The organism is Acinetobacter sp. YH01025 (genome assembly GCF_013420185.1).
GTDB classification, from domain to species: domain Bacteria; phylum Pseudomonadota; class Gammaproteobacteria; order Pseudomonadales; family Moraxellaceae; genus Acinetobacter; species Acinetobacter indicus.
Genome location: NZ_VOYR01000001.1, coordinates 1 through 115,343, shown reverse-complemented (window position 1 = coordinate 115,343; position 115,343 = coordinate 1). Strand labels below are relative to the sequence as shown.

Below are 115,343 nucleotides of genomic sequence, written 5' to 3'. Positions count from 1 at the left end.
GATGTACCAATGGAATAGCGTGGTTGATAATCCCGCCGCCCACCAGGAACATGGCCAGAGTCCCGACAATCGACAGGATTTTCATCAAGATTGGCGCAAAGGCCAACAAGCCGCGCCCGACCGACTGTTTAAAATTAGAAGCCTGTTCCGAGAGATGCAGCCCAATATCATCAATCTTGACAATAAATGCCACTAACCCATAGACCCCAATGGTCATGGCGATGGCAATAATACTCAGCACTGTGACTTTTACACCAAAGGCCGCGGTAGCTACAGTACCCAAGGAAATGACAATAATCTCTGCCGAGAGAATAAAGTCGGTCCGGACTGCCCCTTTGATTTTTTCATTTTCAAACGTGGCCAGATCGGTTTCGGTTTTAATTAATTCCTGCTGCGCTTCTTCGGCAGTTTTGGCTTTTTTCTTGTGCAAGGAATGCAGGACTTTTTCAACCCCTTCATAACATAAGAATAAACCGCCCACGACCAGTAACGGGTTAATCAGCCACGGCGCCACCACGCTAATCAGTAGAGCTAAAGGCACCAGAATCAGTTTATTGACAAAAGAACCTTTGGCCACGCGCCAGACCACCGGCAGTTCCCGCTCCGAACGTACACCGCTGACCTGCTGGGCATTCAGGGCCAGATCATCACCGAGTACACCGGCCGTTTTCTTTGCGGCCATTTTACTCATGACCGCCACATCATCTAAAACAGTGGCAATATCATCTAATAATAGTAATAAGCTACTCGCCATAATTTTTATCCTTATCGTGTTCTAGGCTTATTCTAAGGAGAAATCTTCCAAAACTTTGTATTTACTTCATTAATAAATCTTTAAAATTTCCAGACAATTGTTGATTCTGTTCGGCTTATCCCGTGACATTCAAAAATATTATGCCGTACAATGTAGCCCAATCATCGGTATAGAAATGTCGTAACAACGACTTGGAAGAGATAATGAGTAATCAAGATAATCGTCCTGTTATTTTGACTGGCGACCGTCCAACCGGACAACTTCACCTCGGTCATTTTGTAGGTTCTTTACGTTCACGTGTAGGTTTACAGGATTCTCACCATCAACATCTTTTACTTGCCGATGCTCAAGCCCTGACTGATAACGCCGACAACTTTGAAAAAGTACGTCGTAATATTATTGAAGTGGCGACCGATTACCTGGCCGTGGGCATTGACCCGACCAAAACCACCATTTGTGTTCAGTCTTGCCTGCCGGCCTTGAATGAACTGACCATGCTGTATTTAAACTTTGTCACTGTGGCACGTTTAGAGCGCAACCCGACCATTAAATCTGAAATTCAGATGCGTGGTTTTGAACGTGATATTCCAGCTGGTTTCCTGTGCTATCCAGTTGCCCAAGCGGCCGATATTACCGCGTTTAAAGCGACTGTAGTGCCCGTGGGTGAAGATCAGATTCCTATGATCGAACAGACCAACGAAATTGTACGCCGCATTAACCGTCAGGTAGGTCAGGACCTGCTGCCTGAATGTAAAGCACTGCTGTCGAATGTTGGCCGTTTACCTGGTTTTGATGGTAAAGCCAAAATGTCAAAATCATTGGGCAACACCATTGTGCTCGATGCTACTGACAAAGACATTAAAAAAGCAGTAAATGCCATGTACACCGACCCGAACCACCTCCGCATTGAAGATCCGGGCCAGGTTGAAGGCAACGTGGTATTTACCTACCTAGATGCTTTCGATCCGAACAAAGAAGAACTGGAAGAATTAAAAGCCCATTATCGCCGTGGTGGTCTGGGTGATGGTACCGTGAAAAAACGTCTGGAAGGCATTTTAAAAGAGCTGATTGGTCCAATCCGTGAACGCCGTTTAGAACTGGCCAAAGATCCGGATTACATCATGGATATCTTAAAGACCGGTACCGATAAGTGCCGTGACATTACTCAAGCCACTTTAGATGAAGTTAAAGCCGGTTTAGGGGTGTTCCGCTTCTAAGCCCCATGCTGATCTTGAAAAGCCTTTCCTCGCGAAAGGCTTTTTTATGCTACGTTTACAATGATGGAGAAAATATGGAGAGAAATGTCACACAATTTTTATAGAAGCAACAATCTTTAACATGAATTTACCTGAACGCTGCTGAACCCTGCCTCATGCCGGCGTATTCTAGTCATATGTTCTAGGAGCAATCCTAATTCATAACATTTCTCCTTTACCGAAACTGTGCAAGCAGATTCGTTGTTCTACGCAATGATCACCCCAATCATTGCGTATTTTTTTGCCTAAAATATGCAGGTTTTTTAGACAAAAACGCGGCCTAATGCTATGCTAGGCGCATTCAATAATAATATATATTTTGAATATCAATAATTTAAACACAACAGAACAATAGAGTATTCAGTTATGTGGGATTTGCTCACTCACCCTTCCAATCTGATTTTTAGTGTCTGTATCTGCCTGCTGTTTTTCTTTGCCCTGCTGGAAGTGTTTCTGTTACTGGCCGGTGGCGGCAGTCAGGGCATTCTGGACCAGTTCCTGCCAGATGACTTAATTCCGCATAAAGATGTAGAAGTGAATATTGATGGTTCTAGTGGCCTGTTGGTCCAGTTTCTGGACTGGCTGTACATTGGCCGGGTACCGCTGCTGATCTGGCTGATTATTTTCCTGACCTTATATGGTTTGTCTGGCCTGATTTTACAATCAGTGCTGTTTCAATGGATCGGTCAATATATTACAGCCTGGATAATGGCACCGGCCTGTCTGTTTCTGAGCATGCCCCTGGTGCGTTATAGCGCCATGCTGATTGCCCGCATTTTACCGCAAGATGAAACCACCGCCATTTATAGTGACGAGCTGATTGGCCGCACAGCCACCATTATTTTAGGTGTGGCTACTCCCAATTCTCCGGCAGAAGCCAAAGTGCAGGATCAGCATGGTCTGACCCACTATATTCTGGTAGAACCGGAACAGGACGAAAGTTTTCAACAGGGTCAATCCGTAATTTTAACGGGGAGAACCAAAATTGGCTTTTATGCCATGCATTTAAATTAACAACTGAAAAACACAAGAGATAACAATGTTAAGTTCAAATATGTATAACGTCTTGATTATTGCCGGAATTATTTTCCTGGCCTTATTTGTGATTGGTTTAATCCTGGCCCGCCTGTATCGCCGCTCTAGCAAGGAAATTTCCTTTGTGCGTACCGGTTTTGGCGGTGAGCATGTCATTCTCGGCGGGGGGGCGATTGTGTTACCGGTGCTGCATGAAATTATTCCGGTCAATATGAATACCCTGCGTCTGGAAGTGCGCCGTGCTGAAGATCAGGCCCTGATTACCCGCGACCGTATGCGTGTCGATGTCATGGCCGAATTTTATGTGCGGGTTAAACCGACCGCTGAATCTATTGCCACCGCAGCACAAACGCTGGGGCAAAAAACCATGTCCCCGAATGAATTAAAAAATCTGGTCGAAGGTAAATTTGTCGATTCTTTACGTGCCGTAGCCGCAGAAATGGCGATGGAAGAACTGCATGAAAAACGCGTCGACTTCGTACAGAAAGTACAGCAGGTGGTGTCGGAAGATCTGTTTAAAAACGGTCTGGAACTGGAAACTGTATCTTTAACCGGACTGGATCAGACCAGTTTCCGCTACTTTAACCCGCAAAATGCTTTCGATGCCGAAGGTCTGACCAAATTAACCGAAACCATTGAAGACCGTCGTCGTAAACGTAACGACATTGAACAGGATGCCGACTTAGCCATTAAAGCCAAAAACCTGGAAGCCGAACAGGCGCGCCTGCAGATTCTTCGTGAAGAAGAATATGCCAAGTTACAGCAAGAACGTGAAATTTCGGTACGCCGTGCTGAACAGCTGGCGGAAATTGCAGCCCAGGAAGCAGCCAAAAAACGTGAAGCGGAAGAAGCCCGCATTGCTGCTGAACGTGAAATTGAACTGAAACGGATTGGCTCAGCACGTGATGTCGCCAATGAAAATATTTTAAAAGAACAGCTAGTCCAAAAAGCCCAAGTGGAACAGAAGAAAACCATTGAGCTGGCCGAACAGGACCGCGCCATTGCCATTGCGGAAAAATCCCGTGCCGAATCTGAAGCCAAAGCGCAGGCCGATTTAGCCCGTGCTCAAGCGGTAAAAGCAGAAGAAGAAGTGATTACCGTACGTGAAACCCAGCGCGCAGAACGTGCCAAGGCAGTCGAGCTGGTGGCTGCCAAGCAGGCCGCTGAAAAAGATGCGATTGCCATTACTGTTGCTGCTGAAGCGGGCAAACAGGCGGCGGTCGATGAAGCGGAAGCGGTGCGGATTACCGCAGAAGCCAATGCAGAACAGCTGCGTTTAAAAGCGCGTGGTGAAGCCGATGCCAAAGTCCTGCTGGCACAAGCGATGGAAAAACAGTATCAGGTTGATGCTGAAGGTACCCGTGCAGTCAACGAAGCCAATAACATCCTGTCGACGGAACAGGTCGAAATGCAGGTACGTCTGGCCATGCTGAAATACCTGCCAGAAATTATCCGTGAAAGCGTCAAGCCAATGGAAAATATTGATGACATCAAGATTCTGCACGTCAATGGTTTAAATGGGATGGGCAGCGCACATGTCGATGGCAGCGAACACGGTCATGGTCAAGTGGCCCTGTCTGATCAGGTGGTGAACAGTGCCCTGCGCTATCGTTCGCAAGCGCCGTTAATTGACAGCCTGATGAGTGAACTGGGTATTCATGGCGGTGATATTAACGGTCTGACCCAAAGCCTGAAATCTCAGCCGAAAATCAATCAGGAAACTTCATCAACTTAAATGAGGTGAATAAAAAAACGCAGCTAAGGCTGCGTTTTTTATGGCTGTTTTTCAATGTTCTATGATGAAGACAGTGGCTGATGAACTTCAAATTTTTCCAGCTGTCCATCTTGATCATAATGTAAGGTCAGATTTTTGGCCTGCTGCAAATACGCCATTTCAGTTGTGTCGACCTGAAAACTTTCCGCCAGCTGCTCAGTCTGAATATGCTCCGGAAAAGCCCGGCGCTCATTATCACGAAAACGCAGCCAGTTATACACAGCCCAGATCAGCAGAATCAGAATAAACACCATAATCGCCAGCCCCAGATAAAACAGGCTGAACGAGCTTTGCGGCGCCGACATCACAAACAGCTGCTCATATACGGTATAGCCCTGAAACAGCCACAGCAACATAGTGATCAGAGGCAGGAATAACCAGATCCAGGCCAGCCAGCCCAGAAAGAATAGTCCATAGCCTGCGGCCTTGTTACGTACATAGCGCGGCTCATCAATATATTCTGGTAGCTCCAGCTGAGCTTCATCCTCAATCATTTTAAATTTAGCCATGCTCGTGCTCCTTGGTAAAACCACGGTCCGGGCTGACCCAGCGTGCACGTTTCTGCTTTTTCAGCAAAGTTTTTGGCACAGACACCACCGTGGTCAGCGCGGTAATCAGCCAGAAAAATAGCGGATACCAGATTACCCAGAAATAGGTTCTCAAGGTACGGTTTTTATCATATTGATGATCGATCATTAAGCTGACCAGAAACTGCAGCAAACAGGTCAGGCCCAAAATCACCCCGTACCACTGCGGCAGAATCGATTGAATCGCCCACTCACCCGGCAAGGGGAAAAACAGCCCATAAAAATACAGCACAAAGATGCCCATAATCACATAGGCCCATAGCACGCTGATGATCGATTCAATCACAATCGGCCACATCCGTCTAAGGCGCCATTTAAACAGTTTTGGCACATAGGCAATCAGCACTTCAATCCCGCCTTGTGCCCAGCGCAAGCGCTGTTTCCAGAGACCTTTAAACGTTTCCGGCATATAGATATAACACAGGGCTTTGGGCACATATTGCAAATCCCAGTGGTCGAACTGCAAACGCCACGAAACATCAATATCTTCCGTAATCATGTCATCACGCCAGTAGCCAATCCGGTCCAGCGCGGTTTTACGAAAACCGGCAATCGCACCTGATACGGTAAAAATCCGGCCATAGGTGCGCTGCGCGCGTTTAATCAATCCAATAATCGAGGAAAACTCACCAACCTGAATTTTACCCAGCACACTGGAGCGGTTAATAATCCGTGGATTACCGGTAACCGCCCCGACACGCGGGAAGCTGGTCAGCTGATGCATCATCCAGAATACCGCGTGTGGATGCAGCAGCGCATCACCATCAATACAGACCAGAAATTCATAGCGACTGACCATTGCCCCGGCTCTTAAGGCATAGGCTTTGCCCTGGTTTTCGGCCAGATGGACCACCCGCAGCTTTGGATATTGCGTGGCCAGTTCATCCAGAATTGCTGCAGTCCGGTCCTGACTGCCATCATTGACTGCAATTACTTCAAATTCCGGATACTGGCTTTGCATGGCAAACTTGATGGTACGTCTGACCTGCTCTTCTTCATTGAAGCAAGGAATGATAATACTGCAGCCTTCATCGCTCGGTTCAGGGAAATGATCCTGACGGTATTCCCGTTTAAAATAAAACCAGATCCCGCCTGCAATCCACAGCCAGGCCATCAGCAAGGGATATAAAAATGCAAAACCAAAATAAAAATCATTAAAACTCAATTTCGAGAACACTTCCATCATTGCGGCTCTCCCTGTTCCAGGACATAGGGATCACGATAACTCAGCGGACTTGCATTCAGGCTCAACGCCCGGTACAGGTGCTGATGCACGGCCTGCCCATGGGTCGGCTGATAATTATCAATACCAATTTTTTGAATGCCCTGACGTCTCAGCTGCTGATATATCTGCTGATAATGTCGCCACTCTGTTGCAGTGCTATCCGAATTGATCTGCAAGTTAATCATCAAATGCTGCTTTTCCCGCTCATTTAACTGGTTTAAAGCCTGATGCAGATTTTTGATGGCTTGGGGGGATGCCAACGGATCGACAGCCAGATACAGGAAATCGGCATGATCCGGCAGTTGCTGCAGCAGTTTTTTCAGTCCGTCAAGTGGCTGATTCTGAATCTCCAGCTTTAATGCAGTCTGATAGTTGTTACTGATATTGGCATAGTATTTACCCTGGCTTTTGGTCCGGTTCTTGATGCTCAACACCTGTTGCAGCTGTGCCTGACAGCTTGCACTCCATTCAGCCTGAAATACGGCGCAATGTAACGCATCGCCGGTTTCAATCATCAGCCCTTCAATCGAGCTGTTGTTTTTCACCAGATCTGCGGTCAATTCTGCCAGATCATAACCTTGCCGGGTTTCCAGACTCAGCGGCATTTCTGCATATACCCGATTAGCAATCCGGGTCCGGGCCTGCCATACCACCCGGTTCAGCAAATCCTGAGCCACCGGCAAGCTTCGATTCGGAAAATAAGCCACATCAATTTTACCATCGGCATTCTGATCGGCCACCGCATTTAGGACCAGCGTATTGGATTGAAAGGCATTGACCTGATTGAGCAGCTGGCTCAAATGTGCTTCTGATGCGGTGATATTGCTCCCTGCCAGATCTGCCAGGTTAATGCGTAATAAACTTTTACGCTGCTTATGCGGCGCCCGGCTATTCATTAAGAAGTCTTTAATTTCACCAAACACTTCTTCTGGTGATGGGTTTTCCGTAATCAGGGCACGCTGATAGGTGGTATCGGCATCGGCCAACGTCAATACACTGCCCAGACTAAACGACATTGGTAGACCGGCTTCACGGGCCAGCGCTTCAGTTTCCTTGGTCACCGCACCATACGGCCAGAAAATGGCACGGGTATTGATTCCCAACTCACGATCCAGAATCTGCTTTGATTGACGCAAGTCTTTTACCACTCGCTTCGCATAGGCGCGATCAGATTCATAACGCTGCTGGGCCGGGAAATATTCACGGGTAATCGCGGCTGGCTGCTGGTTTAGCTGCGGATTGGCAATAATCCCGTGATGCAAGTCATCACTGTGTGAGGCAAACTCGACCAGACCGGATTGCTGCATTTCACGCATCTGCGGCCAGTTCATCAGGTTGCCCTCCCCATAGGCTTCATAGGCATCTTTGGTATTGCCATTAATCCAGCTGGTCGGAATGGCAAAAACAGCCGGAACCTGATGCAGCTTTAATAAGGGGAAAATATGGCTATAGCTGCTGAGTGCGCCATCATCAATGGTAATTAATACTGCTTTTTCCGGTAAGGCTGTCTTGTGCTGACGGGCCCGCCAGACATCTTCTAGCCGAATGGGCTGCCAGCCATGTTCTTTAATCCATTGCAGGAACTGGGCAAAGTTATGGGTACTGATGGCGTATAAATCACGGTCACCCTGTTTGGCAACGTCATCACGCACATCATGAAAAGTTAAGGTAACAAATTCATAGGCCTGCGCATCAAGCGGCGCTGTAGTTGCTGCTGGCGCTGTGCTGGTCTCGGCCTGCACGGTCAAAGGAGAATAAACACATGCAGCGATACAGGCACTCAGGAGTAAAGCGGGTTTCATTTGCATTAGAATCGTCCTTCAAAGCCGAATACTGCATAGGTTTTTTCTTCTGTTTTGCCATCGTATGGATGGCTGCCCCAACCAATGCCATAGTGCAGTTTCCAGGTTCGTGACACATGCCAGTCATGGCGATACAACAGGTTATATATCGGCTCATTGGAATAGTCTTTCTGTCCAAATGTGCCCAGCGTCAGTTCAAAATGCTGATTAAAATGTTGCTCATAACGACGCCAGGTCATCCAGTCATGTTCCAGTTTCAGCTCTAAACTATGGCTGGATTCAGGATTAAAATAATCCACGGCGACGGGCTTATTTTTTCCATAATAGCCGCTGAGCGTGGCACGACTCAGATGATGCGGGGCCTGATAAAACTGCTGGCTAAAATAGGCCTGATATTCCTGACGGGTGTTGCCATCATCAATATCGGTCAATTGAAATTGTGCACCGGCTTTACGCGACTCGTTGGCCTGCCAGTTAAAACCCGCCCGATACGACTGTCCTTCATGTGCTTTGGCCATTGCCTGCAACGGAATATCGGCCTGGGTATTCACCGCCAGATGATATTGCCAATGATCATTTAACCAGTGTGACCAGTCCAGTGCAGCGCCCACACGGTCTTCATCTAAAGATTGAGACAGCAACAGGCTGGCATACTTGCGATCTTTGGACCAGGCCACACCCAGACCTAAACGCGGATCATCCAGGGTGCCATCTTCATAACGCCCCTGCCGATGCTGATGGTCAATAAAAACCTGATAATGCTCATTTAGCCACGGGCTGTTAAGACGGGTCCAATGAGTACGCTCTTCTGAACCTTTTAAACGGTTCAGCAACTGTTCCTGATCGGAACGACTTTCAGAAAAATAACTTTCATGCTGAATGCTGAAATGATCGCGATCCTTTAATTCTTTGCGGCTTAATTGCACACCGGTATCATCTGCAGCCGTCTGTAACAAGGCCTGATTCAGCTGACGCCAGCCCCTAATATCATTCAGGGCTTGGGCATTTTGCATCTGGTTAATCTGGGTGATTTGACTGACCTGATCCAGGCCATTCCACTGCTCCAGTGTTTGTTGGGAAGTCAGTGGTTTTTCACGCCAGCGCTGAATTTGTGCCAGATTGTTCTGATAGGCCAGATTATTCGGTGCAATTGAAACCAGGGTTTCAAAATACTGCTCGGCTTTGGCATGTTCGTTGCGGTAGGCATAGTTCAGCCCTTTTAAAGCCAGATACTGCTCCCGGTCTTCATGGGTACTGCGGTCCACGCCTTTGGCCTCGCTATAACGATAACGCGGTAACTGACGGTCCATGTCCTGAATCAGCTGATCAGCCTGCTTGAATTTTTCCTGTTCGATATAGGCATAATACAAACCAGCATACACCGTATAGTCTGCATAGTTCTTTTCCTGAAACAGGCTTAAATACACCGGTTCAGCCAGTTCCGGTTGTCGGGTGGCCAGATAGGCATCGGCAATGGCATGGCGTACATAAGCCGGCCAGTTTGCAATTGGCTGATGCTGCTGTTGCACAATTTTCAAGACCTGCTGATGACGCTTACGCTGTCCCAAGGCATACAGATAATCGGCATAGAATGCGCGCTGCAGTTCGGCGTCAGCTGCCACCTGTGGTTCATGTGCAGCCATATCGGCCAGTACCGCATCCAGCTCGGTATAGGCTGTTGCATATTCACTGCGCAGTTGTGCCGTTTTATAGGCCTGTACTGCATTCTGAATCCGGGTAGAAAACTGGTGCTGTTTGACTTGCAATAATAAACGAGGATGGCTCTGTGCTAACTGTTGTTGCAGCAGATAGTTCTCTGCTGCATGATGCTTGCCATTAAGCATCAGCGACAGTACATATTGTTCATGGCCTGCAATGCTGCTTTGCTTTTTTAATCCGGCTTCGGCTGCCTGCAAGGCTTGTACCGGCATATTCAGGATACGATAGGTATAAGACAGTAAACTCAGGTCATCGGCACTAAGCTGTTGCCATTGCAGGTTTTTCAGCAACGTTTTAGCGGCTGCTGCCTGACCCGACTCGGCTTCCAGTACCGCGTGCCAGACTTTGCCGCTGGCCTGGGTATTTAAAGGCTGAAACCGGGCCAGATACGCTTTGGCCTGAGCGTACTGCTTGGCATCACGGAGCACCTTGATAGCGCTGACCTGGGCATAGGCAGGAAAGGTTTTAGGTTGAATCTGCTGCGTTAGGCGGTATAAATCCTGTGGATGTACCACAGGCTGACCATAGGCCAAAACTAGATAATCCGCAATTAACTTTTGATCTGTGGGAAATTGAGCTAATAACGCCTGCAAGCGATTGAGTCCAGAGACCACCTGCCCGGACCGAACCATCTCCACCGCGTGCTCACGTTGCTGATCAAGCGTATTGGCATGAGCAGAAGAAAAAAATAAAAAAGAGCAAAGCGACAGACACTGAATCGGCATGATCGTTGTTATTTTGATCATATAAATTCTCAAGTTTCTGATAATTATTGCTCGATATTCTATTAAAGTGTGATGTAAATCACAATTACCAAGGCAATCATTTTATTTGTTTTGTATGCTTTACTTTTTCCTCAATAGAAGCGTCATCATTATCTATGTTCTTTGCCATAAAAAACCCCAAGAACTGGGGTTTTTTAGTCAGGTAGGTTTTACACCAAACCTTTGGCCTGCAATACTTTCAGCATGGTTGAACCGAGCTCGGCCGGGCTACGGGTATAAGCCATTCCGGCACGTTCAAAGGCAGCAAATTTCTCCTCTGCGGTTCCTTTACCGCCAGAAATAATCGCGCCAGCATGGCCCATGCGTTTGCCTTTTGGTGCGGTTACACCGGCAATATAGCCCACCACAGGCTTGGTCACATGCGCCTGAATGTATTCGGCTGCTTCTTCTTCGGCTGTGCCGCCAATCTCACCAATCATGATAATGGCTTCAGTTTGAGGATCGTCCTGAAACAGTTTCAGACAGTCAATCTGGTTCATGCCCGGAATCGGATCACCGCCGATGCCGATACAGGTCGACTGGCCCAGACCCAATTTGGTGGTTTGCGCAACCGCTTCATAGGTCAGCGTTCCTGAACGCGAGATAATCCCGATTTTCCCTGGCTGATGAATATGACCTGGCATAATCCCGATCTTACATTCGCCCGGGGTGATAATACCCGGACAGTTCGGGCCAATCAGGCGTGTACCATTACCATTGGTTTCCAGATAGCGTTTGGCTTTTAGCATATCTAGGGTCGGTACACCTTCAGTAATTACCACAATCAGTTCAATACCGGCATCGACTGCTTCAACAATCGAGTCCAGTACAAAAGGTGCGGGTACATAAATCACCGAAGCATCGGCCTGAGTTTCACGAACTGCCTGCTTCATGGTGTTAAATACTGGCAGGTCTAAATGGGTTTGACCACCTTTACCTGGAGTTACACCGCCGACAACACGCGTGCCATAATCCAGCGCCTGAGCCGAATGAAAGGTTCCGTTTTTACCAGTGAAACCCTGAACCAATACTTTTGTGTCTTTATTTACTAATACGCTCATGATGCATCTCCTTAAGCTTTTACCGCAGCAACAATTTTTTCTGCAGCATCGGCCAGGCCATTTGCAGAAATTAAGGTCAGGCCAGATTCATCCAGTAATTTGGCCCCCAGTTCAGCATTGTTTCCTTCCAGACGTACCACCACCGGCACGCTGACATTGACTTCCTGAACTGCTGCAATAATCGCTTCCGCAATCATGTCACAACGTACAATCCCACCAAAAATATTGATTAATACTCCCTGAACCGAATTGTCGGCCAGAATAATTTTAAATGCTTCAATCACGCGCTCTTTGGTTGCACCGCCACCGACATCAAGGAAGTTGGCCGGTTGACCACCATACAATTTGATGATGTCCATGGTTGCCATGGCAAGACCGGCACCATTGACCATACAGCCAATATTACCTTCTAGCGCTACATAGTTCAGATCGAACTCAGAGGCTTTCAGTTCGCGCTCATTTTCCTGACTCTTGTCACGCAGCGCCGCCACTTCCGGCAAACGGTACAGCGCATTGGAATCAATGCCAACTTTGGCATCGACACATAAAATTTCACCGTTTTCACGTACAGACAGCGGGTTAATTTCAAACAGGGCAAAATCGTTTTCAATAAAGGCCTGATACGCCGCGGTCATGATTTTGACAAACTGGTTGATTTGTCCATCTTTTAAGTTCAGGGCAAACGCAACTTCACGTGCCTGAAATGGTAATAAACCGACTAGAGGATCAACTTCAACTTTAATAATTTTTTCTGGGGTTTCTTCTGCGACTTTTTCAATTTCGACCCCACCTTCGGTTGAGGCCATAAAGGTCACGCGACGGCTAGAACGATCCACCACGGCACCTAAATATAATTCACGCTCTACCGGATAGACATCCTGGGCCACCAGAATACTGTTCACCGGCTGGCCATTGGCATCGGTCTGATAAGTGACCAGTCGAGTACCGATCAGCTGATTGGCATACTCTGCCGCTTCTTCAGCCGATTTCACCACTTTCACACCACCCGCCTTACCACGGCCACCCGCATGCACCTGGGCTTTCATGACAGCGAATTTGCCACCGAGCTGTTCAAATGCCTGTACTGCTTCATCTGCATTGGTTGCAAGCAGACCTTCCTGCACCGGCATACCATATTTTTTTAATAGCGCTTTGGCTTGGTACTCATGTAGATTCATTTATTTACCTTTTACTACTTTTCACGTTTTTTTATGACTCGCTAAAACTCCAACATCCATCGTCGTGAGTATTAACATTTATACAGTTTTATCGTTTTAGTTTTAGATGATTATTCAAACAAAAACAACCACCAAATGAAAAAGAGCGGTCGAAACCGCTCTTTTTTTATTTATTTACGCTTACGCTGAATCGCGTGGATGGCACGTCCATCGACGGCCAGTGCCGCTTCGTGCACCACCTCAGAGAAGGTTGGGTGACCGAATGTCATTAATTGTAAATCTTCAACTGAAGATACAAATTCAAGCGCGATCATACCTTGGTGAACAATGTCAGACGCCGCAGGTCCAATCACGTGCATACCCAGTAAACGATCTGTTTTAGCATCGGCAACGAACTTCACGAAACCAGCACCTTCACCGGCAGCTAAAGCCCGGCCGTTGACTGCGAAACCGAATTGACCGGTTTTCACTTCATGACCTTTTTCTTTGGCCTGCTCTTCTGTTAAACCTACCCACGCCGCTTCAGGGTGTGTATAGATGACAGAGATGATGGTGTCATAGTTCACTTGAGCAGCATGACCGTGAATACGTTCAACTGCCATTACGCCTTCTTCCATGGCTTTGTGTGCCAGCATTGGACCGCGTACCAAGTCACCAATTGCGTATACGCCTTCAACAGAAGTCGCACACCAGTCGTTCACTTCAACCAGACCACGTTCAGTCAGTTTGATACCACAGTCATCAGCCAGTAAGCCTTCAGCATACGCACGACGACCCACACACACGATCAGCTTGTCGAAAGTCTGTTCTTTCTCTTCGCCGCCTTGGGTGTATTTTACAGTTACTTCACGACCGTTGACTTCAGTGCCAGACACTTTCGCGCCTACACGGATATCCAGACCCTGTTTGGTCAGCAGTTTCTGGTAGTCTTTTGCCAGCGCTTTATCCGCCATTGGCAAGAAGGCATCCATTGCTTCAAATACAACAACTTCAGCACCTAGACGACGCCATACTGAACCAAGCTCCAGACCGATCACGCCGGCACCAATCACACCTAAACGCTTCGGTACTTCAGGGAACTCAAGCGCGCCAGTAGAGTCAACAATAATGTCTTGATCAACAGGAGCTACCGGAATGTTCACTGGTACAGAACCAGACGCAAGAATTACGTATTTTGGTTCTAGAACCTGAGTTTCACCTTCGTGAGGAACAAACTCAACTTTCTTACCCGCCAGTAATTTACCAGTACCTTTTAACCATTCGATACCATTGCCTTTCAGCAACTGGTCAATACCGCCAGTCAACTGGTCAACAATCTTGTCTTTACGTGCCAGTAATTTAGACAGGTCAAAGTTTACTTCACCTGTCGTAATACCATGATCAGCCAGGTGATGAACGGTATCTTCATAACGGTGTGAAGAATCAAGCAGTGCTTTAGACGGGATACAGCCCACGTTTAAGCAGGTACCACCTAAAGATGGTTTACCTTTGTGGATGCGTTTTTCGATACATGCCACTTTAAAACCAAGCTGAGCCGCACGAATGGCTGCTTCATAACCGCCTGGACCACCGCCAATAACAACTAAATCAAATTGTTGAGACATTTTTATCTCCAATCAATCTCTCTAAATCCCCCCTTTTGCTCAAGGGGGAACCTTTCCCCTCTTTTTTAGAGGGGTTAGGAGAGATTTTTAATTAATAAATTATAAGTCAAGGATAAGTTTAGCTGGCTCTTCTAACAATTCTTTGATTGTTACAAGGAAACCTACCGCTTCTTTACCATCGATTAAACGGTGGTCATAAGACAGCGCTAAATACATCATTGGCAAGATTTCAACCTGACCATTGACTGCCATAGGACGTTCCTGGATTTTGTGCATACCCAGAATAGCAGTTTGTGGTGTATTCAGAATTGGCGTAGACAGCAGTGAACCGAAAGTACCACCGTTAGTAATGGTGAATGTACCGCCAGTCATGTCTTCAATCGCAAGTTTACCTTCACGTGCTTTCGCAGCATAAGCACCAATGCCAGATTCAACTTCAGCGTAGTTCATACGGTCTGTATCACGTAATACAGGAACCACCAGACCACGGTCAGAAGATACAGCTACACCGATGTCATAGTAACCGTGATAAACGATATCGTCGCCATCAATTGATGCGTTGACTGCTGGGTAACGTTTTAGCGCTTCAGTCGCAGCTTTTACGAAGAATGACATGAAGCCAAGACGCGCACCGTGGCGTTTTTCAAATGCGTCTTTATATTGCTTACGCATTTCCATGATTGGTTTCATGTTCACTTCGTTGAACGTCGTCAACATTGCAGTTTCTTGAGTCGCTGCAAGTAAACGTTCAGCTACACGCTTACGTAAACGCGTCATAGGAACACGTTTCTCGATACGCTCGCCTACTGCTGCAGTTAAAGGCGCAGCCGCTGGTTTCGCCTGATGGTTTGCCACATCTTCTTTGGTGATGCGACCGCCACGGCCTGTACCTTGTACGTCAGCAGCGTTGATACCTGTTTCAGTCAATGCTTTACGCACTGCTGGTGCCTGGTCCGCAACTGGTTGAGCACGCTCAACTACAGGTGCTGCACCTGCTTCAGTTTTCGCAGCGGCCTGTTCAACTTTCTCTTCAGACTGAACTGCTTGAGTTTGCGCAGCGCCAGATACAGCACCTTCTTCAAACTGTGCAATCACTTCATTTGAAAGTACAGTATCGCCTTCATTTTTAATGATTTGAGCAATCGTACCGTCTGCAGGAGCTACAACTTCCAGAACAACTTTGTCAGTTTCAATGTCACAGATCACTTCATCACGTGATACTGCTTCACCTGGTTGTTTGTGCCAAGTCGCGATTGTTCCATCTGCAACTGACTCTGGAAATACCGGTGCTTTAATTTCGGTTGCCATTACTTCGAATCTCCTGTTATTCAACTACGATCGCAAGCGCGTCATTGATGAGCTGAGCTTGTTGTTTTGCATGCAAATATGGTGAACCACACGCTGGAGCGGCAGAAGCCTCACGACCAGCAAAGCTGATACGAACCTGTTTACCAGCTTTCATCACGTCATCATATAGACGCGGCGCGATGAACAACCAAGCACCTTGGTTCTTCGGTTCTTCCTGAGTCCAAACCAGTTCTTTCACGTTTGGATAAGCTTCAAGAATTTCCGCAATGCGTTGTTCTGGGTATGGATACAACTGTTCAATACGAACAATTGCCGTGTTGTTCAATTCTTTTTCACGACGTTTTTCAAGCAGGTCGTAATACACTTTACCACCACAAAGTACCAGACGGGTCACGTCGGCCTTGTTGATGTTGCTGTCGATTTCGTCAATCACGGTCTGGAAGGTACCAGTTGCCAGCTCATCAAGAGATGAAGTTGCCAGCTTGTGACGCAGCAATGATTTCGGTGACATCACAATCATTGGCTTACGGATTGGACGAATTGCCTGACGACGTAAAGCGTGGAAAATCTGTGCTGGTGTAGTCGGGGTAATCACTTGCATGTTGTCTTCAGCACACAGCTGTAAGAAACGTTCTAAACGTGCAGATGAGTGTTCCGGACCTTGACCTTCAAAGCCGTGTGGCAGCAACATGGTTAAACCACATACACGTTCCCACTTGGTTTCACCAGAGGCGATGAACTGGTCAATCACCACTTGCGCACAGTTAGCGAAGTCACCAAATTGTGCTTCCCAAATGATCAGACCGTGTGGAATCGTGGTCGCATAACCATATTCAAATGCCAGTACCGCCATTTCAGACAATAGCGAGTCATATAAAGCAAAACGCGGCTGGTTTTCTTTCACATGGCACAATGGAATATAAGTTTCGCCATCAACCTGGTTATGCAGTTTGGCATGACGGTGCGAGAAGGTACCACGACCTACGTCTTCACCAGTAATACGTACCAGGTAACCCTGATCTAGCAGTGTTGCATAGGCTAGAGTTTCAGCAGCACCCCAGTTCAGCGGCATTTCGCCGGTCTGCATTTTCAGACGTTCGTCAATCACTTTAGACACCTGACGCTGCATCACGAAACCTTCTGGAAGTTTACGCATGCCTTCACCAAGCTCTTTTAAGCGCTCAGCCGGGAAAGTGGTATCCCATTCGTCAGTGTATTCATGGCCCAGGTACGGCGTCCAGTCCACAAACATTTTCTTGTTCGGTTCAAGAACCAGCGCATTGGCAACGTGATTACCTGCTTCAAGATCGGCACGGTAGTCTTCAACCATTTGGTCTGCAGCAGCGCGATCTAATACGCCCTGTTGTACTAGTTGGTCTGCATACAAAGTACGTGTAGTGGCTTTCTTGTTGATCACCTGATACATCAGTGGCTGGGTTGCAGATGGCTCATCCGCTTCGTTGTGACCACGACGACGGTAACAGAACAGGTCAATCACTACGTCTTTACGGAAAGTATGACGGAAGTCGTGTGCCAATTGCGTTACGAAGATTACTGCTTCAGGATCATCACCATTCACGTGGAATACTGGCGCCTGAACCATTTTCGCGATGTCGGTACAGTATTCTGTAGAACGCGCATCACGTGGATCAGAGGTAGTGAAACCAACCTGGTTGTTAATTACGATGTGCACAGTACCACCCACGGTATAACCGCGTGTTTGTGACATCTGGAAAGTTTCCTGGTTCACGCCCTGACCTGCAAATGCAGCATCACCATGTACGATTAATGGCAATACGTCATCGCCACCAATGTCTTTACGACGTACTTGACGGGCACGTACCGAACCTTCAACCACAGGTCCAACAATTTCAAGGTGCGACGGGTTAAACGCCAATGCCAAGTGAACTTCGCCACCTGGGGTCATTACGTTAGATGAGAAACCTTGGTGGTACTTAACGTCACCCGAACCTTTCTTGTGTAAAGATTTACCTTCGAACTCGCCAAACAGGTCAGCCGGGTTTTTACCCATGATGTTAACCAGCAAGTTCAGACGGCCACGGTGTGGCATACCAATCACGACTTCTTTACAACCAACCGCACCGGCACGTTGAATTAGTTCGTTAACCATTGGAATGAAAGATTCACCACCTTCCACACCAAAGCGTTTTGCACCAACGTATTTATTACCTAAATATTTTTCCAGACCTTCAGCGGCAGTTAAACGCTCAAGGAAGTGTTTTTTCTGTTCTGCATTGAAGCCATACTGACCACGGGCACTTTCAAGACGCTGTTGAATCCAGCGTTTCTCTTTGGTGTCAACAATGTGCATGTACTCTGCACCAATTGAACCGCAGTAAGTTGCTTCCATCGCTTCAACCATTTCGCCCAGCGTGGTATCTGTTTTACCAATCGCCAGGTTGCCTGTGTTGAATACGGTATCTAAATCAGATTTGGTTAAACCGTGCGCAGCAAGATCAAGATCTGGCACTTCTTCGCGTTTTGCCAAACCTAGCGGATCTAATTTTGCTTTTTGGTGACCACGATTACGATACGCTGCGATCAGTTGCAGGACGCCTATTTGACGACGTTCATGCTCAGAGCTTACCGCGCTTTGAGCCACAGACTGAATACGATTTGAGTTGCGACCCAATAAAAGGAATTGCTCACGTACATTGCTATGAGGTTGATCACCTTTTGGGAATTTATCGAAGTACACTCTCCAGTCTTCACCAACTGACTCTGGAGACGTTAAATACTGCTCATAAAGTTCTTCAATATACGCTGCACTATCAGCGGAAAGTTCAGTGTCAAGACGCAGAGCGTCAGCAACTTCTTGCATTTGTGGACCCATTTCCTATTGCAAAAACATTTTTCAGGATGCTTTTTAAGCAAAACCCATGATTGATAATGTCAAATTGGTAACATGACATTCGTCCCCATTCGACAACTGTCATGAGGCGTTATCACTACATTAGGACTACCCAATGTGAATAATGAATCATAACGCCCTGATTGGCATCATCACTCATTTTATACTCGGCCAAAACCGAGCAATTTTTTTGCAAATCGACTTAGAAAAATTAATTCGGCAAATTAGCTTTTCTAAATAGGTTTACTCTAATTTCTGGCTTTCTACATCTCTTTAAATGTTGAAAAAATGTACATAAATTCAACCTCAATTTTTAAATATAGAAGTTTATTAATCGTAACATGATCTCCAACTCTCAATTGATTTTTTTGACGTATACCCCCTATAAATTGGCGAAATACAAGAAACATATTTTGCTCTAACATATGGTGCTTTATTTAATAATTAGAAGCAATTAAGACCAAAGTCCAACGGCTTCTTTATTCCATAAAACAAAAGAGAGCACATCTTTCAATCTGCCCTCTTCAACTTGCGTTATATAATAACATCTTGCACCACTTTTTGCAGTCTCATGCCCCATTTCTGGGCGTATTAAAACAAAATACCATCACTCTATTACACTTTTTTAGAAGATTGATTTAAAACTATTCACCTGCACTTTTCATACCCAGTTTGTATGCAGCAATGCATCTCATCAGACCAACCCCATTCAAGTGTTCAATAAAACAGCATAAAAAAAGCACATCCAGAGATGTGCTTTTTGAATTCACCAAACTGGCGTTCAGATTAACCCGCAGTATCCAGAAGCATGTTACGGATGTGACCGATTGCTTTGGTTGGGTTCAGACCTTTCGGACAAACTGACACACAGTTCATGATGCCTTTACAACGGAACAGCGAGAACGGGTCATCAAGACGCGCCAGACGCTCTTGAGTTGCAGTATCACGTGAATCGATGATGAAGCGGTAAGCATTCAACAGCGCTGAAGGACCCAGGAATTTGTCCGGGTTCCACCAGAATGATGGGCATGAAGTTGAACAGCATGCACATAAAATACATTCATACAAGCCATCTAGGTGCTCACGGTCTTCCTGAGACTGTAAACGCTCTTTTGGTGGCGCAGGCTGGTTGTTGATCAAGAATGGCTGAATCTTGTTGTACTGGTCGTAGAACTGATTCATATCAACAACTAGGTCTTTGATCACTGGCAGACCTGGTAATGGACGAATGGTGATTTCATTTGGTAAATCGTTCAGGTTCCAAAGACACGCCAAACCGTTTTTACCATTGATGTTTACACCATCAGAACCACAAATACCTTCGCGGCAAGAACGACGGAACGTTAAAGTTTCGTCTTGTACTTTCAACGCCAAAAGTGCGTCAAGCAACATACGATGCTTATCAGTCAATTCCAGCTTGAATGTTTGCATGTACGGTGCTTTATCCTTATCAGGATCGTAGCGGTAGATATGAAATGTACGAGTACCTCTACTCATCTTGTTTCTCCTGATTAGAATGTACGTGGTTTAGGTGGAATAGCTGCAACAGAAAGCGGCTTGTAACGTACTGGTTTGTACTCAAGACGGTTGTCTGCAGAGAACCACAGAGTGTGCTTCATCCACTCATCATCACGACGACCATAAGAATAAGTCGGGTGATCTGGTGGTAATTCAAAGTCTACAACAGTGTGCGCACCACGACATTCTTTACGCGCAGCAGCAGAAATCAAGGTTGCTTTTGCGACTTCGTATAGGTTTTCAACTTCTAATGCTTCTACACGTGCAGTGTTGAAGACTTTAGATTTGTCTTTCAGGTGGATATTGCGAACACGTGGTTCAAGCGCAAGAATCTGTTTCACACCTTCTTCAAGCAATGCTGAAGTACGGAATACACCTGCGTGATCCTGAACGATGTTACGAATTGCATCCGCAACTTCTTGAGCGTTTTCACCTGAAGTTGATTCGTCAAGTTTACGAATACGGTTCAGCGTGTTTTCAAGTACAGTTGTAGGTAGTGGTTCGTACTCGCCATCGTGCTGTTTAGTTACATACTCAATGATATGTTGACCAGCCGCTTTACCAAATACCACCAGGTCAAGCAGTGAGTTAGTACCTAAACGGTTTGCACCGTGTACAGATACACATGAACATTCACCAATTGCATAGAAACCTTTTACAGGTTTCGCAAAGTCACGGCCTTCTGCATTTGTAGAATATGTGTCAGTGTCTTTGTCGTAGTTAGCAACCAGTGGAGTCGTTTCACGAGATTCTGGAACAACAACCTGACCATGAATGTTGGTCGGAATACCACCCATTTGGTAATGGATTGTTGGTACAACCGGAATTGGCTCTTTGGTACAGTCAACGTTCGCGAATTTCTTGCCAATCTCGAATACAGATGGCAGACGTTTCATGATCGTGTCAGCACCCAGGTGCGTCATATCCAGCAAGATGTAGTCTTTGTTTGGACCACAACCACGGCCTTCTTTAATTTCCTGGTCCATAGAACGTGATACGAAGTCACGTGGCGCCAAGTCTTTTAAAGTAGGAGCATAACGTTCCATGAACGGTTCGCCAGAATCGTTACGAAGGATACCACCCTCACCACGACAGCCTTCCGTTAACAATACGCCTGCGCCCGCAACACCTGTTGGGTGGAATTGCCAGAATTCCATATCCTGTAATGGAATACCTGCACGAGCAGCCATACCAAGACCGTCACCCGTGTTGATATACGCGTTAGTAGAGGCACGGTAAACACGACCTGCACCACCAGTAGCGAATAGCGTCGCTTTAGCTTGGAATACCGCAATTTTACCTGTTTCCTGGTCAATTGCAGTTACACCCAGTACGTCGCCTGCTTCGTTACGGATCAAATCAAGAGCAATCCATTCTACGAAGAATTGAGTACCCATTTTCACGTTGCTTTGATAAAGTGTGTGAAGAAGTGCGTGACCTGTACGGTCAGCTGCAGCACATGCACGTGGAACCGCTTTTTCACCGTAGTTTGCAGAGTGACCACCGAATGGACGTTGGTAAATTGTACCGTCTGCGTTACGGTCAAATGGCATACCCAAGTGTTCTAATTCATAAACCACTTGTGGCGCTTCACGCGTCATGAATTCAATCGCGTCTTGGTCGCCTAACCAGTCAGAACCTTTAACCGTGTCATAGAAGTGGTAGTGCCAGTTATCTTCTTGCATGTTACCAAGAGATGCACCAATACCACCTTGCGCTGCAACTGTGTGCGAACGTGTTGGGAATACTTTGGTCAGTACTGCAACTTTCAAACCCGCTTGAGCAAGTTGGTAAGATGCACGCATACCTGAACCACCACCACCAACGATGACTGCGTCAAAAAATTGGTGTGGAATATTTGAATAATCTTCTTTAGGGTTAATCGCGCCCATGATATCTTCCTATCAATTCGCCCAGAAAATCTGGATTGCCCAGATTGCGTATGCAAAAACAGCAATAATCACTGCTGAAGTCAGCACTAGGCGTAAACCTGAAGCTGAAGGACCCATCTGACGAGTAGTCACGTAATCTGTGAATACCTGCCACATACCAATCCATGCGTGTGCAACAAGAGATAAGACTGCCAATAAAGATAAAATCTTCATTGGTAATGTCATCATAAAGCCGTACCACTGTTCAAAGTTAAATCCGCCATTCAGCAGAATCCAACCAAATACCACAACGGTATAAACAGCAAGAACAACAGCACTTACGCGTTGGATAAACCAGTCGCGAGAACCTGAACCCGTTAAACCTGTAGCACTTTTCATTAGAGAACAATCCATACAAAGGCTGCGAGAATACCAATCGCAGACAAGACTAATGCGATAGTAGCTGCAACACGACCACTTTGCAGTTCCTCTGCAACACCAAGGTCAGCAAGTAAATGCTTGACACCAGCGATGAAGTGATAGATTAATCCGGCTACAAATACCCATACGATAAAGCGGACAAAGAAACCGTTAAAGATTTCCTGTACTTCTGCAAAACCTTCTGGCGAAGACAAAGACTTGTCTAATAACCAAAGAAGTACCGGTACGAGTAAAAATACGATGACACCTGAAAGACGGTGTAAAATTGATGCAATAGCCACAGGTGATTTTAAGTTTACTGATAAAACTTGACCCATGGACAAATTGACAGGTCTGTTGCTTTTCACAGCGGGCATCCTGTAAGTAAAAACTCCATCCGGAGTTTGTTGGAATTAATTCGAAGGAAAGCTGGCATTGCTAGGCATTCGAATGCCTATATTCAAAACGACACTGAATTATAAAACGTCAACTATTAAAATACAAACAACCGCACTGGGCTTTTTGAACAAAAAATCCTTAAATAAGAATCATTAACAAATAGGTAATTTATGAAACACATCAACCGGATACATCTTTAAGGCATCATCTCACTGTTTTTTATTAATTTATTTTATATTTCTGCTATTGGTTTTAGCTATAATTGCAATTTTCACCGGACTGAAATATTTAGACTAAAGCAGCACAGTAAATGTCTAGACACTATATTATTGAATCTTTTCACTTTATCTTTGGGTGCCTGAATATTTTTTCCTTGAATATTTGCTATCAGGCAAACAACATGAAATATTTTCAGCGCCCTGCCCGTGCTTCCCGCTTCAGGCCGGCATTTGGATTTTGAGTCTTGCAAAAGCTGACAGATTGCTCTGACTTTACTTGCAATTTCAGCGCATCAGAACAAGTTAACTGGCTGAATGGCTGATTTAATCAGCTATTTTTTAACCAGTTAAACCTAAAAAAATGACAGACTTAGCGCTTTTATTTATGAATAACAAAGCAGCAGCAGAACCGGCAAAGCCCAGCTAAGTTATGAAAAACAGATACATTTCGGAAAGCTTAAAATTCCAGCAGCCTGGCTTTTCAAGAGCTTTTAACGCTAAAAAATTGCTTACAATTAAAGCATTCCTATTATTTTTTTCTGCACCTGTCCGGGAATTTGACTTATTATAGCGCGTCGGTGCTGTGATTTTACTCAGTTTTTCATACGAATATTTTTTGACTAAGCTGCTGTGTCAGCGTCACTTTTTATCCATAAGTATAATTGACAAAATTTCAGTACACACTAATCTTATAGCAAATTTTCGATCCGTCTGATTCGCGCATTAAAAGATTGATACTACGAGTCAGATCAACATTCACCAGGACAGGAGATCTATTGAATGTCTGAAGCAACTGGCAAGAAAGCCGTTTTACAGCTTGATGGCAAAGAAATTGAATTACCAATTTACAGCGGCACATTGGGCCCAGATGTAATTGACGTTAAGGATGTGTTGGCTGCAGGTCACTTTACTTTTGATCCTGGTTTTATGGCGACAGCTTCTTGTGAATCTAAGATCACATTCATTGACGGTAACAAAGGTGTTCTGTTACACCGCGGTTACCCGATTGATCAATTGGCGACTAAAGCTGATTACCTGGAAACTTGCTACCTGTTATTAAACGGCGAGCTTCCAACAGCTGAGCAAAAAGAAGAATTTGACGCGAAAGTTCGTAACCACACCATGGTTCACGACCAAGTTAGCCGCTTCTATAACGGTTTCCGTCGTGATGCGCATCCTATGGCGATCATGGTTGGTGTTGTGGGTGCATTATCTGCGTTCTATCACAACAACCTGGACATCGAAGATGTTAACCACCGTGAAATCACTGCGATCCGTTTAATCGCGAAGATTCCTACTTTAGCGGCTTGGAGCTACAAGTACACTGTGGGTCAACCATTCGTTTACCCACGTAACGACTTAAGCTACGCTGAAAACTTCCTGTACATGATGTTTGCTACGCCTGCAGACCGTGACTACAAAGTGAACCCGATTCTTGCCAAAGCAATGGACCGTATCTTCACTCTTCACGCTGACCACGAGCAAAACGCGTCTACATCTACAGTACGTTTAGCGGGTTCTACCGGTGCTAACCCTTATGCTTGTATCGCTGCGGGTATCTCTGCACTTTGGGGTCCTGCGCACGGTGGTGCGAACGAAGCAGTTCTTAAGATGCTGGATGAAATCGGCACTGTAGAAAACGTTGCTGGCTTCATGGAAAAAGTGAAGACTAAAGAAGTTAAACTGATGGGCTTCGGTCACCGTGTTTACAAAAACTTCGACCCACGCGCGAAAGTAATGAAAGAGACTTGCGACGAAGTTCTTGGTGCATTAGGTATCAACGATCCACAATTAGCGTTAGCAATGGAACTTGAGCGTATCGCGCTTTCTGACGAATACTTCATCAAGCGTAACCTGTATCCAAACGTAGACTTCTACTCTGGTATCATCCTGAAAGCGATTGGTATTCCGACAGAAATGTTTACTGTGATCTTCGCGCTTGCACGTACAGTTGGTTGGATCAGCCACTGGTTAGAAATGCACAGCGGTCCTTACAAGATCGGTCGTCCTCGTCAGCTTTACACTGGCGAAGTTCAACGCGACATCAACCGTTAATCCGGTTCGCGTTCAACGACGAAAAAACCACCCGTTTGGGTGGTTTTTTTATGGACATTCAAACTAAATGCGCGTTTCGACCAGACCGAGGCAACGCCAATATTCAGCGCAAAAGTACGTTAAGCTACCTGATAATGCTCCAGATCTAGGCGCTGTAAACGTCGCTTTAACTCGGCCAGTGACCACGGCCAGGCGGCAAAGTTGCGACCATTCTGGTCCAGATAATAACTTTGACAGCCGCCACGGTTAAACACAGTTTTCTGCACATGAGTCTGTACTTTGGCATTGTGGTATTTCAGCACATCCGGCTTGATTTCAATGCGCTTTAAGCCCTTGGCTTTCATTTGCAATAAACCACTGACAATATAGTCCAGTTGCGCTTCAGCAATGCCAATAAAGGAATCATAGACCAGAATATTCGGCCCGAGCACCAAAAAGGCATTGGGTAAATGCTGGATACTGGTGCCCAAAAAGGCTTCGGGTGAACTGCTCTGCCACAGCTCGGAAAGTCGTTGGCCTTGGGCATTCTGCACACGGCGACCAATCGGTGGATGTGACACCTCAAAGCCCGTTCCCCAGATAATCACATCGACCTCATGCCGGTCACCATTGGCGGAAATCACCGTATTGCCTTCAATTTCCACCAAGCCATGCGGAATTAAAGTGCTATTCGGGGCCTGCAAGGCCGGATAATAATCATTGGCAAACAGTAAACGCTTACAGCCGACCGAAAAATTGGGGGTAACCGCCTGACGTAAAGCCGGATCTTTGACCTGTAATTTTAACAGCTGCCGGCTGAGTACATTCACGGGCTCCAACAAAGGTGGATGACGCAGGCCAAAATTAATCAGATTCAAAGATTGCGATACCGCACCGCGCCAACGCTGCTGGATGGCCGGAAACTTGGCCAGTGTACTTTTCATCACCTGATTCAGAGGCAGATCAGGCTTTGGCAGGACCCACGGCGCTGTACGCTGGAAAATATATAACTCTTTGGCCAGAGGCTGAATTTTCGGAATAAACTGAATGGCCGAGGCGCCGGTGCCAATGACCGCAATGCGTTTACCACGCAGGTCATAGGCATGGTTCCAGCGTGCCGAATGGAACATTTCGCCCTTAAAACTGTCGATACCTTTAATTTTCGGCAGTTGCGGCTCGGTAATCGGGCCGGTAGAGAAAATCACGGTTCTGGCCCGATATCGCCCTTTGCTGGTGTTGAGCTCCCACATCTGTTCAGTCTCATTCCAGCGTGCATCTTGCAGTTCATTATGAAATTCAATCTTGGCATATAGCTGAAAACGGGTCGCCACATCTTCCAGATAACGCAGGATTTCCGGCTGCTTGGCAAATAAATGACTCCAGCCATGACTTGGCGCAAAGGAAAAAGAATATAAGGCCGAGGGCACATCACAACCACAACCCGGATAGGTATTGTCCCGCCAGGTGCCTCCTACCCGGCCGGCTTTTTCCAGCACCAGATAATCCTGATAGCCAGCCTGATTCAGTTTATAGGCCGCTGCCAGACCGGAAATACCCGCCCCAATAATAATGGTGTCATAGACCCGGCTTGGCATAGTAGTTGATCTACCGCGCTGCTCAGTTGTTTGAGAATTTGGCTGATTGGCCCCTGCCCTTGCTGATGCTGCACTGGCACTTTTGGCTTTTCGACTAGGCTTTTTGAGCACAAGATCGGCCGGCTCAGCGACCGTTTGCAACGTGACTTGATCATCTTGTTTCATTTTTTTCTACTCAGGATTTTTGTACATATTTATTGAATAATGGATAACCCACACCCAGCAGCTTGGTATATAAACGCGGCGCGGCACGCTTGAACCACCAGAACAGTTTGGCATCTGGCTGTGGAATGGTATACAGCTCGCCCCGGTCTAAATTGTTTAAGGTCTGCGCTACCACCTGCTCACAGCTGACAAAGGCATGATGGGTCAGCAAATGATCTGCCAGTCCCGAATAATGCGCAGGCAAACGGCCATTTTTCATGATATTGGTCGGCACCAGCGTTGGGCATAACACATTGATGCGAATATTGGCGCCACGTAACTCGGCAGACAGGGTTTCAGACAAGGCCAGTACGCTGGACTTGCTGACGTTATAGGCGGTCATTTCCGGCACTGCGGTATAACCAGCAGCCGAAGCGACATTAATAATCGCACCACCACCCTGCTGTTTCAGTTTCGGTACGAAATAATGACAACCGTGGATCACGCCCCATAAGTTGACCTGCATACACCATTGCCAGTCGGCCAGGCTGACTTCATCAAACTTGCCACCCAGCCCCACACCGGCATTATTGATCAGCAAAGTCACCGGATGGCCCAACAGCTGTTCAGACTGTTCAGCCAGTTGCTGCACCTGCTCGGCCACACCCACATCACATTGCAACGCAAAGGCCGCAGTAGCAAACTGGTGTTCAATCTGCTTGGCGGTTGCTTGAGCCGCCGCCAGATTGATATCGGCACAGATCACGCTGCCACCACGCTTGGCCAGTTCCAGCGCAAAACTGCGTCCAATCCCACTGCCTGCACCGGTCACCACCGCATAGGCCTGCTGGCTCAGTCGCACTTTTTTTGCAAATAATCCCATCATCCTTCTTCATCCTTACACTTTGAGCGCCGGGGTAAATTCCTTGACGAAATACGGCGTTAACACCCCGCTTTCCGGATGCAGCAAACGTTCCTTGTAATAGGCTAAAAAGGCCGAAGTATCATGGTCATTCGGATGAAAACCGGGACGCAGATAATCCAGAATATGCGCCCAGCTACTGCCATACACGCCATCTTGCAGACCAAAAATCAGCTTGATGCTACGCGGCAGGTCTTTCCAGTAACTCAGGCTAAACAAATTAGACGGTTTGCGATAAAACGGCACCAGCAGCGAGGCAATGGAAATCAGCACCAGGATGGTGATGAGCGCCGGGAAGAAACCGGCAATGCGCAAGCCATAACTGTTGGATAAAGACTGGAACACATCATAGGCAATGTCTTTGTGTTCCGATTCTTCCAGCATGTGCCACATCCAGATGGCACGCTGCTTTTCATCATGCGACTGGAAGAAAATTTCCTCATGATTCATCATGTACTCGGCCAGCACCGCGGTGAAATGTTCAATGCCAGCCATCAGCGACAGTTTCATCGGCTGTGGCAAACGGTTAAAGCCGTGATCAAAGACAAATCTGGCCCAGGAACGGAACAGCTCAACCGGCAGATCGGCATCCCGAAAGGCATCATTCAGCTCTTCATGCAATCTGGAATGTAGCGCCTCCTGGCCAATTAGGGAGGTGACCCGCTTTTTTAGCACGGGATCATTTAACAGCTCACGATGATAACGCGCGGTGTCAATCACCAGATCTTCGCCATAGGTCAGGAAAATCGACAGCGAGGCAAAATAGGCACTGGCCAGTTCGGCATTCAAGTAAAATTTGGGGTCTATTTCTTCGGCCTTAAAGTCGAATTTCATATGCCGGATTGGGAGGGCAGCCGACTGTTTCTCGGCATCAAAAGGTGTCGCGCTGAAAAAATGGCGAACAGGCTGAGGTAAAAACTGAGCAATCTGCATGGCTATTCTCTTTGTTTTGTCCATTTGAGCCAGGTCAAGACACCGTGGTCATCGACCTGAATGAGACCAAAACTAAGCCAGCCCTGCATTGAAACCAGTTGCCAAAATCGTCATAAAATTGGCAAATCGTGACTTTAAAAAATATTGTCTGACAATTTGCTCACACTTTTTTCCGCAGAGCTCATTTCCTTGTCAATTGGGGTCAGCGCCTATTTGGACACTCTGTCACTGCGGTTACTGGGCAGATAACGCACTTTGCGTTCTTTGGACTGATAAATCCACTGATGATCGAACAGGCCCTGATTCAGATGTTCAAAACGGAAGTTACCAATCGCTACCGCATAAAAACCGGTGCCCTGCTGTTTCTGCTGCTCGACTTGGGCCATCAGTTCTGTCGGTAACTGCCCCATGATGAAATCGGACACCACCAGCACATCGGCATTGTGAAAATTTGGCTGGGCCAGCATCGACAGGGCATGTTCGATGGCGGGAATAACATCGGTGCCGCCATGAAAAGACTGGCTAAGAAAGTGAATCAGATCATCCAGCGAATAGCCTTCGAGTAAATTCAGGCTGGTCAGCTGGGTCGAGAAGTTAATCAGATACATCGGGCGTTTGGCTTTCATGGCCTGAATTGCCAGATACAGACTCATGGCTTTGGCAATCAGCTCCGGCTGGCCGTGCATGGAACCGCTGGTGTCCAGACACAAAATCATCGGGCCTTTTTGCCCCAGACGCTTGTGCCGTGCTGTTTGATCCTGAATTACCCGACTGCTGTGCTGACCTTGCAGGTTAAAGCTCATCAGGTTGGATTCCAGATATTTCAGGTCAAATAAAAGCGCCAGATCGGGATCGGCCAGTAAGGCCAGCTCGCTCGGCAGCGCCAGATTCAAATCCTGCGCCAGCTGAATGCCGGTAATTTCTTCGTGCCAATGCTGCTCCAGCAATTCCAGCTCCTGCTCTGGCCGATGCTGCTGCACGGCCTGGCGCGGATAATGTGCAGGCTGGGCAGAACCGATTTTCTGACACAAGGCTTGCAGCTCACGATCCTCCTGCAAATAGCTGGCCCATTGCTCAAACTGCTGGATATCCTGTGGTTGTAACTGGCCTCTGGAATAGTCAATAAAAATACCGGTTTCGATGCCGGTGGCATCTTTGTATTTGGCCAGTCGCTGCATCTGGCTGAGAAAATCGCGAATCTCATCCAGAAAAGCATCCCGCTGCAAGGCCAGCTGCTCAAATTCCCAATGAGCAATGGCTTCGGTCAGTTTACGTTGCCATTTTTCTGTTAATAACTGTGCCTGTAGCTCGCGCTGTCCGGCAGAGAAAGTAGCGCTTTGAGTCCAAAACGGGCTTAAATCAGGCAGCCCCAGCTGAGCCTGAAAATCCTGATATTGCACCTGCATCTGCTGAAACTCGGCGCTATTGATGGAGGGCTGCGCCAGCCAGTGTTCCAGTTGCTGCTGCACTTCCCTATAAGGATGCTGCTGATCGAGACTGGATTTGGCCTGATAGGCCCAGGCCCGGACTTTATCATCCAGATGCTGACTGACTTTCTGATCATCCAGCCAGTGTTTTAAGGAGGAGTCGGCTAGTTCCTGATACAGCTGTCCGGTCAACTGCTCTAACGCTGTATGCTGACGCTGATGCTGCTGCAGGTCTAGCCTTGACATAGCTGTTCCAGCCGCGCGCAGTCTTGCAGTTGCAGCTGATAGCGCTGTAACTGCTGCTGCACATGCTGTTGTAACTGGGCACTGTCGGCGGCGGCAACAAAGACTGAAGCAAAATGTGCTGACTGGGCATCAAAACGCTGCTGTAACAGGGCTAAGTCTTCGCTCAGTGCATTTTGTAGCTGGGCAAGCTCTCCCCGCAACTGCTGCACCAACTTTTCATCAATGACACGGCGTGCGCTGCCTTTCGGGTATTTAATATACGGTGTGACCACTTCTTCCAGCCCATAATAGCCGCCTTTTAAGGTACAGAGCCGGCCGCCATTAAAGTTACACACGATGCCGCGAATTTCCTCACCGGAAGCATCCACAGCAAAGAAATCCTGTTTGCTGTCCATTTTATTTAATAACAGATACAGCACTTTATCCTGATAATGATGATCCAGGTGAGTCACTGCTCTTAAGTACTCCTTGTCCTGAATCAGATAGCTTTCATAGACATCATCGGTATAGTAAAAAGCGTTCAGCATCTGCTGTTCCAGCTCGTCTTTGCGCTGAATTAGTGACTCCAATTGCAAATCGGCATGCAAGCCAATCTCCAGAATGGCCTGATCAATCAGCTTGTGCATCTCCCGAATATCTTCCAGCTGATTCCACAGGCAGGATTTCAGAAGATACAGATCACTGACCAAGACCTGCGGCCGGCCATTTAAAAATGCCGCAGCTTTGAGCAGATAGGCTACACGTTGCCAGCGCCGGTCCGAAATATAGACCGACAAGCCATCGACATGCTGCTGTAAATACTGGCGAATCAGATCAATCACCTGTAATACCAAAGCCGGCAGCTCAATTTCATGAATCTGTTCGCGCCATTCGGCCAGCTCGGCCTGGGTAATTTTAAGTGATTCATCAAGCTGTAAATGAGCACTGCCCGGTTTGGCTTGTAGCAGCTGATGAAAATTGCCGGCCTGCTGAATGGGTTCGACCACCAGACGCAAAATAAAACGGTCATACAGCGCATCCAGTCCCTGATTCGGTTCAGGAATTTCATTGGATGCACCAATCAGCACACTGAAGGGCACCTGCTGCAGCTGCTCGCCATTTTTAAAGACTTTTTCATTCACCAAAGTCAGCAAGGTATTTAAAATGGCCGGGCTGGCCTTCCAGATTTCATCCAGAAAAGCAAAATCGGCACAGGGCAGATAATGCTCGGTTTTACGGATATAGTGATCTTCTTTTAGAGCTTTAATTGACACCGGGCCAAAAATTTCTTCCGGGGTACTAAAGCGGTTCATCAAATATTCAAAATAGGCATCGACCTCAAAAGCGGCTGCAACCCGTCTGGAAATCAGGCTTTTGGCCGTGCCCGGCAAGCCGTATAAAAAGGTATGACTGCCGGCCACAGCGGCCAGCAAGGTTTGTGCGATCACCTGTTCACGTTCATACATCTGCTGGGACATTTGCGAAATAAGTGTATGAATACGTGCTTTCATCGAATACCTGAACGTGCGCGAAAAACTGCATTGTAACGGTTTGCGGAAATGAAGAAAAACCGGCAAGCCACCGCAGATGAAATTTTTGCTACAAATTTACCTGCCAGTTTTGTTATAACTGGGAAAATTGAATGGCCCGACCTGATCTTTCACCATGCTGTTACTGAAACTGTTACCGCTACTGCTACGCCTGCTTAAACTGGAGCAGTTTCGCTGCCGGGCTTTAACCCCGGGCGAAATTGCGTTATGCCAGCGCGTGTTCGGGCAGCTGATTGATTACAGCCGGGTCAGCATCATGAATCATCCTTATTTGCCCTGGCAACCGGCGCATATTCTGATGGCGCCGCAAGGTTATATTCATGTGCGTGATCCGCTGTACCGGGAAGATTATAGCCAGGCACCGCTTGCCTTTCAGGCGGTGCTGATTCATGAAATGACACATATTTACCAGCATCAGCAGCAGATTAATGTGCTGCTGAAAGGTGCGCTGCTGCAAACCGCTTTTTATCTGTCTGCCGGGCGGTATAATCCCTACCGTTACCAGCTGATTCCCGGTAAACCGTTTTTTGCCTACAACATTGAACAGCAAGGCGATATTGCCCGCGATATTTTTTTAAACAAGATTGACAATATTATTCTGCATCCACCGGCTTAAACTGCGCTGCAATAGCGTTTGCATATTGAAAAATGCCGGTTTTTTGTGCCATCAGGCCCGATTCACCGAACCCATGCTTTTGTTACTCAAGCTTACTAAATAAAGCATTATGCGCCTTCTCTCACGGCGCGAATTGCCGCTACTATGCAATTATCCTGAATATGCTCTAGCATCTGAATTAATTTAAGATAAAATAAACCCGTCTGATTTTTTGCATTGCAAAATAAGATTTTATCAAGTCGTATGCGTATTACTTTTTATACTTGAGCCAGTCGGCAGTACTTTTTAGTATCAGAATGCACCGCTGCCCGATCACCATAATTACAAGCGGCAGCCCGTGTATTCAAAACCCTATAGGAATAGGACGTAAATTAATGAAATCTTTTAAAATTGCCCTTGCACAGTTCTCTCCATACATTGGCAATCTCGAAGCAAATGCGCAAAAAATGCTTGAACAAGCAAATGAAGCGAAAAAACAACAGGCTGACCTGATCATTTTCCCAGAGCTTTCTCTGATTGGTTATCCAGCAGAAGATTTGCTGTTACGCCCAAGCCTCAAAAAACGCACGCAAAAAGCGTTTGAACAGCTCAGCCAGATTAAAGACATCGTTGTGGTATTTGGTTTTGTCAATGAAACTGAAGATGGCCAGCGTTATAACTCGGCTGCGGTAATGAAAGATGGCCAGATTCTGGGTATTTATAACAAGCAGAATTTACCGAACTACGGCGTGTTTGATGAAAAACGTTATTTTAACGAAGGTCATCAACATCTGGTCTTTGAATACTTGGGGCATAAATTTGGCGTACTGATTTGTGAAGATGTCTGGTCTTTAGCCACTGTACAGCAACTGGCCCAGCTGAATGTAGAAACCGTGCTGGTGCTGAATTCATCGCCATACGAAGTTGGTAAACCACAGCACCGTATTGATACCATGACTGCGCTGGCCAAACAGCTGAATCTGAACCTGGCCTATGTCAATCAGGTTGGTGGTCAGGATGATCTGATCTTTGATGGCACCAGCTTCCTGATCAGCAAAGACGGTGAACTTGCTTTACGTGCGCCAACCTATCAGGAACGCCTGTTTGTGGTGGAGTATGAAGCCGAACAGCAGCGCTATAAAACGGGCGAACAGGCGGCAGCCCTCGACACCATGGCTGAAATTTATCAGGGTCTGGTGCTGGCAACACGTGACTATGTACAACGTTCAGGTTTCCCAGGCGTGATTCTGGGTTTATCTGGCGGGATTGACTCTGCACTAACCTTGGCCATTGCGGTTGATGCCCTGGGTGCAGACAAAGTACAAGCGGTGATGATGCCGTATACCTATACCGCGCAAATTAGTGTAGAAGATGCTGCACAGCAAGCCAAAACCATGGGTGTGACCTTTGGCATTGCCGAAATTCACTCGATTGTGAACAGCTTTATGCAAACCCTGTATCCATTCTTTGGCAATAGCCCGGTTGATACCACCGAAGAAAACCTGCAGGCCCGTGCCCGCGGTACGTTGCTAATGGGCTTATCCAATAGATTTGGCAACCTGGTCCTGTCGACTGGTAACAAATCTGAACTGTCAGTCGGTTACTGCACCCTGTATGGCGATATGGTTGGTGGTTATGCAGTTCTCAAAGATGTCTACAAAACCATCGTGTTTGAACTGGCCAAATACCGGAACAGTATAAGCGAACAGCCGGTGATTCCGGAGCGTGTAATTAGCCGTCCGCCATCAGCTGAACTGAGCCCGGACCAGAAAGATCAGGACTCTTTGCCACCGTATGATGTGCTAGATGCGATCCTGTATGCCTATATTGAAGAAGACCTGAGCCAGGACGATATTATTGCCAAAGGCTTTGATCAGGCTGTGGTTGAAAAAGTGGTGCGTCTGGTTGACCGCAATGAATACAAACGCCGTCAGGGCGCAATTGGTCCACGCATTACATCACGTTCTTTTAGCCGTGAACGCCGTTATCCATTAGTCAATGGCTGGAAACCGGGCCTATAAGCCCCTGATCTGATCCATCCTAAAAACCTCAAGCCAGTCTTGGGGTTTTTTATTGTCTGCTGGAATGAGGCTACTTAGAATACGCATCTTCCCCTGCCATCTAAACCGATCCTATATTTTTGAGTTCTACGTCATTCAAAAAAACCAATATCAATGAATCGTCTAGGTTGACTAAAAACAGATAGACAACGGTCTATGTTTAACCCTATGTTCAAGATATGCATGAGCTAAAATTGGATGCAATGGATTTCATATGACACTAAGAAATACCCTGCAGACTTTAGAACAGATTTATCATTATTTAACTGAACGTCCGCATTTTCATCGCTATAGCCAGTATGAGCACCTGAACGCGTTTTTCGCCGAAATCCATGATACAGGCAGTATCGAGTTTGAAGCTGGGCAGTCTTATCTGTTTAAAGGTATATTTAATGGCAAGCCTAAAGTGATTGATGGTTCTAAAGCGCCGGCCCTTGCGCATAAACAGGAATTCTTAAGCTGGGTACAGCAACAGCTGAATTCCTAAGCCAGCATTTTATTCATCGCTGGTATCTAAATTGCGCGGAGAGTTTGCACAACATTTTTTTGGACTTTTTGAACAGACAAAAAAAGAGACCAAGCTGAGAGCTTGGTCTTTTAAAATGGTGGCTATGACGGGACTTGAACCTGTGACCCCCGCATTATGAGTGCGGTGCTCTAACCAACTGAGCTACATAGCCGTAAACTGTGTGCGCATTATCTAAAGTTCGGACTTTATCGTCAAGATATTTATCTACTCAAATGAACACTGTTTAAGCAAAACATGACGTTTTTATTAATTTTTAACCGGATTTGCAATTTTTTACTTGGGTCAAACCCTTTCGCTGACTATGATGAAACTTTCCAGGATCAATCATTTGAACACAATGCAGTTAAAAATATGGATCAGTAGTCTGCTAGTTGCGACATTATCGGGCTGTCAGCTGGTTGCCCCACTCATGGTGGACTATAACGGGGTACGCCGCGATGTCGCAGAATTTATTAATGGTCATCTCTGGTTCACCATTCCGCAAAAACGCATTCTGGTCGAGTATGCCAAAGGCCAGCAGAAGATTTTAACCGCAGATCGCCTAAGTCCTGAAGCACAACAGGCGCTTGCACAGGAACGCTATGAAGGCCGTTATTGTGCTGCACAAAAAATTACCGTGTCCAAACTGGATCAGGTCGATGAGAAAATTTTTGTCTATGCCGACCAGCAGCAACGCTGGCAACAGATTCAACAGCTACAGCAGACGCTGAAGCTGGATGTGCAGCAGCTCAACTGCGAGCACAGATTTTAAAGACAAAAAAAAGATCACATAAGGATGTGATCTTTAAAAATGGTGGCTATGACGAGACTTGAACTTGTGACCCCCGCATTATGAGTGCGGTGCTCTAACCAACTGAGCTACATAGCCGTAAACTGTGCGCGCATTATCTGCTGTAATGTTTATAACGTCAAGCCCTTCTACAGGCTAATTGTACAAAATTTGGTGAAGTGAACCGATAAGCCGGGTTCTGTCGAGAACGATCATTCCTCTAGGCGTACAATCACTCATACGCTCAAGCGACCTACCCGAATCCAGTACGGGCCGTACCTCAGGATTCCTATTTGGTCTTGCTTCTGGTGGGGTTTACCATGCCATGAACTGTTACCAGTCATGCGGTGCGCTCTTACCGCACCCTTTCACCCTTACCTTCGATTTCTTCCGAAAAAGAAACCTGAATGAAGGCGGTCTACTCTCTGCTGCACTTTCCGTCGGCTCACGCCGCCCAGGCGTTACCTGGCACCCTGCCCTATGAAGCCCGGACTTTCCTCCCCTGCTTTAGTCACGGAGACCTCCACAGCAGCGATCGTCTGGTTCACTTCGAGGGCGCATCTTAACAAATAAATGCACTAATTGCTCGTGCTTTTTTGATCAATCAGTTTTTGATACTTTTCCAGCAATTGTTCCTGGGTTTCGACATGATGGGGATCATGCGGAATACAGTCCACCGGACAGAATAACTGACACTGCGGTTTATCATGATGCCCGACACATTCGGTACACAGCGCCGGGTTGATTTCATAAATCAGCTCGCCCATGAAAATAGCCTCATTCGGGCACACAGGTTCACAGACATCGCAGTTAATGCATTCATCGGTAATATATAAAGACACGCTACCAACCTTGTTGATGTTTGCGTTCAAAGGCTTCGACCACGGTTTGCGGTACAAACTTGGTCACATCTCCTTTTAAACGCGCAATTTCACGCACCAGCGTAGATGAAATAAACGAATATTGCTCTGACGGCGTTAAAAATACCGCTTCAAAATTGGTATCCAGCTGACGGTTCATATTGGCCAGCTGAAACTCGTATTCAAAGTCAGACACTGCACGTAAACCACGCAGTACCGCCGTGGCCTGCTGTTCGCGGAAGAAATTCACCAGCAGGCCATCAAAGCCGACAAATTCCACATTGGGTAAATGGCTGAGTGAGGTTTTGGCCAGTTCTACCCGCTCATCTAGAGTAAACACCGGATTTTTATGATGACCAATGGCAATTGCGACCACCACTTCATCAAACATTCTGGCCGCCCGTGTTACTAAATCGATATGACCATTGGTGATTGGATCAAAGGTCCCCGGATAAATCACGCGAGTTTTAGACATCCATTTTTACTCTAGTTGGTTTTGTAGAGCCATATTTTAGCAAAAACTTGATTTATTGGTGAATAAACTCGGCCAATTTCACAAAAATCCTGCGATAGTGCTGTAATTCAGCGCTGATTTTGGAATTGTCAGCATGCCTGTGTTTGGGGCACAATAGGCCTAACGTTGGAAGTGACTCATTATGGCGAAAGCAACTGTAGTTAAAAAAAATACCAGTGGCACGATTGCACAGAACAAACGTGCACGCCACGATTATTTTATTGAAGAAAAATTTGAAGCCGGACTGTCCCTGCAAGGCTGGGAAGTCAAGTCTTTGCGTGCCGGTCGTATGAGCCTGACCGAAAGCTATATCACCTTTAAAAATGGTGAAGCCTTCTTATTTGGCGCCCAAATTCAACCTTTACTGTCGGCTTCGACCCATGTGGTGCCTGAAGCGACCCGTACCCGCAAGCTGTTACTGAACCGCAAAGAAATTGCCAAACTGCTCGGTGCGGTGAACCAGAAAGGTTATTCCTGTGTGCCGCTGGTCTGTTACTGGAAAGGTCCGCTGGCCAAACTGGAAATTGCCCTGGTGAAAGGGAAACAGCTGCATGATAAACGTGCCACTGAAAAAGACCGTGACTGGCAGCGTGATAAAGCCCGTTTAATGCATAAATAAGCACGTTTGAACACAAGTACTTGATGTAAAAATGCCTCCAACATGGGAGGCATTTTTTATTGCATCATTGGAAAGCAAACTTATTTCTGTTTTAAGCCCACCAGATAAGCGCCAAACTTCACCGCTGTTTCCAGGTCACCTTCTGGCGGGGTAACGTCAACGCTGGCATTGTCAGACTGGGTCATTAAGCCCAGAAAGCTCGACATCCGGTTAATATCATGCGGACTACGGCCTGTTGGCATAAACGGCAAGCCCGACCATAACATGCCATGCTGCATGGCAAATAAATTGATCTGCTGTAACACCGCCAGCTTGTCACCGCTTAAACCGCCGCCATTGGTAAAGCCAGCAGCAATTTTGCCCTGCCAGCTTCGCGCCAGCCAGCGTTTTGAAGATTGTTCCATAAACTGTTTCAGTGCCGAAGTCAGACTGCCCATATAGGTTGGACAGCCCATGACCAGAATATCGCTCTGATCCAGCACATCCCAATCGACCTCGCTCACTGCCATTAAATGTACTTCAGCTCCGGCTTTTTCGGCGCCCTGCACAATATGCTGTGCCACCTTAGCGGTATGGCCATAGGGACTATGATACACAACACAGACTTTTACTTGCGACACAGATGTTTGATCAGTAACAGACATGGAAACTTTAAAAACCCAATAATTCAGTCAAGTTTAGCATTGATCAGCGATAAAAACGAATGTTGCCATGCGTCCGGTTTTGGCCTGACGACGATAAGAATAATACTCCTCGGCCTGCCGATAGGTACACTGATCACCACCTAAAATGGTGGTTACCCCCTGCTCGGTCAGGATATAGCGGGCAATCGCATATAAATCGGCATAGAATTTTCCGGCCTGTTTCCCTGCCTGAAAGGCGCTGCTTAATGCGGGATATTTCTCACAAAATACCTGCTTTACTTCGGCCCCTACCTCAAAACACGGCTGGCTAATGGCCGCGCCTAACCAGGCCCAGGTCGGTGGGTGCTGCATGGCGGCAATGGTATTTTCAACAATACCCTGTGCCAGACCTTTCCAGCCGGCATGTAAATTGGCCACTTCAGTGCCATCCTGATTGCCCAGCACAATGGGCAGGCAGTCGGCGGTCATCATCATTAAGGCATGGCCTTTGCGCTGCGTGACCAGTCCATCGCCTTCCGGTGCATTAAAATGCAGCTCATCATTTATCACATGACACAAGGTGCTGTGGGTCTGGTTCATCCAGCTGATTGTATTAACACCGTATTCGGCCAGCTGTTCCAGTAACAGCATACGATGCTGCTGCACCCGTTCCGCTGCATCCTGTACATGCAAGGCTAGGTTAAAACCGGCCAGTTCCGGTACTTGCGCTGGCAAGGCCTGCTGATGCTGAATCCGCGTTTGCGCCACATAAACCTGTGCCGGTAATCCCTGAATAAATTGCATCTCAGCTCCTGTGTTCACTTAAAAGCGGCGTTGAGATCATACTTTCTCAACGCTGCAGAACGGTTTAATAGGCAGCGTTTTCGCTACGCAACACATCCACCAGCTGGCTGAAATCTTCCGGCCACGGCGCTTCAAACATCATGTCCTGTTTGGTACGTGGATGCACCAGCCCCAGTTTGGCCGCGTGCAGTGCCTGACGTTTAAAACCGCGCAAGGTTTCATTGAGCAGCTCGGAGGCTCCAGCCGGCACACGCACACGTGGCATATACACCGGATCGCCAATCAGACCATGACCGATATAGCTAAAATGAACCCGAATCTGATGGGTACGGCCGGTTTCCAGACGCGCCTGAACCCGGGTGAAATGCTGGAAACGCTCTTTCACGTTATAGTGGGTCACGGCGTCTTTGCCGCCCGGAAGCACTGTCATTTTGACACGGTCGACCGGATGGCGCTTGATCGGTTCATCAATGGTGCCGCCGGCAATGATATTGCCATATACCACCACGTCATAAATCCGGTACACCGACTTGTTGGCCAGCTGCTTGCTCAGGTCAAACTGTGCCTCAAGATTTTTCGCCACCACCAGCAAACCGCTGGTGTCTTTATCAATACGATGTACCAGCCCGGCACGTGACAATTCTGCCGATTTTGGATAATGGAACAGCAAGGCATTGACCAGTGTGCCGGTAATATTGCCCGCACCAGGATGCACCACCATGCCAACCGGTTTATTAATCACTAAAATATCATCATCTTCATAGGCAATATCTAAAGGGATGTTTTCAGGCTGACTGTTGGTCTGTGCTTCAAGTTCAACATTTAAACTTAACAGTTCATTGCCTTCGCACTTGTACTTTGGTTTGACAGTGTTACCATTCACCAACAAATGACCATCTTTTAGCCACTGCTTCAGTTTTTCACGTGAAAAATCACTCCAGATGAGGGCTGCAACCTGATCGATACGTTGCCCCAGATAGCTTTCATCCAGTTGAAATTGCAACGATAAACGTGTTGCAGTTGGGTCTGAAGTATGATTATCTGCATCCTCAGAATCATCAAGTAAATTGAAGTCAGTTTCAGGGATGTTGGAATTGGAAGATTGTGCTTGAGACATTTGATCATTCAGACAAAAGTGGTTTAATAGCGCAATTGTAGCTCATTGCCCGTAATAACAGAGGAATTTTTATGTCGCTACCACGTTATAAAATTACCATGCTAGCTCTTTCACTTGGCGTTGCATCTGCAATCGTGGGCTGTAGCAGTAATCCAAAAAAAGAAGTGGTCGATACAGGTCCGCAATCTAGCGAACAAGTTTATATTCAAAAAGCAGAACGAGCACTGGAACGCGGGCAATATACCGATGCTATCCAGCATCTTGAAGCATTAGAAACCTATTATCCTACCGGTGAATATGCCCAGCAGGCACAACTTGAGCTGCTGTATGCAAAATTCCAGCAAAAAGATTATGAAGGTGCAGTCGCACTGGCCGACCGTTTTATCCGGATGAACCCGCAGCATCCAAATGCTGACTATGCCTACTATGTGCGCGGCGTGGCCAATATGGAACAGAACTATGATGGTTTAATCCGTTATACCTCGTTAAAACAGGCGCATCGTGATGTCAGCTATTTAAAAGTGGCTTATCAGAACTTTGTCGATTTCATTCGCCGTTATCCATCAAGCACCTATGCTGTGGATGCTGCACAACGTATGCAGTTTATCGGGCAAGAGCTGGCAGAAGCGGAAATGAATGCGGCACGTTTTAATATTAAACGTAAGGCCTGGGTCGCCGCGGTGGAACGTTCACTCTGGGTAATCGAACATTATCCGCAAACCCCACAGATTCCGGAAGCAATTGCCACCGCAGCCTATGGTTATACCCAACTGGGTGACCGTGCCACTGCACAACAGTATATTGACCTGTTAAAACTGAACTATCCAAATCTGGTTAAAGCCGATGGCTCTGTAAACCTGCGTGCTGCACGGAATGAAGGTAGCTGGCTAAACCGTGCGACTTTGGGTATTTTTGGTCGTGAAGCACAGGCCACCACCGAACAGCAGCAAAAACTGGCCAACCAGCAGGAAGAACCACGTAGCTGGACCAACCGTTTAAGTTTTGGTTTGCTGGACCGTCCTGAAAAACAGGAAAACAGTGAAGCGGCCGAGTAAACATAATTAACATCCATGACTGTCTTAAATTTGATTTAAACATTCCATTGGATACGCGGATGTGGCAGGGATGCCACACGTTCCCCATCACAACAAGGATGTTGTGTATGGGGAACAAAGACTTTTGCCTACTTTGGGTCTTTCCAAAGTAGGAAATTCTCCATACAAAGCCCTTAACAGGCCGAATGAAAATAGAGGCCCAACACACTTAAAATAAAATTTTTTTCTTCCTTTTATTGTCCTAACATAAGTACAGCTTTGAAAAATAGCGAGTAAGGATAGAGCTTTTAACCTGTTTTTCAATTTTGCAAAATATAAAGCATACGTTACTATACTTGCCCTTTTATCTTGGCCACTTGCCTGAACACGCAAAACCGGATAGAAAGGAAACAATACACTGTAATCTCTATACCCTGTCGATCTGTTCGACCTACCGCTTAACCGACCCGATAAAAACAGTATGGCTATTCCTCAACACACGATTGATCAGATTCTGGATCGGACCGACATTGTCGATCTGATTGGTCAGCGCGTGAAACTGAAAAAAACCGGGCGGACCTATTCGGGCTGTTGTCCATTTCATCAGGAAAAAACCCCGTCTTTCCACGTTTATCGCGACAAACAGTATTATCACTGCTTTGGCTGTCAGGCCAACGGCAATGCAATTCGCTTTTTAATGGATATCGACAGCCGTAACTTTGTCGATGTCATGAAAGATCTGGCCAGTCAGACCGGTATCGAGCTGCCAAAAGACAATCAGGACAGCAAAAAACTGGTCTATAAACGCGAGGCCAAAAAACCGGCGCCACCGGCCAAAACTGCACCCGCGCCAGCAACACCCACACCGACCGAAACTGATCAAGTCCCTGCTGCACATTTTGATCCTTTTGAGCAGTTCCAGCCAGCAGATGATCCCTTTGCCGGTTTTGAACAATATCCGGATTTTGATCAGGAGCCGATCCAGGAAGGCAACCTGTTTGATCTGCTGGAAAATGTGGCGCAGTTTTATGAACAGCAGTTACCGCACAGCCAGTCGGCACAGCAATATTTTCGCCAGCGCGGTTTAAGCGCACAGACCATCCAGTTCTGGCGTTTGGGCTATGCACCGGAAGACTGGCAGCATCTGGAAAAAGCCTTTCCACAAGATATTGAAGGTTTAAAACTGCTGGGGCTAATTCGTACCAGCGATTCCGGCCGTGATTTTGACCTGCTACGTGACCGGGTGATTTTCCCGATCCGCGATCACAAAGGGCGTGTGGTCGGTTTTGGTGGCCGTGCGCTCAATGATGAAATCAAGCCGAAATATATCAACTCGCCCGATTCGGAAGTCTTCCACAAAAACCAGCTGCTGTATGGCCTATACGAAGGCCGCAAGCAGAAAGCCCAGGACTGGCTGATGGTGGAAGGCTATATGGATGTGATTGCGCTGCAGCAATATGGCATTTATGGCGCCGTGGCAACGCTGGGGACTGCCAGTAATACCGAACACCTGAATATTCTGTTTAAGCAGAACTCACGCATTACCATTGCCTTTGATGGTGATGCCGCAGGTCAGAAAGCAGCACGACGTACGCTGGAAATTGCCCTGCCCCTGCTGAATGATGGCCGTGAACTGAAGTTTTTTGTGCTGCCGGATGATCATGACCCAGACTCGCTGATCCGCCGTGAAGGTATTGAAAATTTCCGCCGCCTGCTCGATCAGGCGCCGCTACTGTCTGATTTTGTGTTTGCGCATTTAAGTCAAAACCATGATATCAGCAAGCCCGAAGGCAAAAGTCAGGTGATGGGCGAGTTAAAACAGCTGACTGAACTGTTACCGAAAACCGGCTCTTACCGTTATCTGCTGCAACAGTTTTTCCGGGAAAAACTCGGCTTTAACCGCAAATGGCAGCCACATACCAATAATGATGCCTCACTCAGCTTTAGCACCAAGGTTGATGCCGAAGAATATGTGGTGGCGATTCTGATCAACCATCCGTATTTATATATTCATTTTGAACCGTTACGCGCACTGATTCCGGCCGATCAGTTACTGGCCAAAATCCTGCAAATCTTTAACGGAATTTTTGATGAATTACCGGATGATCCAGAACTGGCCAAATACTATGTGCTAGGCGCCTGTGCGGCTTATCACTACGAATTACAGCGCATTTTACAGCAAGCCAATGTCGGCGATTACACCACTTCGCCAGAGAAAGCTGACAAGCTGGCCGAAGATTTTTCCATTAAACTGCAATACCACTTCTTGCAGCAAAAAATCCGCTCGAAGAAATTTAGCAGTATTGAAGAAATGCGTAATCTGAAACATCAGATTTATCAGATTGATAAAAAACGTTCTCTGACCTTACTGGAAGAATAAGCGGCATTAAAACAATGCTGAACCATCACAATGGCTTAGCGTTTAGATTTACGCCGTTTGGCACTGACCTGCTGCAGTTCGCTTTGCAGCATTTCAAAGTATTCCGGATCTTCGGCTTTGGCCGCCTGACGCAGCACAATCGAGGTGGGATGCAGCAATTTCTGGGTCAAACGGTAAGAAAATTCCTGTAACACCTGTGCCGCATTTTCACCTTTGGCAATTCGCGCCATCGCCAGTTGCAGTTCTTCCTGACGTAACGTTTCACCCTGCTCACGATAAGCCTGAATGGTACTGCCGGCACTTTTGACCTTTTGCTGGGTTACCAGTTCGGTCGCCAACTGATTCACCATCACCTCGGCTTCTACCGCGGCCTGACGACGCTGTGCCAGATTCTCATCAATCACGCTTTGCAGGTCATCGACACCGTATAAATACACACCATCTAGTGATTCGACTTTCGGGTCGATATCACGCGGAACAGCCAGATCGACCAGCAACATCTGCTGGTAACGACGCTTTTTCAGCGCGGCTTTGACTTCTTTATAGCCAATCACCTGATGCAGGCTGCCGGTACAGCTGGAGATCACATCGGCGCGATGCAAATGTTCTGCCAGCTGTTCAAATTCAATAATTTCAACTTCTACCCGATGGGCAATTTCCTGGGCCAGATTTTCAGCACGGGCGCGGGTACGGTTACAGATCATGACCTTGGCCACGCCCATTTCCGCCAGATGTTTGGCCACCAGGCTGTTCATTTCACCTGCCGCCACCACCAGCACGGTCAGCTTGTCCGGATGGCTAAACACCTGTAGCGCCAACTGTGCTACTGCATAGCCCATGGACACCGCATGACTGCCGACTGCTGTTTCAGAACGCACCCGTTTGGCCGCATAAAAGGCGTATTCAAAAATATGGTTTAAATCTTGCGAAACCGTGTGGGCATCTTTGGCCAAAGATAAGGCCGATTTGACCTGCCCCAGAATTTGCGGTTCACCGAGCATTAGGGAATCGAGGCCGCTGGCAACGCGCATTAAGTGGGTGACAGCCTGCGCATTTTCATAGCGATAAACGTGATTTTGTAGTTGTTTGACATCCAGACCATTTACCTGGGCGAGCCAGCCCAGCACCGTGTCTGCATGGTCAGACATGGCGTACACTTCAGTTCGGTTACATGTAGAAACCACCACCATGTCATTTAACAGGTGGCTCTGGCTTTGTTCGGCAAGTAATTGAGTTAACTTTTCAGGGTTAAAAGCAATTTGCTCACGCAATTCTACAGAGGCGGTTTGATGGTTGACACCCAATGCAAAGAAAGACATATCAGATCATCATTTCGCTAAATTTATGCTATTGTGCAATAACGGTGTCATAAAAAGCATTACTTGGATCAAGAAAAATTGCGTCAAACAACCAGCCGGCTTAGCGGCGCGACAATTAAGCAATATTCTACCACAATCTTACTCGTGGGTAGCATGGCTTCTAGTGCTCATATTAGAGCATCTGGAGATTTTTTCCATGCACCTACAAATCTGAATGCCATAAAACAAAGCATGGTGGCGGAATTTGCCCTCGCCTCAAATGACGTGGCCACCGCCTTACATAACTATACTGTACTGGCAATTAAAAGTAATTCAACCAGTATTAAACAGCGCGCACTGAATATTGCACTGGAACACAATGACTTAAATGCAGCTTTGGACATTGCCACCCACTGGGTGATTCAGGAACCGGAAGATGTTCCAGCCCTGTTTTATCTGGCGCATATTGCCCTGAAAGCGCATGAATATGACCTGGCCGCTGAAACCCTGGACAAGATTCTGGCCATTGATGCCACTGCCGATTTAGAACAGATTCTGGCCGGTATTGCCCCGGAGTCGCCAGAAGATCGTGAGTTTCTGATTCAGGCACTACGCACCAGCAAAGAAAAAGATAATCCCTCAATTCTGATTCTGATTGCCGGTTTAAAAGCCCAGAATGGCCAGTTAGAAGAAGCGCTGGAAACGGTCAACCGGGTGCTACGCAAACGTCCGAAAGTGACCGGTTATATCCTGCTCAAAGCCAGCCTGCTAAGTGCGCTGCAAGACTCAAAAGCTGCCCAGGAATGGTATGCCAAATCCAGCCGCAAACATAAAAACAATCTAGAAGTACGTCTGGCTGAAGCCAAATATCTGTTAAAAACCAATCAGCCGGAATTGGCCCTGACCAAACTGGAAGCGATGCTGGAAAAATGGCCAAAGGAAGATGAAGCCCTGTTTCTGGCTGGTCTGACCAGTATTGACTTGAAGCAGTATGAAAAGGCCGAGAAATATCTGGTCGAGTTGCGCTATTCCAACCAGTATCAAAATGAAGCCTATTACTATCTGGCGGTCAATGCCGAGCGTAAACAGCATTTTGAAACCGCCAAAGCCTATTACCGTCTGGTCGATGGCAGCCTGTATACCGTTTCGCGGCGCAGCATGATCAATATTTATAGCCAGCAAAGCCGCCAGCATGAAGCCTTACGCTTTTTAACCCAGGAACGGGTCAATTATCCGCAGCATGCCAGTTTTTTATATCAGGCTCAGGCGGAAATTCTAAAGCGCATGAACAACAAGACTGCCGCCTTAAGACTGCTGGATGAAGCCATCCGCAATTTACCCGATGATCCGGAACTGCTGTATTCAGAAGTGTTGCTGCTAGACCCTTATCAGGACAAAGACAAACTGGACCGCTTGCTGAAAAAGCTGTTACAGGTCGAGCCGAACAGTCCGACTTATTTAAATGCCTATGCCTATACCCTGGCGCTGCAAAACCGCCGGCTGGATGAAGCACGCCAGTATGTGGAACAGGCACTGGAATTCGCCCCGGAACAGGCCTCAATTCTGGATACTTTAGGCCTGATCAGCTATCTGCAAAATGATTTTGACACCTCTGCCCAGGTGCTGGAAAAGGCTTTTGCCTTAAGTGCAACAGTCAAAATTGGGGTCCGTTATGCCAAGGCGCTGTATATGCAGGGCAATTTGACAAAATTTCGTCAAGTTTTACAACAACTCCAACAAAAATATCCAAATGATCCGCAATTAGAACAGCTTCATTCGTTATTGTTACCGCAACACAGCCCTCAGAGTTAATACGCATGCAACTTATTTCCAAACTCAGTCTTAGTCTTGTCACGGTCAGCACCCTGGTGCTGGGTGGTTGTCAGCAGTTCACCCAACCGCAAACACCCGCAAGCCCAATGGTTGAGGCAGAAAATCAGTTTCATCTGCAAGGAAAAATCGGGGTACGCACACCACAGCAATCAGGCAGCGCCTTTTTTAACTGGCTGCAACAGCAGGAACAGTTTGATATTGAGCTAAGCGGCATTTTAGGCGTCGGTAAAACACAGATTTCCGGCCAGCCGGGACAAGTCACACTGAATAGCGCCAAAACCGGCACCATTCAGGCAGCAACAGCCGAAGAACTGCTGCAGCGGGCCACCGGCTGGCAAGCGCCAATCAGTCATATCATTGACTGGGTGCAGGCACGTCCGGCCACCACACAGGCCAAAGTCGCTTACGATAGCCAGCGTCGTCCAACCCAGTTTCTAGAAGATGGCTGGACCGTTGATTTAAGCTATAACGAACAGGCGCGTTTGCCAAACCGTTTAATTTTAAAGCAAACATTTGAATCCGGTCAGGAGAACCGTATTACAATGGTGATCCAAAACCGTTAATTTTGTGCTGTCATGATTCGTGTTCCCTCACCTGCCAAACTGAACCTGTTTTTGCATATTACTGGCCGCCGTGAAAATGGCTATCATGAACTGCAAAGCATTTTCCAGCTGATCGATCTCTACGACTGGCTTGAATTTGAGCCATTGGATACAGCCGAGATTCAGATCGACGGTTTAAATTCAGTCGATCTGGAACAGAACCTGATTTATCGGGCGGCGCAGATCTTAAAACCTTTTGCCCAAGCGCCGACCGGTTTAAAAATCCGGCTGGACAAACAGATTCCTATGGGTGCCGGACTTGGTGGTGGCTCATCCAATGCCGCCACCACCCTCATTGTGCTGAACCAACTGTGGCAATGTGAACTCAATTCTGAGCAGCTGGCCGATTTAGGGGTGCAACTGGGCGCCGATGTGCCGATTTTTGTCCATGGCCGCAATGCCTGGGCAGAAGGTATTGGTGAACACTTAACATTCATAGACTTAGAACAAAAACAGTACATAGTGCTAAAACCTGACTGTTTTATCAGCACTCAACTGCTTTTTTCACAAAAAACGTTGACAAGAGATACGAAGCCATCTAAATTTTGCGCCTATCAGTTGAAGCCATCTGATTTCGGAAACAACTTTGAGCCACTGGCCAGAGCCTTATATCCTGAAGTCGATGAAGCCATGCAATATCTGGATCAGTTCGGAGTTGCCAAGCTTACAGGTACAGGTGCCTGTGTTTTTATTGAAGTGACTTCAGAAATGAAGATTGATGAGATTCTGGCTCAGGCACCATGTAAAGCTTACCTGGTCCACAGTTTAGCCGAATCACCATTAATTCATTTCAAAGTTGAATAGGGGTATCGCCAAGTGGTAAGGCAGCGGGTTTTGATCCCGCCATCCGTTGGTTCGAATCCAGCTACCCCTGCCATTTTTCACCTGTAGATGTACTGTATTAGGGGTATCGCCAAGTGGTAAGGCAGCGGGTTTTGATCCCGCCATCCGTTGGTTCGAATCCAGCTACCCCTGCCATCTTACAGTCATCAAATTTAGGGGTATCGCCAAGTGGTAAGGCAGCGGGTTTTGATCCCGCCATTCGTTGGTTCGAATCCAGCTACCCCTGCCATTTTCTCGAAAAAGACAGAGCATTGGTTTGCTGTTCTGCTGTTAATTTACCTTGACATCGACCAGCAAAAATATTAAAGTTCTGCCGCATTAGGGGTATCGCCAAGTGGTAAGGCAGCGGGTTTTGATCCCGCCATTCGTTGGTTCGAATCCAGCTACCCCTGCCATCTATTTCCATACATTCCAACCGCCAAGGGTGCTTCATGCCCAATCTTGTCGTTTTTAGTGGAACTGCGCATCCACAATTCGCCCAAAAAGTCGTAAGCCATCTTCACATTCCTTTAGGTGCTGCCTCAGTCGGTCAGTTTTCTGACGGTGAAATTGCTGTAGAAATTACCGAGAATGTACGTGGTAAAGACGTTTTCATCGTTCAGCCTACTTGTGCCCCAACCAATGATAACCTGATGGAAATCCTGGTGATGGCAGATGCATTGCGTCGTGCAAGTGCTGGCCGTATCACTGCCGTGATTCCTTATTTCGGTTATGCCCGTCAAGATCGTCGTCCTCGTTCAAGCCGTGTGCCAATTACTGCAAAAGTGGTTGCAGATATGTTGACCACTGTCGGTATTGACCGCGTGGTGATGATTGACCTGCACGCTGACCAGATTCAAGGTTTCTTCGATATTCCTGTAGACAACATTTACGGTACGCCAGCGCTGCTTGCTGACTTACGCCAGCAGTCACACGACAACCTGATGGTGGTTTCACCTGACGTGGGTGGTGTCGTACGTGCCCGTGCTGTTGCCAAGCAAATGGGGGATATCGACCTTGCGATCATTGATAAACGTCGTCAAAAAGCCAATGAATCACAAGTGATGCATTTGATTGGTGATGTGAAAGATCGTGACTGCGTCATCGTGGATGACATGGTCGATACCGCAGGTACCCTGTGTAAAGCAGCAGATGCACTCAAAACTTTTGGTGCGCGTAAAGTGGTTGCTTATGCTACTCACCCGGTGCTGTCTGGTAAAGCGATTGAGAACTTAAAGAATTCTGTGATTGATGAACTGGTTGTTACTGACACCATTCCATTATCAGAAGAAGCTCAAAACCTTGGCAAGATTCGTCAGGTTTCAGTCGCAAGCATGGTTGCTGAAACAATTCGTCGTATTAACAACGAAGAATCTATTAGCGCAATGTTCGATTCTTATCTATAATAGTGCGCTAAATTTTCAAAAGCCCTGCTTTATGCAGGGCTTTCTATCACCAGATCGGTCGCAGGTCTGGTTTATTTAACCTGAAATAGGATGTCTATCATGGCAAACTTCGTATTAAACGCTCAAGCGCGTGAAGCAGCTAACCAAGGGAAAGGTGCGAGCCGCCGCCTTCGTCACGCTGCTCAAGTTCCAGCTATCATTTATGGTGGCGACGCTGAGCCAGTAGCAGTAACTTTAGAACTTCGTGAGCTTGTAAAAGCTTTAGAAAGCAATGCTTTCTTTGAAGAAGTTGTAGAAATCAAAGTAGGCGACAAAGTTGAAAACGTGAAAATCCAAGCGTTACAACGTCACCCTGCTAAAAACACACCAATGCACGCTGACTTCAAACGCGCATAAGTGTTAATGGTGTAAATTAGTGTCAAATATTTCACTGATTGTTGGTTTGGGCAACCCAGGTACTGAGTATGCCCAAACCCGCCATAATGCAGGCTTCTGGTTTGTTGAACGCCTTGCAGATCAATATGGCATCTCTTTAAAAGCTGATCCGAAATTCAAAGGCATCAGCGGTCGCGGTAATATTGAAGGTCAGGACGTTCGTCTGCTATTACCAACAACCTTTATGAACCGTTCCGGTCAAAGTGTTGTGCCCTTCGCCAAATTCTATCAAATCGCACCTGAAGCCATGCTGATTGCCCATGATGAACTGGATATGAATCCGGGGATTATTCGCCTGAAAACTGGCGGCGGTCATGGTGGTCATAATGGTTTACGTGACATCGTTCCACACACCGGTCCAAATTTCCACCGTTTACGCATTGGTATTGGTCATCCGGGGTCTAAAGAACGTGTTTCCGGTCATGTGCTCAGCAAAGCCCCAAGCCAGGAACAAGGCTTGATGGACGATGCCCTCAGTCACGCGCTGTCTCGCATGAAATTACTGGTCAATGGCGAGATTCAGCAAGCCATGAACCAGATCAATGCCTATAAACCCAACGAATAACCTAATAATTGTTGAACAATCCTGCTTGCCATCTGGCAAAATTGGGCGCAAAATGCGCTCGTCGGCTGATTCGGTCGCAGTGATTGATTCAACCATAAGATAAAGATCTTAGGTCCACTAAGGAGACGCTAGCCATGCTATCTCGTTTATTAAAATGCAAAATTCACCGTGCTTTCGTGACACATGCGGAACTTCATTATGAAGGTTCATGTGCAATTGATGGCAAACTTATGGATTTAGCTGGCATTCGCGAATACGAAGAAATTCACGTCTGGAACGTAACCAATGGCAAACGCTTTACCACTTATGCGATTCGTGGTGAAGACAATTCAGGCATCATTTCAGTCAATGGTGGCGCAGCACATCAGGCAGATGTCGGCGATATCATCATTATTGCGACTTTCGGTGATTTCACTGAAGTAGAAGCCAATGCGCATAAACCACGCCTGGTATATGCCAACCCGGACAACACCGTGAGTCACACCGCCAACTGTATTCCGGTACAAGTCGCTTAAGACCTAAGATCATCCTACGAAAAAGCCCGCACATTGCGGGCTTTTTTATGGCAGAAATATAAGTCATGGGTTACTTAAAACAGATACTGCCCTGCTGTGCTGATTAGTCCATACAGCGCAATCAGAATTAAAAGAGCACCACACAGCGCCAGTACCGGCCGATAACCGCGTGACAGCGTTAAACGGTAAAAACCCAAATACAACAAAGACAAAGTCAGAAAATCCAGTACAATCCAGCTGGCGGTCAGCAAGATTAGACTATCATTAAAATGATCGGTGACCTGAATAAATTGCGGGAAAAAGGCACTAAAAAACAGAATATCTTTCGGATTGGAAATCCCGACCAGAAAACCCTGCCGAAATCCGCCTACAGCGCTGGCCGTCTCCTGTTTCGGTCCGGCCGCTGCCCGGCTTTCCTTGAGAATGTCCACCCCCAAATAGGCAATATAGACACAGCCTAGCAGCTTAATTAAATCCAGCCAGAAGGCCTGAATATTGAAGATGCCTTTTAAAATCAGCACCGAGCAGGCAATTAACAGCAAAGAAGCTAAATTAGTCCCGACAATGGTCTGAAACGCCCGCCGGTAACCACCTTTGAGTCCGGCACCAATCACCAGCATCATCACCGGGCCTGGGGTGGCAATCATGATCACCACCGCCAGACAGTACAACAGATATTCAGCCATATTGATCATCTGTGGTACTCCTGCGCTACTCTTGCTTAAACCTTAGGATGAAAAACTAGTCATCCTCTTCCAGACTGACTTTTAATAAATGCTGGCTAATGCCATCGGCACGTAAAAATGCCAGGTCATAACTCGCAGTCGCCAGTGCCAGTACCCGACGCTCAAATTCCTGCCACAGTGGTTTAACCTGCGCGGCCTGAATACCAAGACCACTGTCATCGGCCAGATGCTTGTTTTTTTCACATAATTTGAGCGCATGATATAACTTGCGGCCTGCGCTGGCATCGGGACGTAAACGCACCCGCTTTGACAGGACAAAATGCTCTACCTGCGGCAAGCGGGCAAATGGCAACATTGGTACCAGAATCTGGTCCAGCTGGGCATCCAGACGCTGCCAGACAGCCGTTTGCTGTTCGGGGGTATAGCCATTCCAGCGTATCACTTCATGATTAAAACGACGACAACCACGACACACTGAATCACCAAATACCGTAGAGCAGCGGCCTGCACACGGGGTCAATGAGGCGATTCGACGATCCGTACTCAAAATATACTCCAGAAAAGCGCAGTAATGCCGGCCTGAATGCGGCCGTATTACTTTTGGTAAAATCATAGGCGAGGATAGGCATCATAGCCGACTCTATCGCAGATTTAAAACCATATTTCTGTTCTGGATTTCTCGCTATCTGGGCACTTTCACGCTAAAATATGCCCCTCAAATTTTTTATATCACATTGGAGTACTCCATGAACGCTACTGTAGAACAGCTTGCACCTGTAGAACAGCAAGCGACCTCTGGTTGGGTTGTTGCCGCACTTTATCAATTCAAAGAAGTTCAAGATCCTGCAGATCTACAACAACGTCTTTTAGACTTGGTAAACAGCATCAACCTGTGTGGTACTCTCATTGTGGCGGGTGAAGGGATTAATGGTACGGTGGCGGGCGACCGCGAAGCCATTGATCAGGTACATCAGTTTCTTTTAAACGAAGGCTTTAGCGCGATGGAATATAAAGAGTCGCACAGCGCCGACAAGCCTTTCCGTAAAATGAAAATCAAGCTGAAAAAAGAAATTGTGACTTTGGGTGTAGAGGTCAAACCACGTGATCTGGTCGGCCATTATCTGGACCCGAAAGAATGGAACGAACTGATTGCACGTGATGACGTAATTTTAATTGATACCCGCAATGACTATGAATACAAGGCCGGGACTTTTAAAGGCGCGATTGATCCACAAACTGAAACCTTCCGTGAATTTCCAGACTATGTGAAAAAAGAACTGGAACAGCACAAAGACAAGAAAATTGCCATGTTCTGTACCGGTGGGATTCGCTGTGAAAAATCCACTTCGTTATTGCTACAAGAAGGCTTCCAGGAAGTTTATCATCTGAAAGGCGGTATTTTGAAATACCTCGAAGAAACCCCGGCAGAAGAAAGCCTGTGGGAAGGTGAATGTTTCGTATTTGATGGTCGTACTGCGGTTACGCATGGTGTGGAAGAAGGTCAAAATACCAAGTGTCATGCCTGTGGTTGGCCTTTACTGCCAGAAGAAGTGGCAGAACCAAGCTATGAACACGGCGTATCTTGTAAATACTGTATTGATAAAACCACAGAAAAACAGAAAGCCGGCTTCCGTATGCGTCAATCTCAGATTGCAGCGGCAAAACGCAAACGTCTGTAATAATGTAAACCAGTACAAATAATTTTACAAAAAGCCCTATTTATAGGGCTTTTTTTACGTCTGTTCACATACCAGAATCAATTCAATACCAAAGCACCCTCTGGTACTAACAGAAGCCAGTCATGCTTAGGCTAAACTCCAAATCACAACAAAAACAATGCAGTTTTATTTTGACGTACAGATTCTCACCCATGGACAAGGATTGACTTATGCAAAGAACGATAACAACACGCTATAAACACCAATTCCGTACTGCCTTACTGCAACGAGCGCATCAGCAGCAAGATCTGCAATTGCACCACCTGAAACAGCAGCTTGAACAGCGTTCACACTTGTTTATTGTGGGGTTTGGCACCGTGCTCGGCGCGATTCTGGCAATGTTTATTGCCTATCACCTTTCCAATATCTGGAGTGGTTACCTGATTGTCGCTGTCTTGCCGCTGCTGGTGGCGTATGGGCTTCGAAAAGTCTATGTGCACACCCTGTCGCATACCGCTGAGGAAGATTTTTAGTTACGTTTCAGCTCTTTACTGAAAAACCAATCCTCTTTAGCATGAAGGTCTAATTTTTAGGCCTTCTTGACTTTATGAACCTGACCGAATGGATTATTTCCATTATGGAACAGCTGGGCTACTTCGGTATTGCCCTGCTTATGTTTCTGGACAACGTATTCCCCCCTATTCCTTCCGAAATTATTATGCCTTCTGCTGGTTATTCGGCCTCACAAGGTGAATTACTGTTTGTTGGTGTCGTGATTGCCGGCTGTTTCGGTTCGCTACTGGCAGCGGCCTTGCTGTACTGGATCGGCTATAAATTCGAACATGATGCAATTTTCCGCTTTGTCGACCGCTACGGCAAATACCTGTTCCTAAAATCGGCCGATGTCAAAAAATCACTGGACTGGTTCGAGCAGTATGGACATCGCATTGTCTTTGCCGGACGCATGATTCCGGCGGTACGCTCTTTAATTAGTATTCCCGCCGGCATGAGCCGGATGCCCTTCTGGAAATTCATGTTCTACAGCAGCCTCGGCACCATCATCTGGACCACTTTTCTGGCTGCGGTCGGGTTTTATTTTGGCGAAAATCAGGCGCTGATGCAGAAAATTTTTAGCCAGGTCGGCTATGTCATTATTGCAATTGTGATTGCGATTATCGGCTGGATTCTATACCGTAGGTATATGCGTAAACGCGCTTCGTGATGTGCATTGGCCGAGCTACAGGCCAAACTTGGGGATTCAATGAAACACTATTTGCTGCATTTGGCTGCGGTCTACAGCATTGCGCTGGTCCTGCTGACCATGGTTCTAGTTTATGGTTTAAATCTTGGGGTATTAACCCTTTTTCCAACACTGGTGGTGGTCGCGCTGATCAATGCCAAACATTTTGTAAAACGTGAAAAACGCCTGCCGACCTCAGATGAAAGAATTCAGCTGATTTGGGGCAGCAGTGCCGTGGCCATCATCATTGGCAGCCTGTTTATCTTTTTTATGGTGCTGATGAACCCCTATGCAGAGCAGATTATTCAATCGGCTGAGAAAATGGGACTGGCCCTCATGGCAGTGTTGATGCTATGTATGGTCGCCATCCATGGTGCGGTATTTTATGCCGCCTACGTCTGGTATGCCGCTTATTGCGCCAAACAGTAATAGTTAGTCGATTTTCAGACACTGTTAAATCAAATTATCCTGAAGTAAATTCTTTCGTGCAGATGGGTGACTTCCGGACAGCGCATCTGCATAGAAAATTTAACCGTATGTAAGTAAGCCCTGCTTTTCGTCACCAGAAACCGACATAAGTTATTTATCTTAACGTGAAAGGTGCAATTCTCCTGCCCGCGCCGGGTGCTGTCTGATCTAAGTTAAAACTCAAGCGATCCGATTGATCTTAATTTTTTGATTCATTTTACTTAGATCATCATCAGCCCCAAGAGGATACAGACATGACGAATCCAGAAATAGAAACCCAGCGCCAGCAGGAACAAAAACGCGAACAGGTCAAACAGCTGCCAAAACAGCAGCAGCAACAGCTGAATGCCAACCCGAAAACCGGTGAAACCGGCACCCATCCGGTGGGCACCGGTGTCGGTGCGGTCGGCGGTGCAGCCACAGGTGCCGCAGTCGGAGCCACCACCGGCCCGATTGGCGCAGTGGTCGGAGGTACCATTGGTGCCGTGGTGGGTGGTCTGGTTGGTAAAACCGCTGCGGAAGCCGAAAACCCGACCGAAGGTGATGAAGATATTTACTGGCGTGAACACAGCCAGAGCCAGCCTTACTACACCAGCCTGCAAAACACACATCCGGACTTAAGCTATGAGCGCGATTATCAGGCCGCCTATCGGGTCGGTTATGCCCAGCGTTCACGCTATGAACCGGGTACACGCTTTGAAGATGTAGAACCCGATTTACGCAGCGAATGGGAGTCCACCAAGGGCGATACCCGTTTGGCCTGGGAAGATGCCAAACATGCGGTGCGTGATGCCTGGAACCGTATGACCCGCTAATGTAATCCGGCTATAAAAAAACACCTCCGAGGAGGTGTTTTTTTATTTATTCGGTTTGCATCAGTTTGGAGTGTGATACATCAAATACAGTTCATTAAGGTTGTCCGGAATTTCTTCCGCCAGCTCATCCATTAACTGACCATTACGACGGAAGCTTTCCATTTGCGGGTCTTCTTCATCAATGCCGCTAAACACCATGATTGGTAAAGTCAGATCTACCAGCTGTTCTTCAAATTCTGGCGTGAACCAGGCTTCTTCATTCAGGAACATGGCATCCACAAAGCCCACACTCCAGTCGCCCAAGCTTGATTCTACATCTGCTTCTTCAATTTCGAATGGAAATTCAATGCCTTCTTCATTGGCCAGGTTTTGACGAATGGATTCGAGCCAGGTTTTCACCTGCGCTACGATTTCTGCCGGCACTTTTTTCTGGTTGCCTTCAAACAGTTCATCCAGCCATTGGTCAAATTGCGGGCCGACTGCAATGGCACACAAAAAACCATGAGTGGCAGCAAAATCTAGACCGTATTCGTTCTGGTCACCATCTAGATATTCACTCAACAGGTCTAAATCTAAAGCACTCATCTTAAATCCAAAAATCGTCTATACAAGGTATAGCATAGCATTTTCCGAAGACTTTACTGAACCCAAATTTCAGTCATCTTCGTCGTCAAAATCATCTTCGTCGAAGTCATAATCAAAATCCTTGAGATCACGCTCCAGTCGACGCTGTGCCAGCAGATCATCAATCAGGCGACGTTTTTCTAACGATTCTTTCGCACTGATTTTACCTGCCGCTTCATCGAAGCTGACATCATCATCACCGTAGTTATCATCTAGTTCAAAATCTGTTGAAGACACTAAAACTACCTCAGAATGAAAAAATGTGAATGGGTTTAGCCGCTATTTATCTGCCTTTGAAAAAGTTGTCAAGTTTTATTTATATTTTTTGTTTTTCCCGACTATTTTTGGCTTGTATTTCGCGCTAAAATTTGTGTATTTATGAAGACCTTATCTGAATAAGTATAGTTTAAAGCATATGACAAGAATATTTCGCGGACAAAACGGATGCCAGACTTGAAAACCGGGCAAGATGCCCCATATTCCTATTCAGTTTTGCTTTCAAACATTTTTATAAAATCATGCTTGATTGATCAAATCAGAAACTTTTACAGCAAATTGTGCTATCATGCACGGTTTTTCACTGCCACAGATTCAACGAAGAGTAAGCAAAGATGAGCGATATGACTTCCCCTACTTCGCAAGTAGCGGCTCTGATTAGCCGAGGCAAAGAGCAAGGTTACCTAACTTATGCCGAGGTTAACGATCATCTCCCAGACTCAATCACGGAAAGCGAACAGATTGAAGACATCATCCAGATGCTTCAGGACGTGGGCATTCCTGTGCATGAACGTGCACCTGAATCTGATGATGCGATGTTCGAAGACACCACAGAAGCTGCAGATGAAGTCGCTGAAGAAGAAGCAGCGGCAGTACTGGCTTCTGTAGAAAATGAGCCTGGCCGTACCACGGACCCTGTGCGTATGTATATGCGTGAAATGGGGACCGTTGAGCTGTTAACGCGAGAAGGCGAAATTAGTATCGCGAAACGTATTGAAGAAGGCATCCGTGATGTGCTGCATTCAATTGCGTACTGGCCAAATGCCGTTGAAGTGGTTCTACAAGAATACAAAGATTATGAAAATGGCGAACGCCGCCTGGCCGATCTGCTTTCAGGTTACTTAGATCCTGAAACCGATGAAGAAATTCCGGAAGTGCTGGAAGATGAAGCCGTGCTCGACGATGAAGAAGAATCGAGCAGCAAGAGCACCAAAACCAAAGATGTCAAACTTGATGACGACGATGAAGAAGAAGAGTCAGAATCGGATGATGATTCTGAAGCGGATTCTGGTCCGGACCCTGAAATTGCCAAAGTACGTTTTGCCGAGCTGACTGAAGCCTGGAAAAACGCCAAAGACGTCATTGCAAAGCATGGCCGTAACAGCAAAGAAGCGGAAGCTGCGTTACAGGCTCTGGCCAGCGTGTTCATGATGTTCAAATTTGCGCCGCGCCTGTTTGATATTATTTCAGAAATGATTCGTGGCACGCATGACCAGATTCGTGCAGCAGAACGTGAAGTAATGCGTTATGCGGTACGTCGTGGCCGTATGGACCGTACCCAGTTCCGTACGACTTTCCCGGGTCAGGAATCTAATCCGGCATGGTTAGACGAACAGATTGCCAAAGCTCCTGCAGAGATGAAAGGCTACCTGGAAAAAGTGCGTCCTGACGTACTGGCCTTCCAGCAAAAAATTGCCGACATCGAAAAAGAGTTGGGTCTGAATGTTAAAGACATTAAAGACATTGCCAAACGTATGGCGGTGGGTGAAGCCAAAGCACGTCGCGCCAAGAAAGAAATGGTCGAAGCCAACTTGCGTCTGGTGATCTCGATTGCCAAGAAATACACCAACCGCGGCTTGCAGTTCCTGGATCTGATTCAGGAAGGTAACATCGGTCTGATGAAAGCGGTAGACAAGTTTGAATACCGTCGTGGTTACAAGTTCTCGACTTATGCGACTTGGTGGATTCGTCAGGCGATCACACGTTCGATTGCCGATCAGGCACGTACCATCCGTATTCCGGTACACATGATTGAAACCATTAACAAGATTAACCGTGTTTCTCGTCAGTTGCTGCAGGAAATGGGCCGCGAACCGACACCGGAAGAACTCGGTGAACGTCTGGAAATGGACGAAGTGAAGGTACGTAAAGTCCTGAAAATTGCCAAAGAGCCAATTTCCATGGAAACGCCAATTGGTGATGATGAAGATTCGCATTTGGGTGACTTCATTGAAGACAGCAACATCACCTCTCCGGTCGATGCTGCAACTTCAGAAGGCTTAAAAGAAGCGACACGTGAAGTGCTGGAAAACCTGACTGAACGTGAAGCCAAAGTCCTGAAAATGCGTTTTGGTATTGATATGCCAACCGATCATACTCTGGAAGAAGTCGGTAAGCAGTTTGATGTGACCCGTGAACGGATCCGTCAGATTGAAGCCAAAGCCTTACGTAAATTACGTCACCCTTCCCGCTCTGAACACCTGCGTTCATTCCTGGAAAACGACTAAGTCAGCAGCGGCTTGAATTGGGATCAATCCATCCCCATTTAAGTAGCAATGCCAAAACGCCTGCGCCTTGCAGGCGTTTTTCAATCTTTTGAGGTAATTATGATTGACCGCACTCCCTCTCGTGAATTACAAGAGCATCTTTGGGTTTTTCCGATGGATTACCCGATTAAACTGATTGGTCTGGCCGGTGCAGAGCTGCGTCAAGCGGTGAACGATATTTTCGTGAAACACTTCCCGGACTTTGATGGCGACAAAATGACCGTGACCCCGTCGCGTACCGGTAAATACCACTCGATTACCGCACAGCTGCGTTTCGAGGAGCTGGAACAGGTGCATGCGGTCTATGCCGATTTAGCTGCCTGCCCGCTGATTAAAACCGCGCTTTAAGTTTCAAAAAAAACACGCTTCATGCGTGTTTTTTTATGGCGTACCGTGCAACCGCAGTAATTTAAAGCAGGCACACTCCTATTCCTATTCTGAATCATTATAATTCACATCAGCAGATTTCATTTTTAAGGACGCAGCCTGTGACCGATGCGCTTCAAAAACCGACCCTCATTATTCGCCAGTATTCGCAATTAACACCGTATCAAGACCGCTTTTTAGAGATGAAGCAGTTGACTGAACAGCGTGATGCCAATACCCCCGATGAGCTCTGGATTTTGCAGCATCATGAGGTGCTGACCCAAGGTCAGGCCGGCAAGGCAGAACATATTCTGATTCCCAGCCATATTCCGGTGGTACAAACCGACCGTGGTGGACAGGTGACCTGGCATGGTCCGGGCCAGCTGGTGGCGTATTTCCTGTTTGACCTGAACCGTTTGGGCTGGAATGTCCGCACGCTGGTATCGTATGCCGAAAACCTGATGATTGCGCTGCTCAAAAAATATGGTATTGAAGCTTATGCCAAAGCAGATGCGCCGGGTGTCTATGTCGCGGAGCGTAAAATTGGCTCATTGGGCTTTAAAATCCGCAAAGGCCGTAGTTACCATGGACTAGCGCTGAATATTGACTGTGATTTGAGTGGTTTTCAAACCATTAACCCCTGTGGGTATGCCGGTCTGGAAATGGTGCGCATTCAGGATTTAGTCCAAGACTATCCATCGTTTGAAACTTTATGCCGAGATATCATTGAAACTTTAGAGCACAGTGGTTACTTTAGTGAGGTTCAAACCATTCAAGCCTAAATGACTTTACTTTTGAATAAGAAATAAATTAGAGTATTTACTCTAAACCCAATAATAGATGTTAACAAAGGGACTCAGCGAGTGATTTCAAGCAAAACCGTGAAGCCCGCTTTGCAACAGGCCTATGTCAAACTCATGATGGATGTGATTGGCAGAGGTCTGGTGATGGCAAGCCAGGTCGATCAAGAAATAAAACAGGAAGTTGCAAAGTTTCCCGCAAATTTTATCCTGTCCATGAAAGTGTTTCCCAATGGACCTGCGTTCATTGCCCGGGTGACTGAAGATCATCAGCTCGAACTGCTGCCTGAACTGGATGGCAAACCCGATCTGGTCATTACCTTCAAGCATCTGACCCATGCCTTTTTGGTGTTCTCGTTTCAGGAAAGTACGGCACAGGCCTTTGCCCATGACCGCATGATTGCCGATGGTGACCTGTCTTATGCCATTCGTCTGGTGCGTTGCCTGAACAAAATGGAAGCCCTGATTTTGCCTAAACTGCTGGCAGAGCTGGCCGTCAAACAATACCCATCCGAACTTAACTTAAAAGAAAAACTCAGCGGAGCTGCCCATATTTACCTGAAAGTGGCTCAGTCCTATTTCCAACGGAGTGCATAACATGGCGAAGCCTTATTACGAATTTTTTTGTCCAGTCAAAGTCATTGCCGGCAATGCCGCACTGGAACACATTCCGTTTGAATTGGTGACTTTAGGTGCGAAACGCCCGCTGATCATTACCGACAAAGGCGTCCGTGGTAACAACCTGCTGGCCCCGGTTGAAGCGGCTTTTGAATCGACCGATGCTGAAATTGGCTATATTTTTGATGATGTACCACAGGATTCAAGTCTGGACACGGTACGTAAAGCGGCGCAGCTGTATCGTGACCACAACTGTGATGCCATTATTGCTGTCGGCGGCGGTTCGGTGATTGACACCTCTAAAGCTACCAATATTCTGGTGACGGAAGGCGGCGATGACCTGCTGAAATATTCCGGTGCGCACAATCTGCCAAAACCATTAAAGCCCTTCTTCGTGATTCCGACCACTTCAGGCACCGGTTCAGAAGTCACCATGGTCGCGGTGGTGTCAGATACTGAAAAGAATGTCAAAATGCCATTCGCCTCTTATTACCTGATGCCGCATGCCGCGATTCTGGACCCGCGCATGACCCAGACCCTGCCACCGCATTTAACGGCAATGACAGCTATGGATGCCATGACCCATGCGGTTGAAGCTTATAGCTGCATGGCCTCGAATCCGATTTCGGATGCCTATGCCACCGCCGCAATCAAGAAAATCAGCAATAACCTGTTTAAAGTGCTGGACAATCCAAGCGATGCCTATGGCCGTCTGGAACTGGCACAGGCCTCGACCATGGCTGGTATTGCCTTCTCCAATTCGATGGTGGGTCTGGTACATTCCCTCGGTCATGCCTTAGGTGCAGTGGCGCATCTGCCGCATGGACTGTGCATGAACCTGTTCTTACCCTATGTGCTGGAATACAACAAAGATGTCAATGGCGACAAAATTGCCGAACTGCTGCTGCCATTGGCCGGCCCGGATATTTATGCCCAGACTCCGGCGCATCTGCGTGCCGATAAAGCCATTGCTACCCTGCTGACCATGCGCGACCGTCTGTATGCCATGACCAAATTGCCACGCACCTTGAGTGAAACCGGCAAGGTTACAGAAGCGCAGCTGGATGAAGTGGCCGAAAAAGCCCTGAACGATGGCTCGATCATTTACAACCCGAAAGAAGCCAGTCTGGAAGATTTGAAATCTATCTTAAAAAAGGCTTGGTAATTTCCAGCAAATAGGCGAATATAGCCAAAATTTCTAGAAGCCTGATGTTTTTTTAAACATCAGGCTTTTACTATACCCAAGAAAAAGTTCTTATTTATTCAGATGATTGGCATATTTTCTGCTAAAAATTTCTGAAAAAGTTACTGACAAAAGCAACCATTTTGGAGTAGATTGGCGGACTTTTGTTTTATTGATAGGGGGGATCGTTCGTCTCAAACGATCCTTAGGAACATGACTGATCCTTGATCAACGATTAAGAGGATAACGCCGTTGACAAATATCTCTGGGACTCAATCGGCAGCTAAACTGCAAAAAACGCTAGGGCTCTGGCACATCATTATTATTGGTTTAGCATATATTCAACCAATGACCTTATTTGACACTTTCGGTTTAGTATCGGAAGAAAGTCATTTTCATGTACCCACCTCGTATATTTTTGCCTTGGTTGCAATCTTGCTGACCTCGTTAAGCTATGGTCACATGATTCGCCGCTACCCATCTTCGGGTTCTGCCTATACTTATGCGCAGAAATCCATTCACCCCAATGTTGGCTTTATGGTGGGCTGGTCATCCTGGCTCGACTACCTGCTGTCGCCAATGGTGAATATTATTCTGGCCGTGATTTATCTGGAAGCGCTGTTCCCGGATGTTAATCATTGGGTCTGGGTCATTGTACTGACCGCGTTTATGACCGGCATCAACCTGCGTGGTGCGCGTTTTGTCGCCAACTTCAACAGTCTGATTGTATTTATCCAGCTTCTGGTCATCGCGATCTTTACCTGGATGGTATTTACCAAACTGCAGGCCGGTTTTAATGCCGATGGCCCGATTAGTGCCGAACAGCGTTATCAGCTCTGGAGCCTGGAACCGTTCTGGAATGAGCTGACCTCAGTCGGTGCGCTGATTACCGGTGCTACCTTACTGTGCTTCTCCTTCACCGGTTTTGACTCCTTAAGCTCGCTGGCAGAAGAAACAAAAGATACCGAAAAGACCCTGCCAAAAGCGATTTTCCTGACTGCGTTAATTGCCGGGATCATCTTTATTGTCAGCACCTACTTCATGCAGATTTACTTCCCGAATGAACCGGGCAGCTACTTCAAGAATATTGCTGAAACTCAGCCAGAAATTCTGATGCTGGTGGGTGGTTCACTGTTCCAGTCCTATGTACTGACCTTCGCAATTGTAACGGTGATGGCTTCGGGTATTTCTGCACATGCCGGTGTATCCCGTTTGATGTACGTGATGGGCCGTGATGGCGTGATTAACAAGAAAATCTTTGGTCATATCAGCCCACGTAACTTCACACCGTCTTATAACATTCTGATTGTCGGTGCGGTGGCCTTAACTGCAGGCTTTATGGATCTGGATTTCGTGATTTCCCTGATCAGCTTTGGTGCCCTGACTGCATTCAGTTTCGTCAATCTGTCAGTCATTTCACGCTATGCGCTGCGTGATGGACGTACCCGCAACGTTAAAGATATTCTGAACTTTGTGGTGGTGCCGCTTTGTGGTTTTATCGCGGTGTTTGCACTGTGGCTTGAGGTTGATGAAACATCATTGAAATATGGTTTATGGTGGGCAATGGCCGGTATTTTATACCTGGGTTATAAAACCAAAGGCTTTAAACACCCTGCGCCACAACACAATGAATTTGACGATAAACTCTAAGTTTAAGTCATTTAAAAAGGTGCTTCGGCACCTTTTTTTGTTTCTACGTTTCAGGTCAAGTTTTGACGGCTTGATCCTGCTCACTGAAAAAATAAATAGCGATAAAAAAACCAAGATCAGTGATCTTGGTTTTTTTATTCTTCGCAATGATCTGCCCTAGCTTAAAGGCTGGAAACCCTGCTGACGCCAAGCTTCATAGACAATGACCGCTGTGGCATTCGACAGGTTTAAACTGCGAGAATTTTCTGCCATCGGCAAGCGAATCCAGTGCTCTTGTGGGAACATCAAACGCACATGCTCAGGCAAACCGCGGGTTTCTGGTCCCATCAACAAGGCCACAGGACGGTTTAAATCCGAAGTATGCGGGGTTTCTGTACCCTTGGTGGTTAATGGATACACGGCATCCACGCCTATGCCTTTGCTGGCCAAATTGGCCAGACAGTCTTCAATTGAATCCCACAGTTGCATCCGTGCCCATTCGTGGTAATCCAGACCGGCACGTTTCAGCTTTTTATCATCCAGCTCAAAACCCAGGGGCTTGACCAGATGTAACTGAGCACCGGTATTGGCACAAAGCCGGATAATATTACCGGTATTGGCAGGAATTTCAGGCTCATATAACACAACGTGGATCACTTTTTACTCACTATCTGGTTGATTTAAGCAATTAAACTTTCTTGATGGGACAAGGATGCTGTCAGGGTTAAAGCGCTACGCAGTATTGCCCTTTTGCATCTCCGGCAACCATGATTCATCATAGCTGCCACTTGACAGGCGCAGCCTTCGTCTTGCGCTCGGGCAACACGTTGTGTTGCTTTATCCTCTTTACTTAGGCATAGCCTTCGTCTTGCGCTCGGGCAACACGTTGTGTTGCTTTATCCTCTTTACTCAGGCGCAGCCTTCGTCTTGCGCTCGGGCAACACGTTGTGTTGCTTTATCCTCGCTCATGCCATTGTAGTTGTTCGCGCAGCTTCACCACTTCACCAATAATGGTCAGAGTGGGTGCCTGAATTTGATGTTCAGTAACTTTAGATGCAATATCCGCCAAAGTCCCGACCACCACTTTCTGCTCCGGTGTGGTGCCTTTAGACACCAAGGCCACTGGCATATCCGGACGCTGGCCATGGGCAATCAGTTTCTGGCAGATTTTTTCCAGTCCCACCAGTCCCATATACAGCACCAGAGTCTGGTTTTCATAGACCAGCTCGCTCCACGGCAGTTCCGGTGAACCTTCTTTTAAATGCCCGGTCAGGAAACGTACGCTTTGTGCATAGTTGCGATGGGTTAAAGGAATGCCGGCATAAGCTGAACAACCCGAGGCTGCGGTAATGCCCGGCACCACCTGAAAAGCCACACCTGCAGCAAACAGTTCTTCAATTTCTTCACCGCCACGGCCAAAAATAAACGGATCCCCGCCTTTTAAACGGCAGACACGTTTACCTTCCTGCGCATACTTGACCAGCAAGGCATTAATGCCCTCTTGTGGCACGGCATGATTGGAGCGCGCTTTCCCAACATAGATCTTTTCAGCATCACGGCGGCACAGCTCCATAATCGGATCGGACACCAGACGGTCGTAAATCACCACATCGGCCTGCTGCATCAAGCGTAGTGCTTTTAAGGTCAACAGCTCCGGATCACCCGGACCGGCACCGACCAGATACACTTCACCTTTTGGCGTGGTCCATTCCTGCAAGGCCTGCTCAATCAAACGATTGGCTTCTTGCAGATTGTCATTAAAGACCTGCTCTTTAAGCGGACTGGCATACAGGTTTTCCCAGAAAATCCGGCGTTCATCCGGATTCTGGATTTTGGCCTTAACCGCAGCACGCCATTGACCGGAAAAACTCGCCAGTTTGCCCATGCCATGCGGAATACTGGTTTCCAATTGGGTGCGAATCTGGCGCGACAACACCGGCGATGCACCATTCGTGGCCACTGCAATCAGCAAAGGCGAACGGTCGACAATAGCCGGCACCATAAAGCGGCAATGTGGCGGATCATCCACACTATTGACCAGCACATTTTCAGCTTCACAAGCCTCAAACACCTGACGGTTGATTGCTGCATCATCGGTGGCGGCAATCACCAAACGATACTGGCGCAGCGGAATTTCAGTATTGAAGGCAGCAGCCTCATAGTGCCCCTGGCTCTGCTGGACCAGTTCCAGTAAAGCGGCATCAATGGCCGGCGCCACCACATCAATAATAGCGCCTGCTTTTTGCAGTAAACCGGCTTTACGGTAGGCAATATGTCCGCCACCGACAATCAGACAGCGTTGCTGTTGCAACTTTAACGAGATTGGAAAAATATCCACACACTACCTCAGTAATTTAGTTCTGATTGTCTTAAGCAAATTTTGTGCACAAATTGGTGCATTCTGTACATCAACCTGAATTTAGTCGATATATTCTGCACCACCCATGTACGGACGTAGCACTTCAGGCACTTCAATTGAGCCATCCGCGCGCTGATAGTTTTCCATCACGGCCAATAAGGTGCGTCCAACCGCCAGACCTGAACCATTCAAGGTATGGACAAATTCAGTTTTCTTCTGGTCAGCACGATAACGCGCTTTCATACGACGCGCCTGGAAATCCCCCATGTTAGAACACGAAGAAATTTCACGATAGGTATTTTGACTTGGCACCCACACTTCCAGGTCATAGGTTTTGGTCGCACCAAAGCCCATATCACCACCACACAGGATGATTTTACGGTACGGCAAGCCCAGCGCCTGCAAAATGCCTTCTGCATGACCGGTCAACTCTTCCAGTGCCTGCATAGAATCTTCAGGTTTAACGATTTGCACCATTTCTACTTTATCGAACTGGTGCTGACGGATTAAGCCACGCGTATCACGGCCATAAGAACCGGCTTCACTGCGGAAACATGGGGTATGCGCAGCATATTTCAGCGGTAAACGGTCCGCATCAATAATTTCGTCACGGACAAAGTTGGTGACTGGCACTTCCGCGGTTGGAATTAAATAGAACTCTTTTTCGCCCTGCAGCTTAAACAGGTCTTCTTCAAATTTTGGTAATTGACCGGTACCACGTAAAGAATCGGCATTGACCAGGTACGGCACATAGGCTTCGGTATAGCCATTTTTCAGGGTATGTGTATCCAGCATAAACTGGGTTAAAGCACGTTGCAGACGCGCCAATGGCCCTTTTAAAACGCTAAAGCGAGAACCGGTCAGCTTGGTCGCGGTTTCAAATTCTAGACCACCCATCCATTCGCCTAAGTCGGTATGATCTTTGATTTCAAAATCAAATTCGCGTGGTGTACCCCAGGTCAGGATTTCCACGTTATCGGCTTCATCTTTACCTTCCGGCACAGATTCATGTGGCAGGTTAGGAATAGTCAGTGATTTGGTTTCAATTTCCGCCTGTAATTCATTTAAAGCCACTTCGGCTGCTTTAATTTCATCACCAATGGCTGACATACGTGCCATGATTTCTGAAGCATCACCACCGGCTTTTTTAATCTGACCGACCTGTTTGGCACCGGCATTACGCTCGGCCTGTAGAGCTTCCGTTTTGGACTGGATTTCTTTACGGCGAGCTTCCAATGATGCCCATTCTTCTACATTGAGTTGCACACCACGTTTTGCCAAGGCTAAATTTACAGCCTCAATATTATTTCTGAGTAATTTCGGGTCGATCATAGCCAATCTTTTGTAAAGAAAAAAACTGGCTATAGTGTAAGCGCTTCGGGTTAAAAAATACAGTAATCCGCTTCACGGCTGGGGCTTATTACAGCAATCTGGCGCAGTTTTTTCACAATTTACTGGGCCGGATACTTCGGCAAACTTGGCAGATATTCAGCTTTAATCAGTTTGTCCACCGCATAATACGGCAGCTCCAGTTCCGGCATGCCTTCTGCATAGGAAGCCAGCTCATACAATGGATAGACAAACACCAGCCCATTGGCGCCATAATAAAAATTGTCACTCAGTCGCAGTTTGTCACGCTGGATGTCGTGCTCATTCAGCCAGTTGTAATTATGGTTAAACAGTTCTTGTACCAGTTTGGCTTCACTATTCGGCAGCAGAATATCCTGCAAGGCCAGACGTTTCTTGCTGTTTAAATCAAAGGTCACAAATTCCTGATGATGCATACCATGCGCCGCCCCGGCCGGATAACTATAGCTTTGCATGCTAAAGGTAGCCAGACGGCCATGCTGGCCAATATAACGTACATAGGTAGAACTCAGGCTAAGACGGTTAGGCTCCTCTGTGCTATTGGCCTCTGATGCTGACGATGCTGACGATGCTGACGATGCTGACGATGCTGACGATGCTGACGATGCTGACGCAGTAGAAGCGGCATCTTCACTAAATGCAATCGGGTCAGCCTTTTTAATCCGCTGCATAAAATACGCATTGATCCACGGCACATTGGTATTGACCGTCTGAATATCGTATTCGGTACAGCCCTCTTCATCACAGCGCTGCTGCTGTTTCAATTCCACCGGCACCACTTTGGCCTGAATCATGGGAATGGCAGCTGCCTGAGTCTGACTTTGCTCGGCCTCCACCTGAGGTGCGGCATCCTGCTTCGGCTGACAGGCGCTTAACATTAATGCCGTGGTCAGTGCGATGGTCGTGGTGAGCAGATTTGATTTCAGATGTTGCATTGCATTTCCCCTATGTTCATGCTGCAATTTTCAGCAGTTTTCACCCCGCAAAGGCGTTGTATACGCTCAATTTAGCTATTTACCACTATATAAAACTCCTGCTGTTCGATCCTAGAGCAGTTCTGTAACCTGCGATAAAAAATGAAAAATCAACCAAAAACCATCCGCAGCGGTACATACCAAAATTTATAATATTCCATTAAAATTCATAATGATAATTTTAAAATAAAATCAAATCCTGACTGCACCCTAATCGTGCATCTGCGGCCCATTCAACGGGAAAAATAAATTATCCCAAGATTTATCCACAGAAATTGTGGATTCTTTCACAGAGCAAAAGCAGACAGATCAGCCGTGATTCTGGTTAACCCTTATTTTTGGTTAATTTTTAACCATTTTCAGGGAGGGCAATTTTTATTGCCATTTCATGCATGTCCGCATGGCTCAACTCGCTCAATTGACTTTCCGTTCAATCCTACCATTGGACGATTATTCACCTAAAAATAAAGGAGCCATTAAAATGGCTCCTCTATGTTTTTGCTTTCACAGATAAAATCTTTTTTAAGAAATGATCATCATCCCTTATTGATCAATAATATCTGTGCCTTTTGGCGGGGTGAAGTTAAAGGTCGAGTTGGCAATGTTCGGGTTCACCTTCACATTGTTAAAACGTACATAGGTGGTTTGACCTAAAGAATCTTCCAGAATCATCAGGCTTGGTGCTTTGTTGGCACCGAAACTGATGGTCAGACTCTGGAAAGCCCCTTCATCACTTTTTGGATACAGGGTGTAATAGGTTTTGCCTTTGTTCGGCTGGGTCACCCGGTATGACTGCATAATCTGGTTGGTATTGCCCGACAATAACAGTGCTGGTGTATTGGCAACCTGCTCATCCAGGTTTTGACGCACGGCCTGCTGCAAGTCCGGGTCATAAATCCAGACTGTTTTCCCTGAGGTCACAATGGTCTGTTTGGCCGGACTGGTGGTTTCCCAATAGAATTTACCCGGGCGCGCCACTTTCATTACGCCTTTAAATTCCTGATTCATATGCTGGGCAGTCAGGCCCTTGTTTTTAGGCGCTTTGCCGCTGGTTTTGGTGGTCTGCTCAAAGTTAGCGGTCATACTTTTAATATGACTCAATTGTTTGACCAGATTGGCAGTGGCTTGCTGCTCCGATGCTGCCACAGGCGCAGCATACACAGTCGTACTCATCACTGGTGCCAGCGTTGCAGCACCCAATGCCATAGCACACATGGTTTGACGAAGCATTTTCATAGATTCACCTTTTATTGTTGCATATCGCAATGTATTCATGGACTCATCTTAAACCAAATAAAGTGCCTAAATTTAGAGAAAATAAGAAGTTTTGTATGTTTATTAATATCAAATGTTCTTTTTTATCCATCATCATGAAGATCAGGGTTGCTCTCTTTCCCGATGCGACATGCATAAAAAAACCCACAGAAAACTGTGGGTTTTTGTTCTATTGAATCTTATTCAACAGATACGTAGCGACGGCCAAATTGACCTTTCACTTCGAATTTTACTACGCCGTCAGCAGTAGCAAATAAAGTATGGTCACGGCCCATACCTACATTTGCACCAGCGTGGAATTCTGTACCACGTTGACGAACGATGATGTTACCTGCAGTTACAGTTTGACCACCGTAAACTTTAACACCTAACATCTTAGGATTCGAATCACGACCGTTCTTAGTAGAACCACCGGCTTTTTTAGATGCCATGTCTCATTACTCCTAGTGATTAGCCTGAAATACCAGTAATTTTCAACTCGGTGAACCATTGACGGTGACCTTGTTGCTTACGGTAGTGCTTACGACGACGCATTTTGATGATGCGGATTTTGTCGTGACGGCCATGGCCAACCACTTCTGCAGTTACTTTAGCGCCAGCTACAACTGGAGCACCGATTTGAATGCTATCACCGTTTACAAGCATTAATACGTCATCAAACGTAATAGTTGCGCCAGTTTCAGCTTTCAATAATTCAACTTTAAGGGTTTCACCCTCAACTACACGGTGCTGTTTACCACCGCTTTGGATTACTGCGTACATAATGTACTCCAAACATGCCCGTGTCGTCGTGCCGGTAAAGGGATATACCGATCTTAAAACGAACGCCACTGGGGTTATACAAGGGCAGAGATTTTAAGGGATAACGCTGCAAACAACAAGAGATTTAGCCAAAATATTGCATCAGCCGGCTGTTTATTTTATAAACATGCAACGAAAAGCAACAAAAATGGTCAAAACCCTACATTTTTCATTGATCTAATCAAATTGCTTGTTAGAATCGAAAACGCCAGCATGCTGATGCTATCACCGCTGCCTGTCACCGGGAGGCCATCAGCGCCAGCACGAACAGGAAAGCAGACCATTGCTTCGTACTTCATAACGACAACCACAATGGCCGCACCGCAGATTGCAGATTTCCTGTCCAGACGTTTTTCATTGTTACACTATATCGTTGTTACTTGACACAATTGAGGTTCTCCTTCACATGACCATCGACTTTAAGCAAGATATTCTCGCGCCTGTTGCTTCCGATTTTGCCGCGATGGATCAGTTTATTAATGAAGGCATTACCTCAAAAGTCGCACTGGTTATGGCGGTCAGCAAGCATGTGGTGGAAGCCGGCGGCAAACGTATGCGTCCGATTATGTGCTTACTGGCGGCCAAAGCCTGCGGCGCAGAAGATCTGGAACAGGCGCGCAGACTGGCGGCGATTATTGAAATGCTGCATACCGCAACCCTGGTGCATGATGATGTGGTCGATGAATCCGGCTTGCGTCGTGGTCGTCCAACCGCCAATGCCACCTGGAATAACCAGACCGCCGTATTGGTCGGTGACTTCCTGATTTCACGTGCCTTTGACCTGCTGGTCGATTTAAACAACATGACCTTGCTAAAAGATTTCTCGACCGGTACCTGTGAAATTGCCGAAGGTGAAGTACTACAGTTGCAATCACAGCATCAACCGGACACCACCGAACAGACGTATTTAGATATTATTCACGGCAAAACCTCGCGCCTGTTTGAACTGGCCACCGAAGGTGCCGCCATTTTAACCGGCAAGCCGGAATACCGTGAACCGTTACGTGTCTTTGCCGGCCATTTTGGTAATGCCTTCCAGATCATTGACGATATTCTGGATTACACCTCAGATGCCGAAACCCTGGGTAAAAATATCGGCGATGACCTGATGGAAGGTAAACCGACCTTGCCTTTAATTGCCGCCCTGAAAAATACCACAGGTGCGCAACATGAAATTATCCGCCGCAGTATTGCTACGGGTGGAACCTCCGAATTGGCGCAGGTTATCGAGATTGTACAGACGTCAGGTGCATTGGATTATTGCCAGCAACGTGCCACGGAAGAAACCGAAGCCGCAATTGCGGCCTTAAATGCCTTGCCAGATACAATCTATCGTCAGGCCTTGGTCAATCTGGCCAAGCTGGCCCTGCACCGAATTCAATAAATAGCTTCATCCTTGCCTATGCATATAAAATTTTATGACCTATTCCTGAACATGCAGGATCAGCTGGAAACCACGCCCGCTGATCTTGACGAGCAACTGCTCATTGAGCTGGTCAACCGTATTCGACCAGCCAACACCGAAAATAGCGAAGAAATACAAGAAAAGTTTCAGGCCTTTTTACATGCCCTGCTGATTACGCCCAATGCCGCCAATACCTTACAAAGTTTTGTGCTCTGCTTAATCAGCCAGTACAAACAGACCAGCCTGTATGCCGATACCGGCATCCTGTCTTTAGATGGTTTCTGGAGCCAGCTGTTTCAGCGCCTAGGGGCGCATTTTTTACCGCTGATTAATGATCAGAGCCAGCTGCAGGACTTGCTGCGCCGCATTTTCCATCAGCGCAGTGATAAATACTGGCTGGATGATATTGAAGATCAGCAGTGGCAGCAGCTGTTTCGCCTGCTGAATCAGGGCCATCGTAATCAGGATGATAAAAAACTGATTCGTCAGGAAATCATTAAAGCCATTACCGTGCTGTCCTATCGGGTCAGCGGAATTGGTTTATATCCGGAATTTATTAATGCCCATCCGGAACTGACCGAATACGAATCACCATTTTTAGTGCAGAACCGTGAAATCAACGATTTCATTGTGCAATATAAAAACCTGCATCAAAGTGCCGACAAATTTGAAGCGGTAATTCCACCGGATGCCTCACAGGCGCTGGTGATGATTGACCAGTGCCGTAACGTCAGCCATAAAATTCGCCGGGCCACCAAACGGATTGGGGTCAGTGTCAGCCTGACCTATTTGCTGTCCTTACTGGAACAGTGTCTGGACCGGATTGAACTGCTGCTGAACCTGATTGTTGAAGAAGATGATGTGCGTTATAGCGCCATGGGCGAGCTACTGGTCGATATTACCACCGCGCTGTATAGCGAACGCAGTGTCCGCTCCCTGCTGGCTACCAACAGTGAATTGATGGCCTTGCAGGTGACTGAAAATGCCAGTAAAACCGGTGAACATTATGTAAGTACCGACAAGGCCGGCTTTCTGGAAATGTATAAATCGGCTGCCGGGGCCGGGGTCATTATTGCCACCATGGCCACCCTTAAGGTGCTGGCGGCACGTTTAACCTTGGCGCCGCTGATGCAGGCCTTTATTAACAGCATGAACTACTCGCTGGGCTTTATGCTGATTCATGTGCTGCACTTTACTGTGGCCACCAAACAGCCGGCGATGACCGCTGCCGCACTGGCTTCGACCGTACAGCATCGCAAAGGCTCGAAAATGGCGCAAATTGCCGAGCTGGCCGCGCTGATTATCAATATTATCCGGACCCAGTTTATTGCCATTCTGGGCAATATCTCGATTGCCATTCCGGTGGCCGCCCTAATTGCCTTTATGTGGGATGCGGCGTTGCATGAGCCTTTAATGAACCATGCCAAAGCCAGCAAAATGCTGCATGACCTGAATCCGTTTACCTCTCTGGCAATTCCACACGCAGCCATTGCCGGTGTGTGTCTGTTTTTATCGGGCCTGATTGCTGGTTACTTCGATAATATGGCGGTGTATCGCAAAGTCGGACCACGGCTACAGGCGCATGCCAAACTGAAAAAATGGATGAGTCAGGAACGGCTGGACCGTTTTGCCGCCTATATTGAACGGAACTTGGGCGCACTGGCCGGTAATTTCCTGTTCGGGGTTATGCTCGGCAGTATGGGCACAATTGGTTATATTCTGGGTCTGCCTTTAGATATCCGGCATATTGCCTTTGCCTCGGCCAACTTTATTCAGGGTTTGATGAACGTCAACGGTAGTCCGGAAATTGGCCTGATTATTGTGTCTTTCCTGGGTGTGCTGTTAATTGGCCTGACCAACTTATTTGTCAGCTTTACCCTCACCATTATTGTGGCCCTGCGCGCACGTCGGGTACGTTTTGAACAGTGGAAGCCATTGGCCAAACTGGTCATGACCCATTTCCTGACCCGGCCCAGTGACTTTTTCTGGCCACCGAAGCAACCTGTTGAAGTTGAAGAACAATCTGGCCCGGCCAAGGGTCATCATTAAGGAGTTTGTTAATTTATTTTGTCATGTGTTAAAAAGAATTGAAAAAGAAATTAGCATAATTTATACAGGCTTGAAATGAAGTGTACTGGCGAGTACACTTTAATCCATTACCGGACTGCGCTCGGATCAGCTAAACTAACCAGGATTTCGGCATGCCTAATTTTTTGCTTTATCTCGGTGGTTTGTTGTGTTTTTTCAGCGTGTTAATGCTTTATGTTCCAGCGCTCACTGCCCTTGATTCGGCAATTGTAGACTGGTTCAGCCAGCACCGTAACGAGATGTTGAATTCACTAATGACGGGATTATCTGTCGTTGGTGGCATGCCATTTGTATTATTTTTATCCAGTCTTTGGTGTCTGTATCTGGCCAGGCAGAAGGAATATGCAAATATCGTGCTGGTCAGCATTGGACTGATGGGGAGTTTTGCCACTGCCTGGATACTCAAGTATCTGATTGCAAGAGAGCGCCCGCCAGAAATGTATCATCTGGTCAATAGCTATGGTGCCTCATTTCCCAGCGCACACAGTTTTTATGCCGCAACGCTGGGCTGTCTTGCAATTTATGTGTCAATGCAACATCCCGCACATAAAGCCATTGTAATATGTGCTGTTATGTGGATGTTGCTGATGGGAATTTCAAGAGTGTATCTTGGCGTACATTTTCCCTCAGATGTCCTGTCAGGCTGGAGCATAAGTTTTATCTGGATCACGCTGCTCTATCTGATCTTGATCAAGTACAGCCAGCGCAAACCAATGAATAATTTTTAGATAGATAAAAATCTAATTGAGGTGGAAGAATGATGTCTGCAAAGCTTTGGGCCCCTGCCCTCACTGCTTGCGCATTGGCCACAAGCATCGCGCTTGTGGGTTGTAGCAAAGATCCAAATGATGCGCAGCAAGCTGCAGCCCAGCAGCAAATGCCTCCAACAGAAGTTGGGGTCATTGTTGTACAGCCACAAAGTGTCGAGCAGTCTGTTGAACTTTCCGGCCGTACCACTGCCTTTGAAATTTCTGAAGTTCGCCCGCAAACCAGCGGTGTGGTGCAGAAACGTCTGTTTACCGAAGGTAGCTATGTACGTGAAGGTCAGGCCTTATATGAAATTGATTCACGGACCAACCGTGCATCGGTAGATAGTGCCCGTGCAGCATTGGCACGTCAGCAGGCCAATCTGAACGTTTTACGTGTCAAAGAAGGCCGTTATCGTCAATTGGTGGGCAGCAATGCCATTTCCAAACAGGAATATGATGACATTGTGGCGCAGGTGAAACTGGCAGAAGCAGATGTCGCGGCCACCCGTGCCGAACTGCGCAATGCAGAAATTAACCTGGGTTACTCAACCGTACGTGCACCAATTTCAGGTCAGACCAACCGTTCTACCGTGACGGCAGGTGCATTAGTGACTGCCAGCCAGCAGGAACCGTTAGTGACCATTCAGCGTCTGGACCCGATTTATGTGGATATCAACCAGTCGAGTGCTGAACTGCTACGTTTACGCCAGCAGCTGAGTAAAGGTGATTTAAACAGCAGTAACAACACCACAGTCAAGCTGAAACTGGAAGATGGTAGCTATTATCCGGTTGAAGGCCGTCTGGCATTCTCCGATGCCAGCGTTAATCCGGATACGGGTACCGTGACTTTACGTGCAGTATTCCCGAATCCAAACCATCTGTTATTGCCAGGCATGTTTGCCACTGCACAGATTGTGCAAGGGGTAATTCCAAATGCCGTGCTGATTCCACAAGCTGCCATTACCCGTACCCCAACCGGTCAGGCCATGGCGATGCTGGTCAATGCCAAAGGTGTGGTTGAACCACGTCCAGTGACCACAGCCGGTATTCAGGGTAAAGACTGGATTGTGACTGAAGGTCTGCAAACTGGCGATAAAGTTATTGTAGAAGGTATTGCCAAAGTCAAGCCGGAACAGAAAGTGGTAGCCAAACCATATCAACCGCAAGCTGCCGCGCCACAAGGTGCCCAGCAACCTGCTGCATCAGATAAAGCAAAACAACCAGCAGATCAGGCGGATGCTCAAGCTGAACAAAAAGCTACTTCAAATACATAAGGGGTAGACTTCAATGGCTCAATTTTTTATTCATCGCCCGATTTTTGCATGGGTGATTGCACTGGTGATCATGTTGGCGGGTATTCTAACCCTATCCAATATGCCCATTGCCCAGTATCCGACCATTGCGCCGCCAACGGTCACCATTTCTGCGACCTATCCGGGTGCTTCGGCTGAAACTGTTGAAAACACAGTAACCCAGATTATTGAACAGCAGATGAATGGTCTCGATGGCTTGCGTTATATTTCATCGAACAGTGCCGGTAACGGTTCTGCGTCTATTGCGCTGAACTTTGAACAAGGCGTCGATCCTGACATTGCCCAGGTTCAGGTACAGAACAAATTACAGTCTGCCACCGCCCTGCTGCCGGAAGATGTCCAGCGTCAAGGGGTGAGGGTCACCAAATCAGGCGCCAGCTTCCTGCAAGTTCTGGCCTTCTATTCGCCTGATGGCAGCATGTCAGCAAATGACATCAAAGACTATGTTAACTCCAATATTTCTGAACCCTTAAGCCGTGTGGCGGGGGTCGGTGAAGTTCAGGTGTTTGGTGGTTCCTATGCAATGCGCATCTGGCTGGACCCAGCCAAAATGGCCAGCCTGCAAGTCACCCCAAGTGATATTGCCACAGCCATTCGTACCCAGAATGCCCAGGTCGCTGTCGGTCAGTTAGGTGGTGCACCCGCCATAGAAGGTCAGGTGCTCAACGCAACCGTAACGGCACAAAGCCTGCTGCAAACCCCAGAACAGTTCAGCAATATCTTCCTGAAAAATACTGCTTCAGGTGCACAGGTGCGTCTGGGTGATGTAGCTCGTGTAGAACTCGGTGCAGACAACTATCAGTTTGATTCCAAATTCAACGGCAAACCTGCCGGTGGTGTTGCGATTAAACTGGCAACTGGTGCCAACGCGCTGGATACCGCCCAAGCCGTTGAAGAGCGCTTAAAGCTGTTACGTCCAAACTACCCGCAAGGGATGGTCGATCAGCTGGCCTTTGACACCACACCATTTATTGAATTGTCGATTAAGAGTGTTGTTAAAACCTTAATTGAAGCGATTATTCTGGTATTCCTGGTGATGTTCCTGTTCCTGCAGAACTGGCGCGCCACTATTATTCCAACCATGGCCGTACCGGTGGTGGTCTTGGGGACCTTTGCCGTCATCAACATGTTCGGCTTCTCGATTAACACCCTGACCATGTTTGCGATGGTTCTGGCGATTGGTTTGCTGGTCGATGACGCGATTGTCGTGGTGGAAAACGTGGAACGTGTCATGGTCGAAGAACATCTCGACCCTGTGGCAGCCACTGAAAAGTCAATGAAACAGATTTCTGGCGCGTTAATCGGGATTACCTCGGTGCTGTCTGCGGTATTCGTACCAATGGCATTCTTCGGTGGTACGACCGGGGTGATTTATCGTCAGTTCTCGGTGACCCTGGTCACGGCAATGGTACTGTCGCTGATTGTAGCCTTAACCTTTACCCCTGCCCTGTGTGCGACCATGCTGAAACAGCATGATCCGAACAAGCCAGAAAGCAACGGTCTGTTTGCGCGCTTCTTCCGCTGGTTTAACCGCAGCTTTGACAAGCTGTCGGTGAAATATCAGGGCGGTGTGAACCGTATGACCCACAGCAAGATTTTCTCCGGAATTATTTACGGTGCAGTGCTGGTTGTGATTGTGCTGTTATTCCAGAAACTGCCATCTTCATTCCTGCCGGATGAAGACCAAGGTGTGGTGATGACACTGGTGCAATTGCCACCAAATGCCAGTCTGGAACGGACTGACAAAGTCGTCAGCACCATGACCAACTACTTCCTGGAAAATGAGAAAGAGCATGTCGAGTCTGTGTTTAGTGTGGCCGGCTTCTCCTTCACCGGGGTTGGACAAAACGCAGGTCTGGCCTTCATTAAGCTGAAAGACTGGTCAGAACGTACTTCGCCAGAATCTCAGGTCGGTGCGATTATCCAGCGTGGTATGGCACTGAACATGATTGTTAAAGATGCTTCTTACATCATGCCACTGCAATTGCCTGCTATGCCTGAACTGGGCGTGAGTGCCGGCTTTAACCTGCAGCTGAAAGATGCCAGCGGTCAGGGTCATGAAAAACTGACCATGGCACGTAACATCATTTTAGGTGAAGCAGCCAAAGATCCACGTCTGGCCGGGGTTCGTCCAAATGGTCAGGAAGATACACCACAGTACCGCGTGATTGTGGACCATGCGCAGGCCGGTGCCTTGGGCGTGAGTATTGCTGAAATTAACAGCACCATGGGCATGGCCTGGGGTGGTTCGTACATCAATGACTTTATCGACCGCGGTCGTGTCAAGAAAGTCTATGTTCAGGGTGAAGCAGGCTCACGTATGATGCCGGAAGACCTCGATCAATGGTATGTACGTAATAACCGCGGCGAAATGGTACCATTCTCGGCCTTTGCAACCGGTGAATGGACTTATGGTTCACCACGTTTAGAGCGTTATAACGGCGTATCCTCCATGAACATTCAGGGTACACCAGCGCCTGGCGTCAGCTCGGGTGATGCGATGGTGGCCATGGAAGAAATTATTGCCAAGCTGCCAGACATGGGCTTGCAAGGTTTCGACTATGAATGGACCGGTCTGTCACTGGAAGAACGTGAATCGGGTGATCAGGCACCATTCCTGTATGCCCTGTCATTGTTAATTGTCTTCCTGTGTCTGGCAGCGCTGTATGAAAGCTGGTCAATTCCGTTCTCGGTATTACTGGTCGTACCATTAGGTATTGTCGGTGCCCTGTTCCTGACCTTCAGCGGGATGGTGCTGTTCCAGAACCCGAACCTGTCGAATAACATCTACTTCCAGGTGGCGATTATTGCGGTGATTGGTCTGTCTGCGAAAAACGCGATCCTGATTGTCGAATTCGCCAAAGAGTTGCAGGAAAAAGGTGAAGACCTGTTTGAAGCCACTTTACATGCGGCAAAAATGCGTTTACGTCCAATTATCATGACCACTTTAGCCTTCGGTTTTGGTGTACTGCCGCTGGCCCTGTCTTCAGGTGCAGGTGCAGGTAGCCAGCACTCGGTCGGTTATGGTGTTCTGGGCGGCGTAATCAGTTCGACCTTGTTGGGTATCTTCTTTATCCCGGTATTCTACGTGTGGATTCGAAGTATCTTTAAATACAAACCAAAACAACAAAATCATCAGGAGCATGTATCGTGATGCAAAACTTATGGTCTCTTACAGGCCGTGGTATTGCGGTTTCTGCCCTTGCGCTTGCTTTGACAGCCTGTCAGAGTATGCGCGGGCCAGAGCCGGTTGCTCAGGCGAATATTCCGAGCAGCTATAGCAATGCTTCCGGAAGCTCTGTTGCAGAACAGGGTTATAAAGATTTCTTTGCCGATCAGCGCCTGCTACAGGTGCTGGATCTGGCCTTGACCAATAACCGTGATTTACGTACTGCGGCGCTGAACATCCAGCGTGCCCAGCAACAGTACCAGATTACTGAAAATAACCAGTTACCGACCATTGGCGCCAGTGGCAGCGTGTTACGTCAGGACACCATGAGCAATCAGGGTCGTGGCCCAAGCACCTCCTATAACGTAGGTTTAGGGGTCACCGCCTATGAGCTGGATTTCTGGGGTCGGGTCCGTAGCCTGCGTGACAATGCACTGGATAATTTCCTGGCCACCCAGAGCGCCCGTGATGCCACGCAAATTGCCCTGATTGGTCAGGTATCTCAGGCCTGGCTCAGCTATTCCTTTGCCAATGCCAACCTGAAACTGGCCGAGCAAACTTTAAAGGCCCAGCTTGAATCGTATAACCTGAACAAAAAACGTTTTGACGTTGGCATCGACAGCGAACTACCGGTACGTCAGGCGCAAATTTCAGTCGAAACCGCGCGTAATGATGTAGCTAACTATAAGACTCAGGTGGCGCAGGCACAAAACCTGCTGAATCTGCTGGTGGGTCAACCGGTTCCGGCCAATCTGCTGCCGGCACAGCGTATTACCCGCATTACCTCCAATACTGCAATTGGTGCCGGCTTACCAAGTGATCTGCTGGTAAACCGTCCCGATGTTCGTGCAGCGGAATACCGTCTGTCTGCCGCAGGTGCCAATATTGCCGCAGCGCGTGCCCGTCTGTTCCCGACCATCAGCCTGACCGGTTCCGCCGGTTATGCCTCGGCCGATTTAAGTGACCTGTTCAAATCAGGTAACTTTGTCTGGTCAATTGGTCCAAGTCTGGATATTCCAATCTTTGACTGGGGCACACGTCAGGCCAATATCCGCATTTCAGAAACCGATCAGCAGATTGCGCTGTCAGATTATGAAAAGTCGATTCAGACCGCTTTCCGTGAAGTGAATGATGCCTTGGCAGTGCGTGAAAATATTGGTGACCGGATTGCCGCACAGCGCCGTCTGGTTGAAGCCACCAATACCACCTATCGTCTGTCGGAAGCCCGTTTCCGTGCCGGCATTGACAGCTATCTGACCGTACTGGATGCACAGCGTGCCTCTTATGCAGCCGAGCAAGGGCTGTTATTGCTGGAACAGGCCAATTTGAACAATCAGGTGGAACTGTACAAAACCTTGGGTGGCGGCCTGAAAGCCAACACTTCAGATCAAGTGACCCAGCAGCCGTCTGTGGCAGAACAACGCCGCGCTGCTCAGCAATAAGATTGTCTGAGTTGCAGCGTCAAGCATCAGGGTGATTTCATTCTTATCGCTTGATAATCAAGCCAGTGAGCCTCGCGCTGACTGGCTTTTTCTTTGCCTGATGATGTGCCTGGATCATCCATTAAATAAAAGTAGCTCGATAGAGTGATGAGCAAAGCAAAGAAATCCTGTTTTGCTTGTAGTGACTCGCCAAAGGACTGGATGCACATCTGCCCGTATAAAACTGTAAAAGAGATGTTTTGATTGCATTTTGCCCGCAGTTTTTCTATCTTCATCAGCAATCTATTGTTATTGGTCATCACATGTTACTGAGTAATTTGGAATCTGTACCCGGACACACCATTCGCCAGCAAATTGATGTGGTATATGGCAGCACGGTACGCAGCAAGCATGTCGGCCGTGACCTGCTGGCCGGATTGAAAAATATTGTCGGTGGTGAGCTGACAGCCTATACCGAACTGCTGGAAGAATCGCGTCAGGAAGCCATGAACCGGATGATCGACAAAGCGCGCAGCATGGGTGCCAATGCCATTGTCGGAATCCGTTTTTCTACTTCCAACATTGCCCAGGGTGCATCTGAACTGTTCGTTTATGGCACGGCGGTGATTGTCGATCCAATCATGCCAAAACTGCCTGATCCCTTCCCTGCACAGGACTAAGTCATGGATGGATTGCTTCTGCAGCTGCTGATTTTTGCGGTACTGTTTGCCGTTGGCTTCGGTTTTGGCCGCTATAACGAACGCAAGCATTTTCAATATCTGGCCGAACAGGAACAGCGACTGGCCTATATCCAGCTCGACAGCAGCCGCTTTAAAAGCACCGACCTACCCGGCCAACTGGTCAGCAGCAATGTGGTAATTTCACATGATTACTTTAAATATGCAATTGCCAATGTGCAGAATTTACTCGGTGGCCGCCTGACCAGTTATGAAAGTGTGGTGGAACGTGCGCGCCGCGAAGCAATTGTACGCTTAAAGCTGGAAGCCGAGAAAATGGGCGCCACCCAGATTTTAGGTCTGCGTTTAAGCACCACCGAACTGGGGATGCAAGGTGGGATGGTGGAAGTGTTTGCGTATGGGACGGCCATCAAGAAATAAGCTGATGGCCTGATCTGTCTTCATCTCGTCAAATGCTCTGGAACGTATTACTTCACCTTCATTTTACGGATCATTTTATACAGCGTACTTGGCGACAGACGCGACACCCAAACCCCCAGTTTTTCCTTGGCGCCACCGACCACAATATATTCCTCACCCGCCAGCAAGGCACTGACCGTGGTCTGGGCAAACAGGTCCGGCTCCAGACCGTTTTCAATCGCTTCATCCTGATGGCCCTGCGGTTTGCCTTCGCCATTTAAGGCATTAAAAGATACATTGGTTTTGACAAAGCCCGGGAAAATTACCGAAACCTCGACGCCATCTTGCGCCACTTCCGCACGCAAACTGTTGGCCCACATATGAATTGCGGCTTTGGCCGCCGAATAAGAGGCACGGTACTGGGTGCCGAGCAAACCGGCGACACTAGAGACAAAGGCAATCCGTCCCGATTTCTGGGCAATAAAGGTCGGTAACACGGTTTTGGTCAGGAACACCTGCGAGAAATAATCGACTTCCATAATGGCACGTTCTGTCTGCATGGTGGTGTCCTGAATCAGCGCGCGCTGGCTAAGACCGGCATTGTTAATCAGCCAGTCTATCCGGCCTTTGGCCGCTAACACCTGCGCATAAGCATGCCGTACCTGTGATTCATCGGTAATATCGGCACAAACTGACACATGGCGTTCCGGGTTCAGTAAAGTCACGCGCACCTTTTCCAGTTCTTCATAACGGCGTGCGGTCAGAATGACGTCGGCACCTTGCAAGGCACATTCTTTGGCCAAGGCTTTGCCCAATCCGGAAGATGCCCCGGTAATCCACACCACTTTCCCTGTTAAATCCTGCTTGGCCATGAATCTGTCCCTCTATACGTTCATTTGTTGTGATGAATATCAGTGTAACCGCGCTCTGGCTGCGGGTCATTGCCCACAAAGCCCAGAAAATGATTGAAATACTGTTCCGTTATGCGGGTATCAAACTGGGTGCCGAGTTTTTCCAGCCGCTTATAGCCAAGCTGGGTGGTCAGCTGAATCACCCCGGTCAGGGTTTTATCGACCATAAAATTAAACTTCAGCATTTTCTTTGGCTCGCGGACCAGACTGGTCACGCCCTGATCGACAATCTGGGTAAAAGCCCGAAAGGCTGGCTGGATATAGGCACTATTGCCCTGCCGGATTTGTTCGACACAACCCAAGGTTTCTTTAATCAGCACATTATCGACCGGATAGGCCACATAGGCCTGCCCCTCTTTTTCATAGGTTTTCTGCTGCAGATAATTCACCATCGGCACCAGACGGTCATTGCCAAAAAAGGACACCGACCACGGCATATATTTTTGCACGGTGTCCATCACCTGCTGCACAATCTTTTCCGATTCACGGTCGGGCGAGCTGCTGGTCCGGGCAATTTCACCAAACACCTGATCGACAATTTCACAGGAAATATGTGACAGCACCTCGCCTAAAGGCTTGGCCAGACTGTGCGGATTACCCTGGTTAAACTGTTGATGTAACTGCTGAAAACGCTGATAGGTAGCTGGGCTTAATTTTAGTGCGATTGAATAGGTCATTGTTGTTCTCGCTTTTTTCGTCGTTGTTCTGCGAACTTTGCGCATTGTTATTTGCCTACATCATACGACGAGTAAGTGCAGATGCCAATTGCTTAAACAAGCCAATGATTCAGGCTGCCTAAGTCGCCATTTTTTTTGCTACAATAGATGCAATTTTTTATCTACTTTTGATCTGTTCGAACTATGACTGATTCAGCGCAAAATATTGCTACAACTTACGATCCGACCGCGATCGAGAAAAAATGGTACCAAACGTGGGAAGAGCGCGGTTACTTCAAGCCGTCTGAAAAAGGCGAGTCTTTCTGTATCATGATTCCGCCACCAAACGTCACCGGTAGCTTGCACATGGGTCATGGTTTTAACAATGCCATCATGGATGCATTAACCCGTTATAACCGTATGTCAGGTAAAAATACCTTATGGCAACCGGGGACTGACCACGCCGGTATTGCAACACAAATGGTGGTAGAGCGTCAGCTCGGTGCGCAAGGCATTAGCCGTCATGACTTGGGCCGTGAAAAGTTCATCGAAAAAGTATGGGAATGGAAAGAACAATCTGGCGGTAACATTACCCGTCAAATCCGTCGCCTCGGTTCTTCTGTCGACTGGTCACGTGAACGCTTCACCATGGATGAAGGTTTATCCAACGCAGTGAAAGAAGTGTTTGTAAAACTTCACGAAGAAGGCTTGATTTACCGCGGTAAACGCCTGGTGAACTGGGACCCTAAACTGCAAACTGCCCTTTCTGACTTAGAAGTTGAGTCTGATAAAGAAGAACAAGGTTCACTTTGGCACTTCAAATATTTCTTTGAAGATAAGTCACTTCGCACGCACGATGGTAAAGATCACATCGTGGTTGCAACCACGCGTCCTGAAACATTGTTGGGTGATACAGCGGTTGCGGTTGCCCTTGATGATGAACGTTATGCGCACCTTGTCGGTCAAAACATTATCCTGCCAATTACAGGTCGTGCGGTTCCTATCGTTAAAGACGAATACGTTGATAAAGAATTCGGTACAGGCTGTGTAAAAATCACCCCTGCCCACGACTTCAATGACTATGAAGTAGGTAAACGCTGCGAGTTGCCAATCATCAACATCTTCAACAAAAATGCTGAAGTGTTGGCCGAGTTTGAATACATCGCAAAAGCGGGTGAGCAAATTTCTAAAACCATTCCTGCCCCAGCGAACTACATTGGTTTAGAGCGTTTTGAAGCACGTAAAAAGTTAGTCGAACAAGCAGAAGCTGAAGGCTGGTTAGACCAAATTCAACCGTACACATTGAAACCACCTCGCGGTGACCGTTCAGGTGTGATCGTTGAGCCATTATTAACAGACCAATGGTATGTGAAGATTGCACCGCTTGCGAAACCTGCAATTGAAGCAGTTCAAGACGGTCGTATCAAATTCGTACCTGAGCAATACAGCAACATGTACATGGCGTGGATGAACAACATTCAAGATTGGTGTATCTCTCGTCAATTGTGGTGGGGTCACCGTATCCCTGCTTGGTACGATGCAGAAGGTAATGTTTACGTTGGACGCTCTGAGGAAGAAGTTCGTGCGAAAAACGGTATTGCCCCTGAAGTTGAATTGAACCAAGACGAAGACGTATTGGATACATGGTTCTCTTCTGGTCTTTGGACATTCTCAACTTTAGGTTGGACAGGTGACGAAGCGAAAGACAAAGAAAACTATTTCTTAAATACTTTCCACCCGACTGATGTATTGGTGACAGGTTTTGACATCATCTTCTTCTGGGTTGCTCGTATGATCATGCTTACGATGCACTTCATGAAAAATGAAGATGGCACACCACAAGTACCATTCAAAACTGTGTATGTACACGGTTTGGTACGTGATGGCGAAGGTCAGAAGATGTCTAAATCTAAGGGTAACGTGCTTGACCCATTAGATTTGATTGACGGTGTTGATCTTGAAACTTTAGTACAAAAACGTACCACAGGTTTGATGAATCCGAAACAAGCAGCGAAGATTGAAAAATCGACCCGTAAAGAATTCCCTGAAGGGATTCAATCTTACGGTACAGATGCAGTTCGTTTCACCTTCTGTGCGCTTGCCAACACAGGTCGTGACATTAAGTTCGACATGAAACGTGTTGAAGGTTACCGTAACTTCGCCAACAAAATCTGGAACGCAACCCGTTTCGTGATGATGAACTGCGAAGAGCAAGTGATTGGTCAAGACGTTCGTCAAGACCTTTGGGAATTGCCTGAGCAGTGGATTGTCAGCCGTCTACAAAAAGCGGAAGCTGCGGTTCAACAAGCCTTTGCGACCTATCGTTTAGACTTGGCTGCACAAGCGATTTACGAGTTCATTTGGAATGAATACTGTGACTGGTATGTCGAGCTGACGAAACCGGTTCTGAATGACGAAAACGTATCGGTTGAACGTAAAGCTGAAGTGCGTCGTGTGCTTCTTTCTGTAATGGAAGCCTCTTTACGTTTGGCACATCCGTTGATGCCTTACTTAACAGAAGAAATCTGGCAAACACTTGCGCCGAAACTCAACATTTCTGGCGAAACGATTATGCTCGCACAGTACCCTGTTGCTGACCAAGCATTAGTGAATGAACAAGCTGAAGCAGATATGCAATGGCTGCAAGGTTTGATTGGTGCGGTACGTAACATCCGTGGTGAAATGGGCCTAGGTAATGCGCGTTTGTTGCCTGTTCTTCTTCAAAACACAACGGATAGCGAGAAAGCACAAATCGCACGTATTGAACCGTTGTTTAAAGCATTGGCGAAAGTTGAAAGCATTACTTTCCTTGCAGATGCTGAACAACCGCCATTGTCTTCATCATCTGTAGTTGGACATGTGTCTGTATTCGTTCCTATGAAGGGTTTAATTGACCCGAAAGCGGAATTGGGTCGTCTACAAAAAGACTTAGACAAGGTTCAAAAACAGCATGACCAAATTGCAACTAAACTTTCGAATGAAGGTTTTGTGGCAAAAGCACCTGCGGCTGTGGTTGAAGGCGAGAAAGTAAAACTTGCTGAGTTTGCGGATCAGTTAGCGAAGATTAAAGCGAATATGGAGCAAATTGCAGCGCTTTAAGGTGTTGTTAGTTTGGTTCAAAAAAATCCCCTCTTCGTGAGGGGATTTTTTATTTCCATTTTTGGCAAATGTCTTCAAATGCAACGTCTTTCCATTGCTCTTTCCATAACGTCCAATATGGAATATCACTAGAAGATGGCTCAGGATTACAACGATCTATAGTAACGATAGATGGGAGTACTATTGAATCTCCTACTAGCAATGCATCACCTTGATGCAAGCTAGGCAAAATATCGATAATACCACCAAGCGAATCGGGTAAAAGTTTTCTTACATAGTTTTGATCGACAGGGTTTGTAAGTCGCATCGAAATAAAATTATTACATTGAGCAAAAATAGTTTCAGAAATTTCTGATGGTCTTTGACTAGATAACATTAATGTTATCCCATACTTTCTTCCTTCTTTAGCAATTCGCTCGATTGCAATTTTAGATGCTCGATACTTTGTTAGTTCACTGTTAGGAACATACTTATGTGCTTCTTCGTAAACCATTAAAATAGGAACATCATTATTAATTTTCTCTTCAGCATTAAGCTCAAATCTATGTCTTTTATAAAAATATCCATAATCGAATATTAATCTAGAAATTACTGAAACAGTAATTGTCAGCACTTCAAATGGAACATCACTTAAATCAATTACAGTAATATTAGATTCTTTATCTTTTTCAAAGCCTAAAATTTGTTTAAGAACATTCACAAACTCTATATCTTTAAGGTCGTTATTAAACATAAAACTTAAACGATCTTGTCTAATTTTTTCACTCAAACGATTATAGAATTTATCTAATGTTCCATCAGCATACATACCCTTATTAACATACGAATTTTTCGTAGGTAAAAACTTTAATTGCCTATCAAAAAAATAATTGATTTTTTCATCATCATTTTGAAAATAATAACCAACATCCTTATCAATATTTGCATCATCAATCATGCAATTATCTGGATTTTTAGAACTTTTAGTTTCATTTTTTAAATTAAAAATAGCATTAATAACTTCGTTTAAATCAAATTTTATTGGAGTATCATAAAAAATATTAGATATATCAGGGTTATGCTTTTTCTTATTAAGTGTAACTATTTTCCTAAATATTGAAGACTGATTATAATTATCACGTTCACCTGTATCCAATAAAATTTCTTCTAACTCATCACTATTAAGTAACCAATATGGTATTTCCAACGTATTAATATCTAAAAAATTAGCATTCGGAAATGCATTTTTATATTCAGAGTGAATATCAAAAATAATAATATGAGAATTATTCAGACTAAACTTACCACTTTTTGCAGATACTGCTGTTTGTAGAATTTTAGATAACGTATGTGACTTTCCTGAGCCTGTTGAACCCAAAATGGCAATATGTTTATTAAAGAACTTATTACCATCTATTGGTATTAGAACATTTTTATTAGTACTTAATTTACAAAAATTTAAACGTTTATCCTCTGAAATTGAATTATAAATCGCTCTAATATCCTCTAATGTAGCTGGTTGCACTAACTTAGGTGGAATTGCAATTGTGTCGCCACCTCTTGTAAATTCACCATCTTCCAATACACCTAATGGTAATGCTTCTATTAGATAAATTCTTTGGGTATTGTGATCAATTCCAATTGTAAAATTTTCAATAACAGCAATCAGTATGGCATCATCATTATTAGTCACTCTAATGTATGATCCAACTTTTAATGATTCATTAGGCAGCTTAAAATCTTCAAGATTTGTAACCTGCACAATAATTTTATTAGGTTTTACTGATATTACTTCTGCTAAACATCCTGTATCACTCACAAATCATTCTCCTCAAACAATCTAAATTTGAAAAATAAATATCAAAAGAATCATCAATATCTATAAATGGATTTTTTGAATACATTTGGTAAATATATTTATTTGAAATTTTTTCTTGATGTAATTGATTAAAATCATCAAGATCATTAATAATTTTCAAAAAAACTCTATAAGGATTACCATAATCTACAACATCTCGTATAAATAATTTAGGATCAAAACTACTTCCTTTATAGTAATAACCATCTTCTATTAAAAAATTTTCACTTATCAATTCTTTTTTAATTTTGCACAGATCTTCATCTTTAAAATTATGTAAATATACATAAGGACAAAATTTTTCAACTTGTCTTACAGCATGTTGATTTGACCATTTATGACTAATACTCTTTAAAAGATTTTTTATTTCATAAAAATCGATACCTGATGCATCTATCAAAAAAAACCTATTAAATTTAGACTGAGTATTATTAAAATATCTTTTTCTTATTGACTTAGAGTACCTTTCTCCACTTATTCTTTCCAAATACCAATGATCAAAAATCATTTTTTTAGAATACTTGAGATCACCAATGAATCGACTTTTCGTAATTTTTCTTTCGGTTTCCAATTGGTTTTTGGCTAAATTTCGTATGATATAGATACTTTTTGCATAAAAAAACTCTGCATCACCACTAGAACATATATTTAGTTCAGATAGTTTTTGCAGTATGGACTCATGCTGTTGATCTAAAGATTGACCATCAATATTAAGAGTTAACTTACTTAAAAATAGTTCTAAATTTTCATCATTTAAACTTAACTCTTCATGAATTTTCGTGGTTACACTCGGTTTATCTTCTTTTTCTTGTGTTTTACTTGTTAAAAGGCTCTCTTTAAGATAAGCAATACTAATAGGAAGTAGGATTTTATCTTGTCCACTTTTATAATGACCAAATAATTTATATTGTATTAATTCTTTACCGTCTTTAACTCTTTTTGAAAAATCTTTAACCATCCAAACTATAGCTTCTTTAATTTTTGATGGCGTAAAATCGCTTTTTTCATAATATTTACATTGTATGGCAACTGTTTCACAGCCTATCTGCTCAATATCAATATCTTCAATACCTTCAACAGTAAAACTAGCATTTTCATCTTCATGGTTCAGGATTTGCAGAATCGTATTATCAAACTGATATAAATAGCCCCTAATTGTATCTATCGCCTGTCTATTTGGCTCAGACATTTTCACCCCTATAGAAATAAAAATTAAAAAAATAATTGATTATTCTATATTCAGTTCAAAAAATTATCTAATATTTTTATACACTTATTTCCTTCTCGGTTAAAGCACCCCATGCTCCAACAACATCTCCAACCCACTCTCTTTTCCCATATACATGAGTCTTTGTTTTTCCGCTTTAAGCTGTTGCTTTACCGCAGACACATCCGCATCAATCTGTTTATACAACTGCTCAATATTGAGTTGCCCTTTGGACTTTTGCACCGCAATTTTGGCTTTATTTGACCATACAAGCGAGTTAATCAATTCCTGCATCTGCTGTTTTAAGGACTGGCTTTGTGCTTCTAACGCCTGTTGGTAAAACTTGAATTGTTCTGTGCTTAAACCTTTGTTTGAACCGTTTTTACTTTGCTCAACTTCAAGCTGAAGTTTCAGTAAAAAGAATAAATCTTCCTGTTCGTATGCTTCATTGGCACGTTGTAAAAGCTCGGTCTTTTCCTCTTTTTTAGCTTCATCGGGCTCACGATCAGGGTGAATGATGGAAGCAATCTTGAGATACACAGTTTTGAGTGATTGATTCACCATCTTTTCAGCTTGCGCTTGTTTTTCTTGCTGACGTTTTAACTTGGCTTGCTCACGTGCTTGTTGGTATTGATCATTATTCCAATCTTCAAATACATCATCGGCTTGGACTGTTTCAGTTTCAGGCTCATCAAAAGTGTCTATATTTTTCTTCTTGTTTTTTTTCTTGCTGTATTCATCTGCCTGCTGATAATAGACATGCATTTTTTCCACTTCATCTAACTGCTTTTGACTCAGCAAATGTGAACCTTGTAGTAACCGTGCTAAAGTTTGGATTTTATCTTCCACCAATGCTGTATTTGATTTCGTGAAACTATAACTACTTAGACCATTCCAAAGTGTCTTCATCTGTTCATACAAAGTGCTATATAACTCACGATACGCAGGCATCAGCGCCTTTTGACTATAGGCACGAATGTCATCTTGGGCATGTTGCCATGCAAGCAATAACTGTTTCTGCTGTTCAATCTCATCAATTAAACGATTCAGCTTTTGATGCTGTGGTGAGACTTCAAGCACCATGTTTGGCATGGTTTTCAGCGCAAAAGGCATAGGGAAGATAAAAGCAAAAGAGAAATTATACCTGATTTATGTGAAAGTATTTTTTGACTCATCTCAGTAAAACTGAAGCAAAGCAAAATCCTGAGCAAATAAGCCTTAACATTACATGGCTTCAGATCAGGTAATTTTTTGAATTAACCAAGTCACTCAAATCATTGCAGTTTATTACGCAACTATAAACATTCAGCCGCCGCAATTCATGCATAGTATCAACAAAGACCAACAGATTATAAAAAGGACATTCACATGGATTGGGCCAGTATTTTTATTCATGACACCACCTGGGCTTTTGCTGCTGAAATTAGCGTGCGTGCCATCCTTATGTTCAGCATGATCATTATCTTTTTACGCCTGACCGGCAAACGGGGGGTGCGCCAGCTGTCAATTTTTGAACTGGCGATTATTCTGTCGCTGGGTTCAATTGCCGGCGACCCGATGTTCACCGAAGATCTGCCGCTGATTCAGGCCCTGCTAATCATGAGCATCGTGATTTTCCTGTATCGTCTGGTGACCTGGTTAATGATGAAATACCAGCCCTTTGAAGATCTGCTGGAAGGCAAGTCACTGTATATTGTCGAAGATGGCGAGCTGGTCTTAGAAAAGATTAAACGCGGTAAAATGTCGCACGATGAATTCTTTGCCGAAATGCGCCAGCAAGGGGTCGAACATCTGGGACAGGTACGGGTCGGTTTACTCGAAAATGATGGCAAGTTCAGCATCCTGTTTTTCTCCAATGATCAGGTGCGGTACGGTTTACCCCTGTTTCCCAAAGCCTGTCAGGAAATCACCGACGTTAAACCGCATACCCATTACGCCTGCGTATACTGTGGCTATACCGATTTTTTGCAACGTGCCGAGCAGATCTGCCCGCGTTGTGACAGCTGTCACTGGACTGAAGCCATCAATACCTTACGGGTAGATTAATCGCGTGTTTTAAATCTCTGTGCCGGTTCATCCACCTTCGCCCAACCGTTTTATCTCAACTTTGGTCATATCTTGGTCTTTAATGGCCCAAGACTGGCACAGTTCCTGCTGTATTTTATTCATGCTTTTTGCTGCTATTTATCTAAAAAGTGGTTATTTCATAACGATTTATCATTAACAAAACGGTTAAAAATTTCGCTTGAGCAATGCTGGAAATCTCGCTTAAGATGAAGCTATGCCGTTGTGCAGAGATAATTAAAACAATCTCATTTGCTTCATTACCTGATAAATCAGTTCCAGGATTGGAATTGCCATGAATAACAGCAAATGACCAATAATCAATACAAAAGGAGTTTTGTACATGACCTCTAAACGCACCCTCACCTCCCTGTTTTGTGCCAGCGCATTCATGCTTGGCCTCAGTGCTTGTAGTGACAATAAAGCTCCAGCTGATGCCAATAGCAACACCAATGCCGCTGCCTCGAGTTCGGGCACCTTAGAGAAAATCAAAAAGTCCGGCACCATTGTGCTGGGTTATCGTGACTCATCCATTCCCTTCTCCTATATTGCCGATACGCCAAATCAGCCGGTCGGTTATGCGCATGACCTGCAACTAAAAGTGGTGGAAGCGCTAAAACAGAAACTGGAGATGCCAGATCTGAAAATCCGCTATAACCTGGTTACCAGCCAGAACCGGATTCCACTGGTCTCTAACGGGACGGTCGATTTAGAGTGTGGCTCGACCACCAACAATCAGGAACGCCAGCAGCAAGTGGCTTTCTCGGTCGGTTTCTTCCAGGTGGGTTCACGTTTACTTACGGCCAAAGATTCCGGCATTCAGGATTTTGCTGACTTAAAAGGCAAAAAACTGGTCACCACCGCCGGTACCACTTCTGAACGTTATATCCGCCAGCATGAAAAAGAACTCGGTATTGGCGAAATTATTTCAGCCAAAGACCATGCCGAATCGTTCCTGATGCTACAAAGTGGCCGTGCGGCTGCCTTTATGATGGATGATATTCTGCTGGCCGGTGAAAAATCCAAAGCCACCGATCCAGACAAATGGGTAATTGTCGGCACGGCGCCAATTCAGGAAATTTACGGCTGTATGCTGCGTAAAGGCGATGCTGAATTTAAACAGGTGGTGGATGATGCCATTAAAGCCACCTATAGCTCGGGTGAAATTAACCAGATGTATAACAAATGGTTCCAACAGCCAATTCCTCCAAAGAACATCAACTTGAACTTTGAAATGTCCGATCAGCTGAAAGACCTGATTGCCAATCCGCACGATCGTGATCAGTAACACTCCAACATAAACCGACTCAGGTAAACACGGATGCTTTACCTGAGTTTTTGAGGAGGACGTATGAATTATAGTTGGAACTGGGGTGTCCTGTTTCAGTCGACCGGCATTGGCGACAGTACCTATCTGCACTGGATTCTCGCCGGGCTGGGCTGGCTGCTGGTGATTGCCATTGTGGCCTGGAGTATTGCCATGCTACTGGGCAGCATTTTGGGGATTATGCGAACCCTGCCCAGCAAAACCGCCCGCACGATTGGCACCGCCTATGTCACCATTTTCCGTAATGTACCGCTGCTGATCCAGCTGTTTATCTGGTTCTATGTGGTGCCCAATTTCCTGCCAGCACCCATCAAAAGCTGGTGGATGAATGATCTAGGCGCGCATACTTCGGCACTGATTTCAGCCAGTATCGGGCTAGGACTGTTTACCGCGGCGCGGGTCTGTGAACAGGTGCGCACCGGTATTGAAGCCCTGCCACGCGGACAGATCAATGCCGGTTATGCCATGGGTTTTAGTACCGCGCAGTTATATCGCTATGTAATTTTGCCGCAGTCATTTCGCACTATTTTGCCGCCGTTAAGCTCGGAGCTGACCAACTGCGTTAAAAACACCTCGGTCGCCTCTCTGGTCGGGGTGGCGGAAATTATCTCGCAAATGAAAACCATCAGTGAGTACACGCAAAACACCATTGAAATTTATACCATTGTCACCGTTATTTTTATTGTGATTAATATTTGCCTGATTCAGGGCATGAACCTGCTGGAAAAACGTTTACGTGTTCCCGGCCTGATTGCAGGAGAAAAATAATGGAATGGCTCACTGCATTTTTAAATGATTTACAACTGTCGGGGCCAGCGCTATGGCATGGTTTTACCATTACCTTAAAAGTGCTGGTCATGGCGACCATTGGCGGTATTCTAATTGGCACCCTGCTGGCGTTAATGCGCCTGTCTTCTATTCGCGTACTGAATCTGTTTGCACAAGGCTATGTCAATCTGTTCCGCTCGATTCCCTTGCTGCTGGTGCTAATGTGGTTCTATTTTGCGGTACCATTTTTCTACACCGCCCTCACCGGGAATTACCTGACCATTGATACTGCACTGGTGTCGAGTATCGTGGCCTTTATGCTGTTTGAGGCGGCCTACTTTTCTGAAATTGTCCGTGCCGGGATTCAGTCCATTCCCAAAGGCCAGACTGCGGCTGCCTATGCGCTGGGCATGACTTATGGCCAGTCGATGCGGCTGATTATCTTACCGCAGGCCTTTCGCAAAATGACCCCGCTGCTGTTACAGCAGACCATCATCCTGTTTCAGGACTCCACCATGGTTTATGCCATTGGCCTGCTGGATTTCTTCCGTACCAATTATGTCCGCGGCGATTTAATGGCGCTGCTGACCCAATATATTCTATTTGCCGGGCTGGTGTATTTTAGCGTGAGTTTAATCGCCACCTATGCAGTGAAAAAACTACAAAGGAGGCTGACGGTATGACCGAACCCAAGATTATGATTGACCTCCAGAATGTCAGCAAATGGTATAAGGATTTTCAGGTCCTGACCGATTGCAGCACCCAGATTCGTCAGGGAGAAGTGGTGGTGGTGTGTGGACCATCGGGTTCGGGAAAATCGACCTTGATTAAAACCGTAAATGGTCTGGAACCGTTTCAAAAAGGCCAGATTCTGGTTGATGGGATTTCGATTAGCGATCCGAAAACCAATCTGAACAAACTGCGTAGCCGTGTTGGCATGGTGTTCCAGCATTTCGAGCTGTTTCCGCATTTAAGCATTACCGAAAACCTGACCATTGCCCAGATCAAGGTACTGGGCCGCTCGGAAACTGAAGCCAAACAGAAAGGGCTGGCCTATCTGGATCGGGTTGGTTTAAGTTCACAGGCCAACAAGTTTCCGGCGCAACTCTCTGGTGGGCAGCAGCAGCGGGTTGCCATTGCCCGCGCCTTAAGTATGGACCCGATTGCCATGCTGTTTGATGAACCAACCTCGGCGCTGGACCCGGAAATGATTACCGAAGTACTGGACGTAATGGTCGAGCTGGCGCGTGAAGGCATGACCATGATGTGTGTGACCCATGAAATGGGCTTTGCCCGCCAGGTCGCCAACCGGGTGATTTTTATGGATCAGGGTAAAATTGTCGAAGACTGCACCAAAGATGAATTCTTTAATACCCAGCGCGGTGAACGTGCCCAGCAGTTCCTAGATAAAATCCTGCATTAATCCATACAACCAAACATCCCAAATTAAGAAGCAGATCAGATGATCTGCTTTTTTTTCGTATTCGATTACTCCAGCACCAGACGCGCATTGGTCGGCTGTACCGGCCGGTTATTCGGATGTTCCATCAGCTGTGAAAAAGCCTGAATCTGCTGTCTCGAGGCCTGCTGAATCTGTTTGAAGACAATCCAGCGCACGCCTTCGGTACACGGCGGCGTAGTTAAAGAGCCGTTAAAACGATAATAATCCCGTTGCTCCGGTAAAAATGCTGCTGCCACATCCTGATGGTTTAATGTAATGGCCTCACCGGCCTGCTGCGGTAATTCCTGCCACAGCTGTTTCAGCTTCGGATTTTCCTGACCTTCTTGAAACATGATTGCCAGCACCGCCAGCTCACCGGCAGGTGTAGCATGTACCAGATGCATCTCCATCGCAAAACTTTGCCCCTGAATGGTGTTTTCACTTGGACTATGCAAATGGAACTGCTTGAGTTCAAAGATTTTCTGGTCCAGTTCTAAATGGCTACCCTGCTCAAAATTGACCTGAACCGTGCGCTGGTTATTCACAATGGTTTTGGCCTTGGCCGCATAGTTCAGTTTTAACGGCGGCAACTGTGCCGGTGTGGTCTGGGCAATATTAATGGGCGCCTGATTCATGCCCGCGCAGGCCTGATATTCCGGTTTTAACTGGCTCCATTTATCCGGCGCAATCTGTGCCGCATAGCTCCAGTCAAAATGACTGCCCTCGGCAGCAAAAGCCATATTCATACTCAAAAGTGCAGTCGCTGCAAAAATACTCCGTTTCATTCTTCAACCTTGAAAACACATCATCAAAAGAGCCTTGATCATCCGTAACCTGCGCCGGCAGGACAAAACCAAATCTTCCAACTGTTTATTGCTTTTGTATCTGATTGGAGCGGTTTTTGAGCGTTATAATTCAGCCTGATGGCCTGATAATGACTTGTTCGATTCTCCGACTTATCAAGTTGTACTGATCAATCACGGCGTTGCCGCCCAAACCCACCTTGGTTTCCAGTTCGATGGTGATGCTTTTTTATAAGTCCGGTACTAACAGTTTTCTGGCTGCTGGAGCAGCGACTTATAAAACTGATGACGCTTTGCTTAAATCAACCGGCAACAACATGGGGTATTGAAGAAGTAGATCAGCGATTCTGCTGGCGCTGGCCGATTTTTTAGCTCAGCTTTAGCATGGAATTTTCGCGGTCTTACTAGGTATGTTAAGTTTTCTACCGGGATGGATTGGCCTCGAATTTTAGCTGCACCAGCATGAAGCATGATTGACGTTGTGATTTAGCCAACGCCACTTGTCATTGACGAGTTGATCACAGGATTCATCACTAAAAATGGAATATCTAAACCAAACCAGCTGATGAGTATCTTGCTTATTCAAAAGTCAGTCTTTCTGATCAGGAGCATCGATCTATGAATGGATTGAACAGGAATTCGACAGTCTGCACGTCAGCGCCTGCATCTGTCTTAAATATGTCATAAACAGCCACTACACTGCTTGTCATCGGGATCGCACACCACTCCCTGCCCATATTCAGGGTCAATTCCAAGAAAGTGCCTCCTCACTGCATAACATCAGCACAGCCACTATTCATCCAGCAAACGGCTGTGGGTCAAGGTGGAAGGCCATTATTTTTTATAAACCAGTTACGACTCCAGCGATTCCCTCCAGGATCGCTTTTTTTCTTTTGAAGGGTTTATTGGTGCTGAAGCGCCTCATCTTTTGGCAGGCTTCTGGCCCAGACCAGAATCGGAAGCAGACACAGCAGCGCAATCCCGCTAATCATCATTAAATAGCGTGCATAACCAAGCTGATCGCCCAGTATGCCGCTGAGGCTATACAGCCCACCACTGACAGTAGCCATCAGTGCCACCTGAAAGGTAAAATCGGTGCCGGCCAGCTGTTTGCGGCTATAGTGCATCACCAAAGTGAGCATCACCACCAGCAGCATCGCCGAAATACCATCTTCCAGCGCATTAATCAGATAAATCAGCCACAGTGCTACCGCCTGCTGCTGTTCATACTGATAGGCCAGCCAGCTATAGGCGGCTAAAGCCAGTACTTTCAACACTGAAAACAGCACTAAAGCCTGAGCACGTGACATCACCCTGAGCAATAAGCCTGCCACACCTGCACCCAGTAACGCGGCAAACGCCCCCAGCATGGTCACATAAATACCAATCTGGGAAAAGCTCAGGCCCAAATCGACCATTAACGGTTTGAGTAATGGGCCAGACAGACCATCGGCAATTTTAAAACTGAGCAGCACCCATAACCACAGTGCCAAGCTGCGGCTCTGGCGAAAATAACCCAGATACTGGCGCACGACCTGCCAGGAAAAAGGCGTGGTCTTCTGCGCTGTTTTGGCTGCATGTTGCGGTTCACGATACAGTAAAATTGGCAAGGTATTTAAAAATACCAGTAGCGCCAGCATCAGAAACGTGGCCTGCCAGTGCAGCCAGTCCAAAGCCCAGAGCATGGCGCCCCCACCAACAATAAAGCCCAGCCGTGAACCAATCACCTGAAAGGTATTGCCCCAGTGCTGCTGCTGGCCAGTTAAAATATTCACCGCCAGTCCATCGGTGGCGATATCCTGCGTGGCCCCAACCAGATTCATCAGCAACAGCCCGAAAAAAAAGCCAAACAAATACAGCGGTTCATTCAGGGCCTGAATCGGGATAAATGACAGCCCGATTAACACCACGACACTCAGCAACTGAGTCGGAATAATCCAGGAACGGTAATGGCCCTGAGTGCTGCGGCCAAAGCGATCCACCCACGGCGCCCAGAAAATTTTAATCGACCAGGGCAACATTAACAGGCCAAAACCGCCAATATGCGCCAGCGATACCCCTTGCGCCCTTAAGATCACCGGCAAGGCATGGGTCATAAAGCCCACCGGCAGACCTTGCGCCCAATACAGGGAAAACAGCAACAGATAAAGATTCGGCATAGCAGCGGACATTCCTTTTTATTTCAGGCCAAGCGGATGGCTCCAGGCAAAACTGCTCAAACAAAAGCGTATTTTTGCTCTGCTTCCCCATTGAATAAAGTCGCAATATTTTGTAAAACTTGGCTGAGTTTCAGTAGGATAATACATAAAAACAATGACCAAGCAATTTCCTGTTTTACCTGATCAAGTACCTGGCCGCGGCAGCGCCCTGAGTCGAGGCTTTTTTAAATCGCTCTTTTTGGCCCAAGGCTGGCAGCTGAAAGGCGAATTTCCCAACCTTCCCAAAGCGGTGGCAATTATATCCCCACATACCTCCAATATTGATGCCTGGCATGGCTTCGCTGCTTTGCTCGGACTGGGGCTAAAAGTCACCATTTTTGGCAAACATACCCTGTTTAATACACCGTTAAAACCGCTGCTGGAGTGGATTGGGGTGGTGCCGGTAATTCGCCATGCGCCGCAGGGCCATACCCAGCAGATTATTGAAATTATCCGGCAACGTGAACAGATCTGGGTCGGGATGGCGCCGGAAGGCACGCGCAAACAGGCCGAGCAGATTCGCAGCGGTTTTTATCATATTGCCTATGGCGCACAAATTCCGATTGTGATGTTCTCTTTTGATTATGCGCATAAGACCATTCATATTCTTGGTGTGTTTCATCCGACTGGGCATTATGAACAGGATTTAGACGCGATTTATCAGCATTATGAAGGCAAGTTTTCTGCCAAAAATCCGCACTGGCTGGCCAAGCCGTTACAAAAACGCTGGCCCAAAGACTAGCCAAAACCGTATTTTTTTGCTGAGATGTGCGCATATTTTGTTGAATTAATCTCCTATCGAATCATGAAATTACTGCAATTTTCGACAGCCGGCCTGTTATTGCTGGCACTTTCCGGCTGTGATCGGGCGGTACAAACCCCAGTGACTCCAACGCCTATTCAGGCGCGTGAACCGGTGGTGGCCATTGCCTTAGGGGGTGGCGGTGCCAAAGGTTTTGCCCATATTGGCGTACTGAAAGTTTTAGAATCACACGGCATTAAACCGAAAATTGTAACCGGCACCAGTGCCGGCAGTTTTGTCGGCAGTCTTTATGCCAGTGGTAAATCACCGTATCAGTTACAGCAACAGGCCCTAAACTTTAAAGAATCTGATATTCGCGACTTAACCCTGAACCGTCAGGGCTTTGTGCTGGGCCAGAAACTGCAGGACTATGTCAATCAGCAGGTGGGTAACAAAGCCATCCAGCAGTTCCCGATTCGTTTTGCTGCGGTCGCCACCCGTCTGGACAATGGCCGTAAAGCCGACTTTATTAAAGGCAATGCCGGTCAGGCGGTACGTGCCTCCTGCAGCATTCCGAATGTGTTTGTGCCGGCGACTATTGCTGGCACCAAATATGTCGATGGTGGTCTGGTCAGCCCGATTCCGGTCAAAACCGCCAAAGATATGGGCGCCGATCTGGTCATTGCAGTGGATATTTCCGCGCGTCCAACCGGTAATACGCCCATGAATATGTGGGGCCTGCTCGATCAGACCATCAACATTATGGGCCAGCAGAGTATTCATGAAGAGCTGCGCCAGGCCAATGTGGTGATTCAGCCTAAAGTTGGTCATATTGGCACACTGGATTTAAAAGCCAGCAACCAGACCATTTTAGAAGGTGAAAAAGCTGCCCAGCTGAAAATCCGCGCCATTGAAAAAGCCATCAGCGATTTTAAAAAATCTCCAGCCGCTTTGGCGCCACCACCCAAAGCCAAATTTTAACATCGGGGATTTTTTCATATCCAAGTCGGTTCTCATCTGCTACATTGAACAGCATACAGATTGATCTATATCAATGATTCTTTTTACAATCATTCGCGACGAGTCGATGTATGGAATTTGTTCTTGAACCTTGGCACTGGTTTGTTTTAGGCATTTTGCTGATTCTTTCCGAGCTGCTGCTGCCGGCTTTTGCTGCGCTCTGGTTTGGCGTGGGCGCGCTGATGGTGGGCGTTTTATATCTGCTGTTCCCGATGATGGGCACCACCACGCAGCTGGTGATGTGGATCATTTTATCGGTGCTGTGTACCCTGCTCTGGTTTAAATTTATTAAACCACTGTCGATTGATAAAACCAAAGCCGGCCTGTCACGGGAAGCCACCATCGGCCAGATTGGTATGGTCATCCAGACCAATCTGGAGCATGACGAAGTGAAAGTCCGTTTTCCGATGCCGGTGCTCGGTTCTGATGAATGGAACTGCCGCACTCTAAGTCCGGTGCAGGTCGGTGATCGTGTGCGTGTGGTCGATATTCTTGGCAATGATCTGGTTGTGCAGTTGCATAGCCTGCAGAATGACAACGAAAAACAGTGAGTAATATAAAATGAATGCTGGCTCCATTATTGTTTTAGCCCTGCTGGCCTTTGTGGCCATCACCATTTTTAAAGGGGTGCGTATTGTTCCACAAGGCTATAAATGGATTGTGCAACGTTTGGGTAAATACCACACCACCCTAAGTCCGGGTCTGAACTTCGTAATTCCCTATGTCGATGAAGTGGCCTATAAAGTCACCACCAAAGACATTGTGCTGGACATTCCGTCTCAGGAAGTCATCAGCCGCGATAACGCCGTCCTGCTGATGAACGCGGTGGCCTACATTAACCTGACCACGCCAGAAAAAGCGGTGTACGGGATTGAAAACTATTCTTGGGCCATTCAGAACCTGGTACAAACCTCGTTGCGTTCTATTGTCGGTGAAATGGATCTGGATGATGCGCTGTCCTCACGTGACCATATTAAGGCACGTTTAAAAGCCTCGATTTCAGATGATATTGCGGACTGGGGTATTACCCTTAAAACCGTTGAAATTCAAGATATTAAGCCATCCAACACAATGCAGTCGGCAATGGAAGAACAGGCGGCAGCAGAACGTCAGCGTCGTGCCACCGTAACCAAAGCCGATGGTGAAAAACAGGCAGCCATTCTGGAAGCCGAAGGCCGTCTTGAAGCTTCACGCCGTGATGCCGAAGCACAAGTGGTGCTGGCCGAAGCCTCACAACGTGCCATTGAAATGGTCACGACAGCAGTCGGCGATAAAGAAATTCCGGTGGCCTATCTGCTTGGTGAACAATATGTAAAAGCCATGCAGGATATGTCGAAGTCGCCAAATGCCAAGACAGTGGTGTTACCGGCGGATATTCTGAATACCATTCGTGGGGTCATGGGCCGACAAAACTAAGCACCTTTTTAGCCAAAAATAGACAGCCTGGATGCTGTCTATTTTTATTGCCTGAAAGAAAAATCAGTATTTCATGCAAAATTATGGTTAAATTTCGCCTTCATTTTTTGAATCTTTCAGGACTTGTGAGTATCCATCAAGAATTTGCATGGAACGCATTGAGGCCATAAGTCCTTTACTGTCCAACATACTATATGGATACCGTATGAGCTCCCTAAATCCGACCTTAATCACCTTTCTGTTTTATATTGTCGCCATGATCGCGATTGGTCTGATGGCCTATCGCGCAACCACCAACTTTTCAGACTATATTCTGGGTGGCCGCCGTTTAGGCAGCTTTGTCACGGCCCTGTCTGCTGGCGCATCGGATATGAGTGGCTGGTTATTGATGGGTTTACCGGGAGCAATTTATCTGTCCGGTTTATCTGAGGTGTGGATTGCCATTGGTCTGATTATTGGTGCCTGGCTGAACTGGTTACTGGTTGCGGGCCGCTTACGGGTACATACCGAAGTGCAGCACAATGCCCTGACCTTACCGGATTATTTCTCCAATCGCTTTAATGACCAGAAAAAAGTGCTGCGTATTGTATCCGCCTTTGTGATTCTGATTTTCTTTGCGATTTACTGTGCCTCTGGCATGGTGGCCGGTGCGCGCTTGTTCGAAAGTATGTTTGAAATGTCGTATAGCACGGCCTTATGGATCAGTGCCATTGCCACCATCAGCTATGTTTTTATTGGCGGCTTCTTGGCGGTGTCCTGGACAGACACCATTCAGGCTGGCCTGATGATCTTTGCCTTAATCCTGACGCCTATTGTCACCCTGCTGACCTTTTCTGATTTATCCCAAGTGACGCTGGCACTGGAAGCTGCGCGTCCACAAGCCATGAATCTGGTCGGTGATTTAAGTATTGTTGCGATTATCTCGTTACTGGCCTGGGGCCTGGGTTATTTCGGTCAGCCCCACATTCTGGTGCGCTTCATGGCGGCAGATTCGGTGAAGTCAATTCCAAATGCACGCCGTATTGGCATGACCTGGATGATCCTGTGTTTAGGTGGTGCGGTGGCGGCCGGTTTCTTTGGTATTGCCTACTTCCAGCAACATCCGGAACTGGCCGGGGTGGTGAATGCCAACCCTGAAACCGTGTTTATGGAGCTGACCAAAATCCTGTTTAACCCGTGGGTGGCTGGTATTGTACTGGCGGCAATTCTGGCTGCGGTGATGAGTACCCTAAGCTGTCAGCTGCTGGTGTGTTCAAGTACTCTGACTGAAGACTTTTATAAATCGTTCCTGCGAAAATCTGCCTCACAAAAAGAGCTGGTCTGGGTTGGCCGTTTAATGGTATTACTGATTGCCCTGCTGGCAATATGGATGGCCGGTAATCCTGAGTCGAAAGTGCTGGGCCTGGTGGCTTATGCCTGGGCTGGTTTTGGTGCCGCTTTTGGTCCACTGATTATTTTGTCTTTATTCTGGAAACGCATGACTTTAAATGGTGCGCTGGCCGGCATGATTGTGGGTGCGGTGATGGTGATTCTCTGGAAAAATGTCTGGGGCGATACCGGTATCTATGAAATTATTCCGGGCTTTGTCTGCTCGTTCATTGCCATTATTGTGGTGAGCTTGCTGGGCAAAGCGCCAAGCAGCAGCATTACTGAGCGTTTTGATGAAGCAGACCGCTTGTACAAAGAACAGACTCAATAATTGCTCCATGCAAAAAAAATAACCAGTGACATCACTGGCTATTTTTTTGCAACTCAATTGATCAATTCAAAGACTGGACAGAAAGAGAGTACGCGGACCATTTTGGATGGTGACAATGGCTGACAATCTCTGACCCAACTCTCCCACCAAAGAACAGCAAACGCCCCTTGCTGCTGTTCTTTAGCTGAATCTTTGAAGCAGCGTTTAAGATTCCAGCCCTTCTTTATTGCCCTGCTTTTTACGCGACTTGCTAAAGCGCTGCGCCGGCCAGGACATAATAAAACGTGCACCGCCCAAAGTGGTGCTCTGATCCACCTCAATCTTGCCGCCAAACCAGTAGGCAATCCGGCTGACAATCGACAGGCCCAGACCATACCCCCCAGAGGCACGGGTACGGCTATCATCTAAACGGGCAAAGGCTTCAAATACGCGGCTCCGGTCTTCTTCTGGAATGCCCGGCCCATCATCTTCCACACAGACATAAGCCACGCCTTGTGCAGTCACGCCACCGCTGACCAGTACCTTGTGGTCACAATAACGCACCGCATTCCCGACCAAGTTCTGCACCACGCGGTGTAAATAACGGCGCTCGGCATCGACTTCCAGACTGGTCGACATGGTTTGCAGCTGAATGTCCTTACCGGTTTTCAGTGCGTCGGTTTCATTGACCACCTGATCCAGCACATCAAACAGCACCACTTTTTCAATTTCCAACGATGGCATGCCCTGCTCCAGTTTGGCATAGGTCATGATCTCGTCAATCAGGGTATTCAGTGCTTCAATGTCTTTATCAATCATGTCCAGCTGCTGAATCCGGTATTCGTAATCATCTTCTTCGGCCAGCATTTCCATCCCAAAACGAATCCGCGCTACCGGGGTACGCAGTTCATGCGATACCGCGCGCATCAGCTCGCGCTGGGCTTCAATCAGACGCTGGATATGATCGGACATGCTGTTATAGCTGGAGGCCAGACTGGCCATTTCATCTGAACCGTCAATGGGTAAACGCAGGTTTAAATCGCCGGTTTTCATGCGGTTCAGGGCGAAATTTACTTCACGGATTTTGCGCTGCATCGGCAGAATCAGGCCATAAATGCCCAGACTCAGAATAAACAGACTCAGCAAGGTAATCCCGGCCGCCAGCTGGAATGGCATCCAGTTAAACAGCGGAACCGGACCAAGTACCAGCACCTCGGACGGCGAATTCGGCATTGGCGAAATAATGGAGATGGTGGTGCCACGTACGCTGGCATTATCCCGATACAGGATAATGCTGTGGTCCAGCCTTAAACGGCCAATCTGCTCGGAGTCGAGCGGTAAATCGGCAATGTTCTGAATGTCGATAGGATAAGAAAACTGATCCTGGATACGGGCCAGATATTCTTTTTCCTGTCCCGGGAAATAGACCAGATAATCCAGAATAAAGATCGGCAGTGCCTTCATTTGCCGTTCGGTAATTTCATCGGCCTTGATATACAGATAGTGTTCCGGGTCATTTCTCAGGCCCATAATAATATAGGCTGTGGTCGTTTCTGCATCGTAACGTACCGCAGCCTTGCGCTCTTTGATCCGTTTCAGTTCGGCCCGTGACAGCTCGACCTTATCGGCAGCAATATAATAGATAGGCAGTTCCAGCAAATCCGAGGCATCTGAAATCCAGTCCTGCTTTTGCTGCTCATTGGGTTGTCGCGCCACCCCTTCACTAATGATATAGGCCATACCATCGGTCAGGGATTCACGATATTCTTGCGCGCGCTGATAGTTAATGATCTGAACCAGCAGATAGCCTAACACGGCCACCAATGCCACCAGAATCACCAATCCTGCATAAATCCGCAAGAATATGCTGTGTTTGAACACGAAAAACCATCCTATCTCAGATACGCGCGATGATTATATACCATTCGTTTCTTTGACAAATAAGTATCCTTTGCTGCGTACAGTTTTAATACGCTTTGGATTTTCCGGGTCATCGCCAATTTTTGGACGGATGCGCGAAATACGTACGTCAATTGAACGGTCCTGACCGTCATATTCAATCCCGCGCAGGCGCTCGAAAATATCTTCACGCGACAGGATACGGCCAGCATTCGAAGCCAGTAACCAGAGCAGGTCATATTCTGCACTGGTGAAATCAACCAGTTCACCATTCAAGGTTACCGAGCGGCCACCATTGTCGATGACCAGGTCATCAAATTCGATACGCTGTGCCACTTCATCTTCAGGGGCTTTGTCAGTACGGCGCAGCAAGGCACGAATACGCGCCAGCAGAACACGTGGCTGAACCGGCTTGGCGACATAGTCATCTGCACCCATTTCCAGACCCAGAACCTGATCCATATCTTCAGTACGTGCAGTGAGCATCAGAATCGGTTGATGATAATGTGGACGAACCTCACGGCAAATGGTTAAACCGTCTGCACCCGGCAGCATCACATCCAGCACCACTAAATCTGGTTGCTCCGCGATAATACGGCGGATGGCGCGGTTCCCATCTGGCTCGACGCCCACTTCCAGTCCGTTACGGATCAGGTATTCCTGAGTTAAACGTGCCAGACGCTCATCATCTTCAACAATTAAAATTTTTGGTAACTTTTCTTCTTGGCTCATGAACTGCCCCTTTATTTGATTAAACGTATTCTATCCTTTTAAAATCCGGTAGATACGTCGAAATATATTCTGCAATATACACACGTTTACATTGTAAACAAGATGCTATTCACTAAACTGATACATCAAAGTAGCTTTTTGTTATATTTTTATTAATTATTGAATTCCTTATACTTTTCTCTTTTTAACTGAATTCCATGAATTCAACAACATAAATCTTTTTAAAATGTACAATTTTTTTGCAGCTTTTGGCCATTGATCAGAATGTGACTGACTGTTCAAAGAGATTTTTAGTTATCCACACGTTTATCTATAAGCAGATTATACCGGCTTTGTTATGCTATGCCCTTGTCCGATAAGGCTTATAGCCGAATGGACAAATCGGGGATTTTTTTGCAAAAGATTTTATCCAAAAAACGCCAAAAATTTTAAAGAAAAGTCAATATTGATCTACCCTAAAATTTCCCGTATCTTGTGTTCAATTCAATTTTAAACCACTAAGTCTTGTGTTTATTCCTCAAACACTGTGGCCTATTTTTTGCCCGGTTCAATGGTCTATAAACATAACAATAGATGACAATGGAGCTATGCTGACATGAGCGTAATCACATCCACACCCGGTCAACTTCAGGTGATTAAACGCACCGGTGAAGTGGCCCCTTTCGATGCAGAAAAAATCTCTGTAGCGATTGGTAAAGCTTTCCTGGCGGTTGAAGGTCAGCAAAGCGCCGATTCCAGCCGTATTCATGACCGTATCGAACAACTGACTGAAATGGTTCTGAACACGTTTAAGCGTCGTTTACCATCAGGCGGCACCATTCACATTGAAGAAATTCAGGACCAGGTTGAGCTTGCGCTTATGCGTACAGGCGAACAGAAAGTTGCTCGTGCTTATGTCATCTATCGCGAACAACGTTCTGAAGCACGTAAGCAGATGGGTGCCAACCATCACCCGACCTTACAGATCACTGACAGCCAGGGCCAGTTAAAGCCACTGGATTTAAGTGCATTGACAGCAACCGTCACCACTGCAGCTGAAGGTCTTGAAGGCATTGATGTTCAGGCCATTGTCGATGAAACCGTGAAAAACCTGTACAACGGCGTAAAAGAGTCAGACATCTCAACCACCATGATGATGGCGACGCGTACCCGTATTGAACAGGAACCAAATTATACTTACGTTACTGCGCGCCTGCTGTGTAATGACTTAGTGGCAACAGGCCTGGAGTTCCTGGGTCTACCAGTAGAAACCCCTGAAGGCGAAGCTCTGGAAACCTTCCTGAAAAAAGGTATCGAGCTGGAGCTGCTGTCAGAAGACCTGCTGAACTTTGATCTGGCAAAACTGGCCGCTGCCATTCAGCCAGAACGTTCTAACCAGTTTACGTATCTTGGTTTACAGACGTTATTCGACCGTTACTTCATCCATAAAGATGGTATCCGTTTCGAATTGCCACAATTGTTCTTCATGCGCGTTTCTATGGGTCTGGCGCTGAACGAAGACAACAAAGAAGAACGTGCAATTGAGTTCTATAACTTGTTGTCGAGCTTCGACTACATGGCTTCTACGCCTACCCTGTTTAACTCAGGTACGCTACGTCCGCAGTTATCTAGCTGTTACCTCACCACCATTGGTGATGACCTGTACGATATTTATGGCGCAATGCGTGATAACGCAATGCTGTCTAAATGGGCAGGCGGTTTAGGTAATGACTGGACTCCAGTTCGTGCCCTGAACTCTTACATCAAAGGGACCAACGGTAAATCACAAGGTGTGGTACCGTTCCTGAAAGTCGCAAACGATACTGCGGTTGCGGTGAACCAGGGTGGTAAGCGTAAAGGTGCGGTGTGTGCCTACCTTGAAACCTGGCACTTAGACATCGAAGAATTCCTGGAACTGCGTAAGAACACCGGTGATGACCGTCGTCGTACCCATGACATGAACACAGCCAACTGGGTTCCTGACTTATTCATGCAACGTGTGTTTGAAGATGCAGAATGGACCCTGTTCACGCCATCTGAAACACCAGACCTGCATGATCTGACTGGCCAGGCCTTCACTGAGCGCTATACGCATTACGAAGCGGTGGCGAAAGAACAGAACCTGCTGCACAAGAAAGTACGTGCCAAAGACTTATGGCGCAAAATGCTGTCGATGCTGTTCGAAACCGGCCATCCGTGGATTACATTCAAAGACGTATGTAACCTGCGTTCACCACAACAACACGTAGGCGTGGTGCACTCATCTAACTTGTGTACAGAAATTACCCTGAACACCAGCAAAGATGAAATCGCGGTCTGTAACCTGGGTTCAATTAACCTGGTACAGCACGTTCAAGGCGGCAAGCTGGATCATGAAAAACTGGCACGTACCATCAAAACTGCGGTACGTATGCTCGACAACGTGATCGACATCAACTACTACGCGGTACCACAGGCGAAAAACTCGAACCTGCGTCACCGTCCGGTAGGTATGGGGATCATGGGCTTCCAGGATGCACTGTACGAAATGGGTATTGCCTACGGTTCTGATGCAGCAGTTGATTTTGCTGATGAATCAATGGAAGTGATTTCTTACTACGCAATTCAAACCTCAAGTGATCTGGCGGTTGAACGTGGTACCTATGAAACCTTCAAAGGTTCATTATGGGATCAGGGTATTTTACCAATCGACTCTTTAGAGCTGGTAGCGAAAACCCGTCCTGAGCGCATGTTTGAAGTTGATCGTACCCAACGTCTGGACTGGGACACTTTACGTGCCAAAGTTCAAAAAGACGGTATGCGTAACTCGAACGTGATGGCCATTGCACCAACAGCAACTATTTCTAACATCTGTGGCGTGTCTCAATCGATTGAGCCAACCTTCCAGAACCTGTATGTGAAATCGAACCTGTCTGGTGAGTTCACTGTGATCAACCCTTACCTGGTACGTGCATTGAAAGAACGCGGCCTATGGGATGCGGTAATGGTCAACGACCTGAAACATTTCGAAGGTTCTGTTCAGAAGATTTCTCGTATTCCTGAAGAATTAAAAGCGATCTTTGCGACTGCGTTTGAAGTTGAGCCACGCTGGATTGTAGATGCTGCGTCACGTCGTCAGAAATGGATTGATCAGGCACAGTCACTGAACCTTTATATCTCTGGTGCAAATGGTAAGAAACTGGACATCACTTATAAGATGGCTTGGTTACGTGGTCTGAAAACCACTTACTACCTACGTGCTTTAGGTGCAACATCGGCTGAGAAATCAACCATTAATACTGGTGCATTGAATGCAGTTAAACCTGCAACCGTTGCGGCTCCTGTAGTTGCAGCGCCAGTGGTTGAAGAGAAAAAACCTGAAGCGCCTGTAGAGGAAGAAGGTTTCACTCAAGCAGCACCAGTGCCACAAGCATGTTCAATTGATAATCCTGATTGTGAAGCTTGCCAGTAAGCCTCGCTTGATAAAAATCCCCCTAAATCCCCCTTTTCCAAAGGGGGACTTCCCAAAATCAGATTCGATATGCGGGAAGGCCTTTCTTTATTAAAGGAGGGGTTTGGGGAGGATTGCAAAGTATTTGAAAATAACACAGGAAAAGACCATGCCTCATATGACTCATAACTATATGTTAGGACTCGCGGTTCTGGTCTTTTCCTTTATTTTCTTTTACACGCCGATGGTCTATGCCTTTTTGGCCATTCGCAAACAGAAGCGAAAACAAAATAAGTCTTGAGGATCGTGTTCTACGTACATTTTTAGAACAAGCATCGGCAAAACTTAATTTTGCTTTCACAAATTAAGCGTATAGTAAGACATCTCCCCTTCGTCGTGAGATGTCCAATAAAAGATATAAAGCAACGAAGAGAGAATTGATATGTCTATCCTAAGTTGGGACGATTTCGAAGATGATTCGCAAAAACCGGCTGCTCCTGAACACCAGCCTACGCCCGTCGAACCGCAAAAAGCGACTAATCCGCAAGTGGTACCTGCTGCAGAGCAACCACAGACGCATGTGGCAGCTGCACAACCCGCTGCAACCCCTCGAAGCGGATCAGCAAATTCAACCGATTCGCTGGCAAGAGCATCTGCTTCCCTAGAACAGCTTGACGTGGCGCCTGGCCTGGAAGAGCTGGAAATGGGTGCAGGACGCGTACAGGTTGATGACAAACGTATGATCAACTGCCGCGCTGACTTAAACCAGCTGGTGCCGTTCAAATACGAATGGGCTTGGCAAAAATATCTGGATGGTTGTGCCAACCACTGGATGCCACAAGAAATTAACATGAACCACGACATCGCGTTGTGGAAGTCTGAAAATGGCTTGACTGAAGATGAACGTACCATCGTGATGCGCTCACTGGGCTTCTTCTCGACTGCTGACTCACTGGTGGCCAATAACCTGGTTCTGGCGATCTACCGTCACATCACTAACCCGGAATGCCGTCAGTACATCTTGCGTCAATCGTTTGAAGAAGCGATTCACACGCATGCTTATCAGTACTGTATCGAATCTTTAGGCATGGATGAAGGCGAAGTCTTCAACATGTACCGTGAAGTACCATCAGTCGCACGTAAAGCAGCTTGGGGCCTGAAATACACCCAATCTTTAAGCGACCCGACTTTCAAAACCGGTACCCCTGAAAACGACCAGATTTTGCTGCGTAACCTGATTGCATTCTACTGCGTACTTGAAGGCATCTTCTTCTACTGCGGTTTCACGCAAATCCTGTCAATGGGCCGTCGTAACAAGATGAATGGTGTGGCGGAACAGTTCCAGTACATCCTGCGTGATGAATCAATGCACTTGAACTTCGGTATCGACATGATCAACCAGATCAAGATCGAGAACCCGCACTTGTGGACCGCTGAGTTCCAGCAAGAAGTGATTCAAATGATTCTTGAAGGCACCATGCTTGAGATTGAATATGCGCGTGACACCATGCCACGTGGCGTATTGGGTATGAATGCTGGCATGATGGAAGAATATCTGAAGTTCATCTGTAACCGCCGTTTAAGCCAGTTGGGCTTACCTGAGCAGTTTAGCGGTGTGACCAACCCGTTTGCCTGGATGTCTGAGATGATGGACCTGCGTAAAGAGAAGAATTTCTTCGAGACGCGTGTAACGGATTATCAGACGGGCGGTGCGTTGAGCTGGTAAGCGAAAGATTTAAAAAATCCCGCTCTTGAGCGGGATTTTTTTGCAATCTAAAGGAGGATTCAAAAATCCTCCTGATTCATAATTTAAATTTGGTTGTACTTAATTAAATCATCCAACACCAAATTAGATGCCGTCGTATTTTCAAGTATAATCAAATCCGTTTTTGCATATGTAGTATCTGTCGCAGAACCATCCCGATCAATCGTAACGACGGTATGCTCTCCACGTTGCTCTAGGGTCACAAAATTTCCTAAAGTTTCGCTTGTAACACTTTGTTCACCAAGTAGTGCTGAGATATCAATACTATCCCCTTCAGTAGCATTAAAGTCGGTCCAGGTATCTGTTCCATTTCCGCCGGTTGCATCTGTTTCTGCACCTTCAAGTACATTATAAATAACAGTATCTGCTACGCCTCCATAGCTTGAATAACTATCATCATAACGGCTGCCTGTAATTGAAGCGCCTATTCCAATATTCAGGTTCGCAGTATCAGATAAACCACCCACATCATTTACAGTATAAGTAAAGCTCTCTTTTTGACCAATACCGCTACCATCTTGCGTTGTGTAAGTGTATTTACCACTTGCATCAACATTTAATATTCCATAAGTACCAGTAATATTTACAGAATCCTGATTCTGCAGCAAAACATCATTCTGATAGATATGTCCATTTTCAAAGCGATATGTCTCTGCTCCTTGTTGAATGGTGAAAGTCGCTACATTAGAAACAATATCTTCTTCCAGTAAATTACCCTCTTCACTATATATACCCTCTATAGTTGTAAAGTCATTTAATGAAGTTTCAATCACTGAAAGTGTCGTATCAACTGTAAACTCACCATTATTTGCAGGCGTTGCCCCGAACGCGCCTGTATTAGTGGTTATATTTTCCACATTAACATTAAGGATATATTCGCCCGCAATTAAATCGTTAAGTGGAATACTTACCGTATAATAGCCATCCACTACTTGGGTACTGTCAGTTAAAGTTAATATACCGGTTGTCACTTCACCACTTTGACCGATAATTGTGTAGGTCGCAGTAACCTCGCCCCAATCCTCAGTTACAGAAGTATTCAATGCTGTACCTAGTAATTCAGCCGTAATAGTTAATGTTCCATTAGCTACAGTATTTTCTGTAATGTTAAAGCTTTCTGAAAGTGTATAAGTATTTGTCCAAGTTGTATTAGTAACCACTGACCCTGTAATCGGTCCATTAGTTCCTGTAGCCTGAGCATCGACAACTTGTACTTTTGGTAATAACTCACTGACACTATTTGTTTGCGCGATCTTAACCGTTGCATCGTCATCAACTGCATCTACAGTAATCACACCATCAGCTTGAAGATCATTTTCATCCCAATCAATAGTTGATCCTTCAGCATCAGTACGGATATTGAGATAAGCTTGTGAAGTATTACCAGCTGCATCAGCTACTGTATAAGTGAATGTATCAACTTTACCCACATCATTAATATTCCCATTACTTACATAGCGATAAGAACCATCAGCTTGCATATACAAAATACCGTAATTACCAGATATCGCGGTTTCTGTATTATCTGTAGCAATTGGTGTATTCACAGCATGTGTAGTTTCAGCAGAAATGACTTGTGTCACTGTCAGACCTTCACCAATATCTGCTACATCTGTATCTACACCATTCCCTAAAATATTACCTGTTGCATCTGCTGTTGAGTACTGAGTTGATGTTTCTATACTAATATTCACACCACTAAGAAGCCCTACATCAGCAATTGCTCTTAATAATTGACTTAGAGCTCCATCTCCTGACGGACTCGAGAAAGCAATCGTATAATTGCCTTCTGGTATATCAGTAAATTCAATATTTTCTGCTGTCATTACCGTGGTCAATAATGCTGGTGTTAACTGAAGAGCATTTTCAACTGTTGTAACAATCTCACCTGTATCAAGATTCACCAACATCAAATCAGCAGAAAGAGTTTGACCAAGTAATGCCCCTATTGAGTTAACTAATGCGCTAAGATCTATACCTGTTGTACCATTTACATCTATCAAAACATCTTGAGTGGTATCAGGAGCAACAGTAAAATTAAAGCCACCTGCACTTAAGTCAATCTCTGCTAATTCTGATAATACATTTGCACCAGCTAGTCCAAAAATAAAACCACTGTCGGTCAGATTATTTTCGATAACCGTGTCAAGTACATTCACATTATTTAAATCGTCATTGGCAAATAGAACTGCCTCAACAACTAAACTGTCTGTAATTGTGCTTTCATTGCCTGCTGCATCAATAGCTTGCACAGTAACGTTATAACTACCATCAGCTAACTCTGGAAGCTGGCCATCGGCAAGTGTCCATGTACCATCACCATTATTCACTGCGGTATAATTAATACTATCCACAGTCACAACAACTGTTGCTGTCGGATCATCAATTGTACCTTGTAAAGTTGGCGTACTATCACCCGTTGTATTTGTCACAAGAGTTGTTATTGGTGCTTGGGCATCAACGCTTGTACTTGCGGCTTGAGAAGGGTTACCAGCAGCATCAATTGCTATAACATTAAGTACTGCCCCGTCTGTTAAGCCTGGATTTGTAATTGACCACAAACCATCAGCTCTTACGACTGTTCTGCCAATTTCATTGTTGTTGTCATCAGTTACAACCACTGTTGAGCCCGCTTCTGCCGTACCTGTAATATCTCCTGTAGCACTTACAGGATTAATCACAGGAACATCCGGTGCATAATCATCCAAAATATTAATAGTTAAAGTTGCGCTATCAGTCGTTACTCCATCCGCACCTAATATTGTATAAGTAAATACTTCTGATTTTCCGATAGATTCAAAATCACCATTTCCAATATATTCATATGAACCATCAGCGAAAATTGTTAAAACACCATACTCTCCGTTAATGCTTACACCGCCCGTAGTCACCTCTTGCGCTGCACCGTCTCCAAATTGAATATGAGTAACTGTTGCTAGCTCAGGATTTTCATCATTGGTTAAAACATTATTATCGACAGAGTAATTTTCAAATATCGTTGAAGTCACTTGGGTAGTAATGCTAGTTTCCTGCAATAAAGTCAGGGTATTTGAAAGTAGTGCGGTTGCTGCTGCATCAACAATCGTATCTAACAAACCGGTTACACTGAAGCCAAGTAAAGAAATTGCATCAGCATTACTTAATAAACTGTCGTTTAATGCGCCAACAAGTTCATCTACAGGTAGGCCATTCACTAATGTAAGTACAGGCGGTAAGATAACCTCTGTGACTAATGCTGCAATAGCACCACCACCTAAAGCATTATTTACAGCATCAAGAACAACTTGTTGATTATCGGCACCTAATAACACGCCTGCATCACCGAGTTCTTGAAGTGAAATACCACCACCATCAGTATCAAGTAGATTAGTTAAGGCACCCGCATCATTACTGACTACAACACGATAAGTACCTGCTGGCAAATCAGATACTGTTGCAGTTAAGGTATTATCTCCTGTAATCCCTAATATCCCCAGCCCAGCTACATCACCAACTAATTCAGAGTCTTGGGTGACTGCTGAATACACAATATTGCCATTTTCATCTAAAACATCAACACGATACGCATCAGCTACTGCAAGTAATGATGTTTGTGAAATTGAAATTGCAAGGCTATTTATAGAGCCAGAAAGTACCACTTCTGTTCCTGCATCCGCACCGCCAGTTGATTCAAGCAAATTAATCACTTGAACATTCTCATCAACAACAGCTGGCTCGGTTGTTGTGATTTCATTCCCCATATCTAGATTTACATTGTCATCTAGAGCAATCTGGACTACTGGTGCAGTTAATGGGATCAAGTCATCTAGTCGATCTTGTAACCCGTCTTTCTCAACTTGTACTTCTGTCGGTAAGGCATTTACTGCATTTTGTGCGATGGCTTTTAGTTCGGCAGCCTCATCAATCGCAGCCTGGGCAACTGCCTGCTCTGCTGGTGTGATGAGACCATTGCCATCTGTATCCGCATCAGCAATCGCTTGCTCGGCCTCGGCATAAGCCGCTTCCGCTGCTGCTACTGCAGCTTCTGCATCCGCGATTAAGCTGTCCGTTGCATCGTCAATACCATTGCCGTCTTGGTCATTCACCGCTGGAACTTCAAGATCCGTCAAGGCATCCAGACGATCTTGCAGACCATCTTTGTCTGTAC

98 protein-coding genes, 6 tRNA genes and 1 other RNA gene (1 of these 105 running past the window's edge) are annotated in these 115,343 nt (G+C 46.5%); 55 read left to right on the top strand and 50 right to left on the bottom strand.

The window, feature by feature from the left end:
- Positions 1-754 carry the 5' portion of a DUF808 domain-containing protein gene (locus tag FTT89_RS00520; RefSeq protein WP_075174426.1) on the bottom strand. Its footprint begins 173 nt before the window's first position, so 754 of the gene's 927 nt are visible here — the first part of the coding sequence; its start codon is at positions 752-754; the stop codon falls past the left edge of the window.
- Between the two features lie 203 nt (positions 755-957).
- Between FTT89_RS00520 and trpS the strand changes: the two genes are divergently transcribed.
- The 3 genes from trpS to FTT89_RS00505 all read left to right on the top strand — a co-directional run bounded on the left by trpS (position 958) and on the right by FTT89_RS00505 (position 4,780).
- Positions 958-1,971 carry a tryptophan--tRNA ligase gene (gene trpS, locus FTT89_RS00515; RefSeq protein WP_005176282.1) on the top strand — a complete coding sequence of 338 codons (1,014 nt, stop codon included), beginning with the start codon at positions 958-960 and terminating at the stop codon, positions 1,969-1,971.
- 405 nt (positions 1,972-2,376) lie between these two features.
- On the top strand, positions 2,377-3,024 hold the full coding sequence (locus FTT89_RS00510; protein ID WP_005176281.1) for a YqiJ family protein: 648 nt from the start codon (positions 2,377-2,379) through the stop codon (positions 3,022-3,024).
- A gap of 25 nt (positions 3,025-3,049) precedes the next feature.
- Positions 3,050-4,780, top strand: a complete 1,731-nt coding sequence (locus FTT89_RS00505) for a flotillin family protein (protein WP_127798958.1) — start codon at positions 3,050-3,052, stop codon at positions 4,778-4,780.
- A gap of 59 nt (positions 4,781-4,839) precedes the next feature.
- Here the strand turns inward: FTT89_RS00505 and pgaD are convergent, their stop codons facing one another.
- The 13 genes from pgaD to sdhC all read right to left on the bottom strand — a co-directional run bounded on the left by pgaD (position 4,840) and on the right by sdhC (position 23,125).
- Positions 4,840-5,328: a poly-beta-1,6-N-acetyl-D-glucosamine biosynthesis protein PgaD gene (gene pgaD / locus FTT89_RS00500; protein WP_005176275.1), complete on the bottom strand. Its 489-nt coding sequence runs from the start codon at positions 5,326-5,328 to the stop codon at positions 4,840-4,842.
- Complete coding sequence (gene pgaC / locus FTT89_RS00495; RefSeq protein WP_171260915.1) at positions 5,321-6,589, bottom strand: poly-beta-1,6-N-acetyl-D-glucosamine synthase; 1,269 nt, start codon at positions 6,587-6,589, stop codon at positions 5,321-5,323. The genes pgaD and pgaC overlap by 8 nt, the downstream gene beginning before the upstream one ends.
- Positions 6,589-8,439 (bottom strand): poly-beta-1,6-N-acetyl-D-glucosamine N-deacetylase PgaB, encoded by a 1,851-nt coding sequence (gene pgaB, locus FTT89_RS00490; protein ID WP_180006794.1) that lies wholly within the window; start codon positions 8,437-8,439, stop codon positions 6,589-6,591. Before pgaB ends, pgaC begins: the two co-directional genes overlap by 1 nt.
- Positions 8,439-10,898, bottom strand: a complete 2,460-nt coding sequence (gene pgaA, locus FTT89_RS00485; RefSeq protein WP_180006795.1) for a poly-beta-1,6 N-acetyl-D-glucosamine export porin PgaA — start codon at positions 10,896-10,898, stop codon at positions 8,439-8,441. The genes pgaB and pgaA overlap by 1 nt, the downstream gene beginning before the upstream one ends.
- Positions 10,899-11,086: 188 nt before the next feature.
- Positions 11,087-11,977 (bottom strand): succinate--CoA ligase subunit alpha, encoded by an 891-nt coding sequence (gene sucD / locus FTT89_RS00480; protein WP_104471739.1) that lies wholly within the window; start codon positions 11,975-11,977, stop codon positions 11,087-11,089.
- A gap of 11 nt (positions 11,978-11,988) precedes the next feature.
- Positions 11,989-13,155, bottom strand: a complete 1,167-nt coding sequence (gene sucC, locus FTT89_RS00475) for an ADP-forming succinate--CoA ligase subunit beta (protein ID WP_005176263.1) — start codon at positions 13,153-13,155, stop codon at positions 11,989-11,991.
- A gap of 170 nt (positions 13,156-13,325) precedes the next feature.
- Positions 13,326-14,759: a dihydrolipoyl dehydrogenase gene (gene lpdA / locus FTT89_RS00470; RefSeq protein WP_045796462.1), complete on the bottom strand. Its 1,434-nt coding sequence runs from the start codon at positions 14,757-14,759 to the stop codon at positions 13,326-13,328.
- Between the two features lie 99 nt (positions 14,760-14,858).
- Positions 14,859-16,067: a 2-oxoglutarate dehydrogenase complex dihydrolipoyllysine-residue succinyltransferase gene (gene odhB, locus FTT89_RS00465; protein WP_104471741.1), complete on the bottom strand. Its 1,209-nt coding sequence runs from the start codon at positions 16,065-16,067 to the stop codon at positions 14,859-14,861.
- A gap of 16 nt (positions 16,068-16,083) precedes the next feature.
- A complete protein-coding gene (locus FTT89_RS00460; RefSeq protein ID WP_180006796.1) occupies positions 16,084-18,909 on the bottom strand; it encodes a 2-oxoglutarate dehydrogenase E1 component in 2,826 nt (941 codons plus the stop codon).
- Between the two features lie 816 nt (positions 18,910-19,725).
- Positions 19,726-20,436 (bottom strand): succinate dehydrogenase iron-sulfur subunit, encoded by a 711-nt coding sequence (locus tag FTT89_RS00455; protein WP_005176256.1) that lies wholly within the window; start codon positions 20,434-20,436, stop codon positions 19,726-19,728.
- A 14-nt stretch (positions 20,437-20,450) separates the two neighbouring features.
- Positions 20,451-22,349 (bottom strand): FAD-binding protein, encoded by a 1,899-nt coding sequence (locus FTT89_RS00450; RefSeq protein ID WP_005176254.1) that lies wholly within the window; start codon positions 22,347-22,349, stop codon positions 20,451-20,453.
- Between the two features lie 12 nt (positions 22,350-22,361).
- A complete protein-coding gene (gene sdhD / locus FTT89_RS00445; RefSeq protein ID WP_005176252.1) occupies positions 22,362-22,727 on the bottom strand; it encodes a succinate dehydrogenase, hydrophobic membrane anchor protein in 366 nt (121 codons plus the stop codon).
- Positions 22,727-23,125: a succinate dehydrogenase, cytochrome b556 subunit gene (gene sdhC, locus FTT89_RS00440; protein ID WP_005176242.1), complete on the bottom strand. Its 399-nt coding sequence runs from the start codon at positions 23,123-23,125 to the stop codon at positions 22,727-22,729. The genes sdhD and sdhC overlap by 1 nt, the downstream gene beginning before the upstream one ends.
- Positions 23,126-24,145: 1,020 nt before the next feature.
- On the opposite strand from sdhC, the gene gltA reads away from it, so the two are divergent.
- Positions 24,146-25,420 carry a citrate synthase gene (gltA, locus tag FTT89_RS00435; protein WP_005176240.1) on the top strand — a complete coding sequence of 425 codons (1,275 nt, stop codon included), beginning with the start codon at positions 24,146-24,148 and terminating at the stop codon, positions 25,418-25,420.
- A gap of 119 nt (positions 25,421-25,539) precedes the next feature.
- Here the strand turns inward: gltA and FTT89_RS00430 are convergent, their stop codons facing one another.
- The 5 genes from FTT89_RS00430 to FTT89_RS00410 all read right to left on the bottom strand — a co-directional run bounded on the left by FTT89_RS00430 (position 25,540) and on the right by FTT89_RS00410 (position 32,156).
- Positions 25,540-26,994 carry an NAD(P)/FAD-dependent oxidoreductase gene (locus tag FTT89_RS00430; RefSeq protein ID WP_180056931.1) on the bottom strand — a complete coding sequence of 485 codons (1,455 nt, stop codon included), beginning with the start codon at positions 26,992-26,994 and terminating at the stop codon, positions 25,540-25,542.
- Positions 26,995-27,169: 175 nt separating this feature from the next.
- The gene (locus FTT89_RS00425; protein ID WP_180056933.1) at positions 27,170-28,021 is read right to left on the bottom strand and encodes an SDR family oxidoreductase; all 852 of its coding nucleotides are present in this window, start codon (positions 28,019-28,021) and stop codon (positions 27,170-27,172) included.
- Positions 28,022-28,036: 15 nt separating this feature from the next.
- Positions 28,037-28,993: a metal-dependent hydrolase gene (locus tag FTT89_RS00420; protein WP_180056909.1), complete on the bottom strand. Its 957-nt coding sequence runs from the start codon at positions 28,991-28,993 to the stop codon at positions 28,037-28,039.
- 209 nt (positions 28,994-29,202) lie between these two features.
- Positions 29,203-30,666, bottom strand: coding sequence for a VWA domain-containing protein (locus tag FTT89_RS00415; protein WP_005176227.1), 1,464 nt, complete (start codon positions 30,664-30,666; stop codon positions 29,203-29,205).
- On the bottom strand, positions 30,654-32,156 hold the full coding sequence (locus tag FTT89_RS00410; protein ID WP_180172638.1) for an AAA family ATPase: 1,503 nt from the start codon (positions 32,154-32,156) through the stop codon (positions 30,654-30,656). Before FTT89_RS00410 ends, FTT89_RS00415 begins: the two co-directional genes overlap by 13 nt.
- 154 nt (positions 32,157-32,310) lie before the next feature.
- Between FTT89_RS00410 and FTT89_RS00405 the strand changes: the two genes are divergently transcribed.
- From FTT89_RS00405 to FTT89_RS00395, 3 genes are all read left to right on the top strand, one after another.
- Positions 32,311-32,811 (top strand): hypothetical protein, encoded by a 501-nt coding sequence (locus FTT89_RS00405; protein ID WP_016659914.1) that lies wholly within the window; start codon positions 32,311-32,313, stop codon positions 32,809-32,811.
- Between the two features lie 374 nt (positions 32,812-33,185).
- Positions 33,186-34,811 carry an NAD+ synthase gene (locus tag FTT89_RS00400; protein WP_180056911.1) on the top strand — a complete coding sequence of 542 codons (1,626 nt, stop codon included), beginning with the start codon at positions 33,186-33,188 and terminating at the stop codon, positions 34,809-34,811.
- 253 nt (positions 34,812-35,064) lie between these two features.
- Entirely contained in the window at positions 35,065-35,337 is a 273-nt protein-coding gene (locus tag FTT89_RS00395) for a hypothetical protein (RefSeq protein ID WP_180056912.1), read from the top strand.
- A 116-nt stretch (positions 35,338-35,453) separates the two neighbouring features.
- Here the strand turns inward: FTT89_RS00395 and FTT89_RS00390 are convergent.
- A tRNA-Met gene (locus tag FTT89_RS00390) sits at positions 35,454-35,530 on the bottom strand.
- Positions 35,531-35,716: 186 nt separating this feature from the next.
- Between FTT89_RS00390 and FTT89_RS00385 the strand changes: the two genes are divergently transcribed.
- Positions 35,717-36,130 (top strand): hypothetical protein, encoded by a 414-nt coding sequence (locus FTT89_RS00385; RefSeq protein ID WP_225876425.1) that lies wholly within the window; start codon positions 35,717-35,719, stop codon positions 36,128-36,130.
- 40 nt (positions 36,131-36,170) lie between these two features.
- Here FTT89_RS00385 and FTT89_RS00380 read toward each other — a convergent pair.
- The 4 genes from FTT89_RS00380 to coaD form a co-directional block, all read right to left on the bottom strand.
- A tRNA-Met gene (locus FTT89_RS00380) sits at positions 36,171-36,247 on the bottom strand.
- A gap of 73 nt (positions 36,248-36,320) precedes the next feature.
- Positions 36,321-36,699: RNase P RNA component class A (gene rnpB, locus FTT89_RS00375), an RNA gene on the bottom strand.
- 27 nt (positions 36,700-36,726) lie between these two features.
- Complete coding sequence (locus tag FTT89_RS00370; RefSeq protein WP_034597403.1) at positions 36,727-36,990, bottom strand: YfhL family 4Fe-4S dicluster ferredoxin; 264 nt, start codon at positions 36,988-36,990, stop codon at positions 36,727-36,729.
- Position 36,991: 1 nt separating this feature from the next.
- The gene (coaD, locus tag FTT89_RS00365) at positions 36,992-37,483 is read right to left on the bottom strand and encodes a pantetheine-phosphate adenylyltransferase (RefSeq protein ID WP_005176208.1); all 492 of its coding nucleotides are present in this window, start codon (positions 37,481-37,483) and stop codon (positions 36,992-36,994) included.
- 181 nt (positions 37,484-37,664) lie between these two features.
- Between coaD and smpB the strand changes: the two genes are divergently transcribed.
- Positions 37,665-38,141 carry an SsrA-binding protein SmpB gene (gene smpB, locus FTT89_RS00360; protein WP_005176206.1) on the top strand — a complete coding sequence of 159 codons (477 nt, stop codon included), beginning with the start codon at positions 37,665-37,667 and terminating at the stop codon, positions 38,139-38,141.
- 80 nt (positions 38,142-38,221) lie between these two features.
- Here the strand turns inward: smpB and FTT89_RS00355 are convergent, their stop codons facing one another.
- The 3 genes from FTT89_RS00355 to rluD all read right to left on the bottom strand — a co-directional run bounded on the left by FTT89_RS00355 (position 38,222) and on the right by rluD (position 40,685).
- Positions 38,222-38,785 carry a flavodoxin family protein gene (locus FTT89_RS00355; RefSeq protein WP_104500249.1) on the bottom strand — a complete coding sequence of 188 codons (564 nt, stop codon included), beginning with the start codon at positions 38,783-38,785 and terminating at the stop codon, positions 38,222-38,224.
- A 33-nt stretch (positions 38,786-38,818) separates the two neighbouring features.
- Positions 38,819-39,568, bottom strand: a complete 750-nt coding sequence (gene pgeF / locus FTT89_RS00350) for a peptidoglycan editing factor PgeF (protein ID WP_005176194.1) — start codon at positions 39,566-39,568, stop codon at positions 38,819-38,821.
- A 64-nt stretch (positions 39,569-39,632) separates the two neighbouring features.
- Complete coding sequence (gene rluD / locus FTT89_RS00345) at positions 39,633-40,685, bottom strand: 23S rRNA pseudouridine(1911/1915/1917) synthase RluD (protein ID WP_180061306.1); 1,053 nt, start codon at positions 40,683-40,685, stop codon at positions 39,633-39,635.
- A 71-nt stretch (positions 40,686-40,756) separates the two neighbouring features.
- Between rluD and FTT89_RS00340 the strand changes: the two genes are divergently transcribed.
- The gene (locus tag FTT89_RS00340) at positions 40,757-41,740 is read left to right on the top strand and encodes an outer membrane protein assembly factor BamD (RefSeq protein ID WP_005176190.1); all 984 of its coding nucleotides are present in this window, start codon (positions 40,757-40,759) and stop codon (positions 41,738-41,740) included.
- A gap of 460 nt (positions 41,741-42,200) precedes the next feature.
- Positions 42,201-44,099 (top strand): DNA primase, encoded by a 1,899-nt coding sequence (locus FTT89_RS00335; RefSeq protein ID WP_104488032.1) that lies wholly within the window; start codon positions 42,201-42,203, stop codon positions 44,097-44,099.
- Positions 44,100-44,134: 35 nt separating this feature from the next.
- Here FTT89_RS00335 and hemA read toward each other — a convergent pair whose 3' ends face one another.
- The gene (gene hemA / locus FTT89_RS00330) at positions 44,135-45,418 is read right to left on the bottom strand and encodes a glutamyl-tRNA reductase (RefSeq protein ID WP_016659909.1); all 1,284 of its coding nucleotides are present in this window, start codon (positions 45,416-45,418) and stop codon (positions 44,135-44,137) included.
- Positions 45,419-45,496: 78 nt separating this feature from the next.
- Between hemA and FTT89_RS00325 the strand changes: the two genes are divergently transcribed.
- The 11 genes from FTT89_RS00325 to panD all read left to right on the top strand — a co-directional run bounded on the left by FTT89_RS00325 (position 45,497) and on the right by panD (position 51,575).
- Complete coding sequence (locus tag FTT89_RS00325) at positions 45,497-47,209, top strand: tetratricopeptide repeat protein (protein WP_180056916.1); 1,713 nt, start codon at positions 45,497-45,499, stop codon at positions 47,207-47,209.
- 5 nt (positions 47,210-47,214) lie between these two features.
- Positions 47,215-47,793 carry a lipoprotein insertase outer membrane protein LolB gene (lolB, locus tag FTT89_RS00320; protein WP_016659907.1) on the top strand — a complete coding sequence of 193 codons (579 nt, stop codon included), beginning with the start codon at positions 47,215-47,217 and terminating at the stop codon, positions 47,791-47,793.
- 12 nt (positions 47,794-47,805) lie between these two features.
- The gene (ispE, locus tag FTT89_RS00315; protein ID WP_180056917.1) at positions 47,806-48,636 is read left to right on the top strand and encodes a 4-(cytidine 5'-diphospho)-2-C-methyl-D-erythritol kinase; all 831 of its coding nucleotides are present in this window, start codon (positions 47,806-47,808) and stop codon (positions 48,634-48,636) included.
- Positions 48,635-48,709, top strand: a tRNA-Gln gene (locus FTT89_RS00310). The genes ispE and FTT89_RS00310 overlap by 2 nt, the downstream gene beginning before the upstream one ends.
- 26 nt (positions 48,710-48,735) lie before the next feature.
- Positions 48,736-48,810 (top strand) — tRNA-Gln (locus tag FTT89_RS00305).
- Positions 48,811-48,829: 19 nt separating this feature from the next.
- Positions 48,830-48,904, top strand: a tRNA-Gln gene (locus FTT89_RS00300).
- A gap of 91 nt (positions 48,905-48,995) precedes the next feature.
- A tRNA-Gln gene (locus tag FTT89_RS00295) sits at positions 48,996-49,070 on the top strand.
- A 36-nt stretch (positions 49,071-49,106) separates the two neighbouring features.
- Positions 49,107-50,060 carry a ribose-phosphate pyrophosphokinase gene (locus FTT89_RS00290; RefSeq protein WP_005176171.1) on the top strand — a complete coding sequence of 318 codons (954 nt, stop codon included), beginning with the start codon at positions 49,107-49,109 and terminating at the stop codon, positions 50,058-50,060.
- Between the two features lie 99 nt (positions 50,061-50,159).
- Positions 50,160-50,456 carry a 50S ribosomal protein L25 gene (rplY, locus tag FTT89_RS00285; RefSeq protein ID WP_005176167.1) on the top strand — a complete coding sequence of 99 codons (297 nt, stop codon included), beginning with the start codon at positions 50,160-50,162 and terminating at the stop codon, positions 50,454-50,456.
- Positions 50,457-50,475: 19 nt separating this feature from the next.
- The gene (pth, locus tag FTT89_RS00280) at positions 50,476-51,060 is read left to right on the top strand and encodes an aminoacyl-tRNA hydrolase (protein WP_087662153.1); all 585 of its coding nucleotides are present in this window, start codon (positions 50,476-50,478) and stop codon (positions 51,058-51,060) included.
- A gap of 134 nt (positions 51,061-51,194) precedes the next feature.
- On the top strand, positions 51,195-51,575 hold the full coding sequence (panD, locus tag FTT89_RS00275; RefSeq protein WP_005176160.1) for an aspartate 1-decarboxylase: 381 nt from the start codon (positions 51,195-51,197) through the stop codon (positions 51,573-51,575).
- 74 nt (positions 51,576-51,649) lie between these two features.
- Here panD and FTT89_RS00270 read toward each other — a convergent pair whose 3' ends face one another.
- Both FTT89_RS00270 and FTT89_RS00265 read right to left on the bottom strand, forming a co-directional pair.
- Positions 51,650-52,267: a LysE family translocator gene (locus FTT89_RS00270; RefSeq protein WP_180056934.1), complete on the bottom strand. Its 618-nt coding sequence runs from the start codon at positions 52,265-52,267 to the stop codon at positions 51,650-51,652.
- Positions 52,268-52,316: 49 nt separating this feature from the next.
- Positions 52,317-52,808 (bottom strand): DUF1289 domain-containing protein, encoded by a 492-nt coding sequence (locus tag FTT89_RS00265; protein WP_075174416.1) that lies wholly within the window; start codon positions 52,806-52,808, stop codon positions 52,317-52,319.
- A 199-nt stretch (positions 52,809-53,007) separates the two neighbouring features.
- Between FTT89_RS00265 and FTT89_RS00260 the strand changes: the two genes are divergently transcribed.
- The 5 genes from FTT89_RS00260 (at position 53,008) to FTT89_RS00240 (ending at position 56,442) form a co-directional block, all read left to right on the top strand.
- The gene (locus tag FTT89_RS00260; protein ID WP_005176153.1) at positions 53,008-53,940 is read left to right on the top strand and encodes a rhodanese-related sulfurtransferase; all 933 of its coding nucleotides are present in this window, start codon (positions 53,008-53,010) and stop codon (positions 53,938-53,940) included.
- Between the two features lie 209 nt (positions 53,941-54,149).
- Complete coding sequence (locus FTT89_RS00255) at positions 54,150-54,452, top strand: hypothetical protein (RefSeq protein WP_005176151.1); 303 nt, start codon at positions 54,150-54,152, stop codon at positions 54,450-54,452.
- Positions 54,453-54,526: 74 nt separating this feature from the next.
- Positions 54,527-55,141, top strand: coding sequence for a DedA family protein (locus FTT89_RS00250; RefSeq protein WP_160243472.1), 615 nt, complete (start codon positions 54,527-54,529; stop codon positions 55,139-55,141).
- A 39-nt stretch (positions 55,142-55,180) separates the two neighbouring features.
- A complete protein-coding gene (locus tag FTT89_RS00245) occupies positions 55,181-55,588 on the top strand; it encodes an ABZJ_00895 family protein (RefSeq protein ID WP_075167535.1) in 408 nt (135 codons plus the stop codon).
- Positions 55,589-55,881: 293 nt separating this feature from the next.
- A complete protein-coding gene (locus FTT89_RS00240; protein WP_016659900.1) occupies positions 55,882-56,442 on the top strand; it encodes a glycine zipper domain-containing protein in 561 nt (186 codons plus the stop codon).
- Between the two features lie 60 nt (positions 56,443-56,502).
- Here the strand turns inward: FTT89_RS00240 and FTT89_RS00235 are convergent, their stop codons facing one another.
- Positions 56,503-57,027, bottom strand: coding sequence for a YecA family protein (locus FTT89_RS00235; RefSeq protein ID WP_005176137.1), 525 nt, complete (start codon positions 57,025-57,027; stop codon positions 56,503-56,505).
- 69 nt (positions 57,028-57,096) lie between these two features.
- Positions 57,097-57,303 carry a PA3496 family putative envelope integrity protein gene (locus FTT89_RS00230; RefSeq protein ID WP_005176134.1) on the bottom strand — a complete coding sequence of 69 codons (207 nt, stop codon included), beginning with the start codon at positions 57,301-57,303 and terminating at the stop codon, positions 57,097-57,099.
- A gap of 374 nt (positions 57,304-57,677) precedes the next feature.
- Between FTT89_RS00230 and rpoD the strand changes: the two genes are divergently transcribed.
- The 6 genes from rpoD (at position 57,678) to FTT89_RS00200 (ending at position 64,226) form a co-directional block, all read left to right on the top strand.
- Positions 57,678-59,570 carry an RNA polymerase sigma factor RpoD gene (gene rpoD / locus FTT89_RS00225; protein WP_180006803.1) on the top strand — a complete coding sequence of 631 codons (1,893 nt, stop codon included), beginning with the start codon at positions 57,678-57,680 and terminating at the stop codon, positions 59,568-59,570.
- Between the two features lie 99 nt (positions 59,571-59,669).
- Positions 59,670-59,957, top strand: a complete 288-nt coding sequence (locus FTT89_RS00220) for a YbeD family protein (protein ID WP_005176130.1) — start codon at positions 59,670-59,672, stop codon at positions 59,955-59,957.
- 140 nt (positions 59,958-60,097) lie between these two features.
- Positions 60,098-60,757, top strand: coding sequence for a lipoyl(octanoyl) transferase LipB (lipB, locus tag FTT89_RS00215; protein WP_180006804.1), 660 nt, complete (start codon positions 60,098-60,100; stop codon positions 60,755-60,757).
- Positions 60,758-60,838: 81 nt separating this feature from the next.
- Positions 60,839-61,372: a hypothetical protein gene (locus FTT89_RS00210; protein ID WP_160241544.1), complete on the top strand. Its 534-nt coding sequence runs from the start codon at positions 60,839-60,841 to the stop codon at positions 61,370-61,372.
- A 1-nt stretch (position 61,373) separates the two neighbouring features.
- Positions 61,374-62,558, top strand: a complete 1,185-nt coding sequence (locus FTT89_RS00205) for an iron-containing alcohol dehydrogenase (RefSeq protein WP_005176121.1) — start codon at positions 61,374-61,376, stop codon at positions 62,556-62,558.
- A gap of 270 nt (positions 62,559-62,828) precedes the next feature.
- Positions 62,829-64,226, top strand: a complete 1,398-nt coding sequence (locus FTT89_RS00200) for an APC family permease (protein ID WP_005176119.1) — start codon at positions 62,829-62,831, stop codon at positions 64,224-64,226.
- 156 nt (positions 64,227-64,382) lie between these two features.
- Here the strand turns inward: FTT89_RS00200 and FTT89_RS00195 are convergent, their stop codons facing one another.
- The 7 genes from FTT89_RS00195 to rplU form a co-directional block, all read right to left on the bottom strand.
- Positions 64,383-64,862, bottom strand: coding sequence for a tRNA (cytidine(34)-2'-O)-methyltransferase (locus FTT89_RS00195; protein WP_005176117.1), 480 nt, complete (start codon positions 64,860-64,862; stop codon positions 64,383-64,385).
- 298 nt (positions 64,863-65,160) lie between these two features.
- The gene (gene cysG, locus FTT89_RS00190; RefSeq protein ID WP_180006805.1) at positions 65,161-66,543 is read right to left on the bottom strand and encodes a siroheme synthase CysG; all 1,383 of its coding nucleotides are present in this window, start codon (positions 66,541-66,543) and stop codon (positions 65,161-65,163) included.
- 81 nt (positions 66,544-66,624) lie between these two features.
- Positions 66,625-67,896, bottom strand: a complete 1,272-nt coding sequence (gene serS / locus FTT89_RS00185) for a serine--tRNA ligase (protein WP_016659896.1) — start codon at positions 67,894-67,896, stop codon at positions 66,625-66,627.
- A 119-nt stretch (positions 67,897-68,015) separates the two neighbouring features.
- Entirely contained in the window at positions 68,016-68,867 is an 852-nt protein-coding gene (locus FTT89_RS00180; RefSeq protein ID WP_180172637.1) for an RsiV family protein, read from the bottom strand.
- A 582-nt stretch (positions 68,868-69,449) separates the two neighbouring features.
- The gene (gene lolA / locus FTT89_RS00175) at positions 69,450-70,142 is read right to left on the bottom strand and encodes an outer membrane lipoprotein chaperone LolA (protein WP_005176107.1); all 693 of its coding nucleotides are present in this window, start codon (positions 70,140-70,142) and stop codon (positions 69,450-69,452) included.
- A gap of 218 nt (positions 70,143-70,360) precedes the next feature.
- The gene (rpmA, locus tag FTT89_RS00170; protein ID WP_005176106.1) at positions 70,361-70,612 is read right to left on the bottom strand and encodes a 50S ribosomal protein L27; all 252 of its coding nucleotides are present in this window, start codon (positions 70,610-70,612) and stop codon (positions 70,361-70,363) included.
- Positions 70,613-70,631: 19 nt separating this feature from the next.
- A complete protein-coding gene (gene rplU, locus FTT89_RS00165; RefSeq protein WP_005176105.1) occupies positions 70,632-70,943 on the bottom strand; it encodes a 50S ribosomal protein L21 in 312 nt (103 codons plus the stop codon).
- A gap of 445 nt (positions 70,944-71,388) precedes the next feature.
- Between rplU and sdsA the strand changes: the two genes are divergently transcribed.
- The 6 genes from sdsA (at position 71,389) to adeK (ending at position 81,148) form a co-directional block, all read left to right on the top strand.
- Positions 71,389-72,366, top strand: a complete 978-nt coding sequence (gene sdsA, locus FTT89_RS00160; RefSeq protein ID WP_104472144.1) for an All-trans-nonaprenyl-diphosphate synthase — start codon at positions 71,389-71,391, stop codon at positions 72,364-72,366.
- An 18-nt stretch (positions 72,367-72,384) separates the two neighbouring features.
- Positions 72,385-74,436, top strand: coding sequence for a site-specific recombinase (locus FTT89_RS00155; RefSeq protein WP_160241549.1), 2,052 nt, complete (start codon positions 72,385-72,387; stop codon positions 74,434-74,436).
- A 152-nt stretch (positions 74,437-74,588) separates the two neighbouring features.
- Positions 74,589-75,203, top strand: coding sequence for a phosphatase PAP2 family protein (locus FTT89_RS00150; protein ID WP_005176089.1), 615 nt, complete (start codon positions 74,589-74,591; stop codon positions 75,201-75,203).
- 29 nt (positions 75,204-75,232) lie between these two features.
- Entirely contained in the window at positions 75,233-76,498 is a 1,266-nt protein-coding gene (locus FTT89_RS00145) for an efflux RND transporter periplasmic adaptor subunit (RefSeq protein ID WP_005176086.1), read from the top strand.
- Positions 76,499-76,511: 13 nt separating this feature from the next.
- Complete coding sequence (locus tag FTT89_RS00140; RefSeq protein ID WP_016659891.1) at positions 76,512-79,691, top strand: efflux RND transporter permease subunit; 3,180 nt, start codon at positions 76,512-76,514, stop codon at positions 79,689-79,691.
- The gene (gene adeK, locus FTT89_RS00135; protein ID WP_005176082.1) at positions 79,691-81,148 is read left to right on the top strand and encodes a multidrug efflux RND transporter AdeIJK outer membrane channel subunit AdeK; all 1,458 of its coding nucleotides are present in this window, start codon (positions 79,691-79,693) and stop codon (positions 81,146-81,148) included. Before FTT89_RS00140 ends, adeK begins: the two co-directional genes overlap by 1 nt.
- Positions 81,149-81,174: 26 nt before the next feature.
- Here adeK and FTT89_RS00130 read toward each other — a convergent pair whose 3' ends face one another.
- Positions 81,175-81,447, bottom strand: coding sequence for a hypothetical protein (locus FTT89_RS00130; RefSeq protein WP_034597392.1), 273 nt, complete (start codon positions 81,445-81,447; stop codon positions 81,175-81,177).
- Between the two features lie 3 nt (positions 81,448-81,450).
- On the opposite strand from FTT89_RS00130, the gene FTT89_RS00125 reads away from it, so the two are divergent.
- Both FTT89_RS00125 and FTT89_RS00120 read left to right on the top strand, forming a co-directional pair.
- The gene (locus FTT89_RS00125) at positions 81,451-81,807 is read left to right on the top strand and encodes a YbjQ family protein (RefSeq protein WP_005176080.1); all 357 of its coding nucleotides are present in this window, start codon (positions 81,451-81,453) and stop codon (positions 81,805-81,807) included.
- A 3-nt stretch (positions 81,808-81,810) separates the two neighbouring features.
- Entirely contained in the window at positions 81,811-82,245 is a 435-nt protein-coding gene (locus tag FTT89_RS00120; protein WP_005176078.1) for a YbjQ family protein, read from the top strand.
- Positions 82,246-82,292: 47 nt separating this feature from the next.
- Here FTT89_RS00120 and FTT89_RS00115 read toward each other — a convergent pair whose 3' ends face one another.
- Positions 82,293-83,096, bottom strand: a complete 804-nt coding sequence (locus tag FTT89_RS00115; RefSeq protein ID WP_160241550.1) for an SDR family NAD(P)-dependent oxidoreductase — start codon at positions 83,094-83,096, stop codon at positions 82,293-82,295.
- 20 nt (positions 83,097-83,116) lie between these two features.
- On the bottom strand, positions 83,117-83,812 hold the full coding sequence (locus tag FTT89_RS00110; protein WP_005176074.1) for a hypothetical protein: 696 nt from the start codon (positions 83,810-83,812) through the stop codon (positions 83,117-83,119).
- A gap of 183 nt (positions 83,813-83,995) precedes the next feature.
- Here FTT89_RS00110 and FTT89_RS00105 point away from each other — a divergent pair, with 183 nt between their 5' ends.
- Entirely contained in the window at positions 83,996-86,890 is a 2,895-nt protein-coding gene (locus tag FTT89_RS00105) for a valine--tRNA ligase (protein ID WP_180006807.1), read from the top strand.
- Positions 86,891-86,939: 49 nt separating this feature from the next.
- On the opposite strand, the gene herA is transcribed toward FTT89_RS00105, so the two are convergent.
- The 3 genes from herA to FTT89_RS00090 form a co-directional block, all read right to left on the bottom strand.
- Positions 86,940-88,688 (bottom strand): anti-phage-associated helicase HerA, encoded by a 1,749-nt coding sequence (gene herA, locus FTT89_RS00100; RefSeq protein ID WP_180006808.1) that lies wholly within the window; start codon positions 88,686-88,688, stop codon positions 86,940-86,942.
- Positions 88,681-89,916, bottom strand: a complete 1,236-nt coding sequence (locus FTT89_RS00095; protein WP_045795824.1) for a DUF4297 family anti-phage-associated protein — start codon at positions 89,914-89,916, stop codon at positions 88,681-88,683. Before FTT89_RS00095 ends, herA begins: the two co-directional genes overlap by 8 nt.
- A 99-nt stretch (positions 89,917-90,015) precedes the next feature.
- Positions 90,016-91,047, bottom strand: coding sequence for a molecular chaperone DnaJ (locus FTT89_RS00090; RefSeq protein ID WP_180006840.1), 1,032 nt, complete (start codon positions 91,045-91,047; stop codon positions 90,016-90,018).
- Between the two features lie 255 nt (positions 91,048-91,302).
- Here FTT89_RS00090 and FTT89_RS00085 point away from each other — a divergent pair, with 255 nt between their 5' ends.
- The 5 genes from FTT89_RS00085 (at position 91,303) to FTT89_RS00065 (ending at position 95,516) form a co-directional block, all read left to right on the top strand.
- The gene (locus FTT89_RS00085; RefSeq protein WP_160243482.1) at positions 91,303-91,980 is read left to right on the top strand and encodes a DUF421 domain-containing protein; all 678 of its coding nucleotides are present in this window, start codon (positions 91,303-91,305) and stop codon (positions 91,978-91,980) included.
- Positions 91,981-92,341: 361 nt separating this feature from the next.
- A complete protein-coding gene (locus FTT89_RS00080) occupies positions 92,342-93,286 on the top strand; it encodes a transporter substrate-binding domain-containing protein (RefSeq protein WP_005176051.1) in 945 nt (314 codons plus the stop codon).
- 63 nt (positions 93,287-93,349) lie between these two features.
- Entirely contained in the window at positions 93,350-94,093 is a 744-nt protein-coding gene (locus tag FTT89_RS00075; RefSeq protein WP_005176049.1) for an amino acid ABC transporter permease, read from the top strand.
- Entirely contained in the window at positions 94,093-94,776 is a 684-nt protein-coding gene (locus FTT89_RS00070; RefSeq protein ID WP_005176046.1) for an ABC transporter permease subunit, read from the top strand. The genes FTT89_RS00075 and FTT89_RS00070 overlap by 1 nt, the downstream gene beginning before the upstream one ends.
- 14 nt (positions 94,777-94,790) lie before the next feature.
- Positions 94,791-95,516, top strand: a complete 726-nt coding sequence (locus tag FTT89_RS00065; RefSeq protein WP_171249308.1) for an amino acid ABC transporter ATP-binding protein — start codon at positions 94,791-94,793, stop codon at positions 95,514-95,516.
- A 65-nt stretch (positions 95,517-95,581) separates the two neighbouring features.
- Here FTT89_RS00065 and FTT89_RS00060 read toward each other — a convergent pair whose 3' ends face one another.
- Entirely contained in the window at positions 95,582-96,319 is a 738-nt protein-coding gene (locus FTT89_RS00060; RefSeq protein ID WP_180006841.1) for a carbonic anhydrase, read from the bottom strand.
- A 920-nt stretch (positions 96,320-97,239) separates the two neighbouring features.
- A complete protein-coding gene (locus tag FTT89_RS00055) occupies positions 97,240-98,496 on the bottom strand; it encodes an MFS transporter (protein WP_180006842.1) in 1,257 nt (418 codons plus the stop codon).
- Positions 98,497-98,650: 154 nt separating this feature from the next.
- Here FTT89_RS00055 and FTT89_RS00050 point away from each other — a divergent pair, with 154 nt between their 5' ends.
- From FTT89_RS00050 to putP, 5 genes are all read left to right on the top strand, one after another.
- Positions 98,651-99,277 carry a 1-acyl-sn-glycerol-3-phosphate acyltransferase gene (locus tag FTT89_RS00050; RefSeq protein ID WP_005176034.1) on the top strand — a complete coding sequence of 209 codons (627 nt, stop codon included), beginning with the start codon at positions 98,651-98,653 and terminating at the stop codon, positions 99,275-99,277.
- A gap of 63 nt (positions 99,278-99,340) precedes the next feature.
- Positions 99,341-100,258, top strand: a complete 918-nt coding sequence (locus FTT89_RS00045; protein ID WP_180172636.1) for a patatin-like phospholipase family protein — start codon at positions 99,341-99,343, stop codon at positions 100,256-100,258.
- Positions 100,259-100,368: 110 nt separating this feature from the next.
- The gene (locus FTT89_RS00040) at positions 100,369-100,848 is read left to right on the top strand and encodes an NfeD family protein (RefSeq protein WP_005176030.1); all 480 of its coding nucleotides are present in this window, start codon (positions 100,369-100,371) and stop codon (positions 100,846-100,848) included.
- Between the two features lie 10 nt (positions 100,849-100,858).
- Positions 100,859-101,713 (top strand): SPFH domain-containing protein, encoded by an 855-nt coding sequence (locus FTT89_RS00035; RefSeq protein WP_005176027.1) that lies wholly within the window; start codon positions 100,859-100,861, stop codon positions 101,711-101,713.
- A 205-nt stretch (positions 101,714-101,918) separates the two neighbouring features.
- On the top strand, positions 101,919-103,412 hold the full coding sequence (gene putP, locus FTT89_RS00030; protein ID WP_016659877.1) for a sodium/proline symporter PutP: 1,494 nt from the start codon (positions 101,919-101,921) through the stop codon (positions 103,410-103,412).
- 204 nt (positions 103,413-103,616) lie between these two features.
- Here the strand turns inward: putP and bfmS are convergent, their stop codons facing one another.
- Both bfmS and bfmR read right to left on the bottom strand, forming a co-directional pair.
- Positions 103,617-105,272, bottom strand: a complete 1,656-nt coding sequence (bfmS, locus tag FTT89_RS00025) for a sensor histidine kinase BfmS (RefSeq protein WP_373686814.1) — start codon at positions 105,270-105,272, stop codon at positions 103,617-103,619.
- A 33-nt stretch (positions 105,273-105,305) separates the two neighbouring features.
- On the bottom strand, positions 105,306-106,022 hold the full coding sequence (gene bfmR, locus FTT89_RS00020) for a response regulator transcription factor BfmR (RefSeq protein ID WP_005176018.1): 717 nt from the start codon (positions 106,020-106,022) through the stop codon (positions 105,306-105,308).
- Between the two features lie 595 nt (positions 106,023-106,617).
- Between bfmR and FTT89_RS00015 the strand changes: the two genes are divergently transcribed.
- From FTT89_RS00015 to FTT89_RS00010, 3 genes are all read left to right on the top strand, one after another.
- Complete coding sequence (locus tag FTT89_RS00015) at positions 106,618-109,452, top strand: ribonucleoside-diphosphate reductase subunit alpha (protein ID WP_016659875.1); 2,835 nt, start codon at positions 106,618-106,620, stop codon at positions 109,450-109,452.
- Positions 109,453-109,600: 148 nt separating this feature from the next.
- Positions 109,601-109,732, top strand: coding sequence for a preprotein translocase subunit YajC (locus tag FTT89_RS14490; protein ID WP_081407111.1), 132 nt, complete (start codon positions 109,601-109,603; stop codon positions 109,730-109,732).
- Between the two features lie 141 nt (positions 109,733-109,873).
- Positions 109,874-111,157, top strand: coding sequence for a ribonucleotide-diphosphate reductase subunit beta (locus FTT89_RS00010; RefSeq protein WP_180056927.1), 1,284 nt, complete (start codon positions 109,874-109,876; stop codon positions 111,155-111,157).
- An 83-nt stretch (positions 111,158-111,240) separates the two neighbouring features.
- Here FTT89_RS00010 and FTT89_RS00005 read toward each other — a convergent pair.
- Positions 111,241-115,343 (bottom strand): BapA/Bap/LapF family large adhesin (locus tag FTT89_RS00005; RefSeq protein WP_180102769.1); only part of this gene is annotated, 4,103 nt, incomplete at its 5' end.

Coding starts and splice junctions, on each gene's coding strand:
- trpS (WP_005176282.1), top strand. CDS start 958: ATGAGTAATCAAGATAATCGTCCTGTTATTTTGACTGGCGACCGTCCA.
- FTT89_RS00510 (WP_005176281.1), top strand. CDS start 2,377: ATGTGGGATTTGCTCACTCACCCTTCCAATCTGATTTTTAGTGTCTGT.
- FTT89_RS00505 (WP_127798958.1), top strand. CDS start 3,050: ATGTTAAGTTCAAATATGTATAACGTCTTGATTATTGCCGGAATTATT.
- pgaD (WP_005176275.1), bottom strand. CDS start 5,328: ATGGCTAAATTTAAAATGATTGAGGATGAAGCTCAGCTGGAGCTACCA.
- pgaC (WP_171260915.1), bottom strand. CDS start 6,589: ATGGAAGTGTTCTCGAAATTGAGTTTTAATGATTTTTATTTTGGTTTT.
- pgaB (WP_180006794.1), bottom strand. CDS start 8,439: ATGCAAATGAAACCCGCTTTACTCCTGAGTGCCTGTATCGCTGCATGT.
- pgaA (WP_180006795.1), bottom strand. CDS start 10,898: ATGATCAAAATAACAACGATCATGCCGATTCAGTGTCTGTCGCTTTGC.
- sucD (WP_104471739.1), bottom strand. CDS start 11,977: ATGAGCGTATTAGTAAATAAAGACACAAAAGTATTGGTTCAGGGTTTC.
- sucC (WP_005176263.1), bottom strand. CDS start 13,155: ATGAATCTACATGAGTACCAAGCCAAAGCGCTATTAAAAAAATATGGT.
- lpdA (WP_045796462.1), bottom strand. CDS start 14,759: ATGTCTCAACAATTTGATTTAGTTGTTATTGGCGGTGGTCCAGGCGGT.
- odhB (WP_104471741.1), bottom strand. CDS start 16,067: ATGGCAACCGAAATTAAAGCACCGGTATTTCCAGAGTCAGTTGCAGAT.
- FTT89_RS00460 (WP_180006796.1), bottom strand. CDS start 18,909: ATGCAAGAAGTTGCTGACGCTCTGCGTCTTGACACTGAACTTTCCGCT.
- FTT89_RS00455 (WP_005176256.1), bottom strand. CDS start 20,436: ATGAGTAGAGGTACTCGTACATTTCATATCTACCGCTACGATCCTGAT.
- FTT89_RS00450 (WP_005176254.1), bottom strand. CDS start 22,349: ATGGGCGCGATTAACCCTAAAGAAGATTATTCAAATATTCCACACCAA.
- sdhD (WP_005176252.1), bottom strand. CDS start 22,727: ATGAAAAGTGCTACAGGTTTAACGGGTTCAGGTTCTCGCGACTGGTTT.
- sdhC (WP_005176242.1), bottom strand. CDS start 23,125: ATGCCCGCTGTGAAAAGCAACAGACCTGTCAATTTGTCCATGGGTCAA.
- gltA (WP_005176240.1), top strand. CDS start 24,146: ATGTCTGAAGCAACTGGCAAGAAAGCCGTTTTACAGCTTGATGGCAAA.
- FTT89_RS00430 (WP_180056931.1), bottom strand. CDS start 26,994: ATGCCAAGCCGGGTCTATGACACCATTATTATTGGGGCGGGTATTTCC.
- FTT89_RS00425 (WP_180056933.1), bottom strand. CDS start 28,021: ATGGGATTATTTGCAAAAAAAGTGCGACTGAGCCAGCAGGCCTATGCG.
- FTT89_RS00420 (WP_180056909.1), bottom strand. CDS start 28,993: ATGCAGATTGCTCAGTTTTTACCTCAGCCTGTTCGCCATTTTTTCAGC.
- FTT89_RS00415 (WP_005176227.1), bottom strand. CDS start 30,666: ATGTCAAGGCTAGACCTGCAGCAGCATCAGCGTCAGCATACAGCGTTA.
- FTT89_RS00410 (WP_180172638.1), bottom strand. CDS start 32,156: ATGAAAGCACGTATTCATACACTTATTTCGCAAATGTCCCAGCAGATG.
- FTT89_RS00405 (WP_016659914.1), top strand. CDS start 32,311: ATGCTGTTACTGAAACTGTTACCGCTACTGCTACGCCTGCTTAAACTG.
- FTT89_RS00400 (WP_180056911.1), top strand. CDS start 33,186: ATGAAATCTTTTAAAATTGCCCTTGCACAGTTCTCTCCATACATTGGC.
- FTT89_RS00395 (WP_180056912.1), top strand. CDS start 35,065: ATGACACTAAGAAATACCCTGCAGACTTTAGAACAGATTTATCATTAT.
- FTT89_RS00385 (WP_225876425.1), top strand. CDS start 35,717: ATGCAGTTAAAAATATGGATCAGTAGTCTGCTAGTTGCGACATTATCG.
- coaD (WP_005176208.1), bottom strand. CDS start 37,483: ATGTCTAAAACTCGCGTGATTTATCCGGGGACCTTTGATCCAATCACC.
- smpB (WP_005176206.1), top strand. CDS start 37,665: ATGGCGAAAGCAACTGTAGTTAAAAAAAATACCAGTGGCACGATTGCA.
- FTT89_RS00355 (WP_104500249.1), bottom strand. CDS start 38,785: ATGTCTGTTACTGATCAAACATCTGTGTCGCAAGTAAAAGTCTGTGTT.
- pgeF (WP_005176194.1), bottom strand. CDS start 39,568: ATGCAATTTATTCAGGGATTACCGGCACAGGTTTATGTGGCGCAAACG.
- rluD (WP_180061306.1), bottom strand. CDS start 40,685: ATGTCTCAAGCACAATCTTCCAATTCCAACATCCCTGAAACTGACTTC.
- FTT89_RS00340 (WP_005176190.1), top strand. CDS start 40,757: ATGTCGCTACCACGTTATAAAATTACCATGCTAGCTCTTTCACTTGGC.
- FTT89_RS00335 (WP_104488032.1), top strand. CDS start 42,201: ATGGCTATTCCTCAACACACGATTGATCAGATTCTGGATCGGACCGAC.
- hemA (WP_016659909.1), bottom strand. CDS start 45,418: ATGTCTTTCTTTGCATTGGGTGTCAACCATCAAACCGCCTCTGTAGAA.
- lolB (WP_016659907.1), top strand. CDS start 47,215: ATGCAACTTATTTCCAAACTCAGTCTTAGTCTTGTCACGGTCAGCACC.
- ispE (WP_180056917.1), top strand. CDS start 47,806: ATGATTCGTGTTCCCTCACCTGCCAAACTGAACCTGTTTTTGCATATT.
- FTT89_RS00290 (WP_005176171.1), top strand. CDS start 49,107: ATGCCCAATCTTGTCGTTTTTAGTGGAACTGCGCATCCACAATTCGCC.
- rplY (WP_005176167.1), top strand. CDS start 50,160: ATGGCAAACTTCGTATTAAACGCTCAAGCGCGTGAAGCAGCTAACCAA.
- panD (WP_005176160.1), top strand. CDS start 51,195: ATGCTATCTCGTTTATTAAAATGCAAAATTCACCGTGCTTTCGTGACA.
- FTT89_RS00260 (WP_005176153.1), top strand. CDS start 53,008: ATGAACGCTACTGTAGAACAGCTTGCACCTGTAGAACAGCAAGCGACC.
- FTT89_RS00255 (WP_005176151.1), top strand. CDS start 54,150: ATGCAAAGAACGATAACAACACGCTATAAACACCAATTCCGTACTGCC.
- FTT89_RS00250 (WP_160243472.1), top strand. CDS start 54,527: ATGAACCTGACCGAATGGATTATTTCCATTATGGAACAGCTGGGCTAC.
- FTT89_RS00245 (WP_075167535.1), top strand. CDS start 55,181: ATGAAACACTATTTGCTGCATTTGGCTGCGGTCTACAGCATTGCGCTG.
- FTT89_RS00240 (WP_016659900.1), top strand. CDS start 55,882: ATGACGAATCCAGAAATAGAAACCCAGCGCCAGCAGGAACAAAAACGC.
- FTT89_RS00235 (WP_005176137.1), bottom strand. CDS start 57,027: ATGAGTGCTTTAGATTTAGACCTGTTGAGTGAATATCTAGATGGTGAC.
- rpoD (WP_180006803.1), top strand. CDS start 57,678: ATGAGCGATATGACTTCCCCTACTTCGCAAGTAGCGGCTCTGATTAGC.
- FTT89_RS00220 (WP_005176130.1), top strand. CDS start 59,670: ATGATTGACCGCACTCCCTCTCGTGAATTACAAGAGCATCTTTGGGTT.
- FTT89_RS00205 (WP_005176121.1), top strand. CDS start 61,374: ATGGCGAAGCCTTATTACGAATTTTTTTGTCCAGTCAAAGTCATTGCC.
- serS (WP_016659896.1), bottom strand. CDS start 67,896: ATGATCGACCCGAAATTACTCAGAAATAATATTGAGGCTGTAAATTTA.
- FTT89_RS00180 (WP_180172637.1), bottom strand. CDS start 68,867: ATGCAACATCTGAAATCAAATCTGCTCACCACGACCATCGCACTGACC.
- lolA (WP_005176107.1), bottom strand. CDS start 70,142: ATGAAAATGCTTCGTCAAACCATGTGTGCTATGGCATTGGGTGCTGCA.
- rpmA (WP_005176106.1), bottom strand. CDS start 70,612: ATGGCATCTAAAAAAGCCGGTGGTTCTACTAAGAACGGTCGTGATTCG.
- rplU (WP_005176105.1), bottom strand. CDS start 70,943: ATGTACGCAGTAATCCAAAGCGGTGGTAAACAGCACCGTGTAGTTGAG.
- sdsA (WP_104472144.1), top strand. CDS start 71,389: ATGACCATCGACTTTAAGCAAGATATTCTCGCGCCTGTTGCTTCCGAT.
- FTT89_RS00155 (WP_160241549.1), top strand. CDS start 72,385: ATGCATATAAAATTTTATGACCTATTCCTGAACATGCAGGATCAGCTG.
- FTT89_RS00150 (WP_005176089.1), top strand. CDS start 74,589: ATGCCTAATTTTTTGCTTTATCTCGGTGGTTTGTTGTGTTTTTTCAGC.
- FTT89_RS00145 (WP_005176086.1), top strand. CDS start 75,233: ATGATGTCTGCAAAGCTTTGGGCCCCTGCCCTCACTGCTTGCGCATTG.
- FTT89_RS00140 (WP_016659891.1), top strand. CDS start 76,512: ATGGCTCAATTTTTTATTCATCGCCCGATTTTTGCATGGGTGATTGCA.
- adeK (WP_005176082.1), top strand. CDS start 79,691: ATGCAAAACTTATGGTCTCTTACAGGCCGTGGTATTGCGGTTTCTGCC.
- FTT89_RS00130 (WP_034597392.1), bottom strand. CDS start 81,447: ATGACCAATAACAATAGATTGCTGATGAAGATAGAAAAACTGCGGGCA.
- FTT89_RS00125 (WP_005176080.1), top strand. CDS start 81,451: ATGTTACTGAGTAATTTGGAATCTGTACCCGGACACACCATTCGCCAG.
- FTT89_RS00120 (WP_005176078.1), top strand. CDS start 81,811: ATGGATGGATTGCTTCTGCAGCTGCTGATTTTTGCGGTACTGTTTGCC.
- FTT89_RS00115 (WP_160241550.1), bottom strand. CDS start 83,096: ATGGCCAAGCAGGATTTAACAGGGAAAGTGGTGTGGATTACCGGGGCA.
- FTT89_RS00110 (WP_005176074.1), bottom strand. CDS start 83,812: ATGACCTATTCAATCGCACTAAAATTAAGCCCAGCTACCTATCAGCGT.
- FTT89_RS00105 (WP_180006807.1), top strand. CDS start 83,996: ATGACTGATTCAGCGCAAAATATTGCTACAACTTACGATCCGACCGCG.
- FTT89_RS00095 (WP_045795824.1), bottom strand. CDS start 89,916: ATGTCTGAGCCAAATAGACAGGCGATAGATACAATTAGGGGCTATTTA.
- FTT89_RS00090 (WP_180006840.1), bottom strand. CDS start 91,047: ATGCCTTTTGCGCTGAAAACCATGCCAAACATGGTGCTTGAAGTCTCA.
- FTT89_RS00085 (WP_160243482.1), top strand. CDS start 91,303: ATGGATTGGGCCAGTATTTTTATTCATGACACCACCTGGGCTTTTGCT.
- FTT89_RS00080 (WP_005176051.1), top strand. CDS start 92,342: ATGACCTCTAAACGCACCCTCACCTCCCTGTTTTGTGCCAGCGCATTC.
- FTT89_RS00075 (WP_005176049.1), top strand. CDS start 93,350: ATGAATTATAGTTGGAACTGGGGTGTCCTGTTTCAGTCGACCGGCATT.
- FTT89_RS00070 (WP_005176046.1), top strand. CDS start 94,093: ATGGAATGGCTCACTGCATTTTTAAATGATTTACAACTGTCGGGGCCA.
- FTT89_RS00065 (WP_171249308.1), top strand. CDS start 94,791: ATGATTGACCTCCAGAATGTCAGCAAATGGTATAAGGATTTTCAGGTC.
- FTT89_RS00060 (WP_180006841.1), bottom strand. CDS start 96,319: ATGAAACGGAGTATTTTTGCAGCGACTGCACTTTTGAGTATGAATATG.
- FTT89_RS00055 (WP_180006842.1), bottom strand. CDS start 98,496: ATGCCGAATCTTTATCTGTTGCTGTTTTCCCTGTATTGGGCGCAAGGT.
- FTT89_RS00050 (WP_005176034.1), top strand. CDS start 98,651: ATGACCAAGCAATTTCCTGTTTTACCTGATCAAGTACCTGGCCGCGGC.
- FTT89_RS00045 (WP_180172636.1), top strand. CDS start 99,341: ATGAAATTACTGCAATTTTCGACAGCCGGCCTGTTATTGCTGGCACTT.
- FTT89_RS00040 (WP_005176030.1), top strand. CDS start 100,369: ATGGAATTTGTTCTTGAACCTTGGCACTGGTTTGTTTTAGGCATTTTG.
- FTT89_RS00035 (WP_005176027.1), top strand. CDS start 100,859: ATGAATGCTGGCTCCATTATTGTTTTAGCCCTGCTGGCCTTTGTGGCC.
- putP (WP_016659877.1), top strand. CDS start 101,919: ATGAGCTCCCTAAATCCGACCTTAATCACCTTTCTGTTTTATATTGTC.
- bfmR (WP_005176018.1), bottom strand. CDS start 106,022: ATGAGCCAAGAAGAAAAGTTACCAAAAATTTTAATTGTTGAAGATGAT.
- FTT89_RS00015 (WP_016659875.1), top strand. CDS start 106,618: ATGAGCGTAATCACATCCACACCCGGTCAACTTCAGGTGATTAAACGC.
- FTT89_RS14490 (WP_081407111.1), top strand. CDS start 109,601: ATGCCTCATATGACTCATAACTATATGTTAGGACTCGCGGTTCTGGTC.
- FTT89_RS00010 (WP_180056927.1), top strand. CDS start 109,874: ATGTCTATCCTAAGTTGGGACGATTTCGAAGATGATTCGCAAAAACCG.